Origin of the sequence: Microcoleus sp. PH2017_24_DOB_U_A, assembly GCF_020738205.1 — a bacterium.
GTDB lineage: Bacteria > Cyanobacteriota > Cyanobacteriia > Cyanobacteriales > Microcoleaceae > Microcoleus.
On sequence record NZ_JAEQCT010000029.1, the window covers coordinates 70,716 to 163,671 of the forward strand.

Genomic DNA, 92,956 nt, shown 5'->3' on the forward strand with positions numbered 1-92,956 from the left:
ATCCCTGCGCTGCTGACAGATATTGTTTGTGAACCCGCCCTTACAGGTCTTTTTGATATCAACCTAGCCCCGATCGTGCTTGGCAATTACCCAAATAGCGTGAACAACGCCGGGAATAAATCCCAAAAATGTCAGAACCAGGTTGATCCAAAAATCACCTCCAATTCCGACGGTCAAAAATACGCCCAGCGGGGGAATAAAAATTGCAGCGACTATGCGGATTAAACTGCCCATGTGAGTTACTCCAAACGACTTTTCTCTTTCAATTTAACTTCACTGACCGACAGACCCTTTCCCGAAAAATTTAGGCGGTGCTGCGATCGTGTAAACTTCGGTTTCCTCGGCGATTACTTTTCGTAAGTGACCGGGAACTTGCATCAGTCCCAACAGTGTAATCCCGTCTAACATCCGCAACCCACCAATTGTTTTGTCGGCGAGCAATTTGTCGGTAACTTCAGGTTCTGGCCGCGTGTTTATTTCTTGGCTGGAAGCTACCGCAAAACCCCAAGGAGCTCCGTAGGTAGAAATAAAGCTGGTGCAGGATTGAACGTTGGGGAAAACCGATTTCAGGGTGTTGACAATGCGGGCGTGCATTTTCATTTCTGCTGGAGAAACGGGGCCCGCTTGCACTACGAAATACCCGTTAGGTGACAGTATTTTGCGGACTTTCTCAAAATACTCCTTGGTAAACAACTGGAAAGATGGGCCTTCTTCAATGGGATCGGATAAGTCGGAAATCACAATATCCCAATCGTTATCTGTGTTGTCTAAATAGTCCAAAGCGTCGCCGATTACTACTTCGGAACGGGGGTCGTCAAAGGCGTTTTGGTGCATTTCTGGTAGGTGTTCGCGGCAAGCTTCTACTACTTCGCCGTCAATATCTACCATCACTACTTTTTCAACACTTTTCCAGCGCAACACTTCTCTAATTGTAGCTCCTTCGCCACCGCCGAGAACTAGCACTTTTTTGGGCGAACCGTGAGCAATCATGGCTGGGTGCACGAGGGGTTCGTGGTACAGAAACTCGTCGCCTGTACAAGATTGCCATTTGCCGTCCAAAACTAAGCCTTTACCGTAGGTGCCGGTTTGAACTACGTACATTTCCTGGTAGGCAGTTTTTTTGTAAGCGAGCACGCCGATGATGCCGTGAACGTAAATATCCCAAGGGGTAATGTACTCGCTCATCCAAAAGTCTGCACGGACTTCGCTACCTGACATTCAATACTCTCCCAATGTGAACTGCTGTGTCGATTTTCTCGCAAGTATTAATTCCTACCATAAAATGGCGCTGGTGTGTAAGTGCGATCGACACATGGGAGTTATAGCCTTTCCATCTCCCATATGAGGTACTCATGGACATTGGGCAAACAGGGCATTTGGCAAACAGGGCATTTGGCAAACAGGGCATTTGGCATTGGGATACCTCAACTTGCATATCCACAATCTCACCGCGACGCACCTGACAAACTCTCTGCGGTGTAAATAATCATCCGTTTCACTCTTTCCCAACACTTCTTTTATCGCAAAACTCGATCGCAATGCTATTCATATCATTTATAACAAATCGTGCTACAAAACAATTGTTGGGCTTGCTCTACCCGATGGGTAAGGTGCGTCGCTATCAGATTTGCAATTCAATGCCAGTAATTTATCGCAAGCGACACATCCTACGAATACTTTTATCGCAAAACTTTATAAAACTGGTGTTAATACTTGTACCCACGCAGGTTGGCTACAAAGTTGTTGGTCACAGGTTATTTGTTGCAGGGCAATTATTCACTTTCAAGTCGCTGCTAGAAGTTGGCGATCGGTGTTTATATTGAATATATTGGTCAATATTGGCGATCGCACCACCTGAACTTAAGTGCTGACCAACAAGTATAATTTACTAATCAATAAGCAGGAGCTTACCTAAGTATATGCTGAAAAATCTTCTGATGTTTGACCTCAAGTTTTGGAAAAAAGTGAGCCGGAAACTAAAAAGCTTTATGCTTGGCATTGCGACAGTCACCCTGTGTACAGTGATATTAGCTAGTTGCACGAAAGCAGAAGCCCCTTTGCGAGTCGGTGCCAATGTTTGGCCTGGCTATGAAACTCTGTACTTGGCTCGCAGTTTAGGGTACTATGACAATACTCCTATTCGATTAGTAGATTACCCTTCAGGTACAGAAGAGGTACGAGCCTATCGAAATGGAGAAATTGAAGCAGCGGGCATATCCATCGACCAAGCTTTGGTATTGGCAGCAACCAATCCCGACGTAAAGATTGTAGTTGTAATGGATTTTTCTAACGGTGGGGATGTGATTCTCGGCAAACCAGAGATTCCAAATTTGCAAGGCTTAAAAAACCGACCAGTAGGCGTCGAATCTACTGCACTAGGAGCATTCATAATTACCCGTGCCTTAGAACAAAAAGGTATGTCACCTAAAGATATCAAAATTGTTTCTTTAGGAGTATCGGAACATGAACGAGCTTTTAAAGATGGAAAGGTAGATGCTGTTGTTACCTTTGGATATGCTCGGACAAAGCTGCTAGCAGTAGGCGCAAAACAACTGTTTGATAGTTCGCAAATCCCCGGTGAAATTGTCGATGTTCTGATAGTACGCGACGATGTAATTAACAAGCAGCCCAAGGCTTTGCAGGCTTTAGTTGACGGTCGGTTTCGCGCCCTAGATTACTTGACAAAAAATCCCCAGGATGCTGCTAGTCGCATAGCTCCCCGTACAGGAGTGACTCCAGAACAATTCTTAGAATCTTTAAAAGGGCTGAGCAGTCCAAGCCTCCAAGAAAATCAAAAGTTACTAGGGAAAACAGATCCGTCATTGCTGAATGGCGTCAAGCGATTGTCTCAAGTGATGCTAGAAAACAAGTTGCTGCCAAAAGCTGTAAATCCTGCTCCTTTGTTGGACGACAAATTGGTCAAAAAAGTGAAATATTGATCGATTATAATTCTAGTTAGTCGGGAACAAATATGAGTTTTAAGTGACTATTGATTTGCATATTTTGGGTTGAAATTAGCAACAACAATCTAGGAACTCAAATTTATATCATTTCTAACTATGAAACAATTCCCTTTTTCTCTACGTTTATCAATTCCTTTAATCCTGTTGACTTTCGGCAGTTTGCTGGGTTTATTTTCTTTTGAACGAGAGGTACATCAGTCGTATCGGCGGCAAGAAGAAAAAGGAATTAACGATTTAAAGTTTTCTGCAAATCAAATCTCAGGAATGCTGGAATATTTGTACCGCAGAGGAGATGTTGAGCAAGTGGAAATCGCAATTAGCAAGTTGGGTAGCGAGCGAAATATCCGCTTAGCGTTGCTTTGTGATGAAAATAACCGAGTAATTTTGGCAACCCGTTACGAATTGCGGAATCACCCGATCGCCGAAATCTCGTTACCTAACTATTTGCCAGAAGAATTTTTCAAAGTTCGGGAAAAGATGTCAGGAGAAGTCAAGCTTGCTCAAAATAAAGAGAGTACCTGGGCAATTTATCCGGTTTTGTTGGGGGCCCAGCCGGGAGAAGTTCGCCCTTCGAGAGTCGGCATTCTTTTGGTAGAGTATGATATTTTGTTATTCAAGCAGCAATCTTATGCAGATACTTTGCAGCGATCGGCCGAAACGAGTATTGGGTTAGCTGTATTTTGCATAATTGTCTGGTTGTTTTTTGATAAAACCTTGACAGGGCGGGCTGCGAGGCTGGTAGCAGCGAGCAATAGCTTCAGCCAAGGAAAATTGGACGCGCGCGCGCAACTGGGAGGATCTGATGAACTTGCTCAGATTGCGGCCGCTTTTAACCAAATGGGCGATCGCATTCAGTCTGATACGGAGGTGCTCCAAGACAGCGAGAAACGTTTCAGAAGCTTGGTTTCCAATCTCCCGGGTGCGGTTTATCGATGGGTATTCGATGCCGACTGGACGATCGAGTTTATCAGTGATGCGATCGCAGATATTTCGGGCTACTCCGCCACCGATTTTATTGACAATCGAGTGCGAAGTTTTAACAGTATCATCCATGCTGAAGATGCAGCAATGGTACAGAAGATTATCGATAAAAGAATCTTGAAAAAACGGGATTATATCATCGAGTACCGCATTATTAGAGCGGATAAGACTGTGAGATGGGTGTCAGACAAAGGTCAAGGCATATTTAATGAAAACGGCGATCTTCTCTGGCTTGACGGAGTAATCTTTGACATCACCAAGCGCAAGCACGCTGAGGCAGAAATGCGTCAAATTTTAGAACTTAAGGATAAACTTGCGGCTACTGCTACTGCTCAATCTAAACAACTCAAACAAACTCTGCAAGATTTACAGAAAACCCAGGCTCAACTAATTCAAACAGAAAAAATGTCTTCCCTCGGTCAAATGATCGCTGGTGTAGCCCACGAGATTAATAACCCTGTTAATTTCATTCACGCCAATCTTTCTCACGTTAGTACCTACAGTCACAACCTATTAAGTTTAATCGATTTGTACCAGCAGGAATATCCGAATCCTAAGGCGGAAATTGCAGATTTGATTGAAGATAGCGATCTGGAGTTTGTCGGCGAGGATCTGCCGAAAATATTGTCTTCAATGAAAGTGGGTACTAATCGCATTCGTGAAATTGTACTAAGTTTGCGAAATTTCTCTCGCTTGGATGAATCAGACCTCAAACCAGTGAATATTCATCAAGGACTTGATAGCACGCTTTTGATTTTACAGAGTGCTGTCAAAGCCAAACCCAATTTTAAGGAGATTGAGATTGTCAAAGATTATGGAGATTTGCCACTCATTGAATGTTATGCGGGGCAGCTAAATCAAGTATTTATGAATATTTTGAGTAATTCTATATATGCTTTGCACAATCCCGAAAATCACGATTCCCAAAAACATCAAGCTCACTCTCAAGGTCAGATTATAATTAGTACATTTATTTCAAAAAACAATTTGGTAAAAATCAGTATTAAGGATAATGGGCCGGGAATAGATGACGCAGTGAAAACAAAAATTTTTGACCCTTTCTTTACGACAAAACCAGTGGGTACAGGTACAGGTTTGGGGCTATCAATTAGCTATCAAATTGTGGTGGACAAACACGGCGGGAGGTTGGAGTGCATATCGACAGTGGGAGAAGGGACTGAATTTGCGATCGAGATTCCGATCGCGAAATCCCGCAGTTAATCTAAGCTGTAGCCTTTCTCAGAAAGATGAGGTACTAATGGGCATGGGGCATAGGGCATAGGGCATAGGGCATAGGGCATAGGGCATAAGAGGGTGCATCTGGCGCAAGGCAAATATATCCGTAGGGGCGAAGCATGACCTCCGTCAATATGGGATTATAACTAATAACTTATATGCGGTCATGCTTCTTCAGGCTTCAAAAACCAGATGCACCCGCATAAGACTAGCGGGCATACCTCACTTTTTTGAGAAAGGCTATATTTTTAGTTGACTAATTTACAGATATCGGCTAATGAAACGGCGCCGCGAGCAAAGTGTGTCAATTTGAGCTGCGAATGTATTATCACTCTGCTGTCTGACTATTAGGATCTATATCCCCTCTAACCCCCTTAAAAAAGGGGAGTAGGGGGTGGGACAGGAGTATTCTCAAAGTCCCCCTTCTTAAGGGGGATTTAGGGGGATCTAGACTAAGTTAGAAGCGAGATTTTTCAGGGATTTTAGTCTTAATAAGCTAAACTGAGGGATAATAAAAACTCCCTATGACCGCGGCTCCTCCTAGTTTGATGTGAAACCCTATGTCTACTGTCACTTTTGGTTTATTAACCCCCTCCGCGGCAGAGGCCGGGGCATCCTACGGTAGCAGCCAACCGCCGCAACGCCCCACCACATCGGCACAGTGGATCGAGGTGTTGGTGGACTCTCCTTTCAGGGGCGCGGGGGACTCGCCGGGGGAGGAAAACAAGTTATTTACCTATCGCTTACCTGCGGAATTGAACGTGCAGCCGGGGGATATTTTGAGTGTACCCTTTGGCAGCCAACAGGTAGGGGCGATCGCAATTCGGTTCGTTTCTCAACTGCCGGCAGACTTAGATCCGGGGCGGGTGAAAGATGTCGAAGATGTTGTCAGTACGGGCTTTTTTCCGCCTACTTACTGGCAATTGCTCGAACGAGTATCTGCTTATTATTGTACAACATTAATTCAAGTAATTAGAGCTTCGCTGCCACCCGGTTTGTTAAGCCGTTCAGTGCGCCGGATTAGGTTAATTAAAGATGCTGTTTCTCCAAATGCCGAAACATTTTTGAATCCCGCCGCCAGTCAAATTTTGCAATTGCTGCAAGCTCAAAAAAAGGGCGATTACACTTGGCAATACCTTCAGCGCCAAGTCAAGGGAAGTTATCGGGGATTGAAAGATTTATTGCAACGCGGTTGGGTAGAAAGTTATTTAGAACCGCCCAATCCTCCGAAACCACAACTCAAACCGGCAGTGATATTAATCCCCAGCGCCTTTGTCACGGATTTAACTAAGCGCCAACAAGAAGTATTGGAAGTTTTGCGGCGCGGCGGCGGTGAAATGTGGATGAATGATTTGCTGAGAATTTGCAGCGCGGGTGCTTCGGTTGTCAAAAATTTGGAACAGAAAGGTAGCGTTGTCATCGATCAAAGGGAAGTTCTCAGGGGCGATCGCGGAATTGCTCAATTACCCGATGCACCGAAAACTTTAACTCGTTTTCAAGCTGAAGCTTTAGGGTTTATTAACAGTTTTTCGGGATTCCGTCAAGTGCTGTTGCACGGCGTTACCGGTTCTGGTAAGACTGAAGTGTATTTGCAGGCGATCGCCCCAATCCTCGCCAGCGGCAAATCCGCCCTCGTGCTCGTCCCGGAAATCGGCTTGACACCGCAACTGACAGACAGATTCCGCGCCCGGTTTGGCGAGCAAATTTGCGTGTACCACAGCGGCCTATCCGACGGCGAACGTTACGATACATGGCGCCAGATGCTGACTGGAACGCCGCAAATTGTCATCGGCACGCGATCGGCCATTTTCGCACCATTACCGCACCTCGGCTTAATTATCCTCGACGAAGAACACGACAGCAGCTTCAAACAAGACCAACCAGCGCCCTGCTACCACGCCCGCACGGTTGCAAAATGGCGCGCCGAATTAGAAAATTGTCCGTTAATTTTAGGTTCCGCAACGCCAGCTTTAGAGACATTAGTAGGGACGCGCCGAGATTATAACTCGTTACCAACTATCCATTATTTATCATTACCAACTCGCATTTATTCCCGCCCAATGCCGCCCGTGGAAGTAGTCGATATGCGCCAAGAATTGCGGCAAGGGAACCGCTCGATTTTCAGCACTTCTTTGCAAAATGCCCTGGAACAATTGCAAGCAAGACAACAGCAAGGCATCCTATTTATTCACCGCCGAGGACACAGCACGTTTGTCTCTTGTCGGAGTTGCGGCTACGTGATGGAATGCCCGAATTGCGATGTTTCTCTATCTTATCACCAGGTCGGCGAAGGCACAGCAGAAATCCTGCGCTGTCACTACTGCAACCACACGGAAAGACATCCTCAAAATTGTCCAGAATGCAGTTCTCCTTACTTCAAAAACTTCGGTAGCGGCACTCAGCGAGTGGAACAGGAATTAACGAGATTGTTTCCAGAATTGCGGGCGATTCGGTTTGATAGCGATACTACTAGAAATAAGGGCGATCACCGCCGATTGTTAACTCAATTTGCGAATGGGGAAGCTGATATTTTACTTGGTACGCAAATGCTGACGAAGGGGTTAGATTTAGCTCAAGTTACATTGGTGGGAGTTGTGTCTGCTGATGGATTGCTGAATTTATCGGATTATCGCGCCAGCGAACGGGCTTTTCAAACTTTAACTCAAGTTGCGGGCCGTGCGGGTAGAGGCGACGATCCGGGGCGGGTAATTATTCAAACTTACACTCCCGAACATCGAGTGGTTCAAGCTGTGAGGCGGCACGAATATACAAGTTTTGTGGAGACGGAATTAGCAGAAAGGGCGGCGCTGAATTATCCACCTTCGGGGCGGTTGATTTTGTTGCGGTTGAGTAGTGTGGATGCGGCGGAGGTGGCGGTGACTGCGGTACAATTGGCGTCTGTTTGTCAACAGTATATCGATCGACTTTCGGTGACTGGCTGCGAGATGTTGGGGCCTGCACCGGCGGCGATTATGCGGGTGGCGAACCGCTATCGGTGGCAGATTTTGCTGAAGTTACCTGTGGATGAGTCACTGGATTTGTCGGATTTGGTCGGGTTGCGCGATTCCCTTCGGGATAGCTTCGCTTCACGCGCGCCGCGTTCTGTTAGTTTAACTATTGATGTCGATCCGTTGAATTTTGGTTGATTGGGGATGGAAAAGCGAGAGATGCAAAGATCAGACGGCGGTTGAAACCGCGTCTACACAAACAATGTCCGCCTCCGCGGACTCAAGAAAACAACATAAATTTTAACGGTAGCCTCTTCAACCCGCGGAGGCGGGTTTTGTCTGTATAGACGCGGTTTCAACCGCCCGGTCTTCTTCTCCCAAGCCTATCAGATTATGAATAATTTTCCCCCGCGCCCGATTAGTTGTGAAGCTGAGTTAATTGCTACCCAAAATCGGATTAATTCTATTTTGGATCGCCGAAAACTGACACAAGATGACCGAGATTACTTAAATGTGCTGGGTATTCTTGTCTATGATTACGAACAAAAATATGAGCCAATGCCTGTGCTGAAGGGGATTAAATTGCTTAAGGCTTTGATGGTTGAAGCTGAGCTTTCAGAAAAAGACTTGGTTGATATTTTTTCTACTGAGTCTCTGGTGGCTGAGGTTTTGAATGGTAACAGGGAACTGACGGTGAGTCAAATTCAGAAATTAGCTGAGTTATTTCATTTATCGCCTGGGGCATTTTTTGAGTAAAATTAATCGGATTCCCACTCTCTCTCGATTCTTTCTAAGTCTTTCGCGGCTCCCAATTGTTGAAAGATTTGATGGGCACTGTTGTAATGTTGTTGGGCAAGTTCTGGGTTGTTGCGCTGGCGTTCAAGTAGTGCTAAATCGTAGTTAGTTTCGCCAATATGCCAAGTCATTCCTAGTTCTTGCATTTTGGATAAAGCTTCTTTTAACAGCGGTTCTGCTGCATCTAGGTTGCCTCTACCGAGTTCATTTTCTCCAAGACAACCGATCGAAGTTGCCATACCAGAGCGATCGCCCAATTCTGTCCTTAATTCCAAAGATTGTCGATACAATCTCTCAGCTTCATCCCAATTGCCGCGATTTCGTTCGATATCTCCCAATAATCCCCAAGAATATGCCATCCCAGAGCGATCGCCCAATTCTGTCATCATTTCCAAAGATTGCCGATAAAGTCGCTCAGCTTCATCCCAATTGCCACGTTTTCGCTCGATATCTCCCAACCATCCCCAAGAATATGCCATCCCAGAGCGATCGCCATATTCGCTAGAAATCTCCAAAGCTTTTCGATAATAACCTTCAGCTTCAGTCAGATCCCACATCTGTTTTGCCACCCATCCTAACTGCTGGTAGGTGCTGGCTTGAGAGTAGATATCTCCGATTGCTTGTTCAATTGCTAAACATTGCTGATAAAAAACAGTTGCCTTTTCCCACTCTCGCAAATCCTGACAGACATTCCCCAAATAATACAAAGCATTAGCTTCACCGCGACGGTTTCCCAGCGTGCGGCTAATTTCCAGCGATGCTTGATAGGCACTCATTGCTGCCAAAAATTGTCCCTCTTGCCGATAAGACGCACCCAATTCATTGTAAACTTCAGCTTGCAACGATAAATTTTCACTTTCCTTTGTTAACTCCAAGGCTGATTCTAAATACTCCCTCGCTTTAACCAGATTTCCTTGACTGAGATAAGCAACTCCTAATTGATGTAAAATATTGCTGCAACCACTAGGATTTTTTTCTGTTCCAGAATGACTCGGCTTGTAGTCCATCAACAAAGACTCTAAAAGTTCAATGCGTTCTTGCTTTTCAGGCGTTTCTAATGTCCTAAAACTTCTTTGCGAATCGAGAGTCCTAGCAACGGCATCATCTCTAGTAGCTTGAGTAGTTTTAAACAGAAATACTCCCGATCTCCACGCCCAAAAATCCGCTGCAAACTTCGCCAAACGAGTAATCGCATAGTCCGGCAAAACAAACAGCATCGGATGGGGAACGCTTTTCTTATAAGCATCTCGCACCCAATTAAGGTCTTGTAAAACCGGAGGATATTCGCCAAATTTGCCGATCGACTTTTCCAATCCCCGCACAATTAAAACTAATTTTTTATTGGGTTCTCGCTGAATAGTAGGTAAAATTTTGATAATTTCATCTCGGAGGAAACGCAAATTCTCATCAAAATTCAAAACTTCAAATTGAGTTTCTTGAGAAATCGGATGATTTTGCAATCCCTCAATTAGAAAATCAGCTTCCGTATTAAAATTAACTTCTACAAACCCAATTGTAAACTTATCCGAAAAATCAACAAACGTCAACAGTTGAGTAAATACCTGCGGATTTCGCGATATAAATTGCCTAATTTCTAAATCTCTATTATTCTGGGTTGACATTAGATTCTCTCGCATCTCGAAGAGCTTTTTTGAATTCTTCACTTTGCTTGACTACCGGATTCGGATAGTTCCATCGATTTTTGCCGTTGTATTCCAAAACCGAAGTATTGAATAACATTAATTGACCGACATCATCTTTAGTAATATTTTTTGTCAAACAAACTTCAGCTAAAACTGGGTAGTGACTTTGCGGAATAAACCGCTCAAAATTAAATTGCTCTTGTTTAATTGCATAAATAACATCTTCAGCATTTATTTTATCATGCTCGTTAGTGCTGGCAGTTAAACAAGCCGTCTGCATCATCTGCATGAGTTGGCGAACGTGCCCACCGCTGGCTTTTGCCAATTCCAGCAATTGTTCGCGAGACTCAAAGATTTTATCAACTTCAACCCGGCGCTCGATTAAACTAGCAATAGTATCTAAGCCTGTTTGGTTGTAATTTAAGTCACAATCATCTCGATTAAACTCATAGATATTGACCATCGGGACAATGTGAGGATTGCCAAAATTATTATTGAGGTTTTTAGTAGAAGAAAGAACTGAAAGGGGTACTGTGTAAACGATAGTACAATCTAGTTGTTGAAGTTGAGCCGCATAATCAAAAAATAAATGATTCGCTACCTCTGGAGGAACGCGGTCTAAATTGTCAAATATAATCAGAAATCCTTTATATCTGGGAAACTTTTTCCGCAGTTTTTTGACAGCATCATTTAACAGTAAGTTGATATCTGCTTTTAAGCGAGAAATATCTTTTTCTAAAGTTTGGCGAATTGTTTTCTTCTGCTTATCAGAACCTTTGATTTGTGCCAGTAACTTTACTAACAACTTTGCTAAAAATGGAGCTTCTGGCCCCAAAGTTACTTCTCCTTCGACACTTACGGAACTTTCAACACTTCGTTCTGTTTCTTGGGTGACATCCTTAAACCAAGCCTCAAAATTCTCCATCAGCCGAGGATCTAATTTCAGCCCCAGCCGACGCATTTCAAACTCAACTTGCTTAATAGTGATCAAATAAAAATCTGTATAACCGACATCATTAATATCTGTCTCTTCGTTGACCTCCAGATAAATGACGCGATAATCTTTTTCCCACTCCTTTTGAATTAGCTTCAATTCGGTACTTTTGCCGCAGCCCCGATGTCCTGTAAACAGGATTGTGGTATACTTTCCGGCTTCTTGAAAATCTAAACGGGTATTCACACTTGCGATCGCTGTTGTTTTGCGAACGCCTGATAAGTTAACATAATAGCGATCGAGGTCATCGCCTTCTAAGGGTTCGACATTACAAAGTTGATAGGCTGTTTTGAGGGTAGTGGCGCGGTTTATAGGAAGAGTAGTCATAGGTGTTTAATTTAGTAGATGTATTGCAGGCAACCTGAACAATGTATCAAAATTATGTTATTTATCTAATTCGATTTTATCACAATAGGTTCGTAGTGAGGACTTTAGTCCGCAAGCAAAGAAAGGACTGAAGTCCTTACTACGAACCTATCGATCGCATCAATCAACTACGGCAAATCGGTTTCACCCATCAAATAAAGGTCGCACTCCCGGGCCACGCCGCGCCCTTCATTAATCGCCCAAACCACCAAACTCTGACCCCGGCGACAGTCCCCCGCCGCAAAAACTCCCGGAATGCTGGTTGTATACTTTTCGTGCTCGGCTTTCACATTGCTGCGGGCGTCGCGTTCCAATCCCAGGGCATCCAGCAACGGTTGTTCCGGGCCCAGGAAGCCCATCGCTAGCAACACAACCTGCGCCGGCAAGACTTTCTCGGTACCGGGGATTTGCTTGGGAATGAACTGCCCTTTCTCGTTTTTCGCCCACTCCACCTCAACAGTGTGTACGGCTTTGACATTGCCGTTTTCGTCGCCCTCGAACTTCGTGGCGGTGGTGAGATAGCCGCGCGGATCATCGCCGAATTTAGCTGCGGCTTCTTCTTGGCCGTAATCCAAGCGATAGACTTTCGGCCATTCCGGCCAGGGATTGTTGGCTGCCCGTTCCGAGGGCGGTTTGGGCAGGATTTCTAGCTGTACCAGGCTGTTGCAGCCGTGGCGGATGGAGGTGCCCACGCAGTCGGTGCCGGTGTCGCCACCGCCGATAATCACCACATCTTTGCCTTCGGCGGAGATGAAGTTATCGTTGGTGCTCTTGTCTAATACTGCTTTGGTGTTGGCTGTCAAAAAGTCCATCGCGAAGTGGATGCCTTTTAATTCCCGCCCTTCGATGCCTAAGTCGCGGGGTTTGGTGGCGCCGGTACAGATTACAACTGAGTCGTATTCTTTTAGCAGTTGTTCGGCTGGTAAGTCTTTCCCGACTTCGGTGTTGCAGACAAATGTTACGCCTTCGTCTTCGAGGACTTTGAGGCGGCGCATCACGACTTGTTCTTTGTCCAATTTCATGTTGGGGATGCCGTACATTAACAGGCCTCCCGGTCGATCGGCTCTTTCGTATACAGTTACCAAATGACCGGCTTTGTTCAATTGCGCCGCAGCCGACAAACCAGCGGGCCCGGAACCGATAACAGCGATTTTTTTGCCGGTGCGTTTAGCTGGTGGTTCGGCGGTAATCCAGCCTTCATCCCAGCCTTTATCGATAATCGACGCTTCGATATTTTTAATCGTGACAGGCGGGTTGTTGATGCCGAGCACGCAAGCGCCTTCGCAGGGTGCGGGACAGACTCTGCCGGTGAATTCGGGGAAGTTGTTGGTTTTGTGCAGTCTGTCTAGGGCATCTTTCCACAATCCCCGATATACTAAGTCGTTCCATTCGGGGATGAGGTTGTTAATCGGGCAGCCGCTTGCCATGCCGCTGATGATGCTGCCCGTGTGGCAAAATGGGATGCCGCAGTCCATGCAGCGCGCGCCTTGGCTGCGGAGTTTGTCTTCCTCCATCGGTAGGTGAAATTCGTCCCAGTTGTGGATTCGATCGACTGGTGAGAGTTCGGAGGGCAATTCGCGCAAGAATTCGATAAAGCCTGTTGGTTTTCCCATAGTGCTGTTTTTGTTAGAATTTACTATTCTGATAATTTGTCAAAGCTGAGGCCTGTAGGCTTCTGAAATAACTATTGTGATATAAATTGCGGGCGATCGCACCTCAGATAGATCAATTCGTACCTGAAATCTTCTATATTGCCCTAGCTACACATCATCTGGCCCAAAAACGCTGTTTGTTCTTTAGTCTGCTTGGCCTAGACGAGAGTTTGACTCTGACGTGGTTTCAAGCGTCGAGTTCGATTTTTTGGATATATGGCACTATTCTCAACAACAGGCGTTTTGCCTGTTCCACAAAGAATTAATTTGATTGTGGGCTGTCCCGCCCGCTTTTCAATAACTTATTGAGAATAGTGCCATATCTCAAATATTGCTGATACTCCCACATCTGGCAACTTTTCAGCGCAGTCCCATCGTGCTGCTCTCTAAATACTATAATACCAGTAGTTTTTATAATAAAAGTGGTTCTTAAGGAGGACTAAAGTCCTCAGGAAGAAGGACTAAAGTCCTGACTACGAACCTTTTTTGTGACGGGTGATTTACTAGAGATGGTATCAATGCTTTGTGCAATCAATTGGGGATAACAAAACTGCGCGAACTTACGGCGGCTGCAAAAATAAAAAAAATTACTCCCATCCCCAATAACCCAACAGCTAAACTGAAGAGAAATATCAACCCATCTGACGGTTCGTAGGTATTCTCATCAATTTGGCGGCGCACAATAAAGTATTGTTTAGTTGAGATTAACACGGTTGCTAAACCCACCAGAGAGAAGACTAAACCCAACTTCCAACCCGTGCCGTGACGGTGCTGTATGGGGATTTGCACGACGCGAAACCGCACGATCAGGACGCCAAAACCCATGAGGGCGATCGCACTTCGCATCCACGAGAGAAAGGTTCGTTCGTTTGCAGAGCGATCGATCGCCTTTGACAGATTTTCCTGCTTGAGTTTTTCCTCGTCTACTGTCATCGGCTTGAAGGAAATATCTGGGGCGATCGCACTTTTAGATATAGCGGATCTAGCGAAAGATGAGGTACGTTGTTGGGATGCGAGCCCTATACGTCTAAGCGGTTATACGATCTGCCAGTTATACCTCATCTTTTTGAGAAAGGCTATATATTTTTAGATATATTTAGGAAACACTCGGATTATTCGGGACTCATGAAACTAGCTGCGGTACCGGGAACTGAGAAGATAAAATAAATTACTCCCATGCCCAAAAGTACGATCGCCAAACTAAACAGCAGTACCCACCTGTCCGTAGGTTCGTAAGTATCGTAATCGATATCGTGACGCACAGCAAAGTAGTGCTGAGTGGAAATTAACACTGTCAGCAAACCCACCACAGAAAACAGCAAACCCAACTTCCAGCCATTACCCGGAGTCGGCAAAAGAGGCGGGTGGAAGGCTCGCAGGCGGACGATGACGACGCCAAAACCCATCAGGGCGATCGCTGTTCGCATCCACGCTAAATAAGTGCGCTCGTTTGCTAAATGATCGCGCACCCGCGAGGGATTGTGTCGCTTGGTTTTTTGCGTATCTGCTTTTGGCGATTTAAATGGTAACAGCATAGATCGAACTCTTAATTTTGGCTGGAAACCTGGAGGAATATTTATTTTTTTAGCTTCTTTTCTGGTTGTATCGGAATGATTTAACCACAGAGAACACAGAGGGCACAGAGAGGGAAGATAGAGATGAATACAGAACGATGGAATCGGATTTGATATCAGGGGGAACTTGTATGCGCTAAAGCAGAGATTTTATGTTATCATTTTAAGTCAGTTTATCTCAGCTTAAACCATAAAATTTTATTAAAATTATCATAAATATTTATTACCCAAAACTCGTACATTATCTGTCTTGATAGAAAGAAAATTACAAAGGTTTTATTGATATTTATCGAGACAGAAAGAGTGGCAGTAGCCGATAAGTAAGCTGTACTGAATTTAAATTGTATATTGCGATGACCATCAAAAATTCTCTCCTCCTTTCTTTACCCTCCGAGCGAAGCAGTTATAGTCCTCTCCCTCTCGAACAGCATACACAATCTAGATGCAGTACAGCTTATTTCCCCTCTACTAGCAACTCCTCAAAATCCGCGGCCGGCACGGGAGGGCTGAACAAATATCCTTGCATAGCATCGCACTCGTAGCGCCAGAGAAAATCTCTTTCTGCTTCTGTTTCAACTCCTTCGGCAACTACTTCAAGACAGAGACTGTGCGCCATTTCAATAATCGCTTTCACAATCGCTGCATTTGTGCAACCATCGGTAATGTTGCTGATAAAACAGCGGTCAATTTTTAAAACATCGAAGGGATATTGTGTCAGATAGCTTAAGGAAGAATAGCCTGTGCCGAAATCGTCAATAGATATAGAAACTCCTAAATCTTTCAATTGTTGCAAAGTAGCGATCGCACTTTCGGCATCCTTCACCATCATACTTTCGGTGAGTTCTAATTCCAAACTGCTCGGTGCTAAACCAATTTCTGCTAAAATTTCGGCAACTCTGCTGCTGAGATTCGCCTGGTTAAATTGGCGCGGCGACAGATTTACCGCTACTTGCTGCAAGGAAAAACCAGCGTTTTGCCAAAGTTGCATTTGCCTGCAAGCTGTTTGCAAAACCCACTCGCCTAATTGTACGATGAAACCAGTTGCTTCAGCATCTGGAATAAATTCGGCGGGCGAAATCAGCCCTTTTTCTGGATGCAGCCAGCGCACTAAGGCTTCGGCGCTCATAATTTGACCCGTCTGAACATCGATCTGCGGCTGATAGTAAACTTGGAATTCTTCTCGATCGAGGGCGCCGCACAGATTTGTTTTTATCTGCTCTAATTTATCTGCGGCTTCTTGCAGCAATTCGTTGCTTTCCGATCGCAAATTACTCTGCTGTTTGGCCAAAGCTGCTTGTTTTTTCAAGCGGCTCGATACGGCGCCCACAAGTTCAGCTTTAGTAAAAGGCTTAGTCAGGTAATCATCAGCTCCCAATTCCATGCCTTGGCGCATTTCAGAGCGCTCGGCTTTACCAGTCAGAAACACAAAAGGTACTGTAGCAGTAACAGGATGCGATCGCAATGCCGCCAGCACCCCATAGCCGTCAAGTTGCGGCATCATTACATCGCAAAGAATCACGTCAGGAAGATTTGACACCGCCGCATTTAAGCCGATCGCTCCATTTTCTGCACCCGTCACGTCGAAACCTTCAGCTTTGAGGAGTTTGAGAATATTCTCGCGAATTACTCTATCGTCCTCAATCACTAGAATCTTGTTCATATGTCATTCCCTGAAAGCGATATAATTGACCCTGTAGTTGAACCCGATCGGTGTGAGAATAGCTGAGAACGCACAGCTCGATCGACTTCACAGCGGAATATTTTCCGACAAAAATAGCAGACGCCCCTGAAAAACCCTCATTTTCCAAGGACAACTTGATTAATGTTTCTCTGCTTACTTAGCGCCGTCCGTATTATTACGAGGTTAGTTAATAAATCTCTAAACTTAATTTTAGGCGATCGACAGTTAGCAGCACCCTGAATAACTGCTAAACTGATTGTGCCACTAGAGCGATCGTCTGCAAACAATCTCAACCTATTTATAACAGTTGCCAAAAACAATGCAACTGCCCGCAAGTTTAAAACCCTTGCGGAGTAAGTCTTTCCTCATTGTTTAGTGTAAAACCTCAAATCAAACATCAAAAATGGTATTACCAAGTGGATTTCCTGAGCCCGCAAATATTGGCGTCATAGAAGTTAAGCAATATCCTCAGTACCGCGCTGTCACCTACACCCACGCGGGCGATTTGCGACAAGCGACAGGAATCGCATTCAATTCCTTATTTCAACACATCAGCAACAACCAAATTGCGATGACAACGCCAGTAGAAGCGCGCTACACTGCAACTTCCGAGCAAATCGATGCAATTCCTGTTGCAGAAGTTTCATTCCTGTATCCCGCACCAAATATCGCCCCCAGCAGCGTTAACCCTGCTGTGGAAGTCACGGATACTTCACCGATGACAGTTGTCAGTATCGGCGTGCGCGGCGCCTACACTTGGGAAAGCTACGAAAATAACCTCTCCCAACTCAAAGATTGGCTTCAACAACATCCCGAATACGAAATAGCCGGGCCGCCGCGCCGCTTTTTTTACAATTCGCCCATGACGCCGGAATCCACTAAAATCAGTGAAGTACAAATTCCTATCGAACGTTCTAATAAATAAAGTCAGCAGTCAGCAGTCGGTAGTTATTTGTTATTTGTTATTTGTTATTTGTAAGGGGATACCAATCACAAATGAGTAGCAACCAATTACCAATTACCAGTTACCGATGCCCCATGCCCCATGCCCCATGCCCCATGCCCATCCTGTCAACTGCCGCTGATGTGAACCACGAGTTCGCGAATGTGGCCCCGCTGGCGGTGTTCCCAGAGGTAAATTCCCTGCCAAGTTCCTAACAATAATCTACCGCGTGCGATCGGGATTTGTTCGGAAGTATGAGTCAGTACAGTGCGAATGTGCGCCGGCATATCGTCTGGGCCTTCGGCATCGTGAATGTAACTTGCGCCCTCCGGTACCAGTTTCGCCAAAAAATTAGCCAAATCCGTCAGTACATCCGGATCAGCATTTTCTTGAATCACCAAGCTAGCAGAAGTGTGGCGCAAAAACAAGCTACAAAGTCCTGTTTTAATACCTGAATTTGCTACCACATCTTCTATCTTAAGACTGATATTGTACAGAGACTTGCCTGTAGTTTTAATTTTGAGTATTTCTTGGTGATGAAGCATTCGATTTTAGATTTTAGATTTTAGATTTTAGATTTTTTGCATCAATCTTTAATTGATATGTCAACCGCAGATGTCAGGCAGATTAACACAGATAAACGCAGATAATTTCAAGATAGCAAAGCTTGGGAATGCAATTGTTCGTCTATTGTTGGTGTAGACGAGATTTCAATCGCCGTCATCCTAATCCTCATCTTTAAAATAGTCTACAACAGCTTGGGCGATCGCCTCCGTACCGTGCTTATCCAACTTATCCGACAAACGGGGCGGGTGCAGCGGCTTGTGCAAAAACCCCCAATCCCCCTCAAAAAACTCCGCCGCAGTCACAACTTGGTGTTCCGCATACTTTTCCAGCCACTCCAACAAGACAGCAGCTTCGGCAAAACCATCTCTCATGATAGAAACAACAGGTATTTCCAAGCGCAAAGCTTCCGAAAAAGTGCTGTATCCCGGTTTAGAAACCATGCGGCCGCAGACAGGCATCATATCGACCGGGCGCGGTAAAATTGGGAAAGATTGTGCAAACTGCTGATGTTTGACTCTAATCAAATTCGGCAAATCGGGAGCTCCCGCATCAAAAGTGATAAATTGCCAATCGCTAAATTGCTGTAAATTGTGATAAGGAATTGCCTCTAAACCCAGTCCGCCAAAAGTCAGCAACACAGTTTTTTCCGTCGGTGATTCAATTCCAAATACTTCCCGAATTTGCTCATTGCTGTAACGAGGATTGCCGCCAGTCAAGCCGACATCTTCAATATTAGGAAAAGCTGGCATCGGTTCGTGTAAAGGAAGACGAAAAAGCCGATCGCACTTTCCGAAGCATTCACCAATCCAATCCGCCATTTCGTCAAATTCTCCGCCCCAATCTCGATAGATAAAGTCCCACCCAAAATTGCTCATCATCCAGCAAGGAACCCCAGCCGCTGCGGCCATTCGCGTTGCTAAAGGAGGAATATCTGCCAGCACCAAACCCACGCGATTTTGCTTAAGAAAATTCACTTCGCCTGCAATTAGTGAATTTTGCTTTTCCCGAATTTCCCGCAATTTTTCGAGAGTCGCCTCTTGATCCATATGCAAACTATCAGCCTGCACAACTCCGACATCAAAAGCGCGGGGACGGAGGATGAAATCACCAGTAATATAACATTCTAGCAGCCAACGAGGTGCAGTTGTGGTGATAATTAGTAAGATATCTGGGTTTAATTCTTGGATTTTTGCAGCTACGGAGGAAACTCGGACGGCATGGCCGAATCCATGATTGGTGATGGCAATATATAATGTTGGTCGAGACATTGGTAATGGGTAATGGGTAATGGGGAATGGGGAATGGGGAATGGGGAATGGGGAATGGGGAATGGGGAATGGGGAATGGGGCATTGGCCCGCGCAGGGCATCGGGCATCGATCCGAAGAGAATTTGTAGCAACTAACTAATGACTAATAACGTTCGCGAGCGGGGACGCTCGCACTATGACTAATAACTAATAACTAATAACTAATGACTACTGCCAACTGCCAACTGCCAACTGCCAACTGCCAACTGACTACTGACTCATTACTCGATCGATAATTTCGCGTGCCATGTCTTGTAAGGATACCACTCGATCGGCAAAACCAGAATTAACCACACTTCCCGGCATCCCCCAGACAACGCTGCTAGCCTCATCTTGAACGATAATCTTACCCCCAGCCTCCCGGATATTCTGACAGCCCAGCAGCCCATCCTGCCCCATTCCCGTCAGCACCACACCCAAAACTCCAGCACCGTAAATCTTAGCAGTCGATCGAAACAGCACATCAACCGCAGGGCGGCAAGAATTTTCTCGCGCCTCTTGATGCGTGCGAATACGCACCCCAAAACCCTGTTTTTCCAAAACCAGATGGTAATCACCGGGCGCTATCCAAGCAACTCCTGGCTCAACAATACTTCCCGTCACAGCCTCCTCCACTCTAATTTTGCACTTTTCGGTCAGGCGATCGGCTAAACGCTTCGTAAACACCGGCGGCATATGCTGCACAATCACAATTGGTACAGGAAAATTAGCCGGCAAATCCTGCAAAATAGTTTCCAAAGCATTTGGCCCACCCGTCGAAACCCCAATCGCTACAATTTCGATTTTAGATTTAAAATTGACCGCTGAATTCGACGAAATCAAACCCGATTTAACTGGCAATGGTGTGGGATTATTGTGAGTCTTAGGTACTTGAATATTCCCCACTTTTGGCATCTTGCCACCATTGCAAAAAACCTTAATTTTCGGAATCAATTGCTCGCGGATGTGTTCTAGCGCCGCTTCCTTGCTCTTCATATTATGAGGCTTAGTCACGTAATCCGTAGCACCCAGCGCCAGAGCATTTAAAGTAGCAACAGCGCCCAACTCTGTGAGCGCGCTAAACATAATTACAGGAATATTTTTGTCAAGTTTTCGGATTGCCACTAGCGTCTCCAAACCATCCATTTCCGGCATTTCCACATCCAGCACAATCAAATCTGGATTCACCTGAGAAATCTTGGCTAAAGCAATTCTACCATTGGGTGCAGTCCCCACAACCTCCAGTGCTGCATCGCCGTCGAGTACGTTACTTAACAATCGGCGCACCACTACCGAATCATCAACAATTAAAACCTTGATCTGGGACATTTTCTATTAAACTCGAAATAACAGATCGAGCAGTAAGCGAGCTTGAAAAAACAGAATTAAATCGCCTTCTACGCCAAGATCGATAATTTTAAAATGAGACATAAATAGTAGAATTGTTGAGCGCATATTAAAATTCATAGCGCTAAATATTTCCTCCGCCGAACCTTCTATATAGTGGGGAACTACATAACCGAGATTGTATTTTAAGGTATTACTAAAAGTGCCGACAATACCGCTAATAGCTAAATTGCCAATTTCCCCCAAGATGTCAGCCTTATCTTGCTTGAATTCCTCGCTGGTTACATCGCCGCCGCCGTTGAGAGCTAAAACAAGAGCATCAGCAGCTTCGCAGGAAAACAACATCTGAGCCGAACCTGATAAATTGCCGTTAAAATCAAGCTGCGCTACAGCTATTAGGTTTTTTCCCAAGGTTTCAATTAGGTTTTTTTGCAAAAATATCGGGGACAGCGCTTGAGATGAAGGCATTTCACATTCTACCTCACACGCAATCATTTCGCTCATCTGAGAAACTGCTGTGCCGATGGCTTTGTTGACAACATCCTGTAATTTTGTGTGTTTTCCGGTTTCGAGCTTGGCTAGGTTGAAATTCCGCAGTTGACTGTGAGAATTAATTGGATCGGCGTTATTTGGATAAGCCGCAGTTGCCACGGTGTGCCGCAATTCTAATTCATTGTTAGTTTTTTTGAGAGTTGCGAATATTCCTGCCAGCGACAAATACTGAATCATATTCCTTGCTAAGTCGTCGCTGAGAATTATCGTGGGTATTTGTAATAATTGCAAGAATTGGATAATTGCTAAATAATTGTGTTCTATGGCTGCAAAATTTAGGATGACAGCTTTGGGATGGTGGCACTCAGCAATATCTAAACAATTGTATAAATCTGTAGTTGTGGCAAATACATATTCGTCTGCTTTTAACGTTTCGCGCAATGTCTGATTTTCTGAATCCGAAAAGCCTCCAATCAGAATTAATGAAATTGGTTTTGAGTAGGTTTTCATTTTAGGGAATTGAGAATTGGGAATTGGGAATTGGGAATTGGGAATTGGGAATTGGGGATTGGGAATTAATTATTTAGGGAGCGCATTGCCCACCTTAACTCACCCATTACTCATTACTCATTACCCATTATCAATTCCCCATTATCTATTATCCAAATCAATACTTAAACTGATTGACAAGTCCTTGCAATTGAGCGGCCGTTTTCGATAATTCGATCGCAGAATTTTGAGTATTGCTAGCACTGGTGGCGGTACTTCCCGCTGCATCGGCGACGCTGGTAATATTGCGGGCAATTTCGGAGGAACCGATCGCAACTTGGTTGACATTGCGCGCAATTTCGGTAGTTGTAGCCGTTTGTTCCTCCACTGCACTGGCGATCGTCGTTTGGAAATCGCTGATTTGGTTGATAATAGAAGTAATTTGGCCGATCGCCTGTACGGAGCTTTTAGTATCAGCTTGAATAGCCTCCACCTTCTTGCTGATATCCTCAGTCGCCGCCGCCGTTTGTTTCGCCAACTCCTTCACCTCATTCGCCACCACCGCAAAACCCTTGCCCGCTTCTCCAGCCCGAGCCGCCTCGATTGTAGCATTCAGAGCCAGCAAATTAGTCTGTTGGGCGATCGAAGTAATCACCTTGACAACATTACCAATCTCTGCACTACTAACGCCGAGTTTAGTAATAGTTTGATTCGTAGTTTCCGCCATCCTCACCGCCGAATTAGCAACCGTCGCAGCTTCCGAAGCATTCTTAGCAATTTCCTTAATACTCACATTCATCTCCTCGATGCCGGTAGCCACCGATTGAGTATTGCTATTAACTAAATCCGCCGCCGCAGATACCATCCCTGCTTGAGCCGAAGTTTCTTCAGCCGCCGCCCCCATATTTTGACTTTCGCTAATCAATTCCTCCGAAGCACTGCTAACTGCGATCGCAACTTGAGAAATTTGCTGCACCTGAGCGTTCAAATTAGCCGCCATCAGATTAACATTATCCGTCAAATCTTTCCAAGTACCGCTGATATCAGGAACAGTCGCCTGCCCTCCCAACTGTCCTGCAACTACCTGTTTCGCCAGCCCCGTTACTTCATCTGCAAAAGTATTAAGCTGGTCAACCATAGTATTCAACGTATTTTTCAGTTCCAGAACTTCTCCTTGAACTTCCACAGTAATTTGCTTCGACAAATCTCCCTTAGCCACAGCAGTAGAAACTTCCGCAATACTCCGAACTTGCTCCGTAAGATTAGCCGCCATAATATTCACATTACCAGCCAAACTCAGCCAAGTACCCGACAAACCATCAACAGTTGCTTGACCTCCCAATTTGCCCTCAACGCCAACTTCTCTAGCAACTCGCGTAACTTCTAAAGCAAACTCATTAAGCTGAACAGTCATTTCATTAATCGTATTCTTCAGATCCAGAATTTCCCCTTCAGCTTCTACAGTAATTTTTTTAGACAAATCTCCCTGAGCTACCGCCGTAGTAACTTCCGCAATATTGCGTACTTGATTGGTAAGATTGCTCGCCATTAGATTAACATTTTGCGTTAAATCTTTCCAGACGCCAGCTACTCCGTGAACTTGTGCTTGACCCCCAAGTTTCCCCTCAGTTCCCACCTCTTTTGCTACCCGCGTCACCTCTTTGGCAAAATCGTTGAGACTGTCAACCATTTGATTGAGAGTATCTTTCAGTTGCGAAATTTCCCCTGCGGCTTCAACCGTAATTTTTTCGTTCAAATCGCCGACGCTAATTGCCGTTGCAACCTTAGTAATATTTCGTACTTGATGAGTCAGATTTGCCGCCATCAAGTTAACACTTGCCGTCAGTTCTTGCCAAATACCCGATAGCCCTTCTACCTCTGCTTGGGTTCCCAATTTGCCTTCGCTACCAACTTCGCGGGCGACGCGAGTTACTTCTAAAGCAAAACTATTTAATTGGTCTACCATTTTGTTGAGAGTAGTCCCAATGCGGCGGAACAATCCTTTGATTGGTTTGCCTTCAAACTCTAAGCTAAATTTTTCGGACAAATCGCCTTTAGCTACAGCGTGCAGCACTCGCGCTATGTCTATTGTCGGCGCAACTAAGCTGTTTAGCGTTGCATTCACCGCGTCAATACTGCTAACCCAAGAACCTTTAAATTCTTTGATTTCTCTTGATTTTGGTACTTTGCCTTCTTCGGCAACTGCTTGGCTGACGCGCTCTATTTCGTCAGCAAATTTTTCATTGACACTCACCATTTCATTAAAGACTTTGGCAATTTCACCCAAGCCGTTGTCGGCGGGTAAACGAACGCTAAAGTCGCCATCTCTGACTGCTGCCAGAGCGATAATCAGTTGCTGTTGGTACTGGTTGCTGAAACTCTCTGCTGTTTCTGCAATTGTTGTCGCTACCAAATTGCTGGGTTCCGAGTCAATTTCGGAAGATTCTGAGGCTGTTGATTGATTTTGTGTATCCATGTTTTAGGTAGTTTTATACAATTTATCAGGGAGGGCGATTCCCTACGGGATAGCTTCGCACGCGCGTACTTTTACGTCACACATTCTCGGTACTGGCAGCCCGAAACCCGCTCTGTGCTTACCAGAAAGAATTGGTTGAAAGCCGTAACCCCGATCGGGAGAAATTAAAATCACACTATTCATTACTCCAATCCTCTTCCTTCTAGGTAGAGATCGCTCTCAAACTGTCAACTGTCAACTGTCAACTGTCAACTGTTGAAAGTCTGGGACACAAAACATCCGGTTTGCATGAGGAATATTTGCGGTATTTAAGATGCCGCGGCGATCGCCTTCAGCAGCATTTGAAACGAACCCACATCGAAAAACAGCAAAATGTCTCCTTGAATTTGCAGTTCTTCAATACTAAAGTGAGCTGGAGCCAACAGCACGCTCCCGGTATCGAGAGACTTTTCTTTTAACAGTAACTCCTCAATTTCTTCCTCTGCGTAATAGGGAACCTCATAGTCTAACGGTTGGTCTAGAACGTTGCCAATTGAACCCATGACACCGTTAATGATCATATTCCCCACCTCACTGAGGGTACTAATTTTGAGAGAATCAAGGTCAGGACTTCCCTTTTCTTCACCAGTGAGAACAGAAACTAAATTCACTGCACTTTCGGTAGGAAAAAGTAGCTGGGCGCTGCCGCTAAATGAGCCGTTAAAGCCTAGCTGCACCGTGGAAAGAGGCTCTATACCGAAGCGTTTTTTTAATTCGCTTCGCAGCTCATTGGCTGATACAAGGTCAATATCTGGAATCTGCAACTGGATGGGAAATTGAATCATTTCATTCAACATTCCAGCGGCACTTCCCACACCAATATTGATTAGCTCCTTCAAAGCATCTATTTCATCTGCTGTTAGCTCCACTCTGATATCTCCTATTTGCTATCCAGAGCTTTTTGGATTGCAGCCTGAATCTCGGGAGCTTTTGGGGGCTTTTTCAGCATCATAAATGCTCCCAATTCTTCGCACTTCTGCCTAGCGCTGTCTTGAATATCTGCTGAAAGTACGATGACTGGAATTTTAGAGCCTTTTTCGCCCAGGGCTTTTAGCAAGGCGAAACCGTCCATTTCTGGCATTAACAAATCTGTCATCATGCAGTCTGGCGACTTGGATGCAGCCATATCTAAGCCTTCTTGTCCGTTGGCTGCTTCTATCACTTGATGTCCGGCTTCTTCAACAGCTTTGCGAATCATCCGCCGAGAGAATGCTGCATCATCTACAATTAAAACTAAACCCATTTTGGCGCGCTCCTTAATAATTGGGAATTGGGAATTGGGAATTGGGAATTGGGAATTGGCTGAAAACCTTTGTATCTCTGGTTTATATCAGAGTCTAGATCTCCCTAAATCCCCCGATCGAAGCAGGGTAGTTTTATTGTCGGGAAAAGACATCTGAAACTACCGAAAACATCGCTCAAAGGTCGGATGGCCGATTAAACCCAACTGTCATATTAATCAAGGTACGTAGTTGGGCTTTAGCCCTCTTTAAACAGGGAGCATCTCAGTTTTGTGAAAAGCATTTTTTTTATTATAGTGCTGTCCCCGCTCGCGTATTCTACAAATCGCGAGTGGGGACAGCACTATAAATGCAAAACTGAGATGCTCCCTTTAAACATACCTGTATAGAGGGCCCAAGCCCAACTACGTACCTATTTCTATGATGACAATAAAACCGCCCTGCTTGTTAAGGGGGAGTAGGGGGCAAGCTAAGGGGGCATCTAGACCTAAGTATCAAACCGTTGATTGATACTACGTTTGAGGTATTTTTTGACCCTCATGTACGACTTCACATTAACCATTATTGATTACCAATTCATGCAGTACATCTGTTGAGATGTTCTGAACAATCTAAGAGGTAAGTTTTCATCTTACCTTTGCCTTTAACATCAATCATTCCTCTTTCTGCAAACAAATGTTTTGTTGACAACTGCTTGTAAGTGTCTTCTGTCACTTGAATGCAGCCGGGAAAACTATATTGTTCCATGCGGCTTGCCGTGTTTACCGTGTCGCCCCAAAGGTCGTAACTAAACTTTTTAGTTCCGATGACCCCTGCAACCACAGGCCCGGAGTGAATGCCAATTCGCAGGCTGTGAAATTCTTTTGTTTGTGTGTTTAGCCGCGTCATAGCTTGCTGCATGGCTAGGGCCATTTGCACGATCGCGTCAGCATGATCGTCCCGGAGGATGGGCAATCCAGATGCTACCATATAGCCGTCCCCAATAGTCTTAATTTTTTCTAAGCCGTATTCCTGAGTTAGCTGGTCAAATTCTGAGAAAATAGAATTGAGTTTGACAATTAATTCAATAGGAGGCATTTCTGAGGCAAGCTTGGTAAAGCCTACCATATCAGCAAATAAGACGCTGACATTGGGGAAGTGATCGGCAATTACTAAGTCTGGGGCTGATTCTTCTTGGAGCCGGAGTGCGATCGACTCTGGTAAAATATTCAGTAATAATTTTTGAGTTTTCTCTTGGCTTTCCATCAACTGCTGATACAGTTGAGACTGTTGAATCAAGCGCCGCACTCGCTGAATCAGCACTGGCCAGTGAATCGGCTTCGTCACATAATCTGTTGCTCCTACTTCAAAAGCTTGATTGACAGATTTTTTATCATCTAGTGCTGTAATCATCAGCACCGGGATTTTTTGCGTTTGGGGATTAGCCTGGAGTTGGGCGCAGCAAGTAAAACCGTCCATTACAGGCATCATCGCATCCAATAGGACAATATCTGGGAGAGTTTCTTGACAAATGTCCAAACATTCTTGTCCGTTTGATGCCTCAATTACCCGATAGCCTTCTTTTTCCATAATCCGGCGGGTAAATAGCTGCTGGGTTGCTTCGTCATCGACGATCAGAATTTGGGGCGTGGTTTGCGAGTTGATTCTAAAGTCAGCACTAATCATATTCTTGTGAAAATAGCATCAAGTTCTTAGTCAGCAGCAGATTTAATTTCTGCGTTGAAATGGATGAGTTCACTGTAGATCGATCGCACTCTGATGATTTTTAACAACTGTATAATCTCATACTCCATGGAATACTTAACTTTCGGCAACGGATAGGATAATCTGTCACTTTTTATACTGACATTTTGTTACAGTATCTGAAAAGTTAGCAATTGAGCCGTCACGTTGCTATTGAGATCGTGTTGAGAATTCTATCAGATTATGTCAGAACTTTTAAATTTTCGCAATTGGCTAAATGGCCTAAATGTTGAACATTTTGCGGAAAACGGGCGATCGATCGTCCCGCGCCACCGACACACCATATCGGGTTGCTTTTGTCAATTATTTTTGCTTTTTACACTCACACTCCTGGAGACAAGTGGCACTTTAAAAAAGGTACGTTGTTGCGCTTGAGCGCTCTATCGCAATAACGTACCTAAAAAACCTTTAAGTATTGTGATACTTGCGTACACGATTGACTCATTGAGATGCTGCAAATAAATCCGTTGCGGAACTTCCTTCTTCGATAGCAATCAACTAGATGACAAAGCCGCTTTTACCCGCTGATATTCGGCTGCAATTTTGCACATCAGAACCTCGCTACCTGAGAGAGTTTTCTTCCGGGCCATCTCTTCGAGCTGCGCGCACAATTGAAACAAAGGCATGGCTCCGACTGTCGTACAAGCACCTCTAAGAGCGTGAGCCGAGGCTTTAATTGCGGGAGCATTCAATTGATTGACAGCATCGGCGAGTTCCTGCAATTTTGGCGGTGCAACTTCCAGAAATTTATCTACTAGCTCGATCCAAAATTCTTCAGCTTCTTCTCCCAGTAAATCCGTCAATTCTTCAAAAGTTTGACTGTCAAGAGGCGGCAATTCTATTTCGGTTTGTGCTGTTTCGGGTAGAAAATTTTGCGGTGTGGCTGGCGGTAAAATTTGGGAGTTTTCTGCCTCTAATCTAGGAACTGTCACAGCAGGTAAAGTCGGAAATTTAATGTTATTAGTACCCGCTACAATTTCCCCAGAATTAGGAGGAAAATTTGCAACTCCCGATTGACTTCCACCTTCAATTTGTGAAATCAAAACACCTGCGCGGGCGATTAAATGCTTTAACTCTTCCAACGCAGTTTCATCAACTGCGGGTGCAACATTTTTCATTTCGTTTCCAGGCTGAGCTTGGGAAGCAGAGTCTGTCGGCTGAGTCTGCCAATTGTTAAGATCTGAATAGGATTTGGATCGCCCGGTTTGTCGATCGTACTGCGCGATCGCCTGAACGATCGCCTGGACTCGCACCGGCTTACTGATATAATCATTCATGCCAGCATCTAAACAAAGTTCGCGATCGCCCTGCATCGCATTAGCCGTCATCGCAATAATCCAAGGAGAAGTCGATTTTGGATTGTGAGATTGCTCGTCTGTTGCTGAAAATCCAGATTCTGGAGCTGGATTTTCTAATATTAAATTTCCCGAAAATCGCTGGCGGATCAGGCGAGTAGTTTCCAAACCGTCCATTTCTGGCATCTGCATATCCATAAACACAATATCGTATTCCGAACGCTCCAAAGCATCCAAAGCTGCTTGTCCGCTGCTGGCAAAATCTGCACTGTAACCTAACTTCTGCAACATCTGCCCTGCTACCATTTGATTGAGTTCTACATCGTCTACCAACAGCATTTTCAAAGGCAGTGTTTCGGCTAATTGTGAATTAAATTGAGGCTGCGAAAAACACGGTTGAATTGGGGTACATTCCCCGCCCAAGATGCGAAGCAAAACTTCATGGAGCTGTGCTTGCTTAATTGGTTTGTATACAAAAGCTGCGAATTCAACTCGCCCTTGAAATTCGCGGCGAGATGGCCTGCCCCCAGAACTCAAAATCATTAAAGGTAAATTTTTACCTTGAGGAAATTCTCGAATTTTTTCTGCTAAAGTAATGCCGTCCATTTCTGGCATATGAAAGTCTAGAATCGCTATGTCAAACATAGTTTCATATTGCAGCACTTTCAGCGCTTGCGCGCCAGATTTTGCTGCGCGGACAACCATTCCCCAAGACATAGCTTGCAGGGTAAGAATTTTGCGGTTTGTGGGATTATCGTCAACTAGCAGCAGTCGCAAACCTGCTAGTTGAGGCTGGGGTACATTCAGGTTTAATATTTCTTCATTAGCCGGTGCTGGCTGAGCTTTGATGCTAAAAGAAAATTTAGAACCTTTGCCGATTTCGCTTTCTACCCACATAGTGCCACCCATGATTTCGCTGAGGCGTTTGCTGATGGCTAAGCCCAAGCCAGTACCGCCATATTTGCGAGTTGTGGAACTGTCAACTTGACTGAAGGCTCTAAATAGTATGTTTTTGCGATCGGGCGAAATTCCGATGCCTGTATCCCTCACAGTAAATTGAATTTCGTAGTTACTAATTTGTGATGGTTCTAGATATTTAGAATCGGCAGCATCAGAGTCTGACAGAGAAGAATTTAAAGCTGGTTTATGCCTGAATTTTTCGCTGTCAAGCCCAATATTTATTTGAGAAATTGAGTTAGTTTGCGTAACTTCTACAGCATTGTCGGCAATGGGTTTTGCTGTTACTTTAACTACCACTTCACCTGCTTCGGTAAATTTGGTAGCATTGCCGAGCAAATTTATCAATATTTGGCGAAGTCTGGTGACATCTCCGTACAGGAAGGCGGGAACACTGGCATCCAATTCGCAAGCTAAGTCTAGCTGTTTTTCCGCAGCTTTCATCGCGACTAAATCTAAAGCTTCTTCGACACAGTTTCTGAGATTAAACGGTTCTTGTTCTAAATCCAGCTTGCCTGCTTCTATCTTAGAAAAGTCGAGAATGTCGTTAATAATTGCCAGCAAAGAATCGCCGCTGGTACGAATTGTATTCACAAAATTGCGCTGGTTTGGCGAAAGTTGCGTATCTAGCAACAGCTCAGTCATGCCAATGACTCCGTTCATCGGCGTGCGGATTTCGTGGCTCATCATTGCCAAAAATTCACTTTTGGCTCGGTTGGCAGCTTCGGCGTCAGTTGTGGCGCGTTTAAGTTCTTCTTCTATTACTAATCGGTGTTTAATTTCTTGCTGATAGGTTTGGATGCGCTGCGTTACTTCGGAAACATCTTGAACCGCTATTAAAGCATAAAAACCTTCTCCTTTGATGGCTGGTATGGGAGTGACGTTTGTGTTGTGAACTCTCGGTTTGCCGTTGGGTAAATTTGATGAAATTAGGGGCTGGTGGAGTTGGGGAGAAAATACGGTGGGCAAGCCATTGTTAAATACTTGTTTTAAGCGAGTTTGATATTTAGGTTCTTCGAGTTGGGGAAAGTGAGTTTTGAGGTTAGTTCCGATTATTTCTTTTTTGAGCAGCTTTGTCCACTGCTCTAATGTGCGGTTCCAAAACAGCACGGTAAAATCGCGAGCGATCACGCACAATCCGATGGGAACGCGATCGAGGACGTTGAATCTTTGTTGCGCTTGTTCTATTTGTTCTAGCATTTTCTGTAGGTGGAAAAGTGACGAAATTTATGTATACTTCAGAAGTTATCAAAAAAAAGCTTGGGAGGCAACAATCCTGAAAAATTATATTCATTTATTCTGCCAGCTTCTATCCGATGGCTGGCTCAAGAAACCCGGTTTATACGATAAATAAGAGGTTTGGGGACAGGCCTTTAGGAAGAAACGGGGTTTGGGCGCGCTAAGAGTGTGTAAGTCGTGCATTTTCCTTGGCAGTTGCGGTAAACCCTGATACAGATTTTTTGTTGCCAGAGTTCAAAAACACGACTGCGGGGCTGCGATGTTAATAATTTTTGCTAATTCGTATAGATATAGTATACTTATGAGGTCAAGTTGGCAATGATTTAGCTACGATCGCACGATCGCGAATAAAGCTGACCCCGCCCAATAACGGGTACCGTGCCACGTACACTCACGAGGGTCGAACTCAAAATTTTAGACAATAGTTCAAGCTCCCAGATCCATCTAGAGGAGTCGATCTAAAATCTAAAATCTAAAATCCACTGACTGGGGCACACTACAGTTTTCAACTATTCGATAATTTATTTTAAGAGTGCATTTGGTTTTTGAAGAGGGCGAAGCATGACCGCATATAAGTTATTAGTTATAATCCCATATTGACTACGGTCATGCTTCGCCCCTACGGATATATTTGCCAAAACCAGATGCACCCTATTTTAATCCAGCGTCAAACCGATGAATAAGGAACTGGCTCGATGGAAATTGATGAAGATGTAAAGGAATTTCTGATTGAAGGCTACGAATACTTAAACCAAATTGAGGAGGATTTAGTAGCTTTAGAAAAAAATGATGCCGATAGAGAGGTGATGAATCGGATTTACCGCGGTTTGCACACGATTAAAGGCAATAGCGGTTTTTTGGGGGTGGAAAAACTGGAGTCTGTGGCGCACGCAGGAGAAAATTTGCTCAGCCTCTTGCGCGATCGCACTTTGACGATGACTCCCGATATTACTAGCGCTTTGCTGGAGACAATCGACGCGGTACGATCGCACATGGAAGCCCTGGAAAAGACGGGAGAAGAAAGCCCCATCGCCCACACGGCATTGCTCGATCGACTTTTGCAACTCCAAGAATCCGGCGGTACTGCATCTGAATTGTTGCCGAGTGCGATCGCCGAATCCAACTCAGTAACTCCAGAAGTTGCGATCGAGGAACCAGAAGAATCAGAGTTGACACGAGAGCATTTGTATGCAGATGCTTTATTGTCGATCGAGCAATTGCTAATTCCCTCTGCTACGAATACTACCAGCCAACAGGTAAATGCTGCGGATACCGAGGGTGACAAATTCAAAATTTCCGATACTGCAATCCGAGTAGATGTCGGCTTGCTGGACAAACTAATGAACTTAGTAGGCGAACTCGTTTTGTGCCGCAACCAAATCTTAGAATTTGCCAATACCCAAACAGCAAACACCCAAAATGACGATACATTAAAATCAGTATCCAGCCGCTTAAACTTAGTTACTTCCGAACTGCAAGAAGGAGTAATGAAGACCAGAATGCAGCCAATTCGCACTATCTGGAACAAATTCCCCCGCGTAGTGCGCGACACAGCATTCAGCTTGGGCAAACAAGTACAGTTAGAAATGGAAGGAGAAGAAACAGAATTAGACAAAACCTTAATCGAGGCGATCGCCAATCCGCTAACTCACTTAGTCCGTAACTGCCTCGATCACGGCATTGAAACATCAGAAGTGCGAGTCGCCAAAGGCAAGCCCGCCTTCGGTAAACTGCTACTGCGAGCCTATCACGAAAGCGGTCAGGTAAACATAGAAATCTCCGATGACGGCGGGGGAATCGATCCAGAGCGAATTAAAAGTAAGGCAGTGCAAAAAGGAATGTTTTCTGCTGTTGACGCAGCGAAAATGAGCGATCGCGAAGCCCTAAATTTAATTTTCATGCCCAGTTTCTCAACCGCCGAAAAAATCACCAATATCTCCGGTAGGGGAGTGGGGATGGACGTTGTGCAGACACATATAGAAAAAATCAGCGGCACGATCGACGTTCAAAGTCAAGTCGGTAAAGGCACAACTTTTAAGTTAAAAATTCCTTTAACTCTGGCGATTATTCCGACATTAATTATTACTACCGGAGGATCTCGCTACGCAATTCCTCAAGTCAATTTGCTAGAACTGATGCGTTTGGAAGGAGAACAAATTAAAAAAATCGAAATGTTTCACGGAACGCCAGTCTATCGGTTGCGGGGGCGACTGCTGCCACTGATTTATTTGAATCGGGAATTACAGTTAGAAACAGGAATTGTAGAAAACGGCAAAAAATCGCAATTCGACACAGATGAGGCTTTAAATATTGTAGTAGTGCAAGCGACAGACAAACCTTTTGGGTTGGTGGTAGATGCCATCAACGACACGCAAGAAATTGTGGTTAAGCCTTTAGGAAAACAACTAAAATCTCTAGCTTGTTTTGCCGGAGCAACTATTATGGGCGACGGTAAAGTTGCTTTGATTTTGGACGTGCACGGGATTGCTCAGAAAACCCACATGACGGAGGCTCAGGAAAAGGCGATTTTAGCTGATGAAAACAGTCGCCGGGAATCTTCAGAACCTCCACAACAGTTGCTAGTATTTCAGGGCCCAGACTGTCGGCGGATGGCGATTCACCTATCGCGAGTTTGTCGCTTAGAAGAGTTTCCCCGCCATCTTTTGGAGCGAGTCGGGAAGCAGAATGTGGTGCAGTACCGCAACCAAATTATGCCGGTGATTTATTTGACGGCGGTGTTTGGTAGCGGCAGTGAGTCGGCTGATTGGGGGCCCAACGGTCTGGACGGGCGATCGCGCGCAGCAGATGATAAACTGCCGTTAGTCGTAGTGTCGATCGGCTCAGAACACCAAGTCGGTCTGGTAGTCGATCGCATCCTGGATATTGTAGAACAGGCGATCGACATTAAAGGTGCAGCTACTCAAGCAGGAATTTCATATTGTGCCGTGATTCAGGGTCAAGTTACTGAAATCCTCGATGTTGATGCAGTAATTAACAACAATTTATTCGGAGTCGAGCAGATGTTAGCAAGCGCCAGCTCGGGCCACTAAAGGAATAATTAAACAATGCCTGAAGAAACTCTACTTTGTACGTTTTTCGTTGACAGCTTATTTTTTGGCATAGAGGTTGAGAAAGTTCAAGAAATTATCCGCTATCAGGAGATGACGCGAGTGCCGCTAGCGCCCGCAGTAGTCGGTGGATTGATAAACTTGAGGGGACAAATTGTCACGGCGATTGATTTGCGGAGGCGGTTGGATTTGTGCGATCGGCCTGTGGAACAATTGCCTTTAAATGTGATAGTGAGAACTGGCGATGAAACAGTCAGTTGGTTAGTTGACGATATTGGAGATGTGCTAGAAGTATCTCAAGCTGATTTTGAAACTCCTCCAGATACTTTTACTAGCAAAATACGCCCGCTAATTCGAGGAGCGTACAAGCTACAAGGGCAGTTACTGCTATTTTTAGATGTTGATAAAGTTGTAGATTTTAGCAGTCAGTAGTCAGTAGTCATTAGTCAGTAGTCATTAGTCAGTAGTCAGTAGTCAGTAGTCAGTAGTCAGTAGTCATTAGTCAGTAGTCATTAGTCATTAGTCATTAGTCATAGTGCTGTCCCCGCTCGCGAACGTCCAACGTCATTAGTGATGTTTTGCAAGATCTTAGTCATTAGTGCGAGCTTAAGTTCTCGCTAATAGTAGTCATTAGTCACGAATGCACAAATAACTGTTTTTCCCTCTTCCTTCTTCCTTCTTCCTTCTTCCTTCTTCCTTCTTCCTTCTGTCAACTGTCAACTGTCAACTGTCAACTCTTCCTTCAATTACCATGCCGATAACTATTGCAGATTTTGATTATATCCGAAAACTTGTATACGATCGCACAGGTGTATTCCTATCCGAAGAAAAGATGTACCTCGTTGAATCGCGTTTAGGGATGGTAGCTAAAGAAGCCGGAGCAAACTCCATCAGCGGGTTAGTTGCAGAGTTAAAACAAATCAAACAACAGCGTTTTAACCAACTTCACGAATCGACAGTCGAAGCAATGATGACCAACGAGACATTTTTTTTCCGAGATGTCAACCCCTTCGAGATATTAAAAACATCAGTATTTCCCGAATTGTTAAAACAGATCCAGGGCGATCGCACTTTGAATATTTGGTGTGCTGCTTGTTCCAGCGGCCAAGAACCCTACAGTATTGCGATGCTGCTGCGCGAATACTTTCCGCAGTTAGCGAGAAATCAAGTACAGATACTTGGTAGCGACATTTCTACAGCCATGCTGAAGCGAGCAAATTCTGGATGCTACGCGCAGCACGAAGTAGTGCGCGGTTTACCAACAGCATTGTTACACAAATACTTCCAGCAGTGTGGCAAGGAATGGCAGATTAAAGAACACCTCCGCAAGGCGATCGAATTTCGCCAGATTAACTTGACAGAACCCTTTGGATCGATGCCTCAAATGGACATTATTTTTCTGCGAAACGTCTTAATATATTTTGATGTTCAGACAAAGCAATCGATTTTAGCGAGAGTGCGGCGGGTGTTGCGCCCCAAGGGCTACTTATTCCTAGGGGGAGGAGAAACAACTGTAAATCTTGACCCTGCTTTTGAGTTGGTGCAATTTGAAAAAGGTATATGTTATCGATTGAGATGATGTGCGGTCGATCGACTATCATAGAAATTGGTTCGTAGTAAGGACTTTAGTCCTCTCTTGATTAATAGACAAGATTGCAAAAGTCTTTTTAATCAAAATTTAGGACGGGCTAGAAGCCCATCCCACATTTTTTGTGGGATGGGCTTCTAGCCCGTCCTAATTATTTGTACAATTCAAGTCTAATCTTTAGGAATTAAGAAGGACTAAAGTCCGAACGATCGAACCTATAATTAAGAAGGACTAAAGTCCTCACTACGAACCTATAATTAGGTCCGTAGTGAGGACTTCAGTCCTCTCTTTTGGCCGCACCCTCAGACCAAACAGGCAATTGATTAATCTTTTCCAGCGTGATATCTACATATTTTTTACCGTTCCCCGCCACATTTTCTCCAAAATATCCATCATCGCCGTCGTGCTTGTGAGGGCCGCTGAAAGCTTCTGCATAGCGGCCTTGCGAACGCGCTTGATTGAAAGGTGAAGTCGCGTACCAGTACCAGCGAGTCGGAAAAACGATGCCGCCAATATCCTCAATTGCATCGCGAGTGCCGCGAAAATGAAAAATGCGATCGGCTTCTGCAAAACCATTTTCTCCCGAAAACACGCCCCCAACCGAAACAACTGTAATTTCTGCATTCAGCCATTCTTTAAGATAGCGAGTAGCACCTAAAGCAACTTGTGCGCCCCCGCTAGTGCCAATTAAAATAACTTGCAAAGGTTTTTGAGGATTAGCTGAAATGGGAGATTGAGCATTCATGCGATCGATAATTACATTAGCAATTCCCTGATTGTATGCAAAACCGTAGCGATAATCTAGAGAAATTGCAAACCTCCAGAGATTGCGAATTTTGATAAATATATCGCCCGCAATTGGCCCGCTTTTTGCGTGTTCTGCAAACCGCCAAAAAGGAGCTAGCAACCGCTGTCCTCCTAAACTTTTGTTAGAAGCTGAATAAGGAAAAATATCCCCCACTGCTACGCACTGCGGGTGACTTTTAACTAAACGCTTGAGAAAAAACTCTTCTCCCGGCGTTAATTCGTTCCCCGAAAAATCGCCAACTCCCGGTAAAAAGATGATATAACAATTGATCGGCGAAGACTTGCGCGCTTCTAGATTGCCGTTGTTTGAGGGCAATATCCCCGGCGGACTTTTCTTGATACCCAAGGTTTCGGCACTTTGACCCAGCCACCAGATCACAGTTCCGATCGGCGAAAGAATGCCCCAAATTATCAGGATTACACCTGCGATGGTCAACAAATTTAAACTTCCCCCGCGCAGCCACGCAAGTATCTGCAAAATCAATCTTAGCATTTAATAAAATCTGGTAGAATGCCTGTTAATTACCTAATTACGTAGAAATAGTTCGGTGAGTCTGCTGTATTAGAGCTTATTTTATCCAACTTGTCAACTATCTAGAGGAGCAGGGATTAAAGGTGAAGGGAGAAGATTCAATTACAGGTTTGCGGGCAACGCTTTGGAACGCACTTTCTTTGAACGGCAATTTTTATGAAAAAACTCCCTACACTGGCAGAACTAAGCGGATAGCTTTAACAATTGTAATTTTAGCAGCGGTGTCTCGGGTCTTGGGAAATGCCGTTATTTTGTTAATCAATCGAACTGAGCTATCTGTGTTATTTTTAGCACTTTGGATAGATGGTTTGGCAGTCGTGGGTGGTTATTTTTTTTGGAGTTTCACTATCTCGAAAATTGGGGACTGGCTGAAACCGGGTCACGTAACTTATGGGGAGTTGCTGGTGCCGATCGGATTTGCCTACGCCCCCCAAGTGCTAAATTTCTTAACGTTGATTCCGTTGCTGGGAGAAGGCATAGAGCGGATATTAGCTGTGTGGAGTTTGCTGGCTGTAATTGTGGCGGTTCGCCAAGGTTTGGATATTCAAACTCGCTGGGCGGCGTTAATTTGTCTGGTGGGTTGGCCGTTGATTCAAATTGCGATCGGCTTTGTGAAAGTTATTGAACAGTTGCTTGCACAATGGCTTTAAACAGTTGACAGTTGACAGTTGACAGTTGACAGTTGACAGTTGACAGTTGACAGTTGACAGTTGACAGTTGACAGTTGACAGTTGACAGTTGACAGTTGATCCTTAAGTCCGAGGATGGGAGTAATGAATAGTCTGATTTTAATTTCTGTCTCAAAGGGTTCCGGCTTTCAACCAATTATTTCCGGTAAAATGAGGAAAATATTATAAGTTAAAAGGCAAAATCACCGCAAAAAATGCTGAGTCTCAAGCCCTCTTAATTTATTGGGCAAGCAGGCGACTAATAGCAATTAAAAAACGCTGTCGATTTGGTCGCAGGCGATCGCACGCCCGCAGCAGTCCCTTGACCTGTTAAAATAAAATTGCTTTAGGGTGCAATACTTTGGCTCAAAGCACGTGATTTGAAACAAAAGCATTCCCCGATCGCCCCCCGAGGCACTTTCGCTTGCTTTCTTTGAGAAAATGCTTGACACAGTGGCAGCCGCCAAGTAAAGTGAGATCCAACATTATTAGCCTTAATTTGCATTGCCACTTGTAGCTCGTATTGTACAGCGTACTCCGAGACGGCAACCACACCCCTGCTATTCGGCTCTCCCCACTGTCCGCCCCTAATTACTAGCGATACATTGTTAAAGAAGGAAATACACAAAAATTTACATATATAATTTGTGTAGTATTTCAAATCGCTCCTCACCAGCAGCGATACAGCCCTCGCCAAGACAGTAGGAAGGAAAAAATATGTTTGAACGCTTTACAGAACAAGCCATTAAAGCAATAATGCTAGCTCAAGAGGAAGCACGGCGCCTCGGTCACAATTTTGTAGGCACCGAGCAAATTCTTCTGGGACTTGTCGGCGAAGGCACTGGCATCGCTGCAAAAGTATTACTGGATATGGGCCTCAACTTGAAAGAGGCGCGCAATGAAATCGAAAATATCATCGGTAGAGGTTCCGGGTTTCTCCCGCCAGAAATTCCGTTTACACCCCGCGTCAAGCGCATTTTTGAGACGGCGCTGAATGAAGCGCGGCAGTTAGGCCACAATTACATCGGCACCGAGCACATTCTGCTTGGGTTGATTCAAGACGATGAAGGTGTGGCGGCGAAGGTGCTGCAAAACCTGGGAATCGATCGCCAGAGAGTTCGCACGCAGGTAATTCGTGCTGTGGGAGAAGTAGCGGCAGTACCCGGAGGCCGAGGAGATAGCGGTGGCGATCGCAAAATCCCAACTTTAGAAGAATTTGGCACTAACTTAACTAAGTTAGCAGCCGCCGGCAAACTCGATCCAGTCGTGGGCCGCGAAAATGAAATCGAGCGCGTGATCCAAGTGTTGGGGCGCCGCACGAAGAACAATCCAGTGTTAGTAGGCGAACCCGGAGTCGGCAAAACAGCCCTCGCCGAAGGCCTCGCCCAGCGGATTGTTAACAGAAACGTCCCGGAAATTTTAGAAGACAAACAAGTAATCAGCCTCGATATGGGTTCGCTGATTGCTGGTACAAAATTCCGAGGCGAATTTGAGGAACGGCTGACGAAAATCATGGCAGAAATTCGCGCTGCCGGCAATATCATTCTGGTAATCGATGAGATTCATACCTTAGTTGGTGCAGGCGCGATTCAAGGTAGCATGGATGCTTCCAATATGCTCAAACCAGCCCTCGCCCGAGGTGAATTGCAGTGTGTCGGCGCGACTACCTTGGATGAATACCGCAAGCACATCGAGCGCGATGCAGCCCTAGAACGCCGTTTCCAACCGATTAAAGTCGGCGAACCGAGCGTGGCTGAAACAATAGAAATATTGTACGGTTTGCGATCGGCCTACGAACAGCACCACCGACTGACAATTTCCGATGCAGCTTTAGAAGCAGCGGCTACACTGTCAGACAGGTACATTAACGATCGATTTTTGCCAGACAAGGCGATCGACTTAATTGACGAAGCAGGTTCCCGCGTGCACGTGCTGAACTCGCAAACCCCGCCCGAAGTTAAAGAACTCAAAAAACAACTTCCGGCCGTCAGTAAAGAAAAAGATGCTGCTGTGCGCGAACAAGACTTCGACAAAGCAGGCAAATTGCGCGATCGCGAATTAGAAATCGAAGCTGAAATCGCCGAAGCTACAATCAACAAAAGCCAAGTCAGAATCTCTCCCATCGTCACAGAAGAAGACATCGCCCACATCGTGGCAAATTGGACGGGAGTACCTGTTAGCAAGCTGACAGAATCGGAATCGGAATTGCTGCTGCATATGGAAGACACCTTGCACCAGCGTTTGATCGGTCAAGAAGAAGCTGTCAGCGCAGTTTCTCGGGCGATCCGCCGCGCGCGGGTAGGCTTAAAAAATCCCAATCGCCCGATCGCCAGTTTCATATTTTCCGGCCCCACAGGCGTCGGCAAAACCGAACTGACAAAAGCCTTAGCAACATATTTCTTCGGTTCCGAAGAAGCAATGATTCGGTTAGATATGTCCGAGTTTATGGAACGTCACACTGTTTCTAAACTCATCGGTTCGCCTCCGGGTTACGTTGGCTACGACGAAGGCGGCCAACTAACAGAAGCAGTCCGGCGCCGTCCTTACACGGTAGTCTTGTTCGACGAAATCGAAAAAGCTCACCCGGATGTCTTCAACATGATGCTGCAAATCTTGGAAGACGGCCGTTTGACTGATGCTAAAGGTCGCACGGTAGACTTCAAGAATACGCTGCTGATCATGACATCAAACATCGGTTCGCGAGTCATTGAAAAAGGCGGCGGCGGTTTAGGCTTCGAGTTTGCCGAAAGTGCCGCAGACGGTCAGTACAACCGGGTTCGCAGCTTGGTAAACGAAGAATTGAAACAGTTCTTCCGTCCCGAATTTATCAACCGCTTGGATGAAATTATCGTCTTCCGCCAGTTGAACAAGGCAGAAATCAAGCAGATTGCTGACATCTTGTTGCAGGAAATTTTCAGTCGCTTAACCGAACAGGGTATCACTTTGTCGGTGACAGACAAGTTCAAGGATTTGTTAGTTAAAGAAGGCTACAATCCCAGCTACGGTGCTCGACCATTGCGCCGCGCCATCATGCGGTTGTTGGAAGATGTACTGGCTGAGGAAATGCTGTCTGGGAAGCTGAAAGACGGCCAAAGTGCGATCGTAGATGTGGATGAAAACGGTCAGGTTAAGGTATTGCCAGGTGGCGAATCTGAACCGAGATTGCCGGAATTCGCATTGAGTCATTAAGTGCGATGACACGCAGATAAATAACGTCTGATTAAAAACCCGGTTTCTTGCAGGAACCGGGTTTTTAATTAAAAAATGCCAGTTTGTAAGGTGCAAAAGCAGTTTGTAGTGCGGACTTCAGTCCGCAAAAAGCTGCGGACTGAAGTCCGCACTACGAACTAAATCGCATTTTTTGGCATTAATCCTAATTAGATGAACAAACTAGGTGACACTTTAAAATAATCGCCGAGTGCCTTAGCTTGTGCTTTGCTAATTGCCCGCTTGCCATTGACAACCTCAGAAACTACGCCACTAGATCCAATGATGCCAACTAAGTCAGCTTGACGGGTGCCGCTGGCTTCCATGATGTGTTGCAAAATCTCGTGAGGTTCGGATTTGTCGATCGCATAGTTTTGATCCTCGTAAACTTCAATTAGCGTTACCAATAACTTGTGTAAAGCTTTTTCTTCGAGAGTGCGGTTTTTGGCGAACGTCAGCCCCTCTGCGACTGCTAGGAGGCGATCGTATTCTGCCTCGGTTTCGATCGCCCGTGGAGCGACTTCTGCCAGCAAATTGCTATAATTAGCTCGATCAAAAGTAAGGGTCATTTTTCCATTTGTTTTTATCGTATTCAGCGTGGGTTAGGAAATATTTGTAATAAACCGTTTGGCTCTCGTAGTCTATGCCGACGATCAGGCGATATTCGTTACCTTTGATATTAAAAACAGTGAAATTTCCCACTGCTTCGGCATCCCGGTAAATCTTGCGAAGATCGTCCAAGTTCTGGCATTCTACTTTCTTGACAGTCGCATACCAGCTATCAATTGGTTTTTTGACATCGGGATACATGGCAGCGTCGTCACGGAGAGTGCGAATTGAAATTAGGTGCATGAATTTTTAATATCTTTTGTTGAATTTTTATCATCGATTTGCTAACTTCCACGAAACACTACGTCTTTATTCTCTCATTTTGAGAGGTAGATGTCAAGAGCCGATCGCCCCCAATCTTAAAAATTCTCAGAATTAATAAATAATCTGTGGAACGAAGCGGCTAAATTCACAAAAGCCACAGAATAAAGAAAAGAGAGCAAGAGAGGCGATCGAGATATGAGAAAGAAATGTCGAGATCGGGCGATCGCACAAACTTTACTGTCGCCCCTGCTTTTCATCAGACAAAGACTGCTGTTTTAGCAGTTTCTCCTCATGGTCTACAAGAGCTTTCTCCAACAGGAATGCTGCCAAATTGCTAGTCGATCGACCTTCTTGTTTCGCCCATTCCTCAAGGCGAGTGTAAATTCCGTCTGCTAAATATGTTGATAAGCGTTTGGTCATCAGAGACTAAGTTTTTGTTTAAGCTGAGTGTCAGTATATCGTTGGTGATTTCATAGCAATTTTACTGTCGCCCCTGCTTTTCATCAGATGGGGGTGATGGCTGTTTTTGGATTTTTTCCTGTTCTTCTCTCGCAGCTTTTTCTAAAAGGAATGCTGCTAAGCTGCTGATTGAACGGCGTTCTCGATCGGCCCAATCTTCAAGAATGTCATAGATTCCTTCAGCTAAATAAGTTGTCAAGCGTTTGGTCATCGGAGATTTAGTTTTGTTTAAGCCGATCTTAAGTGTGCTGCATTTAGGTCTTTATGTCTAACTGTCACGTATCCACTACATATGTGTGACTATTGCGTGCTATACTCGGAACAGTCAAAAGCCAGCGCGTCCCCTAGGAAAGTTCGTCGCTGGCCTGTGGCTTCCCAAATTCAGGAGACCTAAAACCATGATAGAACCTTCCAGCGACGGGAGCGAATTTTCCCGCGGCTATCAGCAGGCCTTAGACGACTTCGGCATTTCGCAACTGCTATCCTGCATCCGCAGCTACTCTGACGCGGATTTCGACGCGCAGCGGGTGCTGTTGCAGGAAAAAGAGGTCAAAAGCTTAGCTGGCCATCTAATCGAACAGTTGGCGGCCAACCTCACGGGTAGTCTTATCGCCAGTTACCTCAACACTCTGAGAAAAGCAGGTGACTCTTCCAAACCTTGGGCAATCGTGCGGATTTTGCCCAATGCTCAAAACCACACTGTTTCCCGTTTTTGCAATCGCCAAGATGCGGACGATCATTTAAGAGCTTTGCGGCGGTTTGTGCGATCGGGAATCTTTGAGATTGTGTTCGATCGACCTGGCGATCCAGAGTTAGATTAAACAATTAATAGCTCTGCTTTACGGTGGGTTTCTGCCCACCTTTGCCTATAATTGTTTGCTGATTCTTGTTCATTTAGACTCTCAAGTCGCGCCACAAAAAAAATAGTATGAGTCCAGCTTTTTATCCCAACACATCAACTACAGCAATTTCTATATCTGGAAAAGCTAGAATAGATAAAATCTTACCCCGCTGGAATCTTTGAATATTTTGGTATCCCGATGGAGAAGGTTCGCGATAAACTACGACACATTGCTCGTTAATATCTACCAGCCAAACTTCTGCAATACCCGCTTCAGCATAAAGAGGAATTTTGATATTTCTGTCAGTTTCAGCGGTTGTATCCGCTACTTCCACAATTAGTAAAATATCCTCCGACTGAGGATGTCCCAATTCATAAAAATCATCGCGCCGCCGCAGTAAGGAAATATCCGGTTCAGGTTCAGAGCGATCGCCCAATTCTACCGGATCTTGGACTCCAATGGTTACTCTTGATAATAAGCGGATATAGAATAACTCTGTCAGGCGCTTGACATGGGATGTGTGCCTTCTACCGACGGCGGCCATTTGAACAATTTCTCCTCGAATCAATTCAACTCGATCATCTTTTGTCAAGATGCCAGATTCAATCATCTGATGATATTCTTTTACTGTGAACAGGCGCTTGATTAACTGAGTTGTCATCACTTATTTGGCGCTCCTTTTAGTTGCCCTTTTTCTGTTGCATCGCCTTTGCTGCTTTCACAATCTCAAATCGCGGCGCAAAAAAAGGTATTTTTACTTATTGATTTTGGTTGATTTTTGCGCTATATTTTAGATAATGGGAGTGGTAACTCAAACTTAAAAATTGCCACCACTTCCATTATAATATGATACCTTTTTGAATCGGCAATGTCAAGCCTTTGACCCCAAAAAAAAGGGCGTTTTTTTTACATTTTATCGCAAAAAAATATAGTTTTGGTAAACGCAGATATCCCCGCGTCAGAGGAGTTGATTAAGGGAAGACTCAATCCCACGATTGCAATTGTACAACCCAATGCTGGACAAAAGCTGAAATGCGATCGCGCCGCGTCTCAAAAGTAGCAGCAATCCAGATAAACACAATCCCGAAAGCCAAGCCGATCGCCCATTTAATCAGGGGATAGTCAAAAATCAGCACCACCAACTGATAGAAAACATTGATTAAGAAAATTCCTGTTCCCACAAACAAAAACGCCCGCACTCGCAGCCCTAAACCCGCAGCAATCGCCACCAAGCTAAAAAATCCTGCAACTAAACCGTGGTTGTGTTGAGTCAAAAGAGGTATCCCGCAAATCATCGCCGTGGCTAGCATTCGCAGATTGTGGCGCAGGGTTTTTTGGGCTGGTAGTTGCAAAGCGCGATCGTACTGAGCAACATAAAGGAAAGAAAGCCCTAAAGGAGTAAAATACCATTCGGGTTGAGTCAATCCGATTTGTCCAAACCAGCGCAGTAATACCCAGTCAACTATCGCCACACTCACGTAGGTAAAACGGACTTCGCGCTTTTCCCAAGCTAGGAAAACATAGAAGGCGGCAGCTATCAGAAAGCTAATCGGATAAAACTTAGCGGGAGATTCCACAATAGTGATGATTGGAATCAGAGAAGCGATTATCTTCCAGGGATTTTTTGACCAACCCCAGTTATCCCAAGGTAAGATGTAAATGAAATAGGCAAATAGAGAAGCAAAGGCAACTTTCCACGGCCCCAGTGGCCCGGAAATGTACTTGACTAAAGGTGTATTGATCCAGTAAAGCCGGATGCCAAAGGCTTCTAGCCATCCTAAGTAAATCCAAATTTCTGCCCATTGGCGATCGAGATGATTTCGCCCTTGCAAGAAAGCATATTGCACTAAGAGGGTACCAGTGACTAATCCTAAATTTAGCCCGGATTTAATATAGTTGCCAGAAGCTGAAATCAGGAGTATACTGCTTAAAACCCAGTGCAGGTGAGCGAATATTTTTAATTCGGGATTGGTTAAATGTAAATAGCTGCTCAACCAAGGAGATAAAATGCGATAGATATAGGTTAATGTTGTGCCGAGAGTTGCTATCACAATTAAGCCGTCGCCAAAAGATCCTCCTCGTGTTTGGGAAAGTTGATATAGTAGGGATTCGTAGGCGGATGCTGATACGCCAATTAATCCTAAATAAACTAAAGGTTTAAATTCTTGCTGCCGCCTACCAATGCCGATCGCAATTAAAGACGCACCCAACGAGATTAAACCTGTACTATTGGTAAAGCTGTGCGATCGCAAAATCAAGCCCAATACCCCGTAAAGTAGAGGTATCACGTGAATGCTGGGTAAAATTTGGCGATAATCGGGGTTGCGCCGCCGCCACCAATCGCCCAACAATTGCGTAGATAAGCCCAAGGCAATATTCGCGACTGCCAAATTAATCATATTGCGTCCAATAAAGCTCAAACCGACTGCTGTCAACAACTCCAAACTCCAAGCCAAGGCATAAATTGCCAGCGGGGAAAGTTTGCCCAAACTTCGGAAAACAATTGCAGCCACAGTTACCAAAGTAGCAGCCAAAACTTGAGTAGAGGCTGGTAAACTCAAGGTACTGCGTGAATCGTAGAGTTGAAAGGAATAAAGAGTGATGTTTGTCAACAGCAAGCTGGTGACTAAGATTGCCCAACCATCCAAAGCTCGATCGTAAATTTCAGCTAAGGTCGAAGGTTCAGGCAACGTGCTAGAATAACGAACTATCGTGCTGCGAAGCAACCAGAGACACAAAAGTGCGATCGCCCCAGCAATTCCCCAAGCCCAACCAGACAAAAATCCTAATTGTAGAAGAGATGCGGCGGCGAAACTCAAGCCAAATCCGACTTGTATTGCAGCCGCTGGTTGTTCAATTAAATAGTAAGTATTGACGAACATCAACAGCGCAGCAAAACCCAAACCCATTAACCTGTATACCGGAAAGTCAAAAATCAGAAATTGTGCGATTATTAGCGCGATCGAACTCAAGGTACTTGCAAGTTGTTTGTGCGAAGTTTCACTATATTTAGCAACAGCAGTCAAAGCCAAAGGAGTCGCCAGCCACATCAAACCCCACTGAGAGTGCATATTACTGTACAGCAAGATAAAGCTCAATCCTGCCAACACCAATCCCAGATACCAGGAACTTTGGAATAACGCAGGATGCCAGCGAAAGAATGCAGAACTTTCTCTGGTATTTGCAGATTTCATCCAGACAAAAAATCCCCATTCAGCCACCATCAATATCAATAACATTCCTGCCCAAACATAGTCTCTCTGGTTTGGCAAAAACAAGTCAATTGCCGAAGTGAAGCCGCACAAACCAGTAATGTGAGTCAGCGAAACCCAAAATGCCGGATTTCCCTTGGTATCAACAGGAGAAACAGGCATCCCCACGAGTGGGGACTTCTGTGGAATTAGGTATTTCCAAGCGATCCAACCTAAAGTTACAGTAGAAATTAATAAATTGATCGATCGCCAAAACGGATTGACTACACTAATAATAGTTAAAACACTGCCCAAACCGAGAGCAAGATTTTCGCCAAAATGGGCAAGTGGAAACTTTCGCGATCGGTAGAGCCACTGCGCCGCACTTACGGTTAAAATTAAATAAGGCAACAGCAAAACACCCCAAAAAGCCCAAGGAGTTTGCCCAGAGTTGGTAAGCTGAGTTAAAAATGCAACAAATTGTGTTTTAATTCCTAAAGGAACCACTCGCCAAACCAGCCAAATGCTTTGAAGTCCAACGGCGAAAAGCATTAGCAAATCCAACTTTTGCCAAAACCGCACTAAGCGGTTATAAAAAAACCAAACAGCCAAGGCGCTAATGGCGATCGCCTGTAGAGGAATTTCGCGAAAACAAACCAGCCACCCCAAACCCAACAAACCCCCTCCGGCTAATTGCCAGTTAAAAAAGTTGCCGGGATTTGGCTCGTTAGATATATTGTTTCTAGTAGTTCCAGATGCAAGGGATTGCGGCCAATCTAGCCACGCTAACAGTACGCCACAAATTCCCAAAGCTAAACCCATTTCATGGATGTTGACATCCTTGACAAATATCGCCCGACCCAGTAAAATTCCCAAAGAATAAGCTACTAAAGCGGCTTTTCTGTAAGTCAGAAAATCTCTGCTGGAACTGAAAGCAGCGGCGGAAGTTTCAGTGTTTCCCCCGCGTGTGATAGATTGTACCCGTTGTTGCTGAACTTGATAAACTGTAGCAGCAGTAGTTCCCACCGTACCCAAGTAAACCGCAGCTAGGGCAAAGCCTGGAAATCCCCAACCCCAGTGCAAATAACTCAATCCCAAGTGATTTAGGGCGATCGAGGTAGTTACATTTTTCCCCCACAAACTTTGATACTGATCTTTAATAATTCTGCGCGTTATCCAAGTCAAAATAAATGCGGCGACGATGGCAACTGCCCAATCCCAAGGATATTTCCACAATCCAAAGGTGTCCATCGCCCAAAAATTTATCGGCACTAGCAACAGGGTAACTTCTTGCAAAGTTTGAGCAGTCAAGTGTAAATTAGGCTGTTTTTTTGCCCAACTGCCGATCGCCCAAAAAGTTAAAGTATAAGCTAACAAAACTCCATATTGTCCGGCAGCCGGAAATTTTTCCCACTGACTGGCAGCCAAGACTCCTGAGGAGACAACTACCATGAACACTCCTAAAAACAACAGCCACACGACGCTAATTTCGGCGATGAGGGACTGCAAAATTTGAGAGGCAAAAGTTGGGGTTTGAGGAGTTTCTGCGCGCTCGACAACGTTTTTTGTGGTTCTGGGTAATGCTTTTTGTGTTGCTAGAGCAGGTACTTTGGGTTCGGAAATAGGAGAACTCTGGCGATCGTCAATTTCAGAAAGGGCTACAGCGGGCTCGGGTATCGGGCAGACTAAATACTGTCGGCACAACTGCTCAACCTCAGCGGGCGAAATCAAACCCAGCCGCAGCCACGCATCTAAACCTGTCAACAACTCAGGATGCGACGCTAAGACGCTGAATTCTATTTTGCTCGATCGACCTTTAGGAGACGACATCGGCTTAAACTGCTACTAGCTACATTCCAGCTATAGCCTAGATTTCTGCCGATCGAACATCCGAGTATTCCGCCCTGAAAATTGGCACAATAAGTATCGATCGCAAAACCCAAAAATAACCGCGTACATCTGCGTGTATCTGCGGTTAAAAACTCCAAATTAGGAGACAGCATTGGAGCCAGAATTGCCGTGTTCTTACTTATTGATAGATTTCAGCAAAGTTTCCACACTAGCATTGTGGTCTATGAACGAAAACAAATGTTTAAATAGGAGTTTGCCCTCTGCATCCAAAACAAACTGAGCCGGCAAAGGAGCACCCAAAGCCTGACCGGTTTTATAGGCCCGAAACACTCTTACGCTTGGATCGGACAGCAGAGGCATTTTCAAGCCTAAATCTCTGACAACTATTTGGCTTTGCCTGTCGTCGGTGCTGGTTACCATCAATAATTCTATATTGCGATCGGCAAACTGTTCCCACTTTTCATTCAAAGCTTTAATGTGAGGAAAACAGAAAGGGCAATATTGCTTTTCAGTAAAAATCCGCGTAAAAGCCAGAACTACCGGCTTATCGCCCCGATAATTCGACAGCCGCACTAATTTGCCATTATTAATATCCGGCAATTCAAAATCTGGTGTCCTCTGTCCCAGCTTCAGAACATTAGTCGCGGGAACAGGCAATAAATTTTGGAAAAACCGCTGATTTAACAAGCCGCTAAAATCAGTAGAAGTCAGCATATTTGCTAATTTGGGAATGGGGAATTGAGCATTGGGCAATGGGCGAAGCGAAGCGGAGGGATTGGGCATTGCACCGAAAGTTTCGAGGGCGGGCACTCACAGGCGCCGCCCTACAACTCAAAACGATCGAGTTAGACAGCAGCAAAGAATACTTTCGACTTAACTGGATCGGGTGTCATGGTTTTGTCACCGGGCTGCCAGCCAGCGGGACAAACTTCATCGGGGTGAGACTGAACGTGTTGGATAGCTTGCAGAGTGCGGAGAGTTTCGTCTACGTTGCGGCCGAAGGCAAGGTTGTTGATAGTAGAGTGTTGGATGATGCCTTCTTTGTCGATGATGAACAGACCTCTGAGGGCAATACCTGCTTCTGGGTCGAGGACGTTGTAGTCGGAACTGATGGTTTTTTTGAGGTCAGCAACTAAAGGATAGTTGAGGTCGCCGACACCGCCGGATTTGCGGTCTGATTGTATCCAAGCAAGGTGAGAGAATTCGCTGTCAACGGAGACGCCGAGGATTTCGGTATCGATTTTTTTGAAGTCCTCATGGCGATCGCTAAATGCTGTAATCTCTGTGGGGCACACAAAGGTGAAGTCCAAGGGGTAGAAGAACAGGACTACATACTTTTTGCCTTTATAGTCTGACAGTTTAACTGTCTTGAATTCCTGATCCACTACGGCTGTTGCTGCGAAATCGGGTGCAGCTTGACCAACCCGGAGGCATTCACTTGTCATAGATTTTGTTTCCTTTTTTACGAACTGTTACAAATATATCATACTCATAACGACTACAAGTATGTTCTCGGCAAGTCTAAAAAATCACGCTCTCAAAATAGAGAGCGTGATTTTTTCCATTAAATTATGGCTCAGGCGGGATTTGAACCTGCGACCTTGGGCTTATGAGTCCCCTGCGCTAACCACTGCGCCACTGAGCCAAACTTACTTCACGATTTACCATCGTAGCACGGTAGGTGGAAGTATGTCTGTATTCCCAACAACCGAATTTCTAATACCTTCCGATCTAAGTTATGAGTTTTGGTAATGATTCAAAACCCATAACTTGAGACCAGTCGTTATCGAGAAGCACTGGACGTATCGTTAGGCAGAAAAGCCATTGGATTGACAGCACCCTGTCCGGCGGGATGGATTTCAAAGTGCAAGTGCGGCCCGGTACTGAAGCCGGTGCTGCCCATTTCTGCAATCTGTTCGCCGCGATCGACCTGCTGACCCTTTTTAACCAAAATTCGGTTGTTGTGGGCGTAGATCGTTTCTGATCCGTCTGGATGGGTAATTTCCACCAGATAGCCGTACCCTCCGTCATTCCAATCTGCATAGGTAACCACCCCGCTGTCGGCGGCCACAATTGGCGTGCCGATCGGCCCTGCAATATCAATTCCCTTGTGCATCCGTCCCCAGCGCCAGCCGTAGCCAGAAGTGAGAACGCCCTTAGCCGGCCAAATCAATCCGTTAGCCGACTGCTGTTTGCCGCCGCCGTTAGGCAGATAAGTATCAGCGCCCGAAAGTGGAGGCAGTTCTGGAGAAACCATGCGTCCCAAAGACGGGTTGCTCAGGGGGTCATAACCCTCGGAACCCAAAGGAGCAGTTGCTACCACCGGCCGTTCTTGAGTAGAGGTAGGCGTTAGGTTGATCGGTTGCAGTTCGGCTGCACGAGCGGGATCGAAACGCTCTTGCTGCTGTTTCTGAACTTCCTGGGACCACCCTCTCGACGGCGGTCTGCCGATTTCATTCTGCACCGCTCCAGCGTATTCGGGGGTGTAGAGGTCGGGATTGACGCTTGGCAGTTCTTCAGACGGGTTGGAGGCGAGTTTCGCTTCTGGGCCCTCAGTTGGAGCCAGGGAAACCGCATTTGCCCCGATCGAATTGCGCTCGGCGCGATATTCCTCTCGCAGTCTGACAACTTCTGCCCTCAAGCGTTCGGAATAAGGGTTGAGAGCGGTAGCGGTGGGTAGATCCTCCGCATTCGACTCAAGTACAGCGTTCGTGGGAGCGGGATTTAAACCCTGGGCGCTAACATTTTGCAAACCGAAAGGCTGCGGGTATGCAGCAGCGAGGTTGGTAGCAGTTGCACTTGCTGGCTGGGGCAGGGCGCTGGTGTCAACGGCACCTGTAAATGTTGGTTCGCCTTGAAGTTCCAGCTTTCTGTTGTCGCTAATGGTTTGAGAAACTTGAGTTAGCGGAATGCTGTTAATTTTGGGAACCATCGGCGCTGAAATATTGTTCAGACCTTCCAAGTTCGCCAAGGGAGAGACAACGGCCACTTTTGGGGCGGGTGCTGCAACGCCAGCACTGGTTATTTCCGAGGTAGACGAACTGGGGTTCAAAGATGCGGGAACCGAAGTCGCCGACCAGACAGATGTAGAGTTAGAGGCAGAATCAGATGCTGCCGCCTGCACCGCTGGATTATTTGACCGAACGTTGGGAATTTTCAGCCGTTGATTGACATTCAGCAAGTTGGGATTGCCCAGCTTGTTGATGGCTATCAGCTCTTTGGGCGATACCCGGTAATTAGAGGCGATCGCATCTAACGTATCTCCCGGGCGCACGTTGTAGAGCCCCTGGGCTGGCCCTGCGCTACTGCCTGCTGGGGACACTACCACAGCGGAGGGCAAACTAGGTGTTGCGAGAGACTGTTCAATGAACTCCAACGATCGATCGGGCGATGCTGCTTGACCCACCGAGGCATTGGGAATTACAGGTGTGGCCCTGAGGTCAGGAATTGCTGGCGAGGTGGCATATTCCGGGGATGCCAGCGTCGGTACAGCAGGTGTAGATGAATTTGGTCCCACCTCAGAGTCCAACAGGGGCCGACCTGATGCTGTAGTGCGGTTTTCCTGTTTTTTCAAACTGTCGATCGCCCCGTCTGCGTTCGGGCTGTCGATCGAGCTTTGCGTCGGTACAGTCGTCGCCATATCTGGCGCTTCCGTTGACTGACCGTACTGGGCTGCACTATCCAACGACTCGGAGCCAGTTAGATTTAATTTTTGTTCTGGATTGACTGTGGCAGTATTGCCAGGGTTCTCTTGTGGCGAGGCTTCTAGAGCCTCCGGAATTCTGAGTTCTTGGCCGACTTGGAGTGCGGTATCGGGTTTGATGCCGTTGGCAGTTGCTAGTGCCTTCGGTTCAATTTCATAGTCCCGAGACAGATCCCAAAGGGTTTGTCCCTGCTGAACCTTAACCCCTGCCTGTTCGGCTGAGGAGCCGTCAACTTGTCCGGTGGTAGCGGGCCCGTTGGTCGATACAGGCTTTAATTCAACGGTCGATTCTGCTGTCGGTGTGAGTTCAGACGCGCGAGCGCTGTCTCCGTTTCTCGGCAGCAGGATGCCAGAAGCACCTACCGATATTGCCAGCCCGATCGTGGCGAGAGAGCGAAAGGAGCCTGTGCTGAGCGTTGTCTGCTTGGACGGTTCCGCAGAACCGTCTCTGTCGATTTCACTAGCCTGAACAGGCTTATTTTTTTGGGGATATGTTCGTTTCAAAAAAACGACCTCCTACTGAGAAGCGCTAACTGTCCTTGGAAACACTCAAGGGATTGCATGACGCTGAATTTAAATCAACAACCAAAAATATTCTGATTGTTGAAAGCGATCGTGCTTAGGCAAGATTACCTTGCTTTTTTAATTTAGACAAGCTCGAACCGTAATAATTTTTTAAATTCTCGGTCAAACCCGCTGCAATTACACCCCACAAGCCTTACACCGCAATAGTTGGAACGAATACATAAAATATCCGTTCCCGCACAGGCTAAGACTCTCACCTATTGTCCGACTCTATGCTAATTTCCGGACAACCTACAACCGTATATTCACTAGATATCAATAGCCTTCAGGCACAATCAGGCGATCCCTGGCGCCTTAAATCGCTGAAATCCTCTGTTTTTGTGGCTACATCCTCGCAGCGACTAATTTGGTATTACTGATAACAATCTGTTTTTGGATGAATAAAATATATTAATCTCCGCTATCTAGATTTTCACCGCTTTGATACAAATTTCTTATATTTAAAGCGAAAGTTGGTTGTACCCGACAGCTATTAAATATCTATATATGTATGTATCTGTCGATCGCGATTTATCCGAGTTCGCCCAACTGTCGTTTAGCCTCAAATAAACCTACAGCGGCGCTGACAGAGAGATTCAAACTCCTGACTCCAGGCTGGCTCATGGGAATAAAAACTGTGGCATCGCAGGCATCCAAGACCAATTTAGGAATGCCGACAGTTTCTGAGCCAAACATCAACCAGTCGCTGGGCTGAAATTGGAATTGGGTATAACTGCATCGTCCACCAGTGCTGAATCCGATCGTTCGCCCTCCTCGCTCCTGCTGAAATATCTCAAAAGCAGCTAAGTCTTCGTGACAGTGGAGATTGACATAGGGCCAATAATCTAAGCCGGCCCTTTTCAGGTAGCGATCGCTAATTTCAAACCCCAGCGGGCCGACTAAATGTAATGTCGTGCCTGTGGCAGCGCAAGTGCGGGCGATATTGCCAGTATTCGGGGGAATTTGCGGGTGAATCAAGACAAGTTGGGGCATGAAGCTTTAAACAGTTGACAGTTGACAGTTGACCTGGGACAGTTGACAGCCCCCATCGCCCCAAGGATAGCAATGGTTTCAGCGATTAAACACGTCTTGGCAGTTGCTATCAAAGCAAAAAATACAGCTATTGGCACATTTAGAAATCTACCCAAAGGTAGATACTATTCATAGCTTTTATTTATAACAGGTGCCGGCTGCCATTGATTAAATATTCTGATTTGTTTTGCACTGCTACTGTTCAAGCGACTAACTGGCCGCACAAATTGTCTTCCAGCTCCCATTCCTGGTGAGCCATGCCATCAATCCCTTGCAGAATAATCGTGCGCGCATCCAAACCGCCCTCATACAGTTTCAACCACTGTTGGGCGGTGTTGCCTTCCCGGAGAATCTTTTTGAGCGGCGAGAGAAAGCAACTAAAGCCACGTTTTTTGGCGATCGGCCAGACTTCCTGGTAAATTTCCTCAATCCAATCTCGCGCCAAAATCTTTCTGCCGTCTTGCCAGTGAGTGAGTTCGGCATCCAAACTTTGCCGGGATGCAGCAATTTCGTTGGCGTCGGTGAGGGCAACTAAGTCTTGATTGCGGGTGGCGGCCGGTAAGGTACTGAGTGCTAAGGGGTCTAAGCCGGGGTCTTCCATCATCTGCCAAATACGAGCTTCTAGCAAGGCAGTGATGGCCAACAAAGCCAGAGGATTGACTTCAAGATCGCAAATTCTCAGTTCGAGGCGGTTGAGACAGTAGGGGCGACGATCGCCATTTGGCCGCACAGCAGACCACAAATGGCGGACGTTTTGCATACTGCCGAGTTCTAGCTGTTCTTCAGTCCACTGGATGTAATGCTTGTGACTTTCAAACAGGGGGACGATCGCGGGAGTTTTGGGAAACAAACCCCACCGGGTAGAATGATAGCCCGTGACTTCGCCGTCGAGGAACGGGGAAGAAGCGCTCAATGCCAAGTATAGCGGTGCTTCGACGCGGGCGAGGCGGATGGCGCGCATCAGCATTTCTGGTTCGGAGATGCCGATGTTGATGTGAATGCTGGCAGTGACGACTTTGGTGCCGTAGGTTTGCTCGATGTAGGTGTGATAGGGGTTGTTGGGATCCGATCGGTAAAATCGATCGCTCCCACCGAGAGATAGCGTACTTCCCGGGAGCAAGGTATAGTCGCCCAACTGTTTGAGATACTCGCGCAGCCGGACTCGCGGCTTGACTAGGGCGCACAGCAGGCGATCGTAGCTGCACAGCGGGGCCGTCGTGTACTCCACATTGCGACTATCAGGCTCCCGCACAAATCCCTCTAGATCGGCGACTATGCGATCGGAGAGACCGACAACCTCACCTTCGGGCGTGCCGGTATACATTTCTACTTCAAAGCCTTTTGATAGCAGCACGTTTGTTCCTCAGCTAAGTTGAGTGCTAATTTCTAGTATCCCAAAAATTGAGCTGTTCGTACTATCTGCCACAAGGCAGAGTTAAAATTTTTGGAGGCTGGGACTGAAACCGGGTATTTGGGCGCCAGCTTTGTTTGAGCGTTTGTGTGTTAGTTGCGGCACCCAAAGCGGCAAATGCTGGCACCGCCAAGAGTTTCCGAGGCGGTTTTCGGGTGTCAAAGGCTGTTTGTGCGATCGCCTTTGTGTTTGATGCGGCATTCGGGGCGCGATCGTACTTATCGTAAACAGAACCCACCCTTACCACAGACAGAAGTGAGAAAGCACTGCATTCTTCCCTCTTCGCTGTTCCTTCTTCCCTCTTCTTTCTGTCACAGGTCAACTATCAACTGTCAACTATTTCAAGATAACTTTATTCATCCGAGACTCAAGCAAAATCCGCTTAACCTCAATCCGGTAGTCGTATTTTTTGCACTGTGAGTAGGCGCGAGAGCGACAGGAATTTTAGGAATATTTCTGGCTATTCCGTTAGCGGGAGTGATAGTTAGCTGGTTTGAAATTGAACAAACGCAAGCGTAAGGCCAATTGATAAAGCCGTCCCATTTTAGAGAAAGTCAGGCTGAACAACCGGTTTTAAACTGCAAACTAGAAGTCCGATGCTCCAAAAACTATCCTGGGCGCAACGCGAAACTAAAAGTAAAGAGAAAAAGCAACCTAGGGTTTACGCGGAGCATACACTTTACTGCGTAGAGTCAATTCATAAATTGCAAGTCAGTAGGAAATCTTGCTTCTTCTGGTTGGGGATCGTAAATGTAATCGCAGTCAAAGCGCATAGCTTGAGAGTGGCGGCTGATCGAAAATCCGCAGTGAGTCACCATTTCTGTAGTAAAAGTAGCCATGACTAACTCGATAAGTTTTGTGTAAGAAATGTTAGGCTGTTGAACGTAATAAGCGCGTCTAGCAAAAAAGATTCTCTCATCTTTCGGTACAATTATGGCATTAATTTTGTGTGCGTGTTGAATTGGCTTGATATAGCTTTCAATAAACTGCGACTGATTTTTTTGAAGTCTGGCTAATCTTTCGTGTTGCAACCAACTCATTTGAAACACAATTTTAATAAATTCAAAACCCAAAATGTAGTTAAAAACATTATTCCGTTCTTCTGTACTCAATACGAAACGCAGTGCAGATTCTAAATATTGGTCTGTTTCCCGGAGCGCTTGTTGAGATGAGTGGATATAAAATTGTTTGATGTAGCTTCTTAAATCAGATTCGTTTAATTCTTTTTTGACTCGGAATCTGATTAAATACTCTTTAACTCGGTGTAGAGTATCTACATCTTCAAACATTTTTGAGACTAAGCCGTCGGCTGTGTACTCATCTAAAAATTTGGCTTGAAAATCGGGAGTAGATGCACACAATATGTAGGAGAGGGACAAAACGTAGCGTCGCTGGTTCCAAGGCAAGCTTTCTGCCCACTCCTTAACTTCTACAGGGAGTTTTTCCAGCACGGTATCTGTGTGGGGACGTTGAGAAAGGTCGGCATATTTATATTTTTGTTTAATCATTGCCTGAAACCTTGTATTAGTTAATTGACCGGGTAATATATGGCAGGTAAGTACAGTAAAGTAGAGGCCGGCAGTTACCACTTATGTAATTTTTTTATATACCTCTAAGGATACAGGATTTAGCGGGTAAAGGCGGTGATCTGTCTCACATTTTTGCGGACTTACTATCACAACTATGAACTTTATATATCACATTTTTGGGCCGCGAGTGTCACAGGAAATAATTATTCACGTCACTGGGATAACGGTGGGTTTGGTTGATGATGTAATCAGGGTGATTTATAACTTTTTGTTAATCCGGATTACTGAGGAAAATCATGAACTCGACTACAAGTATTTTACCTAAAAATCAGTGCCGATACTTAAGTTTTGGCCAGATCCTCGTTCAACCAGTGCGACACTGGTTTGATAGCATTGCAGTGGGCGATCGGCAAATAGCTAAGTGGTTGTGCCAAGTTATACCCGCACGGTGTCCTTTTGAGAGAAATATCCAGTTATTCGGACACCATTTTTTCCACATACCCCCGATGTGCAAGCTAAATCCTGTATATGAAGAATTAGTGGGGTTGCGTTTTCGCTCGCTGTCGTTTTTGGCTGATGTATCCGGGGAAGATGTAACGCCGTACTGCTGATTGAGGGGTTTCATACCTCGATCGCCGATCGATCGACCGTAGTGCATCTAGATTGTCTATGATAGTCGATGGAGAGGGGGAGAGACCTATAACAGCTTCGCTCTTCGGGTAAACAGGGGGAGAGCATTTGAGGCGTTTTAATTAGGCATTGAAATATACAATTTAAATGCTGTAGAGCTTATCAATTATTTATGGGTGCAGCACTATGCCAATTGTTCGATCGCCAATTTAGACCACAATCGTTAATATCAGTGGATGCTTTGGATGCTTTTAAATTACAGCGGGCTTCCATCATTACGGTCAAGTCAACAATAATATCAAACCGTAGCAGCGAAAACAACAGATATAACAATAATTTAACAAATTACTTTGCCTAATGGAAGTGAATATGTTTAACGCAACAGAACTGCTAATTAACGATTTTGTAAATCGGCTAATTGAAGGCTACCGGCACACCTACGGTGGCTTCAAATCTGACTATGGCGAAATTATTGCTTGGGTAGCCGATATGGCTTTGGAAAATATTGCTAATAGCGATGCTCTTTACCACAATGTGGAACACACTATTTTAGTGACATTGGTGGGACAAGAGATTCTGCGCGGGAAGCACATCCGCGAGGGCGGTGTTTCCTGCGAACATTGGCTGCATTTCCACATTGCTTTGCTGTGTCACGATATCGGGTATGTCAAGGGTGTTTGTCGGCAAGATAGAACAGATTTAGGAGTGTATGCGACGGGAATAGGTGACACGAATTTAACGCTACCGAGAGGGGCGACTGATGCGAGTTTGACCCCTTATCATGTCGATCGGGGAAAGATGTTTGTTGAGGAACGCTTTGGGGGTCACAGACTGATTGATGCCAACCTGGTTAAGCAGAATATTGAGTTAACTCGTTTCCCGGTTCCTCGGGATGAAGACTATCAAGATACTGTGAATTATCCGGGTTTGGTGCGGGCGGCGGATTTAATTGGTCAGTTGAGCGATCCGCGATATTTGCAAAAGGTGACTGCGCTGTTTTATGAATTTGAGGAGACTGGTCAAAATCAGGTGTTGAAGTATCGCAATCCGGCGGATTTGCGGGAGGGGTATCCTAAGTTTTATTGGAATGTGGTTTATCGGTATGTCAAGGATGCGATCGGCTATTTAGAATTGACGCAACAGGGGAAACAAATTGTTGCTAATCTGAACGCAAATGTGTTTCGGGTGGAGCATTCTGAGGCGGGAGTTGAGGAGGTGGCTTCTGTTAGTTAGGCTTGGAGTTGACTTGGGGCGGGCGCTCTGGTTGCTGATCCGAGCGAAAGGGCGATCGTCCTATTTAATGTTAAGCTTGTGAACTGTGCTCGATTGGGCGATCGCCATATAGTAAAATATAGCTATACCCACAGCCGCCAGCAAATTTTAAAATATTTTGATTGTCATTGCTCGATAGATTGACTCGTTCAATTCTTAAGAAATAGAGAAAAATCACCATGAGATTCATTAACCCCAAAACCGATTTCGCCTTCAAAAAAATATTCGGTGGCAAGGAAAGCAAACCAATATTGATCAGCTTTCTCAATGCCCTAATTTACAAAGGCCATCCCACCATCACCGATTTAGAAATTATCGATCCGTATTTACCATCAAGAGTCTCATATCTTAAAGAGTCTTACCTGGATGTCAAAGCAAAGCTTGCATTAGGTCAAACTGTAATTATCGAAATGCAAGTTTTAAATGTGGCATCTTTTGCGAAGCGGGTGATTTATAATGCTGCAAAAACTTACTCTACTCAACTGATTCGCGGTGAAGGTTACTTTAACTTAAAACCTGTAATTGCTTTGACCATTACAGATTTTGAAATGTTTGAAAACGACCGAGAAGTAATTTCTCACTTTGTGTTCAAGGAGAAAAAGCGTTTATTTGAGTATCCAGATCCAGGGATGGAAATGATATTTATTGAATTGCCGAAATTCAACAAACAATTGGATCAGTTGGAAACTTTGACTGACAAGTGGGTTTATTTTATGAAAAATGCCCCCAGTTTGGAAGTAGTACCGTCAACAATGGAAAATGTCTCGGAAATACAACAAGCTTTTGCGATTGCTAATGAAACTAACTTGAATCCTGAAGAGTTGAAAGATTTAGAAGATCGCGAGAGGTATATTATGGATCAGCAGGGAATCTTGCGAAAGGGAATTCAAGAAGGCAGAGAAGAAGGACTCGCACAAGGGCGAGAAGAAGGCAGAGAAGAAGGCAGAGAAGAAGGACTCGCGCTAGGAATGAGAGAAAAGGCTCTGGAAATTGCTAGGCAACTTCTCAATGTGCTTGACAATCAAACTATTAGTCAAACTACTGGTTTGAGTGTAGAAGATATCGAAAATTTGCGGGAGGAATAGGAAGGAAGGACTGAAGTCCTCACTACAAACTACATCAAATTGGTTTGTAGTGAGGACTTCAGTCCTCATCCAACGAGAGAGGACTGAAGTCATCACTATGAACCTATAGACGACTCTGCCATCTGTCTAGAGGAAGATTTTATTAAACGAGTAAATTACGTATTATGCTGTAAAAGTCAGGCAGAGGGAAAAGCTATCTCCGACTCTCACTCCCAATAGCTGACCAATCTTACAGTATAAAAAATAAATCTCATGACACCAGTCACTCCCAATCAAACTTCATCTCAATACGAAACTACCCAATCTGAAGAAAAAATTGACTCTCTGGTAGAAGAAGTTAAGCCAGAAACCGAACTCGATTTAGAATTCCTGTACACCAGAGATATTGAATTCCGCCAAGAAACAATTTATTTCATTGTAGTCGATCGCTTCCACGACGGCGACCCCGCAAATAACGAAGGCCCAAACCCAGAACTTTACGATCCAGAAGGCAAAGATTGGGGCAAATATTGGGGCGGCGACTTGCAGGGAGTTATCGACAAACTCGACTACTTAAAAGATATGGGTGTTACAGCAGTTTGGCTGACTCCGCTTTTTGAGCAAGTAGAAGCATTATTTGTCGAACAAGCTGCGATTCATGGCTATTGGACAAAAGATTTTAAGCGACTAAATCCCCGGTTTATTGCCAAAGGTGATAATCCTTCTGTCAACCAAACACAAGAAACCAAAGATACCGTATTTGACAAGTTAGTATACGAGTTGCACCAGCGAAAAATGAAACTTGTACTCGATATTGTCTGCAATCACAGCAACCCAGATTTTAGTGGAAAAAAAGGGGAGCTTTACGATGATGGTGTCAAAATAGCTGACTTTAACGATGACAAAGATAACTGGTATCACCATTATGGAGAAGTCCAAAATTGGGAAGATGAATGGCAAGTTCAAAACTGCGAACTGTCTGGCTTGGCTACTTTCAATGAAAACAATATTGCCTATCGCAGTTACATTAAGTCAGCAATTAAACAGTGGCTAGATAGAGGTGTTGATGCTTTGCGGGTTGATACAGTTAAGCATATGCCGATCTGGTTTTGGCAAGAGTTTACTGCGGATATTTTGACACATAGACCTGATGTTTTCATCTTTGGGGAATGGATTTACAGCGATCCTAGAAATGACCTTTCTGTGGAATTTGTCAATGAGTCGGGGATGACTATTTTAGATTTTGGGCTGTGCGTGGCAATTCGAGAAGTATTGGGACAGGGTGCGGAAGCCGGATTTCAGTTAATTCAGGATGTGCTGAATTTGGATCACCGCTATTACGGGGCGACGGAGTTGATTACTTTTATTGACAACCACGATATGCCGCGGTTTCAGTCGTTGAATGCCGATCGACAAATGCTCCGGTTGGCGATAAATTTAATCATGACAAGTCGTGGCATTCCGTGCCTTTATTACGGTACTGAACAGTACCTGCACGATGATACAGAAGGGGGAAATGACCCTTACAACCGCCCGATGATGGAAAAGTGGGATACTGATTCGCCGATTTACCGCGATGTGCGGTTGCTGTCTGGGTTGCGGCGGCTGAATCCTGCTATTTCGATGGGGAGTCAGTGGCAAAAATATCTAACTGCTGATGTTTATTGTTACGTCCGCCGCTATCGCGATTCTGTGGTGTTTGTGGCGATGAATCGGGGCGATTCTGTGACTGTTGAAGCGGTTGATACGGAGTTGCCGGATGGAGAGCATACGGAGGTTTTATCGCGCCGCAAGTTTGAAGTTAAAGACGGGATGCTGTATAATTTGGAGTTGGGCGATCGCGAAGTAATGATTTTTAGCCGCGTGGGAGAGCGAGTTAAGGGGAAAACTATTGTGCGGGCTCAGCTTAACAGTGTTAAAAGTCAGCCTGGGGAAAGAATTGTGGTGGTTGGAGATTGTCCTGAATTGGGGAATTGGGATATTAGTAAGGCTTACCCGCTGGAGTATATCAATACTAATACTTGGTTTGGGGAAATTCCTTTTAATGAAAGTGCGGGGAAGTTGATTTCTTATAAGTATGCGCTGCTGCGGGAAGGAAGGTCGCCGCTGCGAGAAAATTTGGTTTGTCGGCGCTGGGTTTTGGCTTCGGAAGGGACTGTGAAATGGCGCGATAAGTGGGTTTCGGGACGGGAGTCTTGACAGTTGACAGTTGACAGTTGACAGTTGACAGTTGACAGTTTGGAAATTTTAACAATATCAATGCAACCGGAAACGATAGATTATTGATTGTTGACTGTTGGGAAATTTGAATAATACCCATGCAACCGGAAACGATATGAGTAGGGTGCGCCGAAGAGCATCTGATCGCCATAAGTAGTGCGTCAAATTAATTTTTGCGCCTAGGGCTGACACCCGGGCGCCAATCTTGTAAGAGTCAAAAATAGTCACAGGGGTCGATCGCTCGATTCCAATGACTTAAGCTTTTATGCTGAAGTTAGCTGAAGCATTTATGTTTAACCTGATGTATATTTCTCCAGAGCAAGACAAAAAAATTCGCTACATCATCCGAGAGTGCGGTCAAGAAGCCCACAAGCTTGCAGCGGAACCTTTTGAAGTTTCCGAGAAAGGCCCAGATGACTACGTGACGAGTATCGATCGCTACTTAGACGGAAAACTATCAGCAGCATTTAGCGCTTTGTTTCCTGAAGATGGCAGGATCACGGAGGAAAACACGTCCTCCAGAGCAGCTTACCAGGCAAATTACCAGCGCCTCTGGTGCATCGATCCCCTGGACGGGACGGAGGGATTTATTCAGGGAAAACAGCACTATGCTGTGATGGTGGGGCTGTTGTTGGAGGGGGAACCGGTGGCCGGCTGGATCTACGCCCCGGCTTTTGACCAAATGTATTTTGGCGGCAAAGATTGGGGATTGTTCCAAACTGTAGGAACCTCTTCGCCGCAGCCGATCGGCCTTTGCAAACCCCCCGCTCCGACACCGTTCAATTGTAAAATTATTCTCGGCGACAGAGACCAGAAAAACTATGCCGGGGCGATCGCCCAAAGCATCCCAGGAGTAGAATTTTACTCGCTGGGAAGCTTTGGCTTAAAAGTTATGGAAATCATACAAGGTCGAGCCGGTTTGTACCTGTATTTCAACGGTAGAGTTAAAGTGTGGGATACCGCCGGCCCTCTGGCCCTAGCAAAGGCAGCCGGATTGGTCTGTTGCGACTTGCAAGGTCAACCGCTGAGGTGGACGGCAGACGCCATAGAGCCGGAGTCTCTGGCCCACACGCAGTCGATCGCGATCGGCTGGCCGGATTATATAGAAGCTCTGTTGGGGAAAGTTCAACAGGCAGTGGGACGCCTGTAAACCCGTTTAAGATTGAAAAATCTGCCCATAATTTTAGGTGAAGCGGGCCCCTGTACCCTGATTGGAGAATTGGGTTTTAAACCCCATAGTTCTAGGACAGCTTTGCATTAAAATTGAAATGTCTACAGGCTCAAGACACGTTGAAACAGCTACGGTGAGAGCGCACCTAGACAGCTAGAGGGGCAATGGTTGACTCCAACCCTGAAGGCATACAAGCATTTGACTTGTGAGGAAAACAAAAAGTCAACCTAGGGCATTGGGAGACTTAAAACGAACGTGGAGACTGAGTGAGACTTGCTTCTTGCAAGCATTAGTCTGTGAAGCGTTAAGGAATCCTCTCTCATTCAGGAAGAGGAGGTATGTCAAAGGAGCTATGAGACGAAGTAAGTTTCGCCTGTGTCTGAGATTTGCGTCTCGTTCGCTTTGTGTCAATCTTATGTAGCAGCAACAGATTGTTTGTTTTCTCAAACAGCGATCGTTCCCTAGCTATTGGGTGTCGCCTAATCTAATTTCCCACCTCCGCGAGTTTGCATGAAGACAGAAGCTTTCAGTGAGCTGTTCCCTCTATTTAAGGGTGCTAACCCAGAAACCTTGGGAGGGCTGCTATCCAATGCCGTTAAGCATGAGTATCCCCCAGGCCGAGCTGTGGTGATGGAGGATTCTTGGGGTAACGCAATTTATTTTGTTGTGTCGGGCTGGGTCAAAGTCCGCCGCCTGTCAAACGATCGAGCTGTATCAATGGCTATTTTAGGACGGGGAGCTTTCTTCGGCGAAATGGCCATTCTTGATGAATCTCCCCGATCGAATGACGTACTTGCTCTATCGCCCGTGCGGCTGATCAGTGTCACGGCTCAGCGATTTATCCAAACCCTGTTTAAAGATCCGCAATTGCATCACCGGATGCTGCAACTGATGGTGCGGCGCCTGCGCCAAACCAATCTCCGCTCTCAACTCCAGAACCGCCAGCCAGCGGTTAAACTAGCAAATACTTTAGTTGAGCTGGGAGAAAACTACGGTCAGAAAACTGCTGAGGGCAGAGATATCTTCAATATCCCTTATGAAGATTTAGCTGACGTGACAGGTATCGCCCTAGATGAAACCAGCAAAATTATGGAAAAACTAGATAGTAAAGGCTGGATCAAAATCGATCCAGAGCACCAAACTATCCATTTGATCAACCTCAAGCACTTGATGAATTTGGCAAGTCAATGACCGATGTCACTTATGAGGATACCTCGTCCGCTGCCGATCGCGCGATCGGACAACTAACAGCACCGACCATTCACTATTCGGTGGCGATGCCCAATCCTGAATCCCACCTGTTTGAAGTGACTTTGCGCGTGCAGGGTTGGTCGGAGCCGGTGCTGGATTTAAAAATGCCTGTCTGGACTCCCGGTTCTTACTTGGTTCGAGAGTACGCCCGCCACCTGCAAGATTTTCGATCGCTAGGAGGCGATCGAGCTTTACTTTGGCGCAAGATTAGCAAAAATCACTGGCAAATCGAGACAAATTCAGTGTCAGATGTCACGGTTTGCTACCGGATTTTTGCCAACGAACTGACAGTACGAACCAATCATTTAGACTCGACTCACGGTTATTTTAATCCAGCGGCTCTGTGCTTTTTCTTGCCCGGTTTTGAGCGCAACTGCTATACGGTGACAGTGGTGCCACCGCAGCCGGAATGGCGCACAGTTACTACTTTGCCGCCTGTTTCTGGGGAAGATTTTACTTTCGCTGCTGCGGATTTTGACACCCTTGTCGATAGTCCTTTTGAGATTGGCTGTCACGAGTCCTACGATTTTGAAGTGATGGGAAAACCCCATCAGCTTGTAGTTTGGGGACAAGGCAATTTAGAACCAGAACGGGCAATTCAAGATATCAAGAAAGTCATTGAGGTAGAAGCAGAAATGTTCGGCGGTTTGCCTTACGACCGCTATGTGTTTTTGTTGCATTTGTCTGGCTCTGGTTTTGGCGGATTGGAACACAAGGATAGTTGCACTCTTAACTATTCGCGTTTTGGTTTTCGGAACAAGGACAAGTACGAACGGTTCATTCAATTGGTGGCTCACGAGTTTTTTCACCTCTGGAATGTCAAGCGCATTCGACCGAAAGCTCTCGAAATATTTGACTACGAACAAGAGAATTATACTCCTTCTTTATGGTTCTCTGAAGGCACGACCAGTTATTACGATTTGCTAATTCCTTTTCGAGCGGGTCTCTATGGCGTGAAAGGTTATTTCCAAAATCTTGCCAAAGAAATCACTCGCTTGCAGACGACTCCGGGGCGGAACGTGCAGCCTGCGAGCGAGTCGAGTTGGGATGCTTGGATTAAACTTTATCGGAGGGATGCTAATAGCGATAATTCGCAGATTTCCTATTATTTGAAAGGGGAATTAGTTTCGTTTCTGCTGGATTTGTTGATTCGAGCTAAACACGGCAACGCGCGATCGCTCGACGATGTGATGCGTTTGATGTGGCAGCAGTTTGGCGGTTGTTCTCCTGAAAATGAAGATTTTGACCAGAAGTCGGGAACAGAGGCAAAGCCTGCGTATCTGACATCAAATGGTAAGTTAAATGCTCGCTCGCGGACGGCAGAAATAGGCTTTACTCCCGAAGAGTTGCAAAGTGCGATCGAGTCTGTAGCCGGCATGGATTTGAGTGACTTTTTTGCGCGCTATGTAGACGGCACAGAAGAGTTGCCTTATAACGAATATCTGGAACCTTTCGGGCTACAAATTTGGGTAGATGAAAGCGAGCAAACGCCTCGGATGGGTTGGACGTTGGGAGCGGAAAACGGGCGGCAAATGGTTAAATTTGTCGAAGCAGGATCTCCGGCACAATTGGCCGGAATTGACGCTGGAGACGAGTTGCTGGCGATCGCAGGTTTTCGAGTAAATGCCGAACAAGTGGCAGAGAGGCTGAAAGACTATCAGCCGGGGGACACGGTAGAAGTGACAGTTTTTCATCAAGACGAACTGCGGACTTGTTCTGTTACTCTCGCCCAGCCGCGCCCCGGCCGTTATTCGATCGTACCAGTCGATCGGCCAAGCACTATTCAGAAACAAAACTTTACTGGATGGCTGGGTGTTCCTCTGTCGAATTTGTGACATCATTGTTAGTAGTTAGTTGTTATTTGTTACTTGTTACTTGTTGGTTGTTATTTGTTAGTTTTAATAACCAATAAGATTGTGTCCGGTTAATTACCTATCATAAATTTTGTACTGAGAGCGCTCGTCCTCACTGCAAAACTATAGGCCAATCGGGAAGGACTCAAGTCCTTACTAAAAAAGACTTTTATGATGGTTGTCTCACCGGATATGACATAAAAAATCAGCAATAACCAGTAACAAATAACTCATAACAAATAACCCATTAGCAATCACCAATTTTAATTATGCAAACCCCACCTCCTCCATCAATTACGCCTCGCCAGATGAACCTGCTGCGAATCGTTTCCTCTATGGCCTGGGCTGATGGCGAACTCGCAACAGAAGAAGTTAATTTAATGCTCGATCGCTTTTGTCGTTTGTTTGCCGCAGATGACGACGCCCAACAAATGCAACAGGAACTGCGGGATTACATCATGCAAAATATTCCCCTTGATGAGTTGATTCACCAACTAGAAACTCAAGAGGAAAAAGAATTAGTCTTGCAACTCGGCTATGAAGTGATTGCATCTAGTTCTCGCACTCCCGACGAACCAAACATTAACTCTGACGAAGCCGCAGCTTATCAAAAATTAGTGCAGTTGCTGAATCTTCCAGAAGATGCAGTCAAGCGTATTGAAGCAGAATCATCGGCGACACATACTTCGGAGGGAATTATAGAGAAGATAGCTCACAAATTAGAACAGTTCATCAAACGCTAGTTTGCGACTGGCGCGCGGCTGATTCCTGGTTGATTCCTGTATTTCTCGTTACTAAACCTGAAATTTTTAAGAGCAACCGGGAATAATTCGCCATAGGTAAGTCTTTTTTACTTAATACTTTTGGACTGGGTAATATAGCCCTTCTCAGATAGGTGAGGTACGTTGTTGGGCTTCAGCCCTCTTCGTTTGGGCTTCAGCCCTCTTCGTTTAAGCGGTTATATAAGCAGTCAGTCATACCTCATCTTTCTGATAAATGCTATACAATTTTTCCCAAATAATGTAACCTAACAATTGTTGTGCAAGAGTGTTAGGGAAAGTTGTTGATTCTCCCGGATGTGTAAGATCAAATCCGGCTGTACCAGAATGATTAAACCGCAGAGGGCGCAGAGGACACAGAGGGAGAAAATAGAGAGAGGTACTCATGGGTATAGGGCATAGGGCATAGGGCATAGGGCATACCTCACTTTTTTTGAGAAAGGCCATATCATCTTCGGGTAAAGATCGATCTTATGATTGTTGAGAATATTCTCAAGTAAGTGACTAATAACTAATAAGCAATAACCAATAACTAATAACTAATAACTAATAACTAATAACCAATAACTAATAACTAATAACTAATAACCAATAACTAATAACTAATGACTAATAACTCTTTAAAATTATTGTTCCTATCAACTTCTGTAGGTCAACTCGGTTCGGGGTTGGGCGGCGGAGTCGAACTTACAGTCTTCAACATTGCTAAAGAATTGCAGCGTCGAGGTCATAAAATAACAGTTGTAGCGCCGGCAGGTTCAGTCTTAGAATCAATTCCAGTCATCGAAATCGCGGGGGATTTGCAAGTAACTGCCCAAACACAAGATTACCACGATCCGATTGTGATGCCTGCCGATTCTGTGCTGGCAAATATGTGGGAATACGCTCGCCAAGTTCAGGATGATTGGGATCTGATTGTTAATTTTGCCTACGATTGGTTGCCTTTTTATTTGACGCCATTTTTTAACACTCCGATCGCACATTTTATCAGTATGGGCTCCATGTCGCGATCGTTCGATCGCATCGCCGGACAAATCGCCGTCAAATTTCCCGGTACGCTGGGAGTTTGCACCCTTACCCAAGCCCAAACCTTTGCCTTTGCTAGCGAGTGCGAGTTGGTGGGAAACGGCGGCATCGATTTATCGCTGTACGACTTTTGCAGCCAACCGGAACCAAAATTAGCTTGGCTGGGCCGCATTGCCCCGGAAAAAGGCTTAGAAGATGCTGTGGCGGCTGCAAAAATTACAGGCATTCCCCTAAAAATTATGGGCAAAATGCAAGATGAGGATTATTGGCACAAAATTTGTACAGATTACCCGGATGCTCCGGTAGAATATTTAGGGTTTCTGACAACAACCAAAATGCAAGAACAAGTCCGCCAGTGCCGAGCATTGTTGATGACGCCGCGCTGGGTGGAAGCTTTCGGAAATGTGGCGATCGAGGCTTTAGCGTGCGGTGTGCCTGTGATTGCTTACGAGCGCGGGGGGCCGGCGGAAATTGTGCGAGACGGGCTGACGGGCTTTTTAGTGGAACCTGATAGTGTAAATGGCTTGGTAAGTGCGATCGACCGTTTAGACAAAATTGACCGCAGTGCTTGCCGGCGACAAGCAGAGGTAGAATACAATTTAGGAGCCGCGGGCGATCTTTTTGAACGCTGGTTCAAGTCTATTGTAAAATTGAGTTAAATAAACTCTTAATTGACCACAACAAAAGACCACAAAAATAACTATGGCAACTGAACGTTTAGTGCTTTTATCGAGCAGAGAAATCGAAAAAATGCGTCAAGCTGGCAGCTTAGCAGCTCAGCTTCTTCTGCATCTCGAACCAATGATTAAACCGGGTGTCAGCACTCTGGCAATTAACGACGAAGCGGAACGCTGGACTTTAGCCCACGGTGCAAAAAGTGCTCCGTTAGGTTATAAAGGATTTCCGAAATCTCTGTGTGCTAGTGTCAATGAAGTTGTCTGTCACGGCATCCCGAATGCAAAACAAATTCTCAGAAAAGGTGACATTATTAACATTGATGTAACGCCTTTAGTTGATGGCTATCACGGCGATACTTCTAAAACTTTTTTTGTTGGGGAACCTTCACCTGTAGCTAAAAGGTTAGTTGAAGTAACTGAGGAATGTCTCAGAAGAGGAATTGCGGAAGTTAAGCCTGGTGCTCGTACCGGTGATATCGGTGCGGCGATTCAAGAATATGCTGAAGCGCAGGGTTTTTCGGTGGTGCGAAATTTTGCGGGACACGGCGTGCATCGCGTTTTTCACACGGAACCGGAAATTTTGCATTACGGTAAGCGGGGGACGGGAAAGAAGCTCAGACAAGGTATGGTTTTTACGATCGAGCCGATGATTAATGAGGGTACTTGGGATGTGGAAATTTTGGCGGATGGTTGGACTGCTATCACTAAGGATAAAAAGCTTTCGGCTCAGTTTGAACACACTCTGGCTGTGACTGATTCTGGGGTGGAAATTCTGACTTTGCCGTAGGTATGAAAGGTGGAATTCCGCCGAATCGAATTCGGAATTAGGTACGTAGTTGCGCTTCAGCGCTCTTAGTATTATATACGGAAAGAGCAATCCTAAATCATTTTCAAGCTCGGGAAATTATCAAATCCTTGCTATAAAATGAGTTTAGCAAGACGAGAGGTAGTCGTACCTTGAAACTTAGATAGGATTACTATATTTACGAAAAGAGCGCTGAAGCGCAACTACGTACCTTTGAGCGCTGAAGCGCAACTACGTACCTTTGAGCGCTGAAGCGCAACTACGTACCTTTGAGCGCTGAAGCGCAGCTGCAACCGGGAGATTTGCTGCGGGCGATCGCACCTAGCGGCGCGCTGCGAGAATTGACTAATTTTGAACGCGGTTTGGAAATTTGGAAATCCCGCGGCTATCGAGTTGAATTAACACCGGGTTTTGCCGATCGCGCTGGCTACTTGGCCGGTTCCGACGAAAACCGCGTCCGACAGCTCGCAGATGCCCTCAGTGACCCGGATTGTCGCGGTATTCTGTGTGTTCGAGGCGGTTTCGGCAGCACTCGACTTTTGGAAAAAGGTAAGGTGGGCGATCGGGCTAATTCCGGGTTTCCTACTCCCGATTCCCATGCGCCGAAATGGTTGATCGGCTTTTCCGATATTACGGCTTTGCTGTGGAATGACGACAAATTGGGGATTTGGGGCGTTCATGGGCCGCTGCTGACGACTTTGGGCGCGGAACCGGATTGGTCTGTCGATCGACTTTTTGACTGCGTAGAAGGCCGTCCGTTACAATCTTTGCAAGGTAAGGGATGGGCTGGTGGAAAGGCTTCTGGGCGGTTGTTTCCGGCGAATCTGACGGTGGCTACTCATTTGCTCTCCACCCCTTATCAACCGGATTTGACTGGTGCTATTCTCGCATTTGAGGATGTTTCGGAGGCTCCTTACAGGGTCGATCGGATGTTGACTCAGTGGCGGATGGCGGGGGCTTTTGCGGGGGTGCGGGGGATTGCTTTGGGACGGTTTAGTCGCTGCGAGGTTGGCCCGGATAGTCCTAGTTTTACTATAGAAGAGGTTTTGCGCGATCGGCTCTTTGACTTAAATATTCCCATTGTCTCGGATTTACCGTTTGGCCATGAAGGGGTTAACGCTGCTTTACCGATGGGAATTGAGGCGAGTCTCGATGCTGAATCGGGATTGCTGATTTGTGGGGATACATCGCAACTTTAGATGCGGCATCAACGTCTGTAAGTTGGTAGGGTGCGTCAGGGAGAAATTATTAGTCTGTGATTAAAACACTCAGCCCTGACGCACCGTACAGTTGGTAGTCAGTTGGTAGAGTGCGTCAGGGAGAAATTATTAGTTGGTAGGGTGCGTCAGGGGAAAAATAATTAGTCTGTGATTAAAACACTCAGCCCTGACGCACCCTACGATAATTCCTAAATAGTCCAGTTGGGTGAGGTTAACACGGTTGGCATAAATTAGATTTAAAATAGAGTGTGTATGCAAATGTCGGCGCCAACAAGGCAAAAAGATTTTAAAACTTTTGAGAGGTTGATATGAAAGCACACAACTTGTTAAACAGTATTGCTGCCGCAGTCCTAGTTACCGGATTGGCACTTACGGCGATTCCGTCAAGTGCGGTTGCCGAATCGATACAAAATAACGATCGCATAGATGGAGTAATCCGCCGCACTTCCCCGATTTACCGTTTCCGAAATATGTGGACGCCCGGAACTCCGACGGAAGAATTGCGCGGTCAAGAATATACTTTCACTGCGCGGGAAGGCGATAACATTCAAGTGTTTTTAGATACGGATAGAAGTCGCGGTTTTACTCCCGTTATGGTACTATTTTACGGGAACAACAAGCAAGTCGCTTTTACCCAAGACCGTTCTTTTAATTATGTGATTCCCCGCAGTGGCGATTACAAGCTTTTGGTGTTAGCGAAAGATGCTGCGAGGGGCGGTAGCTACACGGTGGAAGTTGCGGGAATTGATGGCGGCGACAGACGTGCTAGTAATAATAGATGGGATGACAGAAGCGATAGGGGCCGTAACAGCAGCAGCTACGATGGAGAACGGATTTTGCGTGATGATTTTGGCTTAAATCCGATCGACTGTCGCCTCAGACGTACTATGGTAAGAGTAAGATTTGACGATACCGGGAGAGACGGGACTTATTGCGCTGTACCGACTAGGGCTGTTCCGGCGGGCGATTATTATTACAATTCGCGGACTAGGGATTTAGATTCGGCGAGGGCGGATGATGGTAGATTCGATCGATCTAATGATAATAGCAGGTTCGATCGTCCCGATCAATGTCGCGTATCTGTAGGCGGAGTGTGTGTGACTAGGTAAGCCCGAAAAAATCATCTTTTCCGAGGAATTGTAAGGGCGGGTTCACCCTGATTTGTAACTCAAATCAACAATATCTATAAACCCGCCCCCACCCAACTAGATAAGCCCGAAAAAATCATCTTTTCCGAGGAATTGTAGGGGCGGGCTCACCCGGATGTGTAACTCAAATCAACAATATTTATAAACCTGCCCCAACCCAACCAACCAACTCTGATTGGGGACAAGTTTTTCTGGTTCTGCGATCGGTGGGGGCGGGTTTTTGAGTCCGTCGATTTCATTGTATATTTGGGTGAACCCGCCCCTACAAATCTTGGTATTTTAGATGTAATTTTGTATTCGTGAATCAGTTGCTGCTTACCAGCTAAAATTTGTGAGGCAATTAATTCAGTTCCAAAAATAATGGATACTATTGATATTTAAGGCTTCCGTTTTCATTGTATTCAAGTTCATGATACTTGCCACCTAAACCTAAATCATGTAAGCACCTCTGGTAGTTTTTGGGGCCCATATCAAAAGCATTAGTCTGATTCAATCTTGCCCATTCAGCTACTTTGAGCTGGCTAGTTACCCCTGAAGCATCAGCTACGGTTTTGACAATCCAATCAAACATCTTTATTTACTCTTTAAGTTCGTATAATTTAATTATATTCCTATTGATTTTTTTGGGTCAAGTTTCCATTCAATTATTTTCCCCAGCGAGTGGGGAGATTTGCAAGGGTTCCCAAAATTATCCGTCAAAACTCCTTCAACCCCGCAGAAAAACTCGCTGAAACCCTTGCCCAGCAATGCTGCGAGGGTTAGAACGAAACAGCGTATTTTCAGCCATTTTCCCGACCCCTCGCAAACTACCACAGTTCGATCGCAAATCAAGCTCTACCAATTAATGAATTAATTCAGTCCAGAAAACAGAAGCGCTGAAAAAATAGATGCGGAGATTGCTTTCATAAGAGATCGCTTCGCTAACGTTCCTCGCAATGACAGATAGTGCCTCGCAATGATAGATAGTAGGGAATTTACCCATCAAACCCAAAGAAACCGGGTTTTTTTGCGAATCTGCCGACTGCGACGAAGAATTATCGCCAAAAACCCGGTTTCTGAGCCCCGCGTCAGTCCGAATACACATACAGACATCAGACAATAGCTGCTGCGGGCCGATCGCCGAATTTTCGATCGAAAAGGACGATCGCACAGTGGTAAGCTACCAAAGACATTAAAAGATCTAAATTCGAGAAAAGTTAAGATGTCATCATTAAATGAAGTTCCCTTGCTGTTGCGGGCAGCCCGCGGCGAAACCCTAGACCGCCCGCCCGTGTGGATGATGCGCCAAGCCGGTCGCTACATGAAAGCCTATCGAGATTTGCGAGAAAAGTATCCCTCCTTTCGCGAACGTTCCGAAATTCCCGAAGTTGCGATCGAAGTTTCCCTTCAGCCGTGGCGCGCGTTTCAACCCGACGGCGTAATTTTATTTTCCGATATCGTCACCCCCATGCCCGGTTTGGGCATCGACATGGACATCGCCGAAGGTAAAGGCCCGATTATCCACGCACCCATCCGCACTCAGCAGCAAATCGACAACCTGCAACCGCTGAACCCGGAAGAAAGTTTGCCCTTTATCAAAACAATCCTCAAATCCCTGCGCGCGGAAGTTGGCAACAAATCCACCGTGCTCGGTTTTGTCGGCGCGCCCTGGACTTTAGCAGCCTACGCCGTTGAGGGCAAAGGTTCTAAGGATTATGCCGTCATCAAAAACATGGCATTTTCCGATCCAACTTTACTACATCAATTGCTCTCGAAATTTGCAGATGCGATCGCAGTTTACGTGCGCTATCAAATCGACTGCGGCGCGCAAGTAGTGCAAATGTTCGACTCCTGGGCCGGCCAACTGTCCCCGCAGGATTACGACACCTTCGCTCTACCATACCAAAAACAGGTATTCGAGCAAGTCAAAAAAACCCATCCCGACACACCGCTAATCCTATTAGTCACAGGTAGCGGCGGCCTTCTCGAACGCATGGCTACATCCGGCGCAGATATCGTCAGCGTCGATTGGACGGTTGATATGGCCGACGCGCGCAAGCGTTTGGGCCCCAACATGAACGTTCAGGGAAATCTCGATCCCGGCGTATTGTTTGGTTCTCAACCGTTTATTCGCGATCGAATTCTTGATACAATTCGCAAAGCGGGCGATCGGGGACACATCCTCAATTTAGGACACGGCGTATTGCCGGGAACCCCCGAAGACAACGTGCGTTTCTTCTTTGAAACCGCGAAACAAGCCGACAAATTGCTCGCAGTTACTGCTTAAATTTGACAGGAATTCAAACCCCAAAAACCTCATTCTCCAAAATCCGTAGGGGCGGGTTCACCAACAACCTTAAAAGTTGCAAACAGGTGAAATAAACCCGCCCCCACTACTTAAATTTGACAGGAATTCAAACCCCAAAAACCCGTAGGGGCGGGTTCACCAACAACCTTAAAAGTTACAAACAAGTGAAATAAACCCGCCCCCACCCACCGAAAATCCCCTTTAACTCCTGGTAATAGAATCCGGAGATCCCCCCTAACCCCCCTTAAGAAGGGGGGAACAAGAGCATTCAAAACCTCGGTTTTTAAGACGGGACAAGTATTCTCAAAGTCCCCCTTATTAAGGGGGATTTAGGGGGATCAAACCTCAACTGTCACCCAAATCTATGGCCGACTAAAGCCTCAAATTCAAACCAATAACTCCCCCTCTCCCCCTCTCCCTCTCTCCCCACCTCCCCCCCTTCCCCTTCTGCAAATGACAAAAAAAATTTTCATAACGGGTGCAAGTGGCTGTATCGGTCACTACATGGCCGAAACCTTGATTCAACAGACAAACCACGAACTCTACCTATTAGTTCGCAACCCCGATAAGCTAAAATTTGACTGGAAAGCGCGATCGGGCATCAATATCATACAAGCCGACATGAAAGATATTGAGCAATTTGCGGAACTGCTGCAAACAATAGACGTAGCAATTTTAGCAGCCACAGCTTGGGGAGGAACCCAAGAAGTTTTTGATGTCAACGTCACCAAAACTCTGCGCCTCATTCAACTACTTTCGCCCCAGACTTGCCAACAAGTAATATACTTTTCAACCGCCAGCATTCTCGGTAGAGATAACAACTTACTCAAAGAAGCCGGAGAACTGGGGACAGATTATGTTCGCTCCAAATACGATTGCATGACGCAATTATCAACGTTAACAAACGTGCCTCCAATTACCGCACTTTACCCAACCTTAGTATTAGGAGGAGATGCCGAAAAACCAGTTTCTCACCTATCATCCGGTTTGCCGCTTGTCGCCAAATGGATTGGTTTGATTCGCTGGCTGAAAGCAGATGGCAGTTTTCACTTCATCCACGGTGCAGACATTGCCACAGTAGTTAATTACTTAGTCGAACATCCGTCCGATTCCGAAGAACCGCGACATTTTGTACTCGGAAATCCGGCGATTACCGCGAACGAAGTTGTCGAACAAGCTTGCAAGTATTTGCATACAAAAATATTTTTTCGGATTACTCTGTCACCTTGGCTTGCCGATTTCTTTATTTGGTTGTTCCGAATTCAGATGGCTGCTTGGGATAGATTTTGTATCAGCTACCGCCATTTTACCTATCAAAATCTGGTCAATCCCGAAAGCATTGGATTGCCGAGTTACTGCGGCACAGTTGCTGATATGTTAAGAACTAGCGGAATTCCAGATAAAAATACAAAGTAGTCCGTACACTCCGCACCAATAATCGGACAGGCTAGAAGCCCATCCCACAATCTTTCTTGTGGGATGGGCTTCTAGCCCGTCCCTAATTCTTTATCCTATTCAACTCTACTATTTCAAATTCTTTTTTGCCTGATTCGGGCACTTTTGAAGCGATTATCGTCAATCAATGGTGAGATACGATAAGATATCAACATTTGCCAACTATAACAGGGAACTGCAAGCTAAAAATTGCGCCCATTATCTTTGTGTTAGGGGGTGTCGCCCCTTTCTAGATAGTCGATCGCGGGCAAGATCGTAATTTTAGCCTTAACATTAAATATTGAGAGTCGATCGAACTCTCAAACGCCAGCCAGATCGCAAGTCTTTTAGTGATGTGAGGTTTAACATACTATGCGAGTGCTTCTAGTTTACCCCCTGTTCCCGAAAACATTCTGGTCTTATGAGAAAATCCTAGAATTAGTCGATCGCAAAGTGCTGCTTCCACCGCTGGGTTTGGTCACAGTAGCAGCCATTCTACCCCAAGAATGGGAATTCAAGTTAGTCGATCGTAACATCCGACAAATCACCGAAGCAGAATGGGAATGGGCAGAGCTCGTTATTCTGTCAGCGATGATTGTCCAAAAAGAAGACTTGCTAGACATCATCCGCGAAGCCAAGCGGCGCGGTAAATCCGTAGCTTGTGGCGGCCCCTACCCAACTTCCGTACCCGAAGAGCCCCAAGCAGCCGGCATCGATTACCTGATTCTCGACGAAGGCGAAATCACCCTACCGATGTTCGTCGAAGCCATCGCGCGCGGTGAAAAAAGTGGAATTTATCGATCGGACGGCGTAAAACCCGATGTTACCACAACCCCTGTTCCCCGCTTCGACCTGCTGGAATTAGACAGCTACGACTCAATGTCGATTCAATTTTCCCGAGGCTGTCCCTTCCAGTGCGAATTCTGCGACATCATCGTCCTCTACGGGCGCAAACCCCGCACCAAAGAACCCCAACAATTAATAGCAGAATTAGACTGTCTCTACAACCTAGGTTGGCGTCGCGGCGTCTTCATGGTAGACGACAACTTTATCGGCAACAAACGCAGTGTCAAACTATTGCTAAAAGACTTAGAAGTCTGGCAAATAGAACACAAATTCCCCTTCAACTTCAACACAGAAGCATCCATCGACTTAGCCCAAGACCAAGAATTGATGGACATGATGGTGAAATGTCATTTCAACGCAGTATTCCTCGGAATTGAAACTCCCGACGAAGAAAGCTTGCAAATGACCAAGAAATTCCAAAATACTCGCAACTCCCTGATAGAATCAGTCGAATTAATTGCCAAATCAGGTTTGCGAGTCATGGCCGGATTCATCATCGGCTTCGACGGCGAAAAACCGGGCGCAGGCCAACGCATCGTCAACTTCGCCGAAGCAGCAGCAATTCCCAGTACAACCTTTGGAATGTTGCAAGCTTTACCGCACACTGCATTATCGCACCGACTAGCAAAAGAAGGCAGATTGCGCGACAAATCCGGCAATTTGAATCAGACTACATTAATGAACTTCATTCCCACGCGGCCGCTAGAAGACATCGCCAGGGAATATGTCCAAGCATTTTCTGACGTGTACGATGCTGAGAAATACTTAGACCGCACCTACCGCCACTTCTTGATGTTAGGTGCACCTACAGCAAATATACCATCAAGAATCCCCAGTTGGATCGACTTGCGAGCGCTGCTAACCGTAGTTTGGCGCCAAGGAGTCAAGCGTTCAACTCGGTGGAAGTTCTGGCATCATTTGTTCAGCATTATCAAACGCAATCCTGCCGTTTGGGATCACTATTTAACAGTATGCGCCCACAACGAGCATTTCCTGGAATACCGCCAAATTGTGCGGGATGAAATCGAAGAACAATTAGCCGAGTTTTTAGCTGACGAAGCTCAACAGGCTCAGCAAAAAGCCCTGATTGCTTCCCTTGCAGAAAAACAAGTGCAAGTAGTTTAAGATTTACATTTATCTGGAAGGGTAATCAGAAACCGGGTTTTTTACGAAGATCTTTCGTCGCAGTCGATAGATTAGGTAAAAACCCGGTTTCTTTGTGCGCTATGTGAGTATTTGTAGGGTGTGTTGTTATGAAAAGTCCCTAAATGCGATCGACAATTTCATGGATCTGAACCATACAGAATAGTTCAGAAAACAAGTATTGGGTTTCTTTCATCAGCTCTTAAAAAGAACAGGTGCGTCGCTATTAGATTGTCGCTCTTTCTTGAAGATTGTCAATGTATCCGCACCCTACTACTTTGCGTGCTAGAAATGTGAGTCAGAAACCGGGTTTTTTACGAATATCTTTCGTCGCAGTCGATAGATTAGGTAAAAACCCGGTTTCTTTGCTATAAGTGCATTAATCTCGTTTCCAGGCAGAGCCTGGAAATGTGATATCCTGCGGCTCTGCCGCCTCTTGAGAGGGTAATCTAGTTTAATATACTAGATAATTATGATATCATAGAATCCAAAACTTATTGACTCAAACTATATGACCACAATAACTACAATAACAACAGCCTCCCAACTAGCAGATTACTACATTTGGTTTGCCAATGACGTAGGCTCCTACCTCAGCAACCACAAGCTCCAAAAACTCTTGTACTACGCCCAAGCATGGTATCTAGCCTTTGAAGACACACCGCTTTTTGATGAGGATTTTGAAGCCTGGGTGCACGGGCCGACCATCCCGACTTTATTTTACGAATACAAAGAACAATTTGGATTTAAGCCAATTCTCAAAGAAGTCGAAAAACCCGAGTTTCCCGAAGAAGTACAAGAGTTTTTGGACGAATTATCCGATGAGTATTTTTTTTGCGATGCTTACGAGTTGGAATTGATGGTGCGCCGCGAAGACCCTTGGATTAAGGCGAGAGGTAACTTGCCAAAAGATGAACCTTCTCATGCTATTATTTCTAAGGAATCAATGAAAGACTTTTACAAAACCCGTGTCATCGAAGAAACCTAAAAAGGCAGATATACGCCGCCAGCAATCCTTATCTAGTATCAAGCGTCAAGATGTAAAAATACCAGAAGGAGTGAGTTTTTCTTTCAGGTACTATCAGGATGACAAAGATAAATTTTCACTAGCCAACAGAGATGCTAGATATCTAGCATCTCTATTGAGAAGGCTGCGGGATTTATCACAATTGAATTCTCAAGAAATCATCAATAATCAGAGTAAAAGCCTGCGCTGTCATGGCATAGCATGGCAAGATACAACTGAGCCTCATGGTTTTGGGATTCCCAACGAAGATGAGCTAGTCAATATCCCCTACCAGTTTCAAATATCTGCTAATGAATACGGTAGGGTACATGGATTTTTTAGTGAAAATATTTTTTATATTGTTTGGCTAGACCCAGACCACAATCTTTATAGTTGAAATCTCATAATTTTTAGCATTCAATCGATGTTATATCATATAATAAAAAACTTATTTAGCTAACTCACTGTAGTGTGAATCAGGGATTTTTTTAGTCCCGGTAGGGTGCGGCTCCATCAAAAATCCCCAAAAAATTGTACATCTGATAGAGCCGCACCACACAATAGTCAGGTGCGCCGCCTCACAAAGCCCCCATTATTCATCAAAAATATGACATATCGGCACCCTACTTCATAGCTTTTTCAACAGCAGATGTAGGCGCTTCGCCTTATTGAAGGGTACGCAGAGCAACGCAGGTGAATGCGAGATGATGGGCGGTAAATACTACTATTGGCCGCCCAACTTACTTCGACAGATAGAGACGATCGCGCCCGCAAATTATCAAAATCTAATAACAAGCTCAAAAATATCAAAATTCGCGATCGCCCTCAACCCCCCATGCAAGGAACCAATCACATCAGGACAGCAGCTCTACTAGGGCTTCTCAGCGGCCTTCTCGTTTTAGGAAGCTATTATTTAATCGGGAACGAACAAGGACTTTACATCGGTTTAGCATTAGCCGCCTTCAGCAGTTTTAGCTCTTGGTACTACTCCGATACCGCAGCATTAATGGCTTACCGCGCCCGCCCGATCGCCCGCAGCGAAGCACCCGAACTCTACGATATTGTAGCATCGCTGAGCGCCAAAGCCGAAATTCCCGTGCCGAAAATCTTTGTAGTTCCGACTCAATCTCCCAACGCATTCGCCACGGGAAGAGACCCGGAACACGCCACAATAGCAGTTACCGAAGGCATCATCAAACTGCTTTCCCGCGAAGAATTGGAAGGCGTTTTAGCGCACGAACTAACGCACATCCGCAACCGCGACACTCTCACTCAAGCAGTAGCCGGGACGATCGCCGGTGCGATTACATTTGTCGGGCGAATACTGACATTTGGAGCGCTTTACGGCCCGGTAACGCGGGACAGCAGACAAGGCCCGAATCCGTTTGGTTTGCTGTTTTTAATCATTTTAGCACCGCTATCAGCAACCTTAATTCAATTGGCGATTTCTCGGACGCGGGAATTTGCAGCCGATAGCGGTGCGGTGGAAATTACCAATAACCCGATCGGCTTAGCCAACGCGCTGCAAAAGTTGGAAAAAGTCGGCCGTGAAATTCCGATGCACGGGAATCCGGCGATGTCACCGCTGTTGATTGTGAATCCTCTTTCGGCGGTCGGTTTGCAGTCGCTTTTCCGGACTCACCCCTCTACCGAAGAGCGAATTCAGCGGCTTTTGACGATCGCGCAGCAGCAGCAAAATTCTCCGGTTATGGCATTCATGAGCGGGATTTAGTCGGTTGAAAATGCAGCAAGAATATTGAAAAACCAGGTTGTTTGAAGCAACTTGGTTTTTGTTTGTTTATAACTAATTAAGTACGGCGATCGCACTCAAACCCCATTCATTTTTCTTTTTGTTAAACTTTTTGACAACGGCAACATTAACTGTGCGATCGTCTTGCAACTGAGAAGCTAATTCATGAGGAACATAAACATCCTCTACAAACCCAAAACCACTTTGATGCAAGCGAAAACGACCTGTTTTAGAAGAAATACTATCAAAGGGTTTGCCCGATTCGCGTTTCTCAACCGCAACCACCGTTAGCCGATCGCCGTTTTGATCGACAGTCACCCTCACGGGCGCGCCCACTCCCAGATTTAAACTGTTCAGCATTCCCCGATCGGGGGTAACAACTTCTTCATATCCACTCTGAGAAAAAAAACCAAATTTGAGCATCATTTTTCCAGTTTTTGCTGCAAATATCTCCAGAAAGTTAGCATGAAATCGCGGGCAATTTTGCCAAATTACTTTTTCGGCATCAGCAGCTATATTTTCTAACACTTCCTCTACGTTAGAGAGATTTCCTGTACCAGCGTACCAACTAGCAGTCAACAGGTTTCGTAGCGATTCGGGGATTTTCCATCCGTTATTATTGCGAACATTAAAAGCTCGATCAGCAGCCCATTTAGCCACTTTCCATTGTCCTTTATTTGCTGCGAGTCGGCTGAGATCCTCAAAAACACCAACACCAAAATTTTCATCCCTGCAAGTCAAACATGCTTTTGCACAAAGTGCCAATGCTAGGTTAGGATCGGAGGTTTCCACTACTTTAGCTAATGCGTGCCACGCCCAATAATCGCTACGCTTCTGCTTTACAAAAGAAACCAGCAGTTTTTGAGCTTCTGCCGATCTCCCCAAACGACTTAGTAATAAAGCCTTGCGATAATTCAGCCATTCCGGTTTTTGAACTTTGGCGCGATCGAGTGTAACATCTATCAATTTAATTGCAAAATTTTGTAATTCTCGTGCATCAGGGTAATCTTGAACAGTCAATTCACAAGAAATCTTTGCCACTTCTCTTGCTGTTTTCTCAACCAGCGACTCAAAAACTTTACCGTCATTACCAGTAGAACTCTGAAAGTCTTCCGATCGAAAACTGTCAACACCAGCCCATTTTACAAACTTTGGTAAAAACTTGATTTGCTTTGGAAATCGCAGAATTTGGGATAGCAAAAGACTAAACAGCAAATCCGGTCGAGTCAGCTTGAGTTTGTAATATTCCGCCAATATTTGCCTAAGTTGGCTGACAGATTCCTCTGTATCTGTGGATTGAGATTGATTAGCAACCTCTACCAATTTTTTTACTTTGTCATAGAGAACCCAACCAACACTGCTAGCCAGGAATTTGTCATCTGGATGCTGTTTAAGTAGTTCGTATCCTCTGGAATAGGCTTCATCTATCCGTCCAGATTTTCTCAAATTTGTGATTTCTTCAGTTAGATTCGACATTTGCTATAACTCCAGTGCGAGGCGAACTAATTCTGCGGCTTGTACATTTGTGTAGGCGATCGGGCAAACTTGCGTCACAAAACCATCTCCATCATAGAAAACTTGCAGTTTGAGAGTACCAATTTCTGATTGCAGATAGTAAAATTGATGGTAATCATGGTGTTCAATTCCCCAGATGGCTATTTTGTGTGAGTTGAGTTTGGCTTTGATTAGCTCGTGAACAGTTTGCTGAAATTCGTTTCCTAATCGCAGCTTGGATGTAATAGCATCGCGAACTAAAGCTGCGAATTCAATCGGTTCAGATTTCACATTTTCAATTCGCGTTACCTGAAATTTCCCATTGTAATGCAAGCGAATAGAACACGATGCATTCCCGTCTTCTGAGCTAAAACCATAAACTTCCTGATAACTATTATGCTTGTATGAATTTACATTAATTCGATAGACTGTCAGAATTTGCACGAGATACAAGTAAAGATTTTTTAAAGGTTTTTCCAGGATAGGGAAAGCCGAAATATTTGCATTGCCTGATTCTGAATCAGGATCGAATGCAATCATATCCTTAAAAAAAACTGAATCTAGTTTGCCTTGACTGTTATTCCAAGTTGCTTTAAAAAATGGTGTAATCGAGGGAAGATTCAAGAGGAAAAGTCGATTTTTGACTACCGAAAACAAGGTATAAACCCATCGAAAATAAGCGACATTTGTTTTTCCCTGGCCGGTATCCATATTCGCGATCGCAGTCTTAAACTGCTGTCCCTGGGCGCGATGCAGAGTAATCGCGTACCCAAACCTCAGACGGGCTGCGTTCAAGTACGGATCGCTGCGTAGAAACTTTGCTAATTCGCTAGAAGTGTCCGATTCCTCTGATGCTATTACCTGTTTCTGCTGTTGTTTAAATTTGCTAATTGCTGCAACCCGTAAAGCTACAAGTGTGTCCTTGTCAACTTCCGGCTTTTCGGCATACAAATAATCTCTCAGACAGAGAAACTCAACCTCTTTACCGCTCTCAAGTAACCGCACTCGAATCCGCAAAAAATTTACCCTAACTGACTGTTCGCGTCCTTTGAGCGGTTGAGTTAAGGGTGAAATATTAGGATTAACTGCTATGACTTCAGCAAAAGAGTTGTTTGATATATAAGTTTGCTCTAGCTGTTGTCTATCTACTTCGACAGGGCTGTTGTGGATATGTACGATATCGCCTGCAACGAGTTCTTTACCTAGATTTAAAAACTCTTGTCTAACCTGATTGTTGATGCGGTTAACCAATTCGTTGGTGAAAACTATAAACTTGGTGGATTTGGAATCTTCCAGGAATACAGTTCTCGATACCTCTTCTTCATTTGACCGCTCGACTATTTGGATGCAATTCGAGCCATCGGCGATCGCTGCGAGCTGATTAAATCTAGAAAAATGGATACTTTGAGCGATTTGTTGACAATTTTTGACAAACAAATTTTGCTCTTGTCCTGGAAGTATAAACTCAAGATTGATTTGCTCTATCTCACCACTGAGCGCAGCCTGCAAGCGCTCGTAACACAGTGCCGATTCATCAGTTTTACCTCTCGTTAGCTGGAACAGATCGCCCAGGAAAATCACCTGTCTTTTCGTCTTTTCGATCTCCGTATATTCCAAGAAATCTGTAAGGAGTTGTCCACTACCGTAACGAAAAACATCATTTTCAAACTGTGCATCCGATATCAGGTGGGCATCACCGACGATGTAAACTTGTTGCTCAGTCTCCTGATTTTTGTTCAATCCATAGACAAGCTGCTCCTTCTCTACTTTCGAGTTTTTTGTGAATATATGTGAGTAAATACTCTTTGACTCAACTGGATAAACAGATGCAATCTTACTGTTAGGCGCAAGCACCGAGCAATTTCGCTTTAAGGATCTAGATGCATCAACTATCGCTTTTTGCAGAAGATGCAAACCTGTTCCCATCATCCCAGTCACGATTAAAATCTTCTTTGAAGAACCTAAAAATTGCTCAATGCCAGAAACTACAGATTCAAGAGACTTAGGTAACTCAACTTTAGCATTATCAACTGCTGATAAAGAGTCAGGAATTGCTTTAGTACCCAACCCTACAGGGACATACTCAGGAATATAAAAATGTTGAACGATGTCTGCCAAATCTTGATGAGAAAGATTGATTTCTCGGCTAGTGATTTGAGATAACCGCTGTAGGGTGCCAGCGAAGTCAACAACATGAAACCACCTTTCAATATTAGGTGATAGCTGTCTTTCGTCAAAGGTAATCGGTTTGTGAAAAAGCACTAACCCAGATATATGTCCTAAATCTGGTTGTCTATCTGACGGGAATCTAATTTTTTTTAAATAGTTGAGTAGCGCAAATTTGTTATCTCTGACTTGAATAAATGGATTTGGCCTGCTTCCCCCTCTAACCGGAACTTCCCCCGCAAGCCACGGCCCATTTTCTGAAAAAGTAATATTTCCCCCGTAGTCTTTGAAGTCGATAACAGTAATGCTGTTTTTTTTCAGAATTGCTGCATCAATTTCGCTTCCTTCACAGTAGAAGTTTCCTAACAGAATTATCAAATCTTGTGAATCGCCCCATTCCCGTTCCAATTCGTTTAGCAAGTCATCGAATATACGGTTCTCATGGGTGGTCTCGTAAGCCTGTGTTCTATATACTTTAACAGTCATAGCTCAATCACGATTAACTTTACTAGCCAAATATTCTCATAGGTTGAGTACCGCTAGCAATAGTTTTCAGGGAAAAGCAGTTTTTCTCAGCGAATCTAGTAACTCGCTCAATTCTTCTGTAGCCTATTTTACAGCGTAACAGCCGATTGTTTACAGCTCTCAGGAGTGCAGGGACTTCCGCACTCCTGGAATCTGTAAACCTTTCCCACGAAGCTAATCCAGGGTTTAGACTAGAAGACTCACCCAGAGGCTACTGTTGCATGACTTTTGAGAATTAGTATTAGATGAGAATTCTAAAATTTTTGCGATTTCCTCAGGTTCACCAATATATTTGATCGTAGCGTTGGACTCAGAAAAAACTTGCAACTAAAAAACGCAGATGATTTGGACTCATCTGCGTTAATCAGTGGTTAAATTAACAGGATTTACGCACTCCGACAAAGAAACCGGGTTTTTTCAGAATCTGTCGCCTACAGCAAAGTATTCTCGTAAAAACCCGGTTTCTGTACCCAATGTGTAAGTCTTATAAAATAGATATAAAATATAAATTGATGCTGCTAGCAATGGAGTCATCCCATGACCGCAACAATTCCTGCTCAAACTTTGCCAGAAATCATCTACCCAGACAGCGACGGAAAACCCATGTCTGACAATACCAAACAATTTCAATTAATCGTAAAAATTCAAGGCGGAATAGATGCTTTATTCAAAGACAACGAAAATGTCTTTGTAGCAGGTGATTTACTGTGGTATCCCGTCGAAGGAGATAACAAAACTCGCCAAGCGCCTGATACTATGGTAGTCTTTGGCAGACCCAAAGGTGATAGGGGTTCCTACCAACAGTGGCTTGAAGATAATATTGCGCCGCAAGTTGTCTTTGAAATCATTTCGCCGGGAAACCGACTGGGAGAAATGTTTAAGCTGTTTAAGTTCTACGAGAATTATGGAGTCGAAGAATATTATATCTATGCTCCAGAGGATAATGAGTTAATGGGTTGGCTGCGAAGTGACGGAGAACTCAACTATATTGAATCAATAGAAGGTTGGGTAAGTCCGCGTTTGGAGATCCGTTTTGAAACTGCATCGGGAGATTTGGAAATTTATCGTCCCGACGGACTGAAGTTTTTATCTTATGTGGAGTTGTCAAGACAAATGGAACAAGCACAGCAAAAAGCCGATCGCCTTTCTGAAAAACTGCGAGAAATGGGGATAAATCCAGAGGAAATTTTAAGCTGAATTATCTCTACAATGGTTTAATTTAACAGGAATTACGCACTCCGAATAAAGAAACCGGGTTTTTTCCGAATCTCTCGGCTACAGCCAATTATTCTGGTAAAAACCCGGTTTCTGGACTCTCATTCGTAAGTCCGATTAAACCCTTTTAAACTCAAGCCGCAGCCTTATCTAAAGACTTCACTTCAGCGAGTAATTTGTGCAAAGCCTCACCTTCCACCACTTCAGTTTCCAACAGTTGCTGCGTGATTGTTTCCAACAATTCCCGATTAGTTTTCAGAATATCCAAAGCTTGCTGATGTGCAGTTTCGACAATTTCTTTGACTTCTTGATCGATCGCCTCAGCAGTCTGAGCACTCACCGCACGGCGGGCATTTCCCATGCCATCGCCTAGGAATGATTGTTGAGCGCGATCGTAAGCCAGAGGCCCCAAAACCTTACTCATACCGTAAGTTGTTACCATCCGTTCCGCTAAATCAGTCGCCCTTTGCAAGTCGTTTGAAGCGCCAGTAGTGATGCTACCAAACACGACTTCCTCAGCCGATCGCCCGCCAAGCAGTGTAGCAATTTGCCCGCGCAACTCCGATTCATCCAACAAGAAACGGTCTTCAGTCGGTAATTGCAACGTGTAACCCAATGCAGCCATACCGCGCGGGACGATCGAGATTTTCGCCACTTCGCCGCCGCCAGTCATCACAGCGCCAACCATGGCGTGCCCGACTTCGTGGTAAGCCACAATCTTTTTCTCTTTTTCGTTGAGCACCCGGCTTTTCTTTTCCAAGCCAGCTACAACGCGCTCAAACGCTTCATAAAAGTCTTCTTGCGCTACAGTGAGACGCTTGTTGCGGGCAGCTAGCAAGGCAGCTTCATTGACCAAATTTGCCAAGTCTGCGCCCGAAAAACCGGGGGTACGAGTGGCGACTGCCTTCAAGTCAATATCCGGGCCCAACTTCACTTTTTGAGAGTGAATGTTCAAAATTGCTTCGCGGCCGGATAAGTCCGGGCGATCGACTAAAACTTGGCGATCGAAACGGCCGGGGCGCAACAAAGCAGCATCCAAACTTTCCGGGCGGTTCGTTGCAGCGAGTACAATTACCGTAGTATTGCCCGCTGCAAAACCATCCATTTCAGTTAATAGTTGATTGAGAGTTTGTTCGCGTTCGTCATTCCCGCCAAACGCCGCGTTAGTGCTGCGAGATTTGCCGATCGCATCCAATTCATCAATGAAAATAATACAAGGAGCCTGTTTCTTAGCCTGCTCGAATAAATCTCGGACTCTTGCAGAACCGACGCCTACAAACAGTTCCACAAACTCCGAACCGGAGATGCTGAAAAAAGGCACGCCAGCTTCACCAGCCACTGCTTTTGCTAACAGCGTTTTGCCAGTTCCCGGCGGCCCGACTAACAGCACGCCCTTCGGAATTCGCGCGCCAATTGCCGTGAATCTGTCGGGAGTTTTCAGGAACTCAACAACTTCGACTAATTCAGTTTTAGCTTCCTCTACTCCAGCGACATCAGCAAAAGTAATTTTCGCAGATTCGCCTTCTACGTAGACCTTAGCCTTGCTTTTGCCGATCGACAGCGCACCCTGTGGCCCACCACCGCCCCGGTTCATGAAAAATTGAAATATTGCTACAAAAATCAGTGGCGGAACGACCCAGCTTAAAACACTGCCGATCCAGCCATTTTTAGAAGGCGGAGTTGCCGCAAATTCAACGCCTTTTTCTTGCAAAAGTTTAGGCAGTTCCAGGTCAAAAATTGGCGTAGTTGACAAAACTTGTCCTGGTTTGTCGCCTTCGCCTTTGAGTTGGTAACGAATTTCATTTTGACCTACCGAAGCTCTGACTACATCTTGTTCTTGGACTTGATGGACGAACAAACTGTAAGGCACTTGGGGAATTTGTGGCCCTAACAAATTGGGCAAAAAGATGTTTGCCAGTAAAAACAGACTTGATAGCAATAACACGATATTGCTGATTTGGCGAAAACGAGGGGGTTGGGGCTGGTCTTTAATTGCCATTGATAAGTGTCATCCTTTTAGTTAATTTTGTTTTATTCATATATTTTGCCATCAAAAGTGCGCGGAGTGCTAAGCGGATTTCCTCACTTGATTAGTCGGTTAACCGGGCTGCACTGATTGGGCATGAAAAACGAACCGCGAAGACGCGAAGAACACGAAGGAAGAGCAGAAAGTTATAGTTATAAATTATTGGTTGATAGTTAATGAATGGTTTTTACTTCAGAATCCCTTTAAGATTCTCTCGCTCTTTTCTTGCTTCGCGCCCTACCCTACGGGAACGGCTTCGCCGAACGTGTCTTCGCGGTTCGATATATTAGAATTCTGGCTAACCGCCCGAGACATTCTTAGCAAACTCTTCGCGTCCAGAAACTAAATTAGCTGGAACGCCGTTAGGGAAACTTTGCGCGATTAAAGCTTGCAACTTTTCAACTCGATTCTCAGGATTCGGGTGAGAGCTCAAAAACTCCGGCGGCGCTTCGCCATTCCTAGCAGAACCGAGAATTTGCATCACCTCAACAATACCTCTAGGATCGTAACCCGCTTCTGTCATAAACTGAAAACCGAGCCGATCGCTCTCAAGTTCATCTGCTCTACCGTACCGCAAACCGACAACTTGATTGACAGCTTGAGCAATTAATGCTGCTTGTTGTCCGCCACCGCGATCGTCAGTAGTCGCCACCCCAACCGCCGTTACCAAAGACCTGCCCAACTGCTGTTTTGCAAGGTGTTCCGCAGCGTGTCGCCCCACAACGTGACCGCTTTCGTGCCCCAGTACAGCCGCCAACTGAGCCTCTGAATTCAGCAGCCGCATCAGTCCGGCGGTAATGAAAACTTGTCCCCCGGGGAGAGCAAAAGCATTGACAGTTTTGGAGTCTCGCAGCAGGTGGAATTCAAACGGATAACCGGCTTTTTTCGCCTCTGAACCGTTGACAACTCGTTCTCCTACTCGATCGACATATTGTTGAATACTCTGGCCCGGATAAAGCCCGCCGTATTGAGCCGCCATTTTGTCTCGCGCCTCCAATCCCAAAACTACCTCTTGGCGGGGAGAAAGCTGCACCCGCTGTTTCTCTCCAGTGACGGGATTTTGTACGCTGCTGGTAAAATAGGTGATAGCCCCAAAAAATGCCATTAATAAGCCGATCGCGAATCGGAATAAAAATCTACTCACAGGCGTTTACCTAAAAAGTTTAGCCTGTACGCTACCAGAGAGACAGCTACCTCCACATCTATCTGAAGTATCAACAATGAAAATTGGTTCGTAGTGAGGACTTTAGTCCGCATTTTTCCGAGGACTAAAGTCCTGACTACGAACCGTTTTGAGTGCGGGTAATTTACCAATTCCCAATTACTAATTCCCAATTCCCAATTCCCAATTACCAATTCCCAATTCCCAATTCCCAATTACCAATTCCCAATTCCCAATTACCAATTACCAATTACCAAATTTCCCATGTTTCAAACTACTCGCCGCCGCCTTGCTATTTGGTATACTGCCGTTACTGCTGTATTGTTACTTGTATTCGCCACTGGTTTCTATTTCTACGTTCGCAATACTTTGATCGATCGCATTGACGACACTCTCAATCACGTTGTAGAAATAGTAGAGCGAACTCTCGCGATCGAACCGGTAACTTCCCCGAGTAAGGGTGCTAAAACTAAGTTGCAAGTTAATATTCAAACGAGTTTTCGAGATAGCAGCGACGCAGTAGAAGACGACCACATCGATCTAGAATGGTTCAGTCCTACGGGCGAGTTGCTGTGGTCTACTTTGTCGGAACCGCTGAATGTTCCGATTCGCGCTAACCGCACGGGCGAAACGGTTTGGATAATTAATAATAAGTTGCAGCCGGATCAAAACTATTCTCTCAGACAAGTTACGCAGCGTGTGGAAATCGGCCGCCAAGTTTTGGGATATTTGCGAGTCAGCCATCCTTGGTTTGAAGTGACAAAACCGATCCGACAATTAATTTTTGATTTGATTTTGGGCGCGAGTTTAACTTTAATTTGTGTGGCCGCTATTGGCTGGTTGCTGTCGGGATTGGCGATCGCACCTGTGAGAGAATCTTACAGTCGTCTTAAACAGTTTACCGCCGATGCTTCCCACGAACTCAGAAATCCGATCGCCACTATTCAAACAAATGTCCAAGTAGCCTTGGCAGAACCGGACATCGAACCGCAGCAACACCAACAGCTACAGGTTATCGAACGCCTGACGCGCCGTTTGGGGCGGTTGGTTGACGATTTGCTATTTTTGGCCAGACAAGACAGCGGAATCGTGCAGCAGCAGTGGGTTGATGTTCCTCTCGATGCTTTGTTGATGGAGGTAATTGAAGAACAAATGGCGATCGCCCTTACCCAAAAAATCTCTCTCTGTTTGGAAATAATCGATTCGCCCGACACTGAAAATAACTTTACAGTTTTAGGCGACTGGGATCAACTAGCGCGACTGTTTACCAATCTTGTCAGCAACGCGGTGCAGTACACGCCATCGGGCGGCGAAATTGAAGTAGAATTGCAGTTGGCAGCTAAAAACAAAAGAAATTCGTCGGCGATCAATTCTGCACTGCAAATCAAAGTCACAGACACCGGCATGGGGATTGCCCCGGAAGCGCTACCGCATTTGTTCGATCGATTTTACCGCGCCGATCCCGCCCGCACCCACCGCAGCGCCGCCGGTTCTGGTTTAGGATTAGCCATAGCCAAAGCCATTGTCGAAAACCACCGCGGCCAAATCCGGATTGACAGCCAAGTCGATCGGGGAACCGCTGTTACCGTCACCATCCCCGCCCACAAATCAGCAGAAATCCGCCTCTAAACCTCTCTTCCTCTGTGCCCTCTGCGCCCTCTGCGGTTGATCCAAAAAATCTATCCCTCAAACCCTGATTCTTTCTACCTTGCGCCCAAACCCAGCTATTAAAATTCAATTCGGGCATAGATTAACATAAACTTTGTTGGAAATCTCGATCGAACTCGTGAGGAGTTATTTATGTTTCGCCACAATCTACCGTTCAAAAAAATCAGCTTGCTAGCAGCCACCTGCGGCGGTTTACTCGTCAGTCTCGCAACACTTGGACAAGCCGGCGGCCCCCCGCCCCAACCAGGAAAACCCGTATCCCAACCCGCAGCCACTCCCGCACCTGGAAAGCCTGTCAGCGAACCGAGTCCCGCTGCGAGTCCCAGCCCCGCTGCGAGTCCCAAGCCCAGCGGGATGCCCGCCACACCCCAAGATGCCCCCGCCCGATTCCCGATGCCAAGTGCGCGAGTTACGCCGATGGAGGGCATGGTAGTAATTAAACTCGTGAATACCACCAATGCCGTCATCAATTATCAAGTCATTGGTGTTACTCCACCGCGCACTCTGGGCGAACAATCGGAAATTTTACTGAAAAACATCAAAGTACCAATCACCTTCACTTACCAGCGCCCAGACGGCGGATTGCTGTTGGTGCGCCCGCAAGCAACCGCTACGCCGGGAATGTTGCAAGTCAGCTTTGGCGCAACAACAGACTTGGGCGTTGATACAAAATCGATGGAAATTCAGGAAGATGGCAAGGTAATTTTGAATTAAGTTGACTGGTTGACGGTTGACGGTTGACGGCAAAAGAGGAGACGGCATTGCCGTTTCCCTACCTTGAAATAATCATTAATATTCCATAACAGATGTAACCATCGCCCGATTAATTGTAGGGAAACGGCACTGCCGTATCCTGATTTCAGGTAATGGTAAAATCAACCGAATTGGATGATAAAGTTGCCCTCAGTGCGATCGAATATAACCATCAATCGCACGGCAGAAGAGGAGACGGCGATGCCGTTTCCCTACCCCAAAATAATCCATCAAACTCAATGACATCTGTAATCATCGCCCGATTGATTGTAGGGAAACGGCACTGCCGTGTCCTGATTTTTGCCGTGTCCTAATTTCTACCTAATTTCTGCCGTATCTTTCAATCAGCTAGTGACAAAGGAGGTAACTTAGTAAAAGGTAAATCCTCATTAACTGCATCAATTTCTTCCTGTTCTCTTTCATTAATTTGACCGATATAAGACTTAAGAATTTGCGCCAGACGGTTGTTATAAAATCGGTGCAAACTATAATTTGGCGTAGCTGGAAAGCCGCGCCGTTTTTTGTGCCTGCCGCCCGCACCCGGATCGAAGGTTTGGATGCCTCGATCGATCGCCCATTCGATCGGTGTATAGTAACAAGCATCGAAGTGTAGGCAGTCAATTTCTTGCAAACTGCCCCAATAACGTCCGTACATTCGATCGCCCTTATACAGACAAAAAGACATTCCCATCGGCTGTCTCTCGTCTTCCTTATCATAGGCGGCGACAAATAAAACGCGATCGCGATAATTGTCATGCAACTGTTCAAAAAACCGCTTAGTCAAATACTTGCTTCCCCACCAGCCAAACTTGTCGCAAGTATTCTCATAAAAAGCATACATTTGCCCAAACATCGCTTGCGGAATTTCATCACCAGTCAAAGTTTTCACTAACAAACCTGCTGTTTCCACAGCCTTGCGTTCGCGCTTGATATTGCGGCGCTGGTTGGCATTAAATGCGCCTAGATAGTTGTCAAAATTTTGATAGCTTTGATTTTGCCAAATATAACTGTGGTGCAGCCAAGCGCTAAAACCATGTTGTTCCATTCTGGCGCGCCAGACGGGATCGACATACAGGAAATTGCAACCGGAGATATTGTGGCGATCGCAAAAATGGTCGATCGCACTTACCATTATGCCAGTTAACTCATCTTCATCTTCCCCCGGCGCAATCAAAAAACGATACCCTTCCGCCGGAGTAAACGGCGTCATTCCCATCAATTTCGGATAGTATTCAATACCCAAACGTTGAGCTAAATCGGCCCATTGATTATCGAATACAAATTCGCCGTAACTGTGACTTTTGACATAAAGCGGCGCACAAGCAATCAACTCTTTGTCTCGCCAGACAGTCAAGTGATGTGGTAGCCAACCGTTTTTACCTGTCGCGCTACCGGAAGTTTCGAGATTATTCAGCCAATCCCATTCGAGAAAAGGCGTTTTTAGCGGCATCGCCAAGGCATCCCAGGATGCTTGCGGGATGTCAGCTAGTTTGCTAATCCAGGCTACAGAATATTGAGGTTTCGGCTGTTTCAGCATAGGGAGATTTGAACGTAGAGCGATCGAACTTTATTTAACTTAATACAATTTCCCCTGCTTGTGTAATTACTCGCCACAGGCAAGATGCCTGTGCCACAAATGTTGTGGGGTGGGCTTCTAGCCCGCCCCAACTCTATAATGCAAAAACACCTCACCTCCCACCTGTTTAACCGTCAAAAGCTCTAATTTCGGCGCTAAATCGGCTAAAAAACCCTTTCCCTCCACAGGTGTCGGTGCATCCACGCCACCCAAAATTAGCGGGCATACCGTCAGCCAGAGCTCGTCTATCAAGCCCGCAGCGAGCACAGACGCGACGAGTTTTCCGCCTCCCAAAATTGCCAAACGTTTGATACCGAGGGTTTCTAGCTGCTGAAACGCATCAATCCAATCGATTTCTCCCTCGATGGTGTTGGTTGTTAAAGTGCGATCGAACTTACCGATTGCACCATTTTCAAGAACAGGCAAGATGCCTGTTCCACAAGACAATTCATCTATTGTGGAACGGGCTTCTAGCCCGTGCTCAGCAACAGGCAAGATGCCTGTTCCACAAGACAA

The 92,956-nt window shown here is 45.5% G+C and carries 76 protein-coding genes and 1 tRNA gene; 33 read left to right on the forward strand and 44 right to left on the reverse strand.

Going from position 1 to position 92,956, the window contains the following annotated elements; genetic code table 11:
• Nucleotides 1–63: 63 nt before the first annotated feature.
• Both JGK07_RS06985 and JGK07_RS06990 read right to left on the reverse strand, forming a co-directional pair.
• On the reverse strand, nt 64–234 hold the full coding sequence (locus JGK07_RS06985) for a YqaE/Pmp3 family membrane protein (RefSeq protein ID WP_293205156.1): 171 nt from the start codon (nt 232–234) through the stop codon (nt 64–66).
• Between the two features lie 39 nt (nt 235–273).
• The gene (locus JGK07_RS06990) at nt 274–1,218 is read right to left on the reverse strand and encodes a fused MFS/spermidine synthase (protein ID WP_293176650.1); all 945 of its coding nucleotides are present in this window, start codon (nt 1,216–1,218) and stop codon (nt 274–276) included.
• Between the two features lie 701 nt (nt 1,219–1,919).
• On the opposite strand from JGK07_RS06990, the gene JGK07_RS06995 reads away from it, so the two are divergent.
• From JGK07_RS06995 to JGK07_RS07010, 4 genes are all read left to right on the forward strand, one after another.
• On the forward strand, nt 1,920–2,939 hold the full coding sequence (locus tag JGK07_RS06995; protein ID WP_293189179.1) for an ABC transporter substrate-binding protein: 1,020 nt from the start codon (nt 1,920–1,922) through the stop codon (nt 2,937–2,939).
• A 120-nt stretch (nt 2,940–3,059) separates the two neighbouring features.
• Entirely contained in the window at nt 3,060–5,165 is a 2,106-nt protein-coding gene (locus JGK07_RS07000; RefSeq protein WP_293176646.1) for an ATP-binding protein, read from the forward strand.
• A gap of 575 nt (nt 5,166–5,740) precedes the next feature.
• Nucleotides 5,741–8,326, forward strand: a complete 2,586-nt coding sequence (gene priA, locus JGK07_RS07005; protein ID WP_293242036.1) for a primosomal protein N' — start codon at nt 5,741–5,743, stop codon at nt 8,324–8,326.
• 195 nt (nt 8,327–8,521) lie between these two features.
• A complete protein-coding gene (locus JGK07_RS07010) occupies nt 8,522–8,884 on the forward strand; it encodes a transcriptional regulator (protein ID WP_293225145.1) in 363 nt (120 codons plus the stop codon).
• Nucleotides 8,885–8,886: 2 nt separating this feature from the next.
• Here the strand turns inward: JGK07_RS07010 and JGK07_RS07015 are convergent, their stop codons facing one another.
• The 6 genes from JGK07_RS07015 to JGK07_RS07040 all read right to left on the reverse strand — a co-directional run bounded on the left by JGK07_RS07015 (nt 8,887) and on the right by JGK07_RS07040 (nt 16,812).
• Entirely contained in the window at nt 8,887–10,545 is a 1,659-nt protein-coding gene (locus JGK07_RS07015; protein ID WP_293225147.1) for a tetratricopeptide repeat protein, read from the reverse strand.
• Nucleotides 10,529–11,887, reverse strand: a complete 1,359-nt coding sequence (locus tag JGK07_RS07020) for a P-loop NTPase fold protein (protein WP_293225149.1) — start codon at nt 11,885–11,887, stop codon at nt 10,529–10,531. Before JGK07_RS07020 ends, JGK07_RS07015 begins: the two co-directional genes overlap by 17 nt.
• A gap of 167 nt (nt 11,888–12,054) precedes the next feature.
• Nucleotides 12,055–13,539, reverse strand: a complete 1,485-nt coding sequence (gene gltD / locus JGK07_RS07025) for a glutamate synthase small subunit (RefSeq protein WP_293225151.1) — start codon at nt 13,537–13,539, stop codon at nt 12,055–12,057.
• 570 nt (nt 13,540–14,109) lie between these two features.
• The gene (locus tag JGK07_RS07030) at nt 14,110–14,511 is read right to left on the reverse strand and encodes a DUF202 domain-containing protein (RefSeq protein WP_293176632.1); all 402 of its coding nucleotides are present in this window, start codon (nt 14,509–14,511) and stop codon (nt 14,110–14,112) included.
• 179 nt (nt 14,512–14,690) lie between these two features.
• Nucleotides 14,691–15,113 (reverse strand): DUF202 domain-containing protein, encoded by a 423-nt coding sequence (locus JGK07_RS07035; RefSeq protein ID WP_293176630.1) that lies wholly within the window; start codon nt 15,111–15,113, stop codon nt 14,691–14,693.
• Between the two features lie 493 nt (nt 15,114–15,606).
• Entirely contained in the window at nt 15,607–16,812 is a 1,206-nt protein-coding gene (locus JGK07_RS07040; RefSeq protein WP_293176628.1) for an EAL domain-containing response regulator, read from the reverse strand.
• Nucleotides 16,813–17,236: 424 nt separating this feature from the next.
• Between JGK07_RS07040 and JGK07_RS07045 the strand changes: the two genes are divergently transcribed.
• Complete coding sequence (locus tag JGK07_RS07045) at nt 17,237–17,758, forward strand: heme-binding protein (protein WP_293242033.1); 522 nt, start codon at nt 17,237–17,239, stop codon at nt 17,756–17,758.
• Nucleotides 17,759–17,904: 146 nt separating this feature from the next.
• Here JGK07_RS07045 and JGK07_RS07050 read toward each other — a convergent pair whose 3' ends face one another.
• From JGK07_RS07050 to JGK07_RS07095, 10 genes are all read right to left on the reverse strand, one after another.
• Nucleotides 17,905–18,321 carry a secondary thiamine-phosphate synthase enzyme YjbQ gene (locus JGK07_RS07050; RefSeq protein ID WP_293197760.1) on the reverse strand — a complete coding sequence of 139 codons (417 nt, stop codon included), beginning with the start codon at nt 18,319–18,321 and terminating at the stop codon, nt 17,905–17,907.
• A 180-nt stretch (nt 18,322–18,501) separates the two neighbouring features.
• Nucleotides 18,502–19,611: a glycosyl transferase gene (locus JGK07_RS07055; RefSeq protein ID WP_293242030.1), complete on the reverse strand. Its 1,110-nt coding sequence runs from the start codon at nt 19,609–19,611 to the stop codon at nt 18,502–18,504.
• Nucleotides 19,612–19,861: 250 nt separating this feature from the next.
• Nucleotides 19,862–20,959: a chemotaxis response regulator protein-glutamate methylesterase gene (locus tag JGK07_RS07060; RefSeq protein ID WP_293197766.1), complete on the reverse strand. Its 1,098-nt coding sequence runs from the start codon at nt 20,957–20,959 to the stop codon at nt 19,862–19,864.
• Between the two features lie 6 nt (nt 20,960–20,965).
• Nucleotides 20,966–21,979, reverse strand: coding sequence for a hypothetical protein (locus tag JGK07_RS07065; RefSeq protein ID WP_293197769.1), 1,014 nt, complete (start codon nt 21,977–21,979; stop codon nt 20,966–20,968).
• 157 nt (nt 21,980–22,136) lie between these two features.
• The gene (locus JGK07_RS07070) at nt 22,137–24,434 is read right to left on the reverse strand and encodes a HAMP domain-containing protein (RefSeq protein WP_293176616.1); all 2,298 of its coding nucleotides are present in this window, start codon (nt 24,432–24,434) and stop codon (nt 22,137–22,139) included.
• A 42-nt stretch (nt 24,435–24,476) separates the two neighbouring features.
• A complete protein-coding gene (locus JGK07_RS07075) occupies nt 24,477–24,617 on the reverse strand; it encodes a hypothetical protein (protein WP_293176614.1) in 141 nt (46 codons plus the stop codon).
• Nucleotides 24,618–24,742: 125 nt separating this feature from the next.
• Nucleotides 24,743–25,342, reverse strand: a complete 600-nt coding sequence (locus JGK07_RS07080; RefSeq protein WP_293197771.1) for a chemotaxis protein CheX — start codon at nt 25,340–25,342, stop codon at nt 24,743–24,745.
• Between the two features lie 11 nt (nt 25,343–25,353).
• The gene (locus JGK07_RS07085) at nt 25,354–25,716 is read right to left on the reverse strand and encodes a response regulator (protein ID WP_293176612.1); all 363 of its coding nucleotides are present in this window, start codon (nt 25,714–25,716) and stop codon (nt 25,354–25,356) included.
• Nucleotides 25,717–26,290: 574 nt separating this feature from the next.
• Complete coding sequence (locus tag JGK07_RS07090; protein ID WP_293176610.1) at nt 26,291–27,379, reverse strand: adenylate/guanylate cyclase domain-containing protein; 1,089 nt, start codon at nt 27,377–27,379, stop codon at nt 26,291–26,293.
• A 572-nt stretch (nt 27,380–27,951) separates the two neighbouring features.
• Nucleotides 27,952–30,909, reverse strand: a complete 2,958-nt coding sequence (locus JGK07_RS07095) for a response regulator (protein WP_293212261.1) — start codon at nt 30,907–30,909, stop codon at nt 27,952–27,954.
• 734 nt (nt 30,910–31,643) lie between these two features.
• On the opposite strand from JGK07_RS07095, the gene JGK07_RS07100 reads away from it, so the two are divergent.
• The 3 genes from JGK07_RS07100 to JGK07_RS07110 all read left to right on the forward strand — a co-directional run bounded on the left by JGK07_RS07100 (nt 31,644) and on the right by JGK07_RS07110 (nt 35,595).
• Nucleotides 31,644–33,998, forward strand: coding sequence for a chemotaxis protein CheW (locus JGK07_RS07100; RefSeq protein WP_293189195.1), 2,355 nt, complete (start codon nt 31,644–31,646; stop codon nt 33,996–33,998).
• 15 nt (nt 33,999–34,013) lie between these two features.
• Nucleotides 34,014–34,448, forward strand: a complete 435-nt coding sequence (locus tag JGK07_RS07105; protein ID WP_293145970.1) for a chemotaxis protein CheW — start codon at nt 34,014–34,016, stop codon at nt 34,446–34,448.
• Nucleotides 34,449–34,767: 319 nt separating this feature from the next.
• A complete protein-coding gene (locus JGK07_RS07110; protein WP_293189197.1) occupies nt 34,768–35,595 on the forward strand; it encodes a protein-glutamate O-methyltransferase CheR in 828 nt (275 codons plus the stop codon).
• A 286-nt stretch (nt 35,596–35,881) separates the two neighbouring features.
• On the opposite strand, the gene JGK07_RS07115 is transcribed toward JGK07_RS07110, so the two are convergent.
• A complete protein-coding gene (locus JGK07_RS07115; protein WP_293189199.1) occupies nt 35,882–36,904 on the reverse strand; it encodes a hypothetical protein in 1,023 nt (340 codons plus the stop codon).
• 122 nt (nt 36,905–37,026) lie between these two features.
• On the opposite strand from JGK07_RS07115, the gene JGK07_RS07120 reads away from it, so the two are divergent.
• Nucleotides 37,027–37,593 carry a hypothetical protein gene (locus JGK07_RS07120; RefSeq protein WP_293176600.1) on the forward strand — a complete coding sequence of 189 codons (567 nt, stop codon included), beginning with the start codon at nt 37,027–37,029 and terminating at the stop codon, nt 37,591–37,593.
• Between the two features lie 364 nt (nt 37,594–37,957).
• Here JGK07_RS07120 and JGK07_RS07125 read toward each other — a convergent pair whose 3' ends face one another.
• Complete coding sequence (locus JGK07_RS07125; protein ID WP_293189201.1) at nt 37,958–38,272, reverse strand: hypothetical protein; 315 nt, start codon at nt 38,270–38,272, stop codon at nt 37,958–37,960.
• 56 nt (nt 38,273–38,328) lie between these two features.
• On the opposite strand from JGK07_RS07125, the gene JGK07_RS07130 reads away from it, so the two are divergent.
• Nucleotides 38,329–40,800 (forward strand): ATP-dependent Clp protease ATP-binding subunit, encoded by a 2,472-nt coding sequence (locus JGK07_RS07130; protein ID WP_293225161.1) that lies wholly within the window; start codon nt 38,329–38,331, stop codon nt 40,798–40,800.
• 188 nt (nt 40,801–40,988) lie between these two features.
• Here JGK07_RS07130 and JGK07_RS07135 read toward each other — a convergent pair whose 3' ends face one another.
• From JGK07_RS07135 to JGK07_RS07150, 4 genes are all read right to left on the reverse strand, one after another.
• Nucleotides 40,989–41,387, reverse strand: coding sequence for a transcriptional regulator (locus JGK07_RS07135; RefSeq protein ID WP_293176596.1), 399 nt, complete (start codon nt 41,385–41,387; stop codon nt 40,989–40,991).
• Nucleotides 41,371–41,670, reverse strand: a complete 300-nt coding sequence (locus tag JGK07_RS07140) for a type II toxin-antitoxin system HigB family toxin (RefSeq protein WP_293176594.1) — start codon at nt 41,668–41,670, stop codon at nt 41,371–41,373. Before JGK07_RS07140 ends, JGK07_RS07135 begins: the two co-directional genes overlap by 17 nt.
• Nucleotides 41,671–41,925: 255 nt before the next feature.
• On the reverse strand, nt 41,926–42,111 hold the full coding sequence (locus JGK07_RS07145; RefSeq protein ID WP_293176592.1) for a hypothetical protein: 186 nt from the start codon (nt 42,109–42,111) through the stop codon (nt 41,926–41,928).
• A gap of 61 nt (nt 42,112–42,172) precedes the next feature.
• Complete coding sequence (locus JGK07_RS07150) at nt 42,173–42,361, reverse strand: hypothetical protein (protein WP_293176590.1); 189 nt, start codon at nt 42,359–42,361, stop codon at nt 42,173–42,175.
• Nucleotides 42,362–42,548: 187 nt separating this feature from the next.
• On the opposite strand from JGK07_RS07150, the gene JGK07_RS07155 reads away from it, so the two are divergent.
• Entirely contained in the window at nt 42,549–42,971 is a 423-nt protein-coding gene (locus JGK07_RS07155; RefSeq protein WP_293176588.1) for a hypothetical protein, read from the forward strand.
• Nucleotides 42,972–43,092: 121 nt separating this feature from the next.
• Here the strand turns inward: JGK07_RS07155 and JGK07_RS07160 are convergent, their stop codons facing one another.
• From JGK07_RS07160 to JGK07_RS07210, 11 genes are all read right to left on the reverse strand, one after another.
• The gene (locus JGK07_RS07160; protein WP_293176586.1) at nt 43,093–43,653 is read right to left on the reverse strand and encodes a Uma2 family endonuclease; all 561 of its coding nucleotides are present in this window, start codon (nt 43,651–43,653) and stop codon (nt 43,093–43,095) included.
• Nucleotides 43,654–43,975: 322 nt separating this feature from the next.
• Nucleotides 43,976–48,013, reverse strand: a complete 4,038-nt coding sequence (locus JGK07_RS07165; protein WP_293242024.1) for a hypothetical protein — start codon at nt 48,011–48,013, stop codon at nt 43,976–43,978.
• A complete protein-coding gene (locus JGK07_RS07170) occupies nt 47,980–48,186 on the reverse strand; it encodes a hypothetical protein (RefSeq protein WP_293176582.1) in 207 nt (68 codons plus the stop codon). The genes JGK07_RS07165 and JGK07_RS07170 overlap by 34 nt, the downstream gene beginning before the upstream one ends.
• Before the next feature lie 22 nt (nt 48,187–48,208).
• Nucleotides 48,209–48,748, reverse strand: a complete 540-nt coding sequence (locus JGK07_RS07175; RefSeq protein ID WP_293176754.1) for a peroxiredoxin — start codon at nt 48,746–48,748, stop codon at nt 48,209–48,211.
• A 131-nt stretch (nt 48,749–48,879) separates the two neighbouring features.
• Nucleotides 48,880–49,479: a peroxiredoxin gene (locus JGK07_RS07180; protein WP_293176580.1), complete on the reverse strand. Its 600-nt coding sequence runs from the start codon at nt 49,477–49,479 to the stop codon at nt 48,880–48,882.
• Nucleotides 49,480–49,606: 127 nt separating this feature from the next.
• Nucleotides 49,607–49,679, reverse strand: a tRNA-Met gene (locus JGK07_RS07185).
• 138 nt (nt 49,680–49,817) lie between these two features.
• Entirely contained in the window at nt 49,818–52,241 is a 2,424-nt protein-coding gene (locus JGK07_RS07190; protein ID WP_293176578.1) for a peptidoglycan DD-metalloendopeptidase family protein, read from the reverse strand.
• Nucleotides 52,242–52,832: 591 nt separating this feature from the next.
• Nucleotides 52,833–53,294 (reverse strand): tRNA (cytidine(34)-2'-O)-methyltransferase, encoded by a 462-nt coding sequence (locus JGK07_RS07195; RefSeq protein WP_293145927.1) that lies wholly within the window; start codon nt 53,292–53,294, stop codon nt 52,833–52,835.
• A 241-nt stretch (nt 53,295–53,535) separates the two neighbouring features.
• Complete coding sequence (gshA, locus tag JGK07_RS07200) at nt 53,536–54,687, reverse strand: glutamate--cysteine ligase (RefSeq protein WP_293176576.1); 1,152 nt, start codon at nt 54,685–54,687, stop codon at nt 53,536–53,538.
• A 61-nt stretch (nt 54,688–54,748) separates the two neighbouring features.
• A complete protein-coding gene (locus JGK07_RS07205; protein ID WP_293176574.1) occupies nt 54,749–55,066 on the reverse strand; it encodes a hypothetical protein in 318 nt (105 codons plus the stop codon).
• A gap of 370 nt (nt 55,067–55,436) precedes the next feature.
• Nucleotides 55,437–56,252 carry a cobyrinic acid a,c-diamide synthase gene (locus JGK07_RS07210; protein WP_293176572.1) on the reverse strand — a complete coding sequence of 272 codons (816 nt, stop codon included), beginning with the start codon at nt 56,250–56,252 and terminating at the stop codon, nt 55,437–55,439.
• A gap of 317 nt (nt 56,253–56,569) precedes the next feature.
• On the opposite strand from JGK07_RS07210, the gene JGK07_RS07215 reads away from it, so the two are divergent.
• The 12 genes from JGK07_RS07215 (at nt 56,570) to JGK07_RS07270 (ending at nt 71,350) form a co-directional block, all read left to right on the forward strand.
• On the forward strand, nt 56,570–56,884 hold the full coding sequence (locus JGK07_RS07215; protein ID WP_293176570.1) for a Mo-dependent nitrogenase C-terminal domain-containing protein: 315 nt from the start codon (nt 56,570–56,572) through the stop codon (nt 56,882–56,884).
• Nucleotides 56,885–57,272: 388 nt separating this feature from the next.
• A complete protein-coding gene (locus tag JGK07_RS07220; protein WP_293176568.1) occupies nt 57,273–58,136 on the forward strand; it encodes an Npun_R2479 family HD domain-containing metalloprotein in 864 nt (287 codons plus the stop codon).
• Nucleotides 58,137–58,354: 218 nt separating this feature from the next.
• Nucleotides 58,355–59,260 (forward strand): Rpn family recombination-promoting nuclease/putative transposase, encoded by a 906-nt coding sequence (locus tag JGK07_RS07225; RefSeq protein ID WP_293189215.1) that lies wholly within the window; start codon nt 58,355–58,357, stop codon nt 59,258–59,260.
• A 252-nt stretch (nt 59,261–59,512) separates the two neighbouring features.
• Complete coding sequence (locus JGK07_RS07230; protein ID WP_293242021.1) at nt 59,513–61,438, forward strand: alpha-amylase family glycosyl hydrolase; 1,926 nt, start codon at nt 59,513–59,515, stop codon at nt 61,436–61,438.
• Nucleotides 61,439–61,724: 286 nt separating this feature from the next.
• Complete coding sequence (locus JGK07_RS07235) at nt 61,725–62,609, forward strand: inositol monophosphatase family protein (RefSeq protein WP_293242018.1); 885 nt, start codon at nt 61,725–61,727, stop codon at nt 62,607–62,609.
• 531 nt (nt 62,610–63,140) lie between these two features.
• Entirely contained in the window at nt 63,141–63,821 is a 681-nt protein-coding gene (locus JGK07_RS07240; protein WP_293145897.1) for a Crp/Fnr family transcriptional regulator, read from the forward strand.
• Nucleotides 63,818–65,716 carry a M61 family metallopeptidase gene (locus JGK07_RS07245; RefSeq protein ID WP_293176560.1) on the forward strand — a complete coding sequence of 633 codons (1,899 nt, stop codon included), beginning with the start codon at nt 63,818–63,820 and terminating at the stop codon, nt 65,714–65,716. Before JGK07_RS07240 ends, JGK07_RS07245 begins: the two co-directional genes overlap by 4 nt.
• A gap of 287 nt (nt 65,717–66,003) precedes the next feature.
• Entirely contained in the window at nt 66,004–66,477 is a 474-nt protein-coding gene (locus tag JGK07_RS07250) for a TerB family tellurite resistance protein (protein ID WP_293189217.1), read from the forward strand.
• Nucleotides 66,478–67,118: 641 nt separating this feature from the next.
• Nucleotides 67,119–68,198, forward strand: a complete 1,080-nt coding sequence (locus JGK07_RS07255) for a glycosyltransferase family 4 protein (RefSeq protein WP_293189219.1) — start codon at nt 67,119–67,121, stop codon at nt 68,196–68,198.
• 43 nt (nt 68,199–68,241) lie between these two features.
• The gene (gene map, locus JGK07_RS07260; RefSeq protein ID WP_293176554.1) at nt 68,242–69,003 is read left to right on the forward strand and encodes a type I methionyl aminopeptidase; all 762 of its coding nucleotides are present in this window, start codon (nt 68,242–68,244) and stop codon (nt 69,001–69,003) included.
• A 287-nt stretch (nt 69,004–69,290) separates the two neighbouring features.
• Entirely contained in the window at nt 69,291–70,220 is a 930-nt protein-coding gene (locus JGK07_RS07265; RefSeq protein WP_293290794.1) for an LD-carboxypeptidase, read from the forward strand.
• Nucleotides 70,221–70,549: 329 nt separating this feature from the next.
• On the forward strand, nt 70,550–71,350 hold the full coding sequence (locus JGK07_RS07270; protein WP_293189221.1) for a hypothetical protein: 801 nt from the start codon (nt 70,550–70,552) through the stop codon (nt 71,348–71,350).
• A gap of 406 nt (nt 71,351–71,756) precedes the next feature.
• On the opposite strand, the gene JGK07_RS07275 is transcribed toward JGK07_RS07270, so the two are convergent.
• Both JGK07_RS07275 and JGK07_RS07280 read right to left on the reverse strand, forming a co-directional pair.
• The gene (locus JGK07_RS07275) at nt 71,757–71,960 is read right to left on the reverse strand and encodes a hypothetical protein (protein WP_293189223.1); all 204 of its coding nucleotides are present in this window, start codon (nt 71,958–71,960) and stop codon (nt 71,757–71,759) included.
• 270 nt (nt 71,961–72,230) lie between these two features.
• Nucleotides 72,231–72,539 (reverse strand): hypothetical protein, encoded by a 309-nt coding sequence (locus JGK07_RS07280; protein WP_293185476.1) that lies wholly within the window; start codon nt 72,537–72,539, stop codon nt 72,231–72,233.
• A 51-nt stretch (nt 72,540–72,590) separates the two neighbouring features.
• On the opposite strand from JGK07_RS07280, the gene hemE reads away from it, so the two are divergent.
• From hemE to JGK07_RS07310, 6 genes are all read left to right on the forward strand, one after another.
• Nucleotides 72,591–73,655 (forward strand): uroporphyrinogen decarboxylase, encoded by a 1,065-nt coding sequence (gene hemE / locus JGK07_RS07285; protein ID WP_293189225.1) that lies wholly within the window; start codon nt 72,591–72,593, stop codon nt 73,653–73,655.
• A gap of 474 nt (nt 73,656–74,129) precedes the next feature.
• Nucleotides 74,130–75,092, forward strand: a complete 963-nt coding sequence (locus JGK07_RS07290) for an NAD(P)-dependent oxidoreductase (RefSeq protein WP_293205112.1) — start codon at nt 74,130–74,132, stop codon at nt 75,090–75,092.
• Between the two features lie 390 nt (nt 75,093–75,482).
• On the forward strand, nt 75,483–77,081 hold the full coding sequence (locus JGK07_RS07295) for a B12-binding domain-containing radical SAM protein (RefSeq protein ID WP_293185479.1): 1,599 nt from the start codon (nt 75,483–75,485) through the stop codon (nt 77,079–77,081).
• A gap of 529 nt (nt 77,082–77,610) precedes the next feature.
• Nucleotides 77,611–78,087, forward strand: coding sequence for a type II toxin-antitoxin system antitoxin SocA domain-containing protein (locus JGK07_RS07300; RefSeq protein WP_293224184.1), 477 nt, complete (start codon nt 77,611–77,613; stop codon nt 78,085–78,087).
• Nucleotides 78,068–78,502, forward strand: coding sequence for a hypothetical protein (locus tag JGK07_RS07305; protein ID WP_293185481.1), 435 nt, complete (start codon nt 78,068–78,070; stop codon nt 78,500–78,502). The genes JGK07_RS07300 and JGK07_RS07305 overlap by 20 nt, the downstream gene beginning before the upstream one ends.
• Nucleotides 78,503–78,940: 438 nt before the next feature.
• Entirely contained in the window at nt 78,941–79,837 is an 897-nt protein-coding gene (locus JGK07_RS07310; protein WP_293185526.1) for a M48 family metalloprotease, read from the forward strand.
• Nucleotides 79,838–79,909: 72 nt separating this feature from the next.
• On the opposite strand, the gene JGK07_RS07315 is transcribed toward JGK07_RS07310, so the two are convergent.
• Both JGK07_RS07315 and JGK07_RS07320 read right to left on the reverse strand, forming a co-directional pair.
• Nucleotides 79,910–81,331: a hypothetical protein gene (locus JGK07_RS07315; protein WP_293224186.1), complete on the reverse strand. Its 1,422-nt coding sequence runs from the start codon at nt 81,329–81,331 to the stop codon at nt 79,910–79,912.
• 3 nt (nt 81,332–81,334) lie between these two features.
• Nucleotides 81,335–84,001, reverse strand: a complete 2,667-nt coding sequence (locus tag JGK07_RS07320) for an NERD domain-containing protein (protein WP_293224188.1) — start codon at nt 83,999–84,001, stop codon at nt 81,335–81,337.
• Between the two features lie 576 nt (nt 84,002–84,577).
• Here JGK07_RS07320 and JGK07_RS07325 point away from each other — a divergent pair.
• The gene (locus JGK07_RS07325; RefSeq protein ID WP_293224190.1) at nt 84,578–85,237 is read left to right on the forward strand and encodes a Uma2 family endonuclease; all 660 of its coding nucleotides are present in this window, start codon (nt 84,578–84,580) and stop codon (nt 85,235–85,237) included.
• 151 nt (nt 85,238–85,388) lie between these two features.
• Here the strand turns inward: JGK07_RS07325 and ftsH4 are convergent, their stop codons facing one another.
• The 3 genes from ftsH4 to JGK07_RS07340 all read right to left on the reverse strand — a co-directional run bounded on the left by ftsH4 (nt 85,389) and on the right by JGK07_RS07340 (nt 88,658).
• Nucleotides 85,389–87,254 carry an ATP-dependent zinc metalloprotease FtsH4 gene (ftsH4, locus tag JGK07_RS07330; protein WP_293242015.1) on the reverse strand — a complete coding sequence of 622 codons (1,866 nt, stop codon included), beginning with the start codon at nt 87,252–87,254 and terminating at the stop codon, nt 85,389–85,391.
• A 325-nt stretch (nt 87,255–87,579) separates the two neighbouring features.
• A complete protein-coding gene (locus JGK07_RS07335) occupies nt 87,580–88,425 on the reverse strand; it encodes a M48 family metalloprotease (RefSeq protein WP_293198177.1) in 846 nt (281 codons plus the stop codon).
• Complete coding sequence (locus JGK07_RS07340; RefSeq protein ID WP_293185494.1) at nt 88,422–88,658, reverse strand: hypothetical protein; 237 nt, start codon at nt 88,656–88,658, stop codon at nt 88,422–88,424. The genes JGK07_RS07335 and JGK07_RS07340 overlap by 4 nt, the downstream gene beginning before the upstream one ends.
• 49 nt (nt 88,659–88,707) lie before the next feature.
• On the opposite strand from JGK07_RS07340, the gene JGK07_RS07345 reads away from it, so the two are divergent.
• From JGK07_RS07345 to JGK07_RS07355, 3 genes are all read left to right on the forward strand, one after another.
• Nucleotides 88,708–90,072, forward strand: coding sequence for an ATP-binding protein (locus JGK07_RS07345; RefSeq protein ID WP_293185496.1), 1,365 nt, complete (start codon nt 88,708–88,710; stop codon nt 90,070–90,072).
• A gap of 171 nt (nt 90,073–90,243) precedes the next feature.
• Nucleotides 90,244–90,825, forward strand: coding sequence for a hypothetical protein (locus JGK07_RS07350; RefSeq protein ID WP_293189237.1), 582 nt, complete (start codon nt 90,244–90,246; stop codon nt 90,823–90,825).
• 152 nt (nt 90,826–90,977) lie between these two features.
• Nucleotides 90,978–91,178, forward strand: coding sequence for a hypothetical protein (locus JGK07_RS07355; protein WP_293185499.1), 201 nt, complete (start codon nt 90,978–90,980; stop codon nt 91,176–91,178).
• A gap of 26 nt (nt 91,179–91,204) precedes the next feature.
• Here JGK07_RS07355 and JGK07_RS07360 read toward each other — a convergent pair whose 3' ends face one another.
• Together JGK07_RS07360 and JGK07_RS07365 are read right to left on the reverse strand one after the other, a co-directional pair.
• A complete protein-coding gene (locus tag JGK07_RS07360; RefSeq protein ID WP_293242012.1) occupies nt 91,205–92,401 on the reverse strand; it encodes a GNAT family N-acetyltransferase in 1,197 nt (398 codons plus the stop codon).
• 117 nt (nt 92,402–92,518) lie between these two features.
• Nucleotides 92,519–92,956, reverse strand: a 438-nt coding sequence (locus JGK07_RS07365; RefSeq protein WP_293185501.1) for a dihydrofolate reductase family protein, incomplete at its 5' end; no start/stop codon positions are given.

Bases quoted from the DNA above. Each gene is read 5' to 3' on its own strand.
- JGK07_RS06985 (WP_293205156.1), bottom strand. From the start codon at position 234: ATGGGCAGTTTAATCCGCATAGTCGCTGCAATTTTTATTCCCCCGCTG.
- JGK07_RS06990 (WP_293176650.1), bottom strand. From the start codon at position 1,218: ATGTCAGGTAGCGAAGTCCGTGCAGACTTTTGGATGAGCGAGTACATT.
- JGK07_RS06995 (WP_293189179.1), top strand. From the start codon at position 1,920: ATGCTGAAAAATCTTCTGATGTTTGACCTCAAGTTTTGGAAAAAAGTG.
- JGK07_RS07000 (WP_293176646.1), top strand. From the start codon at position 3,060: ATGAAACAATTCCCTTTTTCTCTACGTTTATCAATTCCTTTAATCCTG.
- priA (WP_293242036.1), top strand. From the start codon at position 5,741: ATGTCTACTGTCACTTTTGGTTTATTAACCCCCTCCGCGGCAGAGGCC.
- JGK07_RS07010 (WP_293225145.1), top strand. From the start codon at position 8,522: ATGAATAATTTTCCCCCGCGCCCGATTAGTTGTGAAGCTGAGTTAATT.
- JGK07_RS07015 (WP_293225147.1), bottom strand. From the start codon at position 10,545: ATGTCAACCCAGAATAATAGAGATTTAGAAATTAGGCAATTTATATCG.
- JGK07_RS07020 (WP_293225149.1), bottom strand. From the start codon at position 11,887: ATGACTACTCTTCCTATAAACCGCGCCACTACCCTCAAAACAGCCTAT.
- gltD (WP_293225151.1), bottom strand. From the start codon at position 13,539: ATGGGAAAACCAACAGGCTTTATCGAATTCTTGCGCGAATTGCCCTCC.
- JGK07_RS07030 (WP_293176632.1), bottom strand. From the start codon at position 14,511: ATGACAGTAGACGAGGAAAAACTCAAGCAGGAAAATCTGTCAAAGGCG.
- JGK07_RS07035 (WP_293176630.1), bottom strand. From the start codon at position 15,113: ATGCTGTTACCATTTAAATCGCCAAAAGCAGATACGCAAAAAACCAAG.
- JGK07_RS07040 (WP_293176628.1), bottom strand. From the start codon at position 16,812: ATGAACAAGATTCTAGTGATTGAGGACGATAGAGTAATTCGCGAGAAT.
- JGK07_RS07045 (WP_293242033.1), top strand. From the start codon at position 17,237: ATGGTATTACCAAGTGGATTTCCTGAGCCCGCAAATATTGGCGTCATA.
- JGK07_RS07050 (WP_293197760.1), bottom strand. From the start codon at position 18,321: ATGCTTCATCACCAAGAAATACTCAAAATTAAAACTACAGGCAAGTCT.
- JGK07_RS07055 (WP_293242030.1), bottom strand. From the start codon at position 19,611: ATGTCTCGACCAACATTATATATTGCCATCACCAATCATGGATTCGGC.
- JGK07_RS07060 (WP_293197766.1), bottom strand. From the start codon at position 20,959: ATGTCCCAGATCAAGGTTTTAATTGTTGATGATTCGGTAGTGGTGCGC.
- JGK07_RS07065 (WP_293197769.1), bottom strand. From the start codon at position 21,979: ATGAAAACCTACTCAAAACCAATTTCATTAATTCTGATTGGAGGCTTT.
- JGK07_RS07070 (WP_293176616.1), bottom strand. From the start codon at position 24,434: ATGGATACACAAAATCAATCAACAGCCTCAGAATCTTCCGAAATTGAC.
- JGK07_RS07075 (WP_293176614.1), bottom strand. From the start codon at position 24,617: ATGAATAGTGTGATTTTAATTTCTCCCGATCGGGGTTACGGCTTTCAA.
- JGK07_RS07085 (WP_293176612.1), bottom strand. From the start codon at position 25,716: ATGGGTTTAGTTTTAATTGTAGATGATGCAGCATTCTCTCGGCGGATG.
- JGK07_RS07090 (WP_293176610.1), bottom strand. From the start codon at position 27,379: ATGATTAGTGCTGACTTTAGAATCAACTCGCAAACCACGCCCCAAATT.
- JGK07_RS07095 (WP_293212261.1), bottom strand. From the start codon at position 30,909: ATGCTAGAACAAATAGAACAAGCGCAACAAAGATTCAACGTCCTCGAT.
- JGK07_RS07100 (WP_293189195.1), top strand. From the start codon at position 31,644: ATGGAAATTGATGAAGATGTAAAGGAATTTCTGATTGAAGGCTACGAA.
- JGK07_RS07105 (WP_293145970.1), top strand. From the start codon at position 34,014: ATGCCTGAAGAAACTCTACTTTGTACGTTTTTCGTTGACAGCTTATTT.
- JGK07_RS07110 (WP_293189197.1), top strand. From the start codon at position 34,768: ATGCCGATAACTATTGCAGATTTTGATTATATCCGAAAACTTGTATAC.
- JGK07_RS07115 (WP_293189199.1), bottom strand. From the start codon at position 36,904: ATGCTAAGATTGATTTTGCAGATACTTGCGTGGCTGCGCGGGGGAAGT.
- JGK07_RS07130 (WP_293225161.1), top strand. From the start codon at position 38,329: ATGTTTGAACGCTTTACAGAACAAGCCATTAAAGCAATAATGCTAGCT.
- JGK07_RS07135 (WP_293176596.1), bottom strand. From the start codon at position 41,387: ATGACCCTTACTTTTGATCGAGCTAATTATAGCAATTTGCTGGCAGAA.
- JGK07_RS07140 (WP_293176594.1), bottom strand. From the start codon at position 41,670: ATGCACCTAATTTCAATTCGCACTCTCCGTGACGACGCTGCCATGTAT.
- JGK07_RS07145 (WP_293176592.1), bottom strand. From the start codon at position 42,111: ATGACCAAACGCTTATCAACATATTTAGCAGACGGAATTTACACTCGC.
- JGK07_RS07150 (WP_293176590.1), bottom strand. From the start codon at position 42,361: ATGACCAAACGCTTGACAACTTATTTAGCTGAAGGAATCTATGACATT.
- JGK07_RS07155 (WP_293176588.1), top strand. From the start codon at position 42,549: ATGATAGAACCTTCCAGCGACGGGAGCGAATTTTCCCGCGGCTATCAG.
- JGK07_RS07160 (WP_293176586.1), bottom strand. From the start codon at position 43,653: ATGACAACTCAGTTAATCAAGCGCCTGTTCACAGTAAAAGAATATCAT.
- JGK07_RS07165 (WP_293242024.1), bottom strand. From the start codon at position 48,013: ATGTCGTCTCCTAAAGGTCGATCGAGCAAAATAGAATTCAGCGTCTTA.
- JGK07_RS07170 (WP_293176582.1), bottom strand. From the start codon at position 48,186: ATGCTGTCTCCTAATTTGGAGTTTTTAACCGCAGATACACGCAGATGT.
- JGK07_RS07175 (WP_293176754.1), bottom strand. From the start codon at position 48,748: ATGCTGACTTCTACTGATTTTAGCGGCTTGTTAAATCAGCGGTTTTTC.
- JGK07_RS07180 (WP_293176580.1), bottom strand. From the start codon at position 49,479: ATGACAAGTGAATGCCTCCGGGTTGGTCAAGCTGCACCCGATTTCGCA.
- JGK07_RS07195 (WP_293145927.1), bottom strand. From the start codon at position 53,294: ATGCCCCAACTTGTCTTGATTCACCCGCAAATTCCCCCGAATACTGGC.
- JGK07_RS07210 (WP_293176572.1), bottom strand. From the start codon at position 56,252: ATGATTAAACAAAAATATAAATATGCCGACCTTTCTCAACGTCCCCAC.
- JGK07_RS07215 (WP_293176570.1), top strand. From the start codon at position 56,570: ATGAACTCGACTACAAGTATTTTACCTAAAAATCAGTGCCGATACTTA.
- JGK07_RS07220 (WP_293176568.1), top strand. From the start codon at position 57,273: ATGTTTAACGCAACAGAACTGCTAATTAACGATTTTGTAAATCGGCTA.
- JGK07_RS07225 (WP_293189215.1), top strand. From the start codon at position 58,355: ATGAGATTCATTAACCCCAAAACCGATTTCGCCTTCAAAAAAATATTC.
- JGK07_RS07230 (WP_293242021.1), top strand. From the start codon at position 59,513: ATGACACCAGTCACTCCCAATCAAACTTCATCTCAATACGAAACTACC.
- JGK07_RS07235 (WP_293242018.1), top strand. From the start codon at position 61,725: ATGCTGAAGTTAGCTGAAGCATTTATGTTTAACCTGATGTATATTTCT.
- JGK07_RS07240 (WP_293145897.1), top strand. From the start codon at position 63,141: ATGAAGACAGAAGCTTTCAGTGAGCTGTTCCCTCTATTTAAGGGTGCT.
- JGK07_RS07245 (WP_293176560.1), top strand. From the start codon at position 63,818: ATGACCGATGTCACTTATGAGGATACCTCGTCCGCTGCCGATCGCGCG.
- JGK07_RS07250 (WP_293189217.1), top strand. From the start codon at position 66,004: ATGCAAACCCCACCTCCTCCATCAATTACGCCTCGCCAGATGAACCTG.
- JGK07_RS07255 (WP_293189219.1), top strand. From the start codon at position 67,119: ATGACTAATAACTCTTTAAAATTATTGTTCCTATCAACTTCTGTAGGT.
- map (WP_293176554.1), top strand. From the start codon at position 68,242: ATGGCAACTGAACGTTTAGTGCTTTTATCGAGCAGAGAAATCGAAAAA.
- JGK07_RS07270 (WP_293189221.1), top strand. From the start codon at position 70,550: ATGAAAGCACACAACTTGTTAAACAGTATTGCTGCCGCAGTCCTAGTT.
- JGK07_RS07275 (WP_293189223.1), bottom strand. From the start codon at position 71,960: ATGTTTGATTGGATTGTCAAAACCGTAGCTGATGCTTCAGGGGTAACT.
- hemE (WP_293189225.1), top strand. From the start codon at position 72,591: ATGTCATCATTAAATGAAGTTCCCTTGCTGTTGCGGGCAGCCCGCGGC.
- JGK07_RS07290 (WP_293205112.1), top strand. From the start codon at position 74,130: ATGACAAAAAAAATTTTCATAACGGGTGCAAGTGGCTGTATCGGTCAC.
- JGK07_RS07295 (WP_293185479.1), top strand. From the start codon at position 75,483: ATGCGAGTGCTTCTAGTTTACCCCCTGTTCCCGAAAACATTCTGGTCT.
- JGK07_RS07300 (WP_293224184.1), top strand. From the start codon at position 77,611: ATGACCACAATAACTACAATAACAACAGCCTCCCAACTAGCAGATTAC.
- JGK07_RS07310 (WP_293185526.1), top strand. From the start codon at position 78,941: ATGCAAGGAACCAATCACATCAGGACAGCAGCTCTACTAGGGCTTCTC.
- JGK07_RS07315 (WP_293224186.1), bottom strand. From the start codon at position 81,331: ATGTCGAATCTAACTGAAGAAATCACAAATTTGAGAAAATCTGGACGG.
- JGK07_RS07320 (WP_293224188.1), bottom strand. From the start codon at position 84,001: ATGACTGTTAAAGTATATAGAACACAGGCTTACGAGACCACCCATGAG.
- JGK07_RS07325 (WP_293224190.1), top strand. From the start codon at position 84,578: ATGACCGCAACAATTCCTGCTCAAACTTTGCCAGAAATCATCTACCCA.
- ftsH4 (WP_293242015.1), bottom strand. From the start codon at position 87,254: ATGGCAATTAAAGACCAGCCCCAACCCCCTCGTTTTCGCCAAATCAGC.
- JGK07_RS07345 (WP_293185496.1), top strand. From the start codon at position 88,708: ATGTTTCAAACTACTCGCCGCCGCCTTGCTATTTGGTATACTGCCGTT.
- JGK07_RS07350 (WP_293189237.1), top strand. From the start codon at position 90,244: ATGTTTCGCCACAATCTACCGTTCAAAAAAATCAGCTTGCTAGCAGCC.
- JGK07_RS07355 (WP_293185499.1), top strand. From the start codon at position 90,978: ATGGTAAAATCAACCGAATTGGATGATAAAGTTGCCCTCAGTGCGATC.
- JGK07_RS07360 (WP_293242012.1), bottom strand. From the start codon at position 92,401: ATGCTGAAACAGCCGAAACCTCAATATTCTGTAGCCTGGATTAGCAAA.